This window comes from Gryllotalpicola koreensis, assembly GCF_039538185.1.
Taxonomy (GTDB): domain Bacteria; phylum Actinomycetota; class Actinomycetes; order Actinomycetales; family Microbacteriaceae; genus Gryllotalpicola; species Gryllotalpicola koreensis.
Window position 1 is genome coordinate 1 of the sequence record NZ_BAABBW010000002.1, and the last position, 113021, is coordinate 113021.

Below are 113021 nucleotides of genomic sequence, written 5' to 3' on the forward strand. Positions count from 1 at the left end.
GACTCGACCACGCAACGCGACGAGGCGCTACCGGCCTGGCTGCACTTCTACAATCACCACAGAGCCCACTCCGCCCTCGGAGGCAAGCCACCAGTCACCAGACTGACCAACCTCCCCGGACACCACACTTAGCGGCGACGACCCAGTGGGTCGTCGCGCGCCGGACGCCGAGCGAGCTCTGCTCGCGAGGGGCGCGTATCGAGACCCGCTTCGCGGCAAGAGGGGTCTCGATACGCCCGCTTGGCGGGCTACTCGACCAGCGCGGCCCCACAGCCGAACCGCGCCGCAATATGCTCGCCTCATGACCGATCCGGGGGACCTGCAGCGGCAGGCGGAAGAACTTCAGAAGCAAGCCGAAGAGGCCATGCGCAAGGCGCAGGAGGCGGCTGCTGCCGCCCAAGCCGCGGCAGCGGCGGCTCAGGCGGCGCCGGCCGCCCCAGCGGCGCCTGCGGCCGCGGCATCCGTGCCCCCGGCGCAAGCCGCATCCGGCCCGCTCGGCCAGCCCGACATCGACAAGATCACGGCCGGCTACGGATTCACCGAGACGAGTCTCGAGCTCGGGGCGTTGCTCAACGGCGAGCCGCTGCCAGAGGCGCAGATCCGCATCCCGCTCGGCATGCTGAACCGCCACGGCCTGATCGCGGGGGCCACGGGAACGGGCAAGACGCGCACGCTGCAGTCGATCGTCGAGCAGCTCTCGGCCAACGGCGTCAGTGTGTTCGCGGCCGACATCAAGGGCGATCTGTCGGGCCTCTTGGTCGACGGCGAGCCGAGCGACAAGCTGCTCGCGCGCACGAAGGCGATCGGGCAGGACTGGACCCCCGCCCACTTCCCGACCGAGGTGTTCTCGCTGGGCGGCAAGGGGAAGGGCGTGCCGATCCGCGCGACGATCGCCGGCTTCGGGCCGCTGCTCCTCGCCCGCGTGCTCGGCCTCAACGAGGTGCAGGAATCGAGCCTCGGCCTGGTCTTCCATTACGCCGAGGAGAAGGGCCTCGCCTTGCTCGACCTCGAGGACCTGCGCGCGGTGCTGCAGTACCTCACGAGCCCCGATGGCAAGGCCGAGCTCGCCGGCATCGGCGGCATCTCGCCCGCGACGGCCGGGGTGATCCTGCGCGAGCTGGTGAGCTTCGCGGCGACGGGCGCCGAAGCGTTCTTCGGCGAGCCGGAGATCGACACGGCTGAGTTCCTGCGCCAGGCATCCGACGGCCGTGGCATCGTCAGCCTGCTCGAGGTGCCGGGCGTGGCCGACCAGCCGCAGCTCTACTCGACCTTCCTCATGTGGCTGCTCGCCGATCTCTACAACGGGCTCCCCGAGGTCGGCGACGCCCCGAAGCCGAAGCTCGTCTTCTTCTTCGACGAGGCGCACCTGCTGTTCACGGATGCCAGCAAGGAGTTCATCACCCAGATCACGCAGACCGTGCGGCTGATCCGCTCGAAGGGCGTCGGCGTGTTCTTCATCACGCAGTCCCCGAAAGACGTGCACGAGGACGTGCTTGCCCAGCTCGGCTCGCGCGTGCAGCACGCGCTGCGGGCGTTCACGCCCGACGATGCGAAGGCGCTGCGCGCGACAGTGTCCACCTACCCGAAGTCGGGCTACCACCTCGAAGAGGTGCTCACGAGCCTCGGCACCGGTGAAGCGATCGTGACGGTCATGAACGAGTCGGGCGCGCCGACGCCCGTCGCCTGGACCCGCATGCGCGCCCCGCAGTCGTCGATGACCACCGCGCCGGAATCCGCGATCGACGCCGTCATCAGCGCCTCGCCGCTGTTCGCGAAGTACGGCACGCCGATCGACCGCGAGTCGGCCGGCGAGATCCTGACCGCGAAGCTGAACGCGGCGGCCGAGAAAGCGCAGGCAGAGGCAGATGCGAAGGCGCAGGCCAAGCAGCAGGCGACGGATGCCAAGCAGCACGCCGCCGCCGAGAAGGAGGCCGCGCGTCAGGCGAAGGTTCGCCAGACGCAGGCCGCCCAGGTCGGCAAGGTCGCGGTGAAGGTGCTCACCTCACGAACCACCCAGACGGTGCTGAAGGGTGTCTTCGACGGCATCTTCGGCACGCGCCGCCGCTAGACCCACCCCGTCCAGTTGCGTCGCCGCGTTCGGGCCGAACCCGAGCGGTTTTAGGCCCGAAACCGGCGACGCATCACGCCTTGGCGAACCACACCGTGGTCTCGCCGTACTTCTTCGGCTTCAGCGGCGTGAGCGCCGTGGGCCAGACCGGCTCGGGGGAGCGGCTCGAGCGCTCGACGACTACGAGGGCTTCGGGGGCGAGCAGCGGCACCAGCGCCTCAAGATCCGCCGCCACCTCGGCATCCGACACCTCGTAGGGCGGGTCGCTCAAGACCAGGTCGAAGGGACCGGTGACGGATGCCAGGAAGGAGGCGACCGGGCTCTGCACGACGCTCACCGGCGGGGCATCCGCCCGCATCGCCTGGGTGACGAGCGCCGCGTTGGCCTTCGCTACCCGCACGGCGGACGCGTTCCTCTCGACGAGCGTGACGGCTGCCGCCCCGCGACTCGCCGCCTCGAGCCCGAGCGCCCCCGACCCCGCATACAGGTCGAGCACGCGCGCGCCGTCGAGCGCGTCCCGCGCCTCGAGCGCCGAGAACAGCGCCTCGCGCACGCGGTCGCTCGTCGGCCGGGTCCCGGCCTTCGGCACGGCGAGACTCACGCGCCCCGCGGCGCCCGCGATGATCCGGGTCATATCCACAACCTACCGGGGCCTCGCCGACCATGTCGTAGCTGTGTTCTAGACTCCGAAGCATGGTCGGCCTCGACACCAAGCTCAGCGTCGTGATCGGCGGGCGCTCGGCGGCGGCGTTCCAGAAGGCGTGGGGGCTCGTGACGATCGCCGACCTGCTGAGCCAATACCCGCGGCGCTACGCCCACCGCGGCGAGCCGACCGCCCTCGACGAGCTGCCCGACGGCGAGGTGGCGACCGTTGTCGCGACGGTGCTGCGCATGAGCAGCAAGCCGTTCAAGACCCGCCGCGGCACGATCCAGACCGTGACGATCAGCGACGGGCGCAGCGAGATGACCGCGACGTTCTTCAACCAGCCGTGGCGCGAGAACCAGCTGAAGAAGGGCGCGCGCGGCCTGTTCTCCGGCAAGGTGACGCGGTTCAGGGGCGAGGCGCAGCTGACGCATCCCGAGATCCAGTTGTTCGGCGAGGGCGAGGAGGGGGCGGTGCCCGACCCGGCGGTCGATGAGGAGCGTGCGCGACGCTGGGCGACCGAGCCGCTGCCGGTCTACCCGGCGACGGCGTCGATCCCCAGCTGGACGGTGCAGAAGACGGTGGCGACCGCCCTCCAGGCGCTCGACGCCGAGGACGTGCTCGACCCGCTGCCCGAGGCCGTGCGTGCTGAGCGCGGCCTGCTCGGCTACTTCGACGCGCTGCGGCTGATCCACCAGCCCGAGACCGACGCCGACTGGCGCCGGGCCCGCGACACCCTGCGCTTCCACGAGGCCTTCGTGCTGCAGGCCGCGCTCTTGCAGCAGCGCGCCGTGAGCCGCTCGGCGCACACGCTGCCGCGCAAGGCGATCCCTGGCGGATTCGCCGAACGGCTCGACGAGGCGCTGCCGTTCGAGCTGACCGCCGACCAGGGCCTCGTCGGGGCCGAGCTCGCCTTCGACCTCGCCCGCGACGTGCCGATGAACCGGCTGGTGCAGGGCGAGGTCGGCAGCGGCAAGACGCTCGTCGCCGTGCGCGCGATGGCGACCGTCGCCGACTCGGGCGGCCAGTCGGCCCTGCTCGCCCCGACCGAGGTGCTCGCGGCGCAGCACCTCCGCTCGATCGTCCGGGCGCTCGGTCCCGACCTCTCGGCCGAGCTCATGCCGACGCTGCTCACGGGCCAGCTCACCGCCGCCGAGCGCAAGAAGGCGCTGCTGCGCATCGTCACCGGTCAGGCGCGCATCGTCGTCGGCACGCACGCGCTGCTCTCCGACGCCGTCGAGTTCTACGACCTCGGGCTCGTCGTCGTCGACGAGCAGCACCGCTTCGGCGTCGAGCAGCGCGAGACGCTGCGGGCGAAGGGCAAGACGCCGCCGCATCTGCTCGTGCTGACCGCCACGCCGATTCCGCGCACCGTCGCGATGACCGTGTTCGGCGATCTCGACATCTCGACGATCCGCCAGCTGCCGCAGGGGCGGCAGGGCATCGAGAGCTTCGTCGTGCCGCTCGCCGAGAAGCCGACCTGGTTCAACAACATCTGGAAGCGCGCCAAGGAAGAGATCGACCAGGGCCGGCAGGTCTTCGTGGTCTGCCCTGCCATCAGTCCCAAGGACGTCGAGGAGGGTGACGAGCTCGACGCCGACGAGGCGGCGGAGGGGGTGGATGCCTCACCGAAGCACCCCATCGCCAACGTCGCCGACGTCTTCGCGCACCTGCAGCAGCGTCCCGACCTCGAGGGTGTGCGCATGGGGGTGCTGCACGGCCGCATGTCCTCCGACGAGAAGGACGAGGTGATGGGCGCCTTCGGCCGCCGCGAGCTCGACCTGATCGTCGCCACCACCGTCATCGAGGTCGGGGTCGACGTGCCGAACGCCTCCACCATGATCGTGCTCGACGCCGAGCGCTTCGGCGTGAGCCAGCTGCATCAGCTGCGCGGGCGTGTCGGCCGCGGCAGCGTGCCCGGGGTGTGTCTCTTCGTCACCTATGCCGAAGAGGACACGCTGGCGCGCGACCGTGTCGACGCCGTCGCGAACAACCTCGACGGCTTCGAGCTCGCGCAGATCGACCTCGAGCTGCGGCGCGAGGGCGACGTGCTCGGCGCGCGCCAATCGGGCGGCCGCTCGTCGCTGCGCCTGCTGCGGGTGGCGCTGGACGGCGACCTCATCGGCGACGCGCGCACGGCCGCGGCATCCGTCATCGACTCCGACCCGACGTTGCGCAAGCACACGCCGCTGAAAGAGGCGGTCGATCGCCGCCTCGACGAGTCCGAGCGCGAGTTCCTCTCGAAGGGCTGAGTGCTGCTCATGACCGGTCCCGCGCGGTTAGGCTGAGAGCCTATGAGCAGGCTCGCCGTCGTACCGGGCTCATTCGACCCGGTCACCCTGGGGCACCTCGACGTCATCGAACGCGCCGCGCGCCTCTTCGACAGCGTCCACGTGCTCGTCGTCCACAACCCCGACAAGCCGGGCGGTCTGCTCAGCGCCGACGCCCGCGCGGCGGTGATCGAGAAGGCCGTGGCGGATGCCGGCATCCAGGGCCGCATCGAAGTGGCGCAGTACTCCGCCGGGCTGCTCGCCGACTACTGCACCCAGGTGGGGGCGACCGCCCTGGTCAAGGGACTCCGTTCGCACACCGATCTGGTGTATGAGACTCCTATGGCGATCGTGAACGAGCACCTGGCCGGCGTCGAGACGGTCTTCGTGCTGCCCAAGCCCGAGAACGCGCAGGTGTCGAGCACTCTGGTGCGCCAGGTCATCGCGCTCGGCGGCGACGTGACCCCCTACGTGCCCGCCGCGGTGCTCGAGGCGGTGCGGGCGCAATGACGACGCTTCCGACACCGGTGCCCGACGAGGTCGAGCCGGGCGAGCCGACCGACTCGATCGAGACGACCGACCTCGCCGAGGTCGCCGGCCGCATCATCGCGAGCATCGAGCAGGTCATCGACGGCAAGCACGAGCAGGTGGTCACGGCTCTCACGGTGCTGCTCGCCGAGGGCCACCTGCTCATCGAGGACGTGCCGGGCGTCGGCAAGACGATGCTCGCCAGGTCGCTCGCCAAGGCGGTCGACGGCACGATCAGCCGCATCCAGTTCACGCCCGACCTGCTGCCGAGCGACGTCACGGGCGTCAGCGTCTTCAACCAGGCGACCCGCGAGTTCGAGTTCAAGCCGGGCTCCGTGTTCGCGAACATCGTCATCGGCGACGAGATCAACCGCGCAAGTCCCAAGACGCAGTCCGCGCTGCTCGAGGCGATGGAGGAGCGGCAGGTGTCGGTCGACGGCGGCACCTACCGCCTGGCGAGCCCGTTCATCGTGGTCGCGACCCAGAACCCGGTCGAGATGGAGGGCACCTACGCGCTGCCCGAGGCGCAGCGCGACCGCTTCATGGCCAGGATCGCGATGGGGTACCCGGATGCCGCGAACGAGGTCGAGATGCTGGGAGCCCGCGACACCGTGAACCCCATCGAGTCGCTCGAGCCCGTGGTCGGCCTCGACGCGCTGCGGCAGATGATGGCGGGGGTGCGCGCCGTGTTCACCTCCGGCGCCGTCAAGCAGTACGCCGTCGCGATCGCCCGTGCGACCCGTGACGACCAGGACATCCGGCTCGGCGCGAGCCCTCGCGCCACACTGCAGCTCGTCCGGGCGGCGAAGGCCCGTGCGGCGATCGCGGGGCGCGACTTCGTCTTGCCGGACGACATCGACGCACTCGCCGTGCCGGTACTCGGCCACCGGCTGCTGCCGACCAGCCGCGCGCTCGGGAAGCAGCACGAGACGACCGCGCTCGTCGCCGAGATCGTGCAGCGCATCGTCCAGGCGACACCCGTTCCCTCAGGACACTAGATGGCCTTCCACTCCCGCCCCATGCCGACGCTGCGCGGCTGGGTCGTGGGCGCGTGCGGGGTCCTGCTGCTCGGGGCGGCCGGCTGGTTCTCGCGCGTCGACCTGCTGTTCGCGGGCCTGCTGCTCACCCTGGCGCCGCTCGGGGCGATGATCGCGGTCGCTCTCGACCGGCCATGGCTCGCCGTGACGCGCTCCTATTCGCCTGCGGCCGTCGCCGCAGGCGAGCAGACCCAGGTGCGGCTCGACATGCGCAACGTCGCCGGCCGCCCGGTTCCGGCGATGCGCTGGACCGACCGGCTGCCTGCGGGCTTCGCGGGGCCGCAGGTGCGTGCGCTTCCGCCGCTCGCAGCCCGGGGCGCTGCTGGAGTCCACGGCGCGGATTCCGTCACGCTGCGCTATACCGCCCGCGCCCGACGGCGGGGTGCGTATCTGCTCGGCCCCCTGCTCGTCTCGCACACCGATCCGTTCGGCCTGGCGCGCGGCGGCTACGCCGTGGGCGAGTCGAAAATGCTGCTGGTCACGCCGAAGGTGAGCGTGCTGGGACGCGGCGGAACGGCAGAGGCGCGCGGCGAGGGCATGGACCCCGAGCTGGTGCGGCATTCGATCCCGAGCTCTGACGAGGTCATCCCGCGCGAGTACCGTCCGGGCGACGCCCTGCGCCGCGTGCAGTGGCGGGCGACGGCGCGCCTCGACCAGCTGATGGTGCGGCAGGAGGAGCAGCTCAGCAACCCGCAGGCCTGGGTGCTGATCGACACGCTGAAGGAGCACGGCGGCGACGACGGGCCCTTCGAGCAAGGCGTCGAGCTCGCGGCATCCGTTGCGTCCCATCTGCTCGCGCTCGGCTATCTCGTGGGCGTGCACGAGACCGGCGGGCGGCAGCTCTCCGGCAGCTACGAGCTTCCGGGCGGCGATCAGGTGCTCCTCGCCCAGCTCGCAGGCATCGAGCAGACGCGGGACACGGGCGGCGACGCATCCGGTCGGTTCGCCGCGTCGTTGCGAGGCGGGCGGGCGGCATCGCCCACCTTCCTCGTGCTCGTCGACGGCGACCCGCGGCGCTGGGCGGAGCTCGCGCCGATGCGCCGCTACGCCGCGCCGGCGGTCGCGTTCCTGCTGACTCCGGCCGCGCAGACGGCGCGCGAGCCGCTCGAGAGCGCAGGATGGGTGTGCGTCGAGGTCGATGGCAAGACGGATGCCGCGGCCGCGTGGTCGCTCGCCATGGCGGCCCAGCTGCACGCCTCGACCGCGGGCCTCGCGGGGGCGCGCGATGCTTGACCGCCGCCAGGCGCGTCTGACCGCGCCGCTCGTCGCCACGCGCGGCTCGTGGAATCTGTCCATCGGGCTCTTCCTCGAGGTGATCGCGTGCAGCATCGCGCTCGTCGGCCTCATCCAGGGCGGCGGCTGGTGGTTCGCCCTCGTCGGCATCTCGGCGCTGCTGCTCACGATCCCCGCCGCACTGCGCAGCGTCGGCGTGCGCGCCTGGCTCGCTCTCGTCCTCGACGCGGTGGTCTTCGTTCTGCTGATCCAGCTCATCTATGTGCCGCGCCAGGCGCTGCTCGGGCTGATCCCGACTCCGGAGTCGGTGCACGGCGTCGTCGTCCTCTTCGAGAAGGCGATGTTCGCGATCCAGGACCAGCGCACGCCCGCCGAGCCCCTGCCCGAGCTGATCTTCTTCATCGTGCTGTTCGGCGGTGCCCTCACGATCCTGCTCGATCTGATTGCGGTCGTGCTGCGCGTGCCCGCGGTCACGGCGGTCGTGGTCGGCGGGGTGCTCGTCGTGCCGGCCATCCTGCAGCCGGGCGGCCTCAGCCTGATCGCGCTCGGCGCCGGGGCCGCTTCCTGGCTCGTGCTGCTGGCCGCGGACGGGCGATTGCGCCTCGGCTCGCGCGGCGGCGGAGCGGTGGCGCTCGCGGTCGGAGCGTCCGCCACGCTCATCGCGCTCGTGGTCTCGGCGACCGCGCCCGGATTCGTCGAGCAGGGCCGCACCGCGCAGGCCGGCCCCGTGTCTGTGGGCAACGGCGTGAACCCGCTCATCGATCTCGGTGCAGACCTGCGTCGGCCGGACCCGGTCAACGTGCTGGAATACACGACCTCGGCGACGAACGCTCCGTACCTGCAGCTCACGACCCTCGACACCATCCGCGGCACCAATTGGACGCACACCCCCGGCAAGGTGTCCCCGCTGCAGGGCGGCAGCAGGCTCGCGGCCGTTCCCGGCCTCGACCGGAGCCTCGGCATCTCGGCGAAGCAGACCACGTCGTGGATCTCCGTGCAGAACCTGCGCAGCTCCTGGCTGCCGGCGCCGTACCCCGCGACGAGCGTCAGCGGTCAGCGGGGCGTGCAGACCTACCAGGCCTCCGACCTCACGCTCTTCGCCCAGGACGGCAATCTGAACGGCCAGAGCTACAAGACGAAGAGCCTCGATCTCGAGCCGACCGCGGCTCAGCTCGCCGCACAGGGAGCGGCCGCGCAGCAGGACTTCACCGACGTGAGCGCCGATCTCGAGCTTCCGGGCGACGTGCCGGCGATCATCACCGACACCGCGAACGAGATCGCTGCGGGCGCCGCGTCGACGAGCGAGTTCGACATCGCCCTCGCGATCCAGCAGTACTTCCAGAGCTCGCTCAACGGGTACACCTACTCGACGGACTCGCCCGACACCGTCGACGGCGCGAGCCTCGCGGTGATCGCCAAGTTCCTCCAGGTGCGCGAGGGCTACTGCGTGCACTTCGCGAGCGCGATGGCGGTGATCGCCCGGGTGCTCGGCATCCCGAGCCGCATCGCCATCGGCTACCTGCCCGGCTCGCCGATCCAGACGACGGGCACGCGCGTCACCTACCAGGTGGACTCCAGCGACCTGCACGCCTGGCCGCAGCTGTACTTCCCCGGCGTCGGCTGGGTGAACTTCGAGCCGACCGTGAGCCGGGGCTCGGCGCCCTCCTACACGGTGAGCACCACGCCCGAGACCGGTGCGACCTCGGCCCCGCAGGCGAGCACGGCCCCGTCTGCCGCGCCGTCGCCGACGCCGAGCGCGCGCGCCCTGCCGGATGAGCAGCAGGCGAGCAGCCCCAATGCCGTCGCGGCGAGCAACGGGGTGCCGCTCATGCTCGGCATTCTCGTGCTCCTCGCCGTGCTCGCATCGCCCGCGGTCGCGCGCGTTCTGCGCCGTCGCGGGCGGCTCACCCGCCTGCGCGAGGAGGGCGCGCCGCCCGACGTCGCGTGGGCCGAGATCAGAGACACCGCACAGGACCTCGGCTTCGGGGCCGCGCCGGCCGAGACACCGCGGGCGTTCGCCGCGCGGCTGCGCGCCGACTGGCATCCGGACGCCGCGCACCAGCGGGACCTCGACGACATCCTCGAACAGGTCGAGCTCACCGCATTCGGGCCGCCCCGCCCGTGGGGCCGCTATTTCGAGCTCGCCGACAAGACCGTGCGCGTGACCGCCGCCATGCGCGCGTCACGGCACTGGACGACCCGGCTCATCGCCACCGTTGCGCCCCGCTCGCTGTTCACGGCCATCGGCGAGCGCGGGCGGGCGGCCGTGCACGCGTCGACGTATGATCGAAGGTTGTGAGTGCCGCCAAGAATCCGTATTCGGTCGCCGTCTTCGACCTCATGCACCAGCCCGGGCAGAGCAAGGAGCTGACGCTCGACCTCGCCGTCCCCGAGAAGCTGGGGGAGGGGATGATCGCCGTTCCCGCCGGCGCGCCGATGCAGATCGAGTTGCGCCTCGAGGTGCTGCACGACGGCATCCTCGCCTCGGGCGAGGTCGACACCACGGCCGAGGGCCAGTGCGTGCGCTGCCTGACCGACGTGTCGCAGGCGCTCCAAGTCGATTTCCAAGAGCTGTTCGCGTACACTGGCGACGAAGCTTTTGACTTCGAGGTTCACGATGACCACGTGGATCTTGAACCTCTGGTCAGGGATTCGGTGGTGCTGTCACTGCCATTCCAGCCGGTGTGTCGCCCCGACTGCCCTGGTCTCGACCCAGAGACCGGTGAGCGGTTGGCGGATCACCCGGACCGCAAGCCCCGTGAAAACACAGACCCCCGTTGGGCTGCGCTTGCGGACTTCCGAGCTTCCGAAGACACCGAAGCCGGCATCACCGGCACCGACACAGAAGAGAGATAGCCATGGCTGTTCCCAAGCGCAAGCAGTCGCGCTCCAACACGCGTGCCCGTCGCTCGCAATGGAAGGCAGAGGTCCCGACGCTCGTCAAGACCGTCGAGAACGGTCGCGTGACCTACAGCCTGCCGCACCGTGCGAAGGTCGTCACCGACTCGCAGGGCACCGAGCTGTACCTCGAGTACAAGGGCCGCAAGGTCGCAGACGCGTAAGCGCATGCCTAGCGGCAACACCCCTGAAGGGCGTCCGGGACTGGACGCCCTTCAGTCACGTTTAGGGGTCGCCATCGACCCCGAGCTCCTCACGCTCGCGCTGACGCACCGCTCGTTCGCCTACGAGAACGGCGGACTGCCGCACAACGAGCGCCTCGAGTTCCTCGGCGATTCGATCCTCGGCCAGGCCGTCACGGTGCGCCTGTATCGCGACAACCCCGAGCTCGACGAGGGCGCGCTGGCCAAGCGCCGCGCGTCGGTCGTCTCCGGCGTCGCCCTCGCCGAGATCGCGCGCAGCCTCGGCCTCGGTGAGTTCCTGCGCCTCGGTCGCGGCGAGGAGCTCACCGGCGGCCGGCGCAAGGTGTCGATCCTCGCCGACACCGTCGAGGCGATCATCGGCGCGACCTTCCTCTCCGCCGGCCCCGACGAGGCGACGGCGCTCGTGCTGCGCCTCGTCGCGCCGCTCATGACCGACCCGGCGCGCTTCGGCGCCGCGCTCGACCCGAAGACCGCCCTGCAGGAGCTCGCCGACGAGCGCCACGCGCCTGCCCCGGTCTACGACGTCACCGGCACGGGTCCCGACCACGCGAAGACCTTCCACGCGACCGTCACCGTCGACGGCGTCGCGACCGGTCATGGCGAGGGCACCAGCAAGAAGCACGCCGAGATGGCGGCGGCCCTCGACGCCTGGACCCAGGCCACGAGCGCGGGTGCCTGAGCTTCCCGAGGTCGAGGTGGTGCGCCTCGGCCTCGCGCCGGCCGTCACCGGTGCCGTCATCACGGCGGTGGACGTGTACGACGCGCGGGCGATCACACGCCACGAGCATCGGCGTGGCTCGTTCGCCGACCGGCTGGTGGGGCGACGGATGCTGGAGCCGCATCGCCGCGGCAAGTTCATCTGGATCCCGCTCGAGGACGCGCACGAGGCCGTCCTCGCGCACCTCGGCATGACGGGGCAGCTGCTGCTGCGGGAGCCGTGGGTGCGGCCGGAGGACGAACCTCACGTCCGGGTGCGGATCGAGCTGCGGCATCCGTCGCTGCAAGAACTCGCCGTCTTCTTCAGAGACCAGCGCACCTTCGGATCGCTCGCGCTCGACGAGCTGGTGGCGACGGATGCCGGGGACCTCGTGCCCACCCAGGTGGCGCACATCGCCCGTGACCCGCTCGACGAGCTCTTCGACGATCGCGCATTCCTCGCCGCGCTCACGCGGAAGAACAGCGCGATCAAGCGCGTGCTGCTCGACCAGCGCGCGATCAGCGGCGTCGGCAACATCTATGCGGACGAGGCGCTGTGGGCCGCCCGCATCCACCCGGAGCAGCCCGCGAACACGCTCAGCCGCGCGAAGGCGAAGCTGCTGCTCGGCGAGATCCGCCTCGTGCTGGGCAAAGCGCTCATCGAGGGCGGCACGAGCTTCGACGCGCAGTACGTGAACGTGAACGGGCAGGCGGGCTACTTCGCCCACTCGCTGAACGCCTACGGGCGCGAGGGCGAGCCGTGCCCGCGCTGCGGCACCCCGATCGTGCGCGTCTCGTTCATGAACCGCTCGTCGCACTTCTGCCCGCGCGATCAGCGGCTACGGTAATGCACAGCGACTAGCGAAAGGACCCGTCGTTGCACCTGAAGAGCCTGACCCTGAAGGGGTTCAAGTCCTTCGCGCAGCCGACGACTTTCGCCTTCGAACCCGGTGTGACGTGTGTCGTCGGCCCGAACGGCTCCGGCAAGTCCAACGTCGTCGACGCGCTCGCCTGGGTCATGGGGGAGCAGGGGGCCAAGACCCTGCGCGGCGGCAAGATGGAGGACGTCATCTTCGCCGGCACCGCGACCCGCGGCCCGCTCGGCCGCGCCGAGGTGACCCTGACCATCGACAACAGCGACGGCGCGCTGCCGATCGAGTACACCGAGGTGACGATCTCGCGCACGCTGTTCCGCAACGGCGGCAGCGAGTACGCCATCAACGGCGAATCCTGCCGCCTGCTCGACGTGCAGGAGCTGCTGTCGGATTCCGGGCTCGGCCGCGAGATGCACGTCATCGTCGGGCAGGGCCAGCTCGATCAGGTGCTGCATGCGACGGCCGACGAGCGCCGCGGTTTCATCGAGGAAGCCGCCGGCATCTTGAAGCACCGCCGCCGCAAAGAGAAGACGCTGCGCAAGCTCGAGGCGATGCAGACGAACCTCACCCGCCTGTCCGACCTCGCCGGCGAGATCCGGCGGCAGCTCAAGCCGCTCGGCAAGCAGGCCGAGGTCGCGCGCCAGGCGCAGACGGTGGCGGCGGTCGTGCGGGACGCCCGGGCGCGCCTGCTCGCCGACGAGGTCGTGACCCTGCGAACCCAGCTCGAGAACTACGGCCGCGACGAGCAGGCGCGGCACTCCGAGCGCATCGTGCTGCAGGAGCAGCTCGAGCAGAAGCGGCTGCGCATCGGCCGCATCGAGGCGGCCATGGTCGGCGACGCGGTCGACCGGGCGCGGTCGGTCGCACACGGCCTGGAATCGGTGCTGGAGCGCGTGCGCGGCCTCGACACCCTCGCCCGCCAGAAGATCGCCCTGCTGTCGGCCGAGTCGCAGGCCCCGGAGGCGGTCCAGGGCGTGACGCAGGCGGCGGTCGACGAGGCACGGGCGGAGGCCGAGACGCTGCGCGGCGCCGTGACGGATGCCGAAGCCGGGCTCGCCGCCGCCCAGGACGCGACCCGGGCGACGCGTGCCCGCCTCGACGCCATCGACGAGGAAGTCGCGGCGCAGGCCGAGCTGATCTCGAGGCACGACCTCGAACTGACCAAATTGGCAGGGCAGGCGGATGCCGCAGCCCAGCGTCTCGCGGCGCTGCGCGGCGAGGTGCTGCGTCAGCAGAACCAGCTCGACGCGGCGGCGCAGCGGCGCACCGCAGCCGAGGAGGCCCTCGCCGACAGCGAGGGCGACTCGCCGCTCGGGCCTGACGCGCAGGGGGAGCTCGCCGAGGCGTACGAGCTCGCGCAGGCATCCGTCTTCGACGCAGAGGCCGAGATCGAGCGGTTGCGCGATGAGCTGCGCACCCTCGAACGGGAGCGCGACGCGCTCACCGGCCAGGTCGGGGCGCTCGGCCGCGCGCTCGACATCGGCGGAGGCTCGGCCGACGTGGTGAAGGCAGGTCTCGACGGGGTGCGCGGGCTCGTCGCCGATGCCGTGCAGGTGAAGCCGGGCTATGAGGCGGCCGTCGCGGCGGCTCTCGGCACCCTCGCCGACGCCGTGCTGGTCGAGACGCGGGCGCACGCACAGGCCGTGCTCGAGCACGCGGCGCAGCACGAGCTCGGCCGCATCGACGTGGTCGTCGCATCCGCGACGGAGATGAACCCCAGCTGGCCGAAGCTGCCGGGCGCCCTGTCCGCCCGCGAGGTCGTCACGGCGCCGGGCGGGGTGCTCGGCGTGCTCGCCTACACCGCGGTCGTCGACGATCTCGACGCGGCGCTCGAGCTGGGCCCGAAGCTGACCGATGCTGAACTCGGCGGCCCCGTGACGATGGTCACGAAGGCCGGCGAGCTGGTCACGGAGTACGTCTGGCGCGGCGGGTCGGGCGAGAGCGCCGGCCGCATCGGGCTGCTCGCCGAGCGCGACGCCGCCGTGGCGCGGCTCGAAGAGCTCGAGTCCGCGATCGAGAAGGCGCGCCTCGAGCACGACGAGCAGCGCGAGACGCTGCAGGGCGCGAAGCAGGCATCCGCCGCCGCCCTCACCCAGCTGCGCGCCTACGACGCCCAGCTCGCGGAGTACACAGAGAAGGCCAGCCGCCTCGCTGCACAACTCGAGGCGGCGAACGCCGAGTCCGAGCGCATCCAGCGCAGCATGGCCGAGTCGCAGAGCAAGGTGGCCGAGGCCGAGCAGGCCGCGGCATCCGCCAAGCGCGCGCACGAGACGCATGCCTCGAAGCCTCGCCCGATCCTCGACGTGAGCGAGCGCGACTCCGTCTACGCCGAGGTCGAGAAGGCCCGCGAGGCCGAGGTGCAGGCGCGCCTTACGGTCGAGACCGCCCGCGAGCGCGTGCGTGCGCAACTGCAGCGCGCAGAGCAGCTCGCCCAGCGGCAGAAGGCCGAGCGCGCCGCCGCGGAGGAGGCCGCCCGGCGCGCCGTCATCCGCCGGCATCAGCTCGACGCCGCGCAGGCGGTTGCGACCGATCTGCCCGCCGTGCTCGACTCGATCGACCGCTCACTCGCCCAGGCGCGCCTCGAGCTCGCGAACGCCGAGCGCGAGCGCGCCAGCCAGAACGAGGAGCTCGCGGGGCTGCGCCGCGAGGAATCCGCACTGCGCGAGCGCCTGCAGTCGGTGAGCGAGAACGTGCATGGTCTCGAGCTGCAGATCTACGAGAAGAAGCTGCACCTCTCGAGCCTGCTCGAGCGGGCGGGCAGCGAGCTCGGTCTCGTCGAGGAGGTGCTGATCGCCGAGTATGGGCCCGAGGTCGAGATCCCCGCGGAAGAGGAGGACGGCGAGCCCACCGTCTTCGACCGCGCCGAGCAGCAGCGCAGGCTCGAGAAGGCGCAGCGCTCGCTCGACCAGCTCGGCCGGGTGAATCCGCTGGCCCTCGAGGAGTTCGCCGCGCTCGAGCAGCGCCACCAGTTCCTCACTGAGCAGCTCACCGACCTGCAGAACACCCGCCGCGACCTGATGACGATCATCGAGGAGCTCGACGCGACGATGCAGACGGTCTTCCAGGCCGCCTTCGAGGACACCAAGAACGCCTTCGCCGCAGTCTTCCCGATCCTCTTCCCGGGCGGTGCCGGCAGCATCCAGCTCACCGACCCCGAGAACCTGCTGACCACCGGCATCGAGGTCGCGGTGCGGCCCGCCGGCAAGAAGATCGAGCGGCTCTCGCTGCTCTCGGGCGGCGAGCGCTCGCTCGCGGCCGTGGCCTTCCTCGTCGCGATCTTCAAAGCGCGGCCCAGCCCGTTCTACATCATGGACGAGGTCGAAGCAGCACTTGACGACGCCAACCTCGGCCGCCTGCTGACGGTCTTCGAGGAGTTGCGCGCCGAGAGCCAGCTCATCGTGATCACACACCAGAAGCGCACCATGGAGATCGCGGACGCCCTCTACGGCGTCTCGATGCGACAGGACGGCGTGAGCGCGGTCGTCGGTCAGCGGGTCGGCACCGCCGCCTAAGTAGACTTGCCCGTATGGCAGAAGCTCGCTCGTGGTCGTTCGGCGGCGCGCTCCGCAATCTGTTCACCGGCCAGCAGAAGCGGGTCATCGACGAGGACACCTGGGACGAGCTTGAGGTGGCGCTGATCGGCGCCGACTTCGGCCCCGACATCACCGAGAGCGTCATCGCCGAGCTCAAAGAGAAGGTGGCCAGATACCGCACGGAGGACTACGCGGACCTGCAGCGGATGCTGCGCGAGGGGCTCGAGGAGCGGCTGTCGAAGTTCGACACGACGCTCAAGCTGACCGAGCGCCCCGCCGTCGTGCTCGTCGTCGGCGTCAACGGCGTCGGCAAGACCACGACGATCGGCAAGTTCGCCAAGTTCCTCACCAATTACGGCCGCTCGGTCGTGGTCGGCGCGGCCGACACCTTCCGCGCGGCGGCCGTCGAGCAGCTCGGCACCTGGGCCGAGCGCGCCGGCGTGCAGATCGTGAAGCCGCAGCAGCAGGGCCAGGATCCGGCATCCGTCGCCTATCAGACCGTCGACTTCGCCAAGCGGAACGGCGTCGAGATCGTGATCATCGACACCGCCGGCCGCCTGCACACGAAGGGCGGCCTCATGGATGAGCTCGGCAAGATCAAGCGCGTCGTCGAGAAGCAGGCGCCGATCGCCGAGGTGCTGCTCGTGCTCGACGCGACCACGGGCCAGAACGGTCTCATGCAGGCGCAGGCCTTCCTCGAGAGCGCGGGTGTGACCGGCCTTGTGCTCACGAAGCTCGACGGCTCGGCGAAGGGCGGCTTCGTGCTCGCCGTGCAGGAGCGCACGGGCATCCCGATCAAGCTCGTCGGCCAGGGTGAGGGCATCGGCGACCTGACCGGCTTCACGCCGCACGTGTTCGCGCAGCAGCTGGTGGGGTGAACAGGATGTCTAAAGAGCACGACTACTTCGGGATCGTGGATTCCACGAGCACCGGCGGCCTCTACTGGGACGACGCCCTCGAGGTCGGCGACCAGTTCGTCGACCTGGTTCTGACCGCTGAAGACGAGGACCTCGTGAGCGAGAGCGCGCTCGACCTCGCCGCGGCGATGGCGCAGGGCCTTGAAGCCTTCGACGGCCGCGCCCGCGAAGCGCTCGTCGCCGAGCTCTCCGAGCGCCAGTCGGCCACCACCACCTTCATCGACCGCCAGGTCGACAACAAGGGCGAAGATCTGCAGACCCTGCTCGACCTCATGGTCGACAACTCGGGCGACATCGCCATCGACGTGCTGAAGTCGCTGCAGCTGCTGCGCGTCGTGCTCCACCCCGAGCACACAGAAGGCGACGACGCCTTCGCGACCTTCGACTACGCGATCGACCCCGACGAGTCCGACGAGCTGCTGGTCGTTTCCTTCGGCGCCGACGGCGACGTCATGGACGTCGAGGACGTCCCCGAGTAGCGAAACGCACCCGAGGGTGCAGTTGTGGTCCCCGCGGCCGCCGGAGTGCTGCCCGAACGCACCCTTCGGGGAAGTTCAGGCTGTCGGAAGCCGCCACCGTAGAATTGACCCACCATGGCGATCTTCGGCTCACTCTCCGACCGGCTCACCGAGAGCCTCAAGAACCTCCGCACCAAGGGCAAACTCTCGGCGAGCGATGTCGACGGCACGGTCCGCGAGATCCGGCGCGCACTGCTCGAGGCGGACGTCTCGCTCGATGTCGTCAAGAAGTTCACCGCCGCGGTGCGCGAGCGCGCGCTCTCCGACGACGTGAACCGCGCGCTGAACCCGGCGCAGCAGGTCGTGCAGATCGTCAACGAGGAGCTCATCGAGATCCTCGGCGGGCAGCAGCGCCGCCTCGAGTTCGCGAAGACCCCGCCGACGATCATCATGCTCGCGGGCCTTCAAGGCGCCGGTAAGACGACCCTCGCGGGCAAGCTCGCGAAGTGGCTCAGGAAGGACGGCCACACGCCGATGCTGGTCGCGGCCGACCTGCAGCGCCCCAACGCCGTCACGCAGCTCCAGGTCGTCGGCGAGCAGGCCGGCGTCACGGTCTTCGCCCCCGAGCCGGGCAACGGCGTGGGCGACCCCGTCAAGGTCGCGAAGAACGCGGTCGACGAGGCGCGCCGCCGCCAGTTCGACACCGTCATCATCGACACGGCCGGCCGTCTCGGCGTCGATGCCGAGCTGATGAAGCAGGCGGCCGACATCCGGAAGGCGACGAACCCCGACGAGGTCCTCTTCGTCATCGACGCGATGATCGGCCAGGACGCCGTCGCGACGGCGAAGGCATTCCAGGACGGCGTCGACTTCACGGGCGTCGTGCTCTCCAAGCTCGACGGCGACGCGCGCGGCGGCGCGGCGCTCTCCGTGGCATCCGTCACCGGCCGTCCCATCATGTTCGCCTCGACGGGTGAGGGCCTCGACGACTTCGAGCCCTTCCACCCCGACCGCATGGCGAGCCGCATTCTCGACCTCGGCGACATCCTCACCCTGATCGAGCAGGCGCAGCAGGCCTTCGACGAGGAGGAGGCTCGCCAGGTCGCGGAGAAGTTCGCCACCGACAGCTTCACGCTCGACGACTTCCTCAAGCAGATGCAGCAGCTGCGGAACATGGGCTCGATCAAGAAGATGATCGGCATGCTGCCCGGCGCGGGCGGCATGCGCGAGCAGCTCGACAACTTCGACGAGCGCGAGATCGTGCGCACCGAGGCGATCATCCAGTCGATGACGCCGGCCGAGCGCCGCACGCCGAAGCTGCTGAACGGCTCGCGCCGCCTGCGCATCGCCAAGGGTTCCGGCATGACGGTCACCGACGTGAACCAGCTCGTCACCCGCTTCGAGCAGGCCTCCAAGATGATGAAGACCGTCGCGAAGGGCGGCGTGCCGCAGGTTCCGGGCATGGGCCCGATCCCGGGCGCGGGCTACGGCGGCGGCAAGAGGAAGCAGCAGGCGAAGAAGGGCTCGCGCTCGGGCAACCCCGCGAAGCGTGCGGCCGAGAACGCTGCTCTGGCTGCCGGCGTCAAGCCGGGCGGTGCGAGCGAGTCGACGGGCGCGAGCTTCGGCCGCCCCGGGGCGAAGCCCGAGCAGCAGGCGCCCGACCTGAGCCAGATCCAGAAGCTGTTCGGAAAATAGGCTGTTCCAAACCTCAAAAGGTGGCTGCGGCATCTGTACGAAAGGCATGCCAACAGGGGCATCCGTTCGCCGGTAGCGTGGCACTGTGCAGTTGATCTCTAGAGGAACCACACACAAACTCGAAGGCACGCTGGAGATCCCGGTCTCCAAATACCATGCGCACCGCGCGCTGGTGCTGGCCGCTCTGGCCGAGGGCACGAGCGTGATCACGGGGGTCTCGACGACCAGGCAGGTCGAGTGGACCGTGAGCGTGCTGCGGGCCCTCGGCGCCAAGATCGAGATCACGGATGCCGGCTACACCGTCACCGGAACGGGTGGCCGCTTCCACGGCGCCCCGGTCAACGAGCGCGGCTCGCGCGGTGAGGACGGCCTGCTCAACGTCGGCTCCTCGGGCACGACCCTTTACTTCATCACGGGCCTCATGTCGCTCTCCGACCGACCCACGACGGTCACGGGCATGAAGTACTTCCGCCGCCGCCCGATCAAGGCGCTGCTCAGCGCCCTCACCGAGATGGGCCTCGAGCTCGAGTCGACCAACGACTGCCCGCCGATCACCGTGCAGCCGAAGCGCCCCAGGGGCGGCGACGTGCACATCGCCGGCACGCTCTCGCAGTGGGTCTCGGGTCTGCTGCTCACCGCGATGTTCGCCGAGACCGACACCACGATCCACATCACGGGCGGCCAGCTCAACGAGCAGCCGTACGTCGACCTGACAGTGCGCATGATGCGGCACTGGGGATTCCAGGTCGAGGTCAGCGAGGACTGGCTGAGCTACACCGTGCCGGCGAACCAGACCGGTACCGCCGCGGACTACACGATCCCTGCCGACATCGGCTCCGCCGCCTTCGGCATCGCGGCGGCGGCGCTGCACCCTTCCGACGTCCTCTTCCGCGGCCTGCCCGCCGCGACGACCGCCGAGGTCGACCACCCCGAGGCAGAGTTCCTCGACATCGCGGCCTCGATGGGCGTGCCCATGGTCGTCGACGAGGAGACCGGCTGGGTGCGCATCCGCCATGACGGCCTCACCCTGAAGCCCTTCGACATCGATGCGACGCCGATCCCCGACCTGCTGCCGATCCTCTCGGTGATGGCGAACTTCGCCGAGGGCACGAGTCATCTGCGTAACGTCGGGCACGTGCGCCTCAAGGAGTCGGACCGCGTTGCGGCCATGCTGCAGCTCAACAAGATGGGCGGCGACGCCACGCAGGAGCCGACCGAGCTGCACATCAACGGAACCGCGGGCCGGCGCGGCACGGGAGCGAAGCTCTCCAGCTTCAACGACCACCGCGTGTTGATGTCGCTCGCGATCGCGGGCACGAAGTCGGACGGCGAGACGAGCCTCACCTACCCGCGCGCCTACCGCATCTCGTACCCGACCTTCCTCGAGGCGATGACCTCCATCGGCCTCGACATCGACGTGGACGCCCCGTCGAAGGGCGAGGACGACGAGGAGACGCAGACCCAGGCATCCGCCCCCGTCTCGGCCGAGCCGCTGGTGCTGCCGATCGCCGTGCGCGAATACGCGCAGACCAAGGCCGACGAGGCCGCGGTCATCGAGGTCGGCAACAGCCATCCGGTCACGACGACGTGGGGCCAGCTGCAGGCCGAGGCCGACAAGGTCTCGCAGCTGCTGCTCGAGCTCGGCGTCGAGAAGGGCGAGTCGGTCGGCGTTCAGCTGCCGAACTGGAGCGAGTTCGTCGCGATCTCGCTCGGCGCCATGCAGATCGGCGCCGTGGTGACCCCGATCATGCCGGTGTTCGGCCCGCGCGAGGTCGCCATGACCCTGTCGCGTTCGCGCGCCCGCGTGCTGTTCCTGCCGAACCTGTTCCGCAAGCGGCACGCCCCCGTCGAGCTCGTGGCGGTCGCCGACGAGGCCCGCCAGCAGGGCCGCAAGCTCCATCTCGAGCACGTCATCGTGCTGCAGGCTGAGAACCGGGACGGCGGTGAGTCCGTCAGCATCCCGCCGATCCCCGAAGAAGCGGTCGCGCGCGCAGAGGCCGCGTCGTGGACGTGGCGCTACTACGAGAACGCGCTCGGCTCCGTCGAACCCGATCTCGGCGCGATCGCCGATCGGATGCCGGAGGCCGACGACGTCTGCCAGCTGCTGTTCACCTCAGGCACCACGGGCGAGCCGAAGGGCGTCCAGCACCCGTACCGCACGCTCGGGCTCGCGACCGCGCTGCACGTGCAGCGCTCGGGCCTGACCGCCGAGGACCGCGTCTTCATCCCGAGCCCGCTCGCGCACCAGACCGGCTTCCTCTACGGCATGCTGCTCGCGTGGCGCCTCGGCGTGGCATCCGTCATCCAGCCCGTGTGGGACGGCCAGGTCGCGCTCGACCAGGCATTCGGCCAGGCGAAGGCGAGCTTCGTGCAGGCGGCGACCCCGTTCCTCACCGACCTCGTCGCGCTCGTCGAGGGCGGTGCGCCTAGCCCCAAGGCCCTGCGCATCTTCGTGGCGACCGGCGCGGCGGTGCCGCGCGAGCTCGCGGGCCGCGCGACGACCGTGCTCGACACCGCCGTGCTCGGCGCCTTCGGCACGACCGAAACCTGCCTCGCCACCCTGTCGGGCCCGGGCGATACGCCCGAGAGCATGTGGGGCACCGATGGGCGCGCGCTCGACGGCGTCACCCTGCGCATCACCGACGACGAGGGCGTCGAAGTGCCGGTCGGCACCGAGGGCAACTACGAGTTCTTCTCGCCGACGCTGTTCGGCGGCTATCTCGAGCGCCCCGACCTCACCGCCGACGTGTTCACCGAGGACGGCTGGTACAAGACCGGCGACCTCGCCTACATCGACGAGGCCGGCTACCTGCACATCACAGGCCGCGTGAAAGACGTCATCAACCGCGGCGGCGAGAAGATCCCGGTCGTCGAGATCGAGAACCTGCTCTACCAGCACCCGCTGGTCGCCGACGTCGCGATCGTCGCGATGCCCGACCCGCGTCTTGGCGAGCGTGCGTGCGCCTTCGTCGTGAACGCCAAGGCGGGTGCCAAGCTCGAGTTCGCCGCCATGCAGGAGTACCTCAACACCCACGGCGTCTCGAAGTACTACTGGCCAGAGCGCCTCGAGTACCTCGACGAGCTGCCGCGCAACGCGGTCGGCAAGATCCAGAAGAACGTGCTGCGCGAGCAGGCTGCCGCCCTCGTCGCAAACCAGGAAGGCAAGTAAGTGGCTGTCGCTGAATTCGACGACGCGGAGTTCGCCGCGCTCAAGGCTGAGATCACTGCATGGGTGCAGGGTCCCGGCGAAGAGTGGGCGAACACGATCGAAGAGACCGGGGATGTCCCGGCCGAGCTGTTCGCGGAGCTGAAGAGTCGCGGCTGGCTGAGCCTCGCCGCCCCCGCCGAGTTGGGCGGCCGCGGCATCCCGTTCAGCCGCTATCTCGAGCTGCTCGAGCAGATCTCGAAGTCGCACGGCTCGATCCGCATGCTCGTGCACGTCATCAACGGCACCTGGCGCGCGATGGCCCCGTATGCCAGCCCCGAGCTGCTGGAGGAGGTCGTGAAGCCCTCGGTGGCGGGCGACAAGCTGGTCGCGTTCACGCTCACCGAGCCCGACAACGGCACGGGTGCCGACATCACGACGACGGTGCGCCGCGAGGGCGACGAGTACGTCATGAACGGCGTGAAGCACCTCATCACCTTCGGCGTGAAGGCCGACTACCTGCTCATCGCGGCCCGCCTCGAGGGTTCGACGGGCAACGACGGCACCGTCGCGTTCGCCATGCCGAACCGGCTGCCGGGCGCCGAGGTGATCGACGACTCCGACACGATGGGCGTGCGCGGCACCGACCATGCGATCCTCAAGTTCCACGAGGTGCGGATTCCGGCGAAGTACCGCCTCGGCGACGAGGGCCAGGGCCTCGAGGTCGCCCTCGGCGGCTTCCTGCTGCCGAGCCGCGTCTCGGTCGCGATGAGCGCCGTCGGCCTCGCCGAGCGCGCTCAGGAGCTCGCCATCGCGTTCTCGAAGGAGCGCGTCACCTTCGGCAAGCCGCTCGCGCAGCGTCAGGTGATCCAGTTCTACATCGCCGAGAACTTCGGGCGGATCGCCGCCGCGAAGTCGCTCATCATCCAGGCGGCCCGCGCCTACGAGCAGGGCGCGCCCGAGGCATCCGCCCTCTCCAGCGCGGCCAAGATGATCGCCGTCGAGATGCTCGCCACGGTGACCGACAACGCGCTGCAGGTCTTCGGCGGTCGCGGCTACTGGAAGAAGAACGCCATTGAGCGCGTCTACCGCGACGCGCGCGCCCAGCGCTTCGAAGAGGGCACGAACGAGATCCAGAAGCTGGTCGTGGCCCGCGCCGCCATCACCGGCGAGGCGAACACGGAAGGAATCCTGAATTGGTAGCACCTGAGAGCCCCCGCGTCGTCGTCATCACCGGCGCGAGCCGCGGCATCGGCCGCCTGCTCGCCGAGAAGCTCGGCGCCGAGGGCGCGCACGTCGTCATCAACTACAAGAAGAACGCCGACCTCGCTGAGGAGTCGCTCGCCGCGGTGCGCGCCGCGGGCGGCGACGGCGTGACCGTGCAGGCCGACATCGAGGTGCCCGAGGGCATCGAGGCGCTGTTCGCCGGCGTCGACGCGGCATACGACCACATCAACGCGTTCGTCGCGAACGCAGCCGCGGCGGCGTTCAAGCCGATCACCGAGATGAAGGTGCACCACATCGACCGCAGCTACGCGATGAACGCGCGCAGCTTCGTGCTCGGTGCGCAGCAGGCCGTGAAGCGGATGCCGCACGGTGGCCGCATCCTGTACATCTCGAGCTACGGGTCCTTGCGCGCCTTCCCGACCTACGCGGCGCTCGGCGCCTCGAAGGCGATGGCCGAGCAGTACATGAAGTACATGGCCGCCGAGTTCGGCCCGAAGAACATCACGGTCAACGCGGTCAACGGCGGTCTCATCGACACCGACTCGCTCGACTACTTCTACAACAAGGTGCCGGGCATGGCGCCGATGGACTCGGTCATCTCGAAGCTGCCGCTGCAACGTGCCGCGAAGGCCGACGACATGGCGGATGCCGCGCAGTTCCTGCTGTCGGACAAGGCCGGCTACATCACGGGCCAGGTGCTCACCGTCGACGGCGGTCTCACGATCATCGCCCCGCCGTTCTGGTCGGACACCACCGGCGACCTCCACGCCTCCGTCTTCGGAGAGTAAGTGGACCTGCCGCTCCTCACGCGCCCCTGGCGCCTCGGCCCGCTGGAGCTGCCTCACCGCGTGGTGATGGGCAGCATGCACACGGGCCTTGAGCCGCGCGGCGACGGGGGAGCGGCCCTCGCCGCGTTCTACCGCGAACGCGTCGAAGGCGGCGCGGCGCTCGCGATCACGGGCGGCATCTCCGTCAACGAGGAGGCGCGCGGGGGTCCCGACTACGTTGTGATGACGGATGCCGCGACCATCGCCGCCTACCGCACGGCGACCGCCGCCGTGCATGACGCGGGCGGCTTCCTCTCGGCGCAGCTGTTCCACGCGGGTCGCTACGCCGTGGGGGAGTGGGCCGTCGCCCCGAGCCCCGTGCCGTGGCGTGCCGCCCGCGGCCTCGTGCCGCGCGAGCTCACAGGAGCCGACATCGAGCGCACCATCGCCGACTTCGCGGCCGCGGCTGCCGCCGCGCGCGAGGCGGGCTTCGACGCCGTCGAGCTGATGGCGAGCGAGGGATACCTGCTCAACCAATTCCTCTCGCCGCTCACGAACCAGCGCACCGACGAGTGGGGCGGTGACAGCACGGCGCGCATGCGCTTCCCGCTCGCGGTCTTCGACGCCGTCCGCGCCGCCGTCGGGCCGGATTTCCCGGTCTCGGTGCGCATCTCGGCGACCGACCTGATGCCGGGCTCGACGACCGAGGCCGAGGTCGACGCCTTCGCCCTGGCGCTCGCCGACGCCGGGGTCGATGCCCTGAGCATGGGCGTCGGGTGGCACGAGTCCACGGTGCCGACGGTGCAGGCATCCGTGCCCCATGCCGCCTGGATCGCCTATGGCGAGCGGCTCGCCGATGCCGTGCACGCGCGCCACCCCGAGCTGCCCGTGATCGGCAGCAACCGGGTCACCGAGCTGCGCGATGCGGAGGCGATCCTCGCCCGCGGGCACGTCGACGCGGTCGCGCTCGCGCGCCCGTTCCTCGCCGATCCCGAGATCGTGAACCGCTCGCTGTCGGGCGACTTCGCCCTCATCAACGCGTGCATCGGCTGCGATCAGGCCTGCATCGACCGCTCGCTGGTCTTTCGGGAGATCAGCTGCCTCGTGAACCCGCGCGCCGGCCGCGAGACCGAGTTCCCCCTCGGCGTCACGAACGCGCGCAAGCGCGTGGCGGTCGTCGGCGGCGGCCCCGCGGGACTCGCAGCGGCCGACGACCTGGCGCGGCGCGGCCACGCGGTCACGGTCTTCGAAGCGCGCAAGGAGCTCGGCGGCCAGTTCGGCCTCGCCGCGCGGGTGCCCGGCAAAGAGGACTACCAGCTCACCGTGCGCTCCGCGGCCAAGCGGCTCGCCGCAGCCGGCGCCGAGGTGCGGCTGGGGGAGCGGGCGGATGCCGCGAGCCTCACCGGCTTCGACGGCGTCGTCGTCGCTTCCGGCGTCACCCCGCGCGTCGTCGACATCGAAGGCGCGCAGCTGGCGCACGTGCTGAGCTACGAGCAGGCGATCCGCCAGGGCGTGCCGGCCGGTACCGTCGCGATCATCGGCGGGGGCGGCATCGGCGTCGACCTCGCCGCCTTCCTCGTCGAGTCGCACGATGAGAGGACCCGCGCCCGCGTCTTCGAAGAGCGGTTCGGGCTCGACGGCTCGGCCGAGTTCGCCCGCTCCCGCCCCACCCGGGCGCTGCAGCAGCCGCGGCCGGGCCGCCAGGTGACGGTGCTGCGCCGGGCGGGCAAGTTCGGCCAGGGCGTCGGCATCACGAGCCGCTGGGTCAACGTCGGTGCGCTGCAGCACGCGGGCGTGCGGATGCTCGCCGGCATCGACTACCGCCGCATCACGCCTGAGGGGGTGGAGGTCGTGCACGAGGACGGCACGGTCGAGCTCATCCCGGGCGAGACCGTCGTCGTCTGCGCCGGGCAGGAGCCGCACGAGACCCTCTCGGAGGCGCTCGCCGCCGCAGGCATCCGTCATGAGATCGTCGGCGGCGCGCGCGACGCGCGGTCCGTCGATGCCGTGCGCGCGACGAGCGAGGGCATCGCCGCCGCGCGGCTGCTCGCCGATTAGTCCACCTGCCCGATCATCTGGCAGAATGGAATGTCGGTTTCGTGCGTTCCGACCCTCTATCCGAACGCGTGAAGCCTCCATCAGACCTCCTGCGCGGGTGTGCACCCCACAGCCCGCGCAGTCAGTTCGCTTTCACACTCTGAATCCAACAGGAGAACTGTGGCTGTCAAGATCCGCCTCAAGCGCCTCGGCAAGATCCGTGCCCCCTACTACCGTGTCGTCGTCGCCGACTCGCGCACCAAGCGCGACGGTCGCGTGATCGAGGAGATCGGCAAGTACCACCCCACCGAGCACCCCTCGGTCATCGAGATCGACTCCGACCGTGCGCAGTACTGGCTCGGCGTCGGCGCACAGCCGTCCGAGCAGGTCGCCGCGCTGCTGAAGCTCACCGGCGACTGGGCGAAGTTCAAGGGCGAGAAGGACACCGAGTCCAAGGTCCAGGTGGCCGAGGCCAAGGCCGCCTTCGTCGCCGACGAGAAGAAGAAGCCGGTCCTCAAGCCGAAGACCGAGACCCCGGCCAAGGCCGAGGAGCCCGCCGCAGAGGCAGAGGCACCCGCCGAGGAGACCGAGGCTCCCGCCGAGGCCGCTGAGTAAGCAGGTTCACACACGATGCTCGATTCCGCTGTCACCCACCTCGTCAAGGGGATCGTCGAACACCCCGACGACGTTGAGGTCGCGCAGAAGAGCTCACCGCGTGGCGAGGTCCTCGAGGTTCGCGTGAACCCCGAGGACCTCGGCCGCGTCATCGGCCGCAGCGGTCATACCGTCAGCAGCCTGCGCACCGTCGTGAACGCCCTCGCACAGGGCGAGCGGGTCCGCGTCGACATCGTCGACACCGACCGCTGATGGTGGCCGCCCCCAAGAACTCCGGAACGCAGCTGCGCGTCGGGCGCCTCACCAAGGCCCACGGCCTCAAGGGCGCGATCAAGCTCGAGCTGTACACCGATGACCCCGAGCGGCGCTTCGTGCCGGGCGCCGTGTTCTCGCTCCAGGTCCCGACCACATCGAAGTGGCACGGCAAGACCCTCGAACTGCGCGAGCTGCGCTGGTACAACGGCCACCCCGTCGGCTTCTTTGTCGGCGTCGACGACCGCACAGAGGCCGAGACGCTCATCAAGGCCATCCTCTGGGTCGACGCCGACACCGACGAGGCTCCTGAGGACGACGCGTGGTACGACCACCAGCTCGTCGGCCTCACCGCGTTGCGCGACGGCGTGCCTGTCGGAAAGGTCGCCCGCGTCGATCATCTGCCCGCACAGGACCTGCTCGCGATCGAGACGGATGCCGGCGAGGTGCTCGTCCCGTTCGTGGCCGCTATCGTCCCGGCCGTCGACATCGAGACGGGAACGCTGACGGTGACCCCGCCCGCCGGGCTCTTCGAGGAGCTCCCTGAGGAGGACGGCGAGCAGCCGCTCGCATCCGCTGAGGAGCCTGCCGACACCGAGGGCTGAGAGCCGCCTTTCACCGCTCGGAAACATCCGAGTGCACCTGCCCGAAACACGCCTCTCATACGTTCGAGCCATGACGGTGCCGGCCCTGCTCGCGGTCGTCGAGGGCTCGAGCGATGTGACCGACGACGGCACGTTGGAGCTGCTCCTCACCGCCGTGCGCCGTGCGGCACCCGAGGTGCGCGTGGTGCCCGCGCTGATCGATGTGCACCAGCCCGAGCTCGGGGGCGTGCTGTCGACCGAGTTCGACGACGACGAGCCCGTCGTCGCCGTGCCGCTGATGCTGGCGCCGGGCAGCCATCTGCACGGCGACCTGGAGCGCGAGCTCGGCGCCGAGCCGCCGCGGCCCGCGACTCTCGCCCCGGCGCTCGGCGGTGACGACGCCATCGTCGAGCTCCTCGCCTACCGCCTGCTGCACAGCGGTCTGGGCCCTGACGACGTGATCGTCATGGCCGCCGTGGGTTCCAGCGATCACCACGTGGTGCGCGAGAGCGTCGATGTGGGCCGCAGGCTCGCCCACCTGCTCGAGCGCTATGTCACCGTCGGATTCCTCACCGCGGCGGTTCCGCGCCTGTCGGGAGCGGTCGACACGATGCGCCGGCTGCACCCCGGCAGCCGGGTCGCGGTCTCGACCTTCCTGCTCTCGCCGGGGGGCTTCGCCGACGCGATCGCCGAGGTGGGCGGCGATGTCATCGCCGGCCCCCTCATGATGCCGGGAAGACGTCCACCGCAGGCTCTCGTCGACCTGGTGCTCGCGAGGTACCGCGCGGGCGCCATGCAGCTGGCCCAGGTCGGGCATCCGTAAAATCGCTGCATGCGCATCGACATCGTCACGATCTTCCCGACGTTCTTCGATGCGCTCGACATCTCGTTGCTCGGCAAGGCGAAGTCGACCGGTCTGATCGACCTCGGGGTGCACGATCTGCGCGACTACACGCACGACCGCCACCGCACCGTCGACGACACGCCGTACGGCGGGGGAGCCGGCATGGTGATGAAGCCCGAGCCGTGGGGCGAGGCGCTCGACGAGCTCGTGGCCGACGGCTCGGACCCGCTCGTCATCTTCCCCTCGCCCGCCGGCGAGGTGTTCACTCAGGCCACCGCGCGAGCACTGGCCGACGAGCAGCATCTCGTGTTCGGCTGCGGCCGCTACGAGGGCATCGACCAGCGCGTCTTCGACGAGGCCGCCGACCGCGCCCGGGTCAAGCTCGTCAGCATGGGCGACTACGTGCTGAACGGCGGCGAGGTCGCCGTGATGGCGATGATCGAGGCGATCGGGCGGCTGATCCCCGGTGTGGTCGGGAACCCGGAGTCGCTCGTCGAGGAGAGTCACGAGAACGGCCTGCTCGAGTACCCGAGCTACACCAAGCCGGCCGAGTGGCGGGGGCGTGCGGTGCCGCCGGTGCTGCTCTCCGGCAACCATGGTGCGATCGCGGCGTGGCGGCGCGAGCAGCAGCTCGAGCGCACGCGCCGGGTGCGCCCTGACCTGCTCGCGGACTGATTTGGCCGCACTGCCCGCCTCTGGCAGAATGGATGTTTGTGCCGCACGCGGCCCTGCCACAGGGGAGCGCACTCTGTTGTCGAAAAGACACCGGCGGCACCTTTCTTTTCTTCACCACGACACGCGGTCGACCTGTGGCGGCCGCAGAGAGCGACAGTCTCATGCACATCCTCGACCAGGTGGATGCCGCCAGCCTCAAGTCCGACATCCCCGACTTCCGCCCCGGCGACACCGTCAAGGTGCACGTGAACATCGTCGAAGGCAACCGCTCGCGTGTCCAGGTCTTCCAGGGCGTCGTCATCGGCCGCTCCGGCCACGGCGTGCGCGAGACCTTCACGGTCCGCAAGGTGAGCTTCCAGGTCGGCGTCGAGCGCACCTTCCCGGTGCACTCGCCGATCATCGACAAGATCGAGGTCGTCACCCGCGGTGACGTCCGCCGTGCGAAGCTCTACTACCTGCGCGAGCTGCGCGGCAAGAAGGCCAAGATCAAGGAAAAGCGCGACGCGTAGGCGCCGCTTCTGCCTCAGCGTGAACAGAGCCCCCGAGCCCCTAAACTGGCCCGGGGGCTCTGCTCGTTGAAGCCCCAAGACAAGGGCGAGATGACAGACAGCACGACGGACCAGCCGGCGACCAGGGGGCGGCAGGGTTCCGGGAACCGGAGCAAAGGCCGCGCCGTCTGGCTCTTCATCCGCGACATCGTCGTCATCTTCATCGTCGCGCTCCTCGTCTCGTTCCTCATCAAGACCTTCCTGATCCGCTCGTTCTACATTCCGTCGGCGTCGATGGAGGACACGCTGATGGTCAACGACCGCATCATCGTGAACGAGCTCGAGCCGAAGCTGCTGCCCGTGCACCGCGGCGACATCGTGGTCTTCACCGACCCGGGTGGCTGGCTGGGCCCCGGCGAGAACATCCAGGCGCCGGAGCCGAGCAATCCCATCGCGCGCGGGCTCAGCGACTTCTTCACCTTCATCGGGCTCGGCACCGCCGACAGCGACAACCATCTCGTGAAGCGCGTCATCGGGGTCCCGGGCGACCACGTGGTCTGCTGCAACACTCTCAACCAGATCACGGTGAACGGCACGCCCATCAAGGAGCCGTACACGACCGTGCAGCCGGGCGATCAGGCGGCGGGTGCGCCGTTCGACGTCACCGTGCCGCCCGGGAAGCTCTGGGTGCTCGGTGACAACCGGCACGACTCCGCCGACTCGAGCGCGCACCAGAACCTGCCCAGCAAGGGCTTCGTCCCCGAGAAGGACGTCGTCGGGCGCGCCTTCGTGATCAGCTGGCCGGTCTCGCGCTGGTCGTGGCTCTCGAACTACCCCGACGTGTTCCGCGGCGTCGACAAGGACGACCGGTGACGCCTGTCGCCTCAGCCGCGCCCACGCTCGAGTTTGAGCGCGAGCTGCTCGCCGCGGGATCGCGGTTCGTGATCGGCGTCGACGAGGTCGGCCGCGGTGCGCTCGCGGGCCCCGTTGCCGTCGGCATGGTCGTCGTCGACGCCGCCATGCCGCCGCACCCCGAGCGGCTGCGCGACTCGAAGCTGCTCGCCGAGCCGGTGCGTGAGGAGCTCGCGCCCTTGTGCGCTGCCTGGGGGCTGTACACCGCCGTCGGCGAGGCGACGCCCGCCGAGATCGACGAGCACGGCATCATCGCCGCTCTCGGACTCGCCGGATGGCGTGCGCTCGAGGCGCTGCACGCCGCGGGGGTGGCGGTCGACGAGGCATCCGTTCTCCTCGACGGTAATCACGACTATCTGAACCCGGTGCTCGAGACGCGCATGCCGGTCACGACCCGCATCAAGGCAGACATGAGCTGTGCATCGGTGGCCGCCGCCTCGGTGATCGCCAAGGTGCACCGCGACCGGCTCATGATCGGGCTGCACGACACCTTCCCGGCGTACGAGTGGGTGTCGAACAAGGGGTATGCCGCGCCCGCGCATCTGGCGGCGATCGCCGAGTTCGGGCCGTGCGATCACCACCGCCGCACCTGGCTGCACTGAGCCCTCTTCCCGGGGCGCGCGGCCATAGACTGAGTCCACGATGGACGAGGACGAATTCGACGACTACGACCGCGAGGTCGAGCTTGCTCTGTACCGCGAGTATCGCGATGTCGTGAGTCAGTTCAAGTACGTGATCGAGACCGAGCGCCGGTTCTACCTGGCGAACGAGGTCGAGTTCGTGCGCCGTGACACCGAGCACGACTTCTATTTCGAGCTCACGATGCACGACGTGTGGGTCTGGGACGTGTACCGCGCCGACCGCTTCGTGAAGTCGGTGCGTGTGCTGACCTTCAAGGACGTCAACATCGAGGAGCTGTCCTCGAAGGAGTTCGAGCTTCCGAAGGAGCTCGCGCTCGACGAGTAGCGCGGCACTCTGCGTCCACAGGCGCGTTTGGCGCCGAAGAGTGCCAGTCTCGCCCTGATCGTTGCATAGAGCAACGGATGCCTCGGCCACGCTCGTGGCATGGCAGAGAAAGACGTGCTCGGCAGAAGCGGCGAGCAACTCGCCGCGCGGTTCCTCGAGGCGGGCGGCTACCTGATCGTCGACCGGAACTGGCGCGGTACCCGCGGCGAGCTCGACATCATCGCGGAACGCGACGATACGACGGTATTCGTCGAGGTCAAGACCCGCTCCGCGCTCACCTTCGGGCATCCGTTCGAGGCGATCACACCGCGGAAGCTGCGTGCGCTGAGGCGGCTCGCGGGGGAGTGGTGCGCTCACGCCGAGCGCGTGCGCGGCCGGGTGCGCCTCGACGTGATCGCGGTGATCGGCGGGCTCGACGGGCCGGCGCGCATCGAACATCTGCGCGGGGTGGGCTGATGGGCGTCGCGCGCACTCTCTCCGTCGCGCTGCAGGGGCTGCGGGGTTCGCTGGTCGACGTGGAGGTCTCGATCGCCGCCGGCCTGCCGATGTTCAAGCTCATCGGTTTGCCCGACACCTCGCTGGCCGAGGCGGCGCACCGCGTACTCGCCGCCGCATCGAACTCGGGGTGCTCGCTGGCACAGAGCCGGGTGACCGCGAACCTCTCGCCCGCGACGCTTCCCAAGCACGGCTCGGTGTTCGACCTCGGCATCGCGCTCGCGGCGATGGCCGCGTCGGGCACAGTATCGGCGCGCTCCATCGCCGCGACGGTTCATCTCGGCGAGCTCGGGCTCGACGGGCGCGTGCGGCCCGTGCTGGGCATACTCCCGGCGGTGCATGCGGCGGTTGCGGCCGGCGCGCGGCGGGTGATGGTGCCGATCGGCAACGTCGCGGAGGCGCGGCTCGTTCCCGGCGTCGAGGTGGTCCCCGTCTCCTCGCTGCGCGAGGCCGCGATCCGGCATGGCGGCGACTTCGCCCCGGTGGCCGTCGAACCGGTCCTCTCGGCGGCGCCGGCCGTGCGCGCGGTCGATGACCTCGACCTGGCCGACGTGATCGGGAACACCGAGGCCGTGCACGCGCTGGTCGTCGCGGCCGCGGGCGGACACCACCTGTATTTCCTCGGGCCGCCCGGGGCGGGCAAGACGATGCTCGCCGAGCGGCTGCCCGGGCTGCTGCCCGACCTCGACGAGCATGCCGCGCTCGAGGCGACATCGATCCGCTCGCTCACCGAGCTCGGGTCCGTGAGCGAACTCGTCAGGCGCCCGCCCTACGAGTCGCCTCATCACACGGCATCGGCAGCGGCGCTCGTGGGCGGCGGCAGTGCACGCATCCGGCCGGGGGCCGCGGTGCGGGCGACGCACGGTGTGCTCTTCCTCGACGAGGCGCCCGAGTTCCAGCCGAAGGCGCTCGACGCGCTGCGGCAGCCCCTGGAATCCGGTGTCGTGACGATCAGCAGGGCGAATCAGCAGGCGGATTTCCCCGCGGAGTTCCAGCTGGTGCTGGCGGCGAACCCCTGCCCGTGCGGGCTGTACGGCCTGGGTGCGTCAGCTGATTGCACCTGCGGGCCCGGCCGGCGGCGCGCGTATCTGAATCGCCTCTCCGGGCCGCTCATGGACCGGATCGACCTCCAGCTGACTGTCAAGCGGCTGGCTCCGGCGCAACTGCTCGCGGCGGGCGAGGCGTCGCGCCGTACGACCGAGCAGGCACGCCGGCTCGTCGTGGAGGCGCGCGGCGCCGCGAAGGAGAGATTCGCCGGGCTGCCGTGGGTGCTCAACGGGCGCGTTCCGAGCACGTGGCTCACGGACGGGCCCGGCCGGCTGCCGAAGGCCATCACGACATCGCTCGAGCGGCACTATCAGTCGCACGCGATGACCATGCGGGGGTACGTGCGCGTGCTGCGTGTCGCCTGGACGCTGGCGGATCTCGACGGAGCGACGTCGCCGAAGGCGGAGCACGTCGGCGCGGCGCTGGCGTTGCGAGAAGGGAGTTTCGCATGAGCCGGATCACCGGAATGTCCGCACGTGAGCGCGCCGAACTCTGGGAGAGGCTGAGGCCGGGCCGGCCGGGTGACGACGCCGAGCTCACGGGGCGGGTGATCTGGAGCATCCTCGCGGAGCCCGGGGACGGCGTCGTCGGGCGGCTCGTCGGCGATCTCGGAGCGGCGACGGCACTCGAGCTGCTGTACCGTCCCGGGCCGTTCGCCTCGCCGACCGAGCTGCGCAGCGCGGCGACGGCGGCGCAGCACGCTGTGCACGCGGCCTACCGGGAACGCGGGATCGAGCCGATCGCCGGCGTGCGCGCCGGCTTTCTGCGCTGGCAGCCGCGGATGGACCAGAAGCTCATCGACTCGGTGCTCGCGATGGCGGCGGCCTCTGGCGCCGAGCTGCTCGTACCGGGTGACCCGCAATGGTCTCGAGGTCTTGACGATCTCGGCGATCACGCCCCGCTCGTGCTCTGGGCCCTCGGGGACGTCCAGTTGCTGGGGGACTTCGAGTCGTCCGTCGCGATGGTGGGCACGCGTGCCGCGACGGCGTACGGCAACCATGTGGCGACCGAGCTCGCCGCCGGGCTGGCCGGGCGCGACTGGACGGTGGTCTCCGGCGGCGCCTATGGCGTGGACGCGAGTTCGCATCGGGCGGCGCTCGCGGCCAAGGGCCGCACGATCGCGATCATGGCCGGTGGCCTCAACAGCTTCTACCCGATCGGCAACAGCGAGCTGATCGCGCGCGTCGCGCGCGATGGGCTGGTCCTGGCCGAGGTCCCGTTCGGCACCCCGCCCACGCCATTCCGATTCCTCTCCCGCAACCGCCTGATCGCCGCCGTGGCGAGCGCGGTGGTCGTGGTCGAGGCGGGCTCGCGCTCGGGGTCGATCAACACCGCCAATCACGCGTCCGACCTGGGCAGGCCGATCGGCGCCGTGCCCGGCCCGATCACGAGTCCGTCCTCTGTGGGCTGTCACGAACTCGTCAGGGCGGAGCGCGCCGAACTGGTCGCGAGCGTCGATGATGTCGTGCGGCTCGTCCGCGGGAACGCACCGGAGCCCGAGCCGCTCGCCGACCCCGAGGACCCTCGTTACGGGCGCGTGTTGACCGCCTTGCATGGGCGGGCGGCCCGCTCGATCACCGATGTGGCGCGGAAGAGCGGTATCGGTGAGGCCGAAGTCGCGAGCCTGCTTGGGGTCCTGCTGCTCGACGGCGCTGTCCGCAAGTCCGAGAAGGGCTGGGTGTCGGTGCCGCGGAAGGGGTGAGGGCGAGGCATCCTGGAGACATGCTCCTCTCGGATGCCGCCCTGCGCTTCCTGGAGCACGCGCGCTTCGAGCGCGGCTTGTCCGACGCGACGATCAGGTCGTATCGTGCCGACCTCACCGGGTTGCAGCGGTTCGCGGAATCCGCGGGGGTCGTCGAACTCGCCGAGCTCGATCTCGAGACGCTGCGCGCGTGGCAGTGGCAAGGGTCGGAGTCGAAGCTCTCCGCGGCGACCCTCGCGAGGCGCAGCGCAGCCGCCCGCAGCTTCACAGCATGGGCGGCCCGCACCGGGCTGCTCGCCGCAGACCCGGGCGTGCGGCTCACCTCACCGAAGCTGGGGAAGCATCTGCCGCGTGTCGTCGCGCAGGATCAGATGAACGAACTGCTGGCACGGGCGGCGCAGCGCGCTGAGTCGGGAGAGCCGAGGGAGGTTCGCGACCGGGCCATCCTCGAGTTGCTCTATGCCAGCGGCGTGCGCGTCTCCGAGCTGGTCGGGCTCGACACGGAAGACCTCGATCTCGATCGGCTCACCATGGTCGTCACGGGCAAGGGGGCGAAGCAGCGCACCGTGCCTTTCGGCGTGCCTGCGCTCGGCGCTCTCGTCGACTACCTCCGGTCGGCGCGGCCCGCGCTGCTGGCCAGGGGCGACGGGGGCGCAGGGCAGGCGCTGTTCCTCGGCGGCTCCGGTGCTCGGATGAGCACGCGCGCCGTCTACGGGCTCGTCGCCAAGGCGCTTTCGGCGTTCCCAGGTGGTGGTCCGCAGGGACCCCACACCTTCCGGCACACGGCGGCGACCCACCTGCTCGACGGCGGTGCCGATCTGCGTGCCGTGCAGGAGCTGCTCGGCCATGCCAGCCTCGGCACCACGCAGATCTACACACACGTGTCGATCGAGCGGCTCAAGCAGAGCTACGCCCAGGCCCACCCGCGGGCCTGACGCGCAACGACGTCAGTTCAGCGGCAGCAGGACCGCGGGCGGGATGCCCGCGAAATAGGCAAGCGGCGACACGTACTCGCCGTCGACACGCACCCCCACGTGGATGCACCGCTCGTCGCAATGGCCGCCCCGGGCGGCGACGCCGAACTGCTGCGCCGCGGCTACCGGCGTTCCGACCGCTAACTCGGTCGCGACCGGCTCGAAGCTCACCAGCACGTGCTCGTCGACCCGCAGCGTCACCACCGGGCGGTCGACGACGACGCCGGAGAACTGCACGACCGCCGAGGTCGGCGCGAGCACGGACTGACCGGGCGACGCGGCGACGTCGAGGCCCCGATGCCCCGCGGCGTACGGCCCGGGTGGTGCGACGAAAGGCTCGATGATCGCACCCGGCGGCGAGGTGGGCCAGCGCCAGTGCGGGCCGGCGGCCGTGGCATCCGTTCCCGCCGCACGCGCGGGCGCGAGAACGAGGGCGGCGGCGAGCGCGGCGCCGGCGGCGAGCTTGGCGGTCAACATGGCCGACACCCTCGCAGAACGGAGCGAGGGATCCCCGACACGGACAGCACTTCAGTGCGTAATCCGTTGCGGTCGGCGCCTGTGGAGGGAAAGAGTGTCTCTAGAGAGAGGGGAACACGCGATGTCCATCGGAGAAATCGAGCAGATCGACCCGAAGTTCCGCCGCCGGGTGACCGGCCTCGCAGTCGCCGCCGCTGTCGGCGGCTTCCTATTCGGTTTCGACTCCTCCGTCATCAACGGAGCCGTCGACGCCATCGGCAAGCAGATCGTCGCCCCGGCGGTGTCGGGGCCTGCCGAGGATTTCGTCAAGGGCTTCGTGGTCGCCATCGCGCTGCTCGGCTCGGCGGTCGGCGCATGGATCGCCGGAGCGATCGCCGACCGCTGGGGGCGGCCGCGCGTCATGCTGCTCGGCGCCGTCCTGTTCTTCATCAGCGCGATCGGCGCAGGACTCGCTCAGACGGTCTGGGACCTGGGCTTCTGGCGCGTCGTCGGCGGCCTCGGGATCGGCATCGCCTCGGTGATCGCCCCCGCCTACATCGGCGAGGTCGCGCCGAAGGGTGTGCGCGGCGGACTCGCCTCGCTGCAACAGCTCGCCATCACGATCGGTATCTTCGTGGCGCTGCTGTCCGACTTCATCCTGAACAGTGCGGCCGGCAACGAGGCGACGGCCGCCCTGTGGCTCAACCTCGGCGCATGGCGGTGGATGTTCATCGTCGGCGTCATCCCGGCGATCGTCTACGGCTACCTCGCGCTACGGGTTCCGGAGTCGCCGCGCTACCTGCTGCTCGTCGGCAAGCGCGACGAGGCGGAGAAGGTGTTCTCGACGATCGTGCCCCACGACGAGGTCGACGGCGCCATCGCCGACATCGAGAAGGCCATCGCGGAGGACAGGAAGAACCAGAAGGCGACGCTGCGGGGCCCCTCCTTCGGCCTCCACCCCATCGTCTGGGTCGGCATCATCCTCTCGGTCTTCCAGCAGTTCGTCGGCATCAACGTGGTCTTCTACTACTCGAACTCGCTGTGGACCGCCGTGGGCCTCGGCGACCACGCCTTCCTGCTCAGCGTGATCAGCGGCATCATCAACGTGCTCGTGACGTTCATCGCGATCGCGCTCGTGGACCGCATCGGCCGCCGCGTGCTGCTGCTGATCGGCTCGGTGGGCATGGCGATCCCGCTCGGCCTCGAGGCGGTCGCGTTCAGCTTCGCGACTCTGAACGACGGGCAGCTCAGCCTTCCGACGAGCTGGGCGGTCGTCTCGGTCATCTCGGCGAATGTCTTCATCATCGCGTTCGGCGCCACCTGGGGTCCGCTGGTCTGGGTGCTCCTCGGCGAGATCTTCCCGAGCCGCATCCGCGCTCGGGCGCTGGGTGTGGCCGCGGCCGCGCAGTGGATCGCGAACTTCATCATCTCCGAGACGTTCCCGCCGCTGTCGTCGTGGTCTCTGCCGTGGACGTACACGATCTACGCCGTCTTCGCCGCCCTGTCGTTCTTCTTCGTCCTGTTCCGCGTGCCCGAGACGAAGGGCGTCGCGCTCGAGCAGACCGAGGCGCTGTTCCTCAAGCGGCATCCCGAACTGCGCGAGACAAGCTGATAGACTTTGCGAGCACCCCGCTCGTCGGGGTGACTACGCGTGCCCATCTGCCGGCGACTTCCGGCGGCACAACTCCCTCAGGTCCCGAACGGCGACATCGCCGCGGGCGGGAGCGTGTCGGGCACCAGGACTGTCAACCTCAAGAACAAAGGAACGATCATGGCCGTCGTCACCATGCGCCAGCTGCTCGACAGCGGTGTCCACTTCGGGCACCAGACCCGCCGCTGGAACCCGAAGATGAAGCGCTTCATCCTGACCGAGCGCTCGGGCTCCTACATCATCGACCTTCAGCAGTCGCTCACCTACATCGACAAGGCGTATGACTTCGTGAAGGAGACCGTCGCACACGGCGGCACCATCCTCTTCGTCGGCACCAAGAAGCAGGCCCAGCAGGCCATCGCCGAGCAGGCGACCCGCGTCGGCCAGCCGTACGTCAACCAGCGCTGGCTCGGCGGCCTGCTCACCAACTTCAGTACCGTCTCGAAGCGCCTCGCCCGCATGAAGGAGCTCGAGGAGCTCGACTTCGAGGGCAACACCAGCGGCTTCACCAAGAAGGAGCTGCTGATCAAGAAGCGCGAGCTCGACAAGCTGCACAAGTCGCTCGGCGGCATCCGCAACCTGACGAAGACCCCGAGCGCGATCTGGGTCGTCGACACCAAGAAGGAGCACCTCGCCATCGATGAGGCGAAGAAGCTCGGCATCCCGGTGGTCGGCATCCTCGACACCAACTGCGACCCCGACGAGGTCAACTTCCCGATTCCGGGCAACGACGACGCGATCCGCTCGGTCTCACTGCTCACCCGCATCATCGCGGACGCCGCCGCTGAGGGCCTCATGTCCAAGCACGGCCAGACCGAGGGCGAAGAGGCAGAGCCGCTCGCCGAGTGGGAGCAGGAGCTGCTGAACGCGGGCGAGACGGCAGAGGGCGACGAGGCGACCCCCGCTCAGTCGAGCGCCGAGACCGCCAAGGTCGCGGAGGCCGAGCCGGCCGCCAGCGCCGAGTAAGCACTCGCACTCCGTCACATAGCTCACAACACTCACAACAGGGAGTTCCAGCAGAATGGCAACCATCAGCATCGCCGACATCAAGGCGCTGCGTGAGCAGCTCGGCACCGGCATGGTCGACACCAAGAAGGCGCTCGAGGAGGCCGACGGCGACCTCGAGAAGGCGACCGAGATCCTGCGCCTGAAGGGCGCGAAGGGCAACGCCAAGCGCGCCGACCGCTCGACGAGCGAGGGCCTCGTGGCCGCTCGTGAGAAGGGCAACGAGGCGTGGCTCATCGAGCTCGCGTGCGAGACCGACTTCGTGGCCAAGAACGACAAGTTCATCGCCCTCGCCGACGGCGTGCTCGAGGCCGTCGTGCAGGCCGACGCGAAGACGCTGGAAGAGGCGCTCGCCGCCCCCGCCGCGACCAAGACCGTCGCCGACGTGATCGAGGACCAGGCCGCCGTCATCGGCGAGAAGATCGTGCTGCGCCGCGTGGCATACCTGTCGGGTGACGCGTTCGCGATCTACCTGCACAAGACCTCGAAGGACCTGCCCCCGCAGGTCGGCGTCGTCGTCGCCTACACGGGCTCCGACGAGGAGACCGCGCGCAGCATCGCCCAGCACATCTCCTTCGCGAACCCCGATTACCTGACGCGCGACGATGTTCCGGCCGACAAGGTCGAGAACGAGCGCCGCATCGTCGAGGAGATCTCCCGCCAGGAGGGCAAGCCCGAGGCGATCCTCCCGAAGATCGTCGAGGGCCGTCTTGGCGCCTACTACAAGCAGGTCGCCCTGCTCGAGCAGGACTACGCGAAGGACAACTCGCAGACGGTGGGCAAGGTCGCGCAGAGCGCGGGCCTCGCCATCACCGGCTTCGCGCGCTTCAAGGTCGGCGCGTAGCACACCATGCAGGGGTCCGGATGCCTGAGGCATCCGGACCCCTTTTTCGCGCCTCCGCGCACGGGTGCCCGGCACCCGATACCCTCGACGACAGAGCAGAACACGCAGCTCACTGCACCAGGAAGGACGTAACCACACGATGGCCGACGACACGAAGCGCAGAGTCCTCCTGAAGCTCTCCGGTGAGGCGTTCGGCGGCGGCTCGCTCGGGGTCAACCCCGACGTGATCGCCGCGCTCGCCCGTGAGATCGCGGACGCGGCGCGCACCGTCGAGGTCGCGGTCGTCGTCGGCGGAGGCAACTTCTTCCGCGGCGCTGAGCTCAGCCAGCGCGGCATGGACCGCGGCCGTGCCGACTACATGGGCATGCTCGGCACCGTCATGAACGCGCTCGCCCTGCAGGACTTCCTCGAGCAGGCCGGCGCGGAAACCCGCGTGCAGTCGGCGATCGCGATGACGCAGGTCGCTGAGCCGTACATCCCTCGCCGCGCGGAGCGGCATCTCGAGAAGGGCCGCATCGTCATCTTCGGGGCGGGCGCGGGCCTGCCGTACTTCTCGACGGACACCGTCGCCGCCCAGCGCGCCCTCGAGATCGGTGCGGACGCCGTGCTCGTGGCGAAGAACGGCGTGGACGGTGTCTACACGGCCGACCCCAAGCACGACCCCACTGCGACGAAGATCGACCGCCTCACCTACCAGGACGCGCTGCAGCGCGGGCTCAAGGTCGTCGACTCGACCGCGTTCAGCCTCTGCATGGACAATCGGATGCCGATGCAGGTGTTCGGCATGCAGCCCGACGGCAACGTGAAGGCCGCCATCCTGGGCGAGCCGATCGGCACGCTCGTCACGCACTAGCACGTACGCCGTCGGTCCGCCGTCGGCGCCGTTCTCGCCGATAGAATCGACGGGACAGTTCTACAAAGGAGCCACCGTGATCGCTGATGTCCTGTCCGACGCGACGGAACGCATGGGCAAGTCCGTCGAAGCCGCGAAGGAGGACTTCTCCGAGGTGCGCACCGGCCGTGCGAACCCGGCGCTGTTCGCCCGCGTCCTGGTGGACTACTACGGCAGCCCGACCCCGCTGCAGCAGCTCGCCTCGCTGCAGGTGCCCGAGGCGCGCGTGATCCTGATCCAGCCCTTCGACAAGAGCGCGCTGAAGGACATCGAGAAGGCGATCGTCGCACGCGCAGACCTCGGTGTCACGCCGAACAACGACGGCAACATCATCCGCATCACGATGCCGGAGCTCACCGAGGAGCGCCGCAAGGACTATGTGAAGGTGGTGCGCGCGAAGGCGGAGGAGGCACGGGTCTCGATCCGCAACATCCGCCGCCGCGCCAAGGACGACCTCGACGCCCTCAAGAACGAGGTCGGCGAGGACGAGATCGCCCGCGGTGAGAAGGAGCTCGACGGTCTGACGAAGAAGCACGTCGACCAGATCGACGAGGCCCTCGCCCGCAAGGAAGCCGAACTCCTCGAGGTCTGACACCCATGGCGCAGCGGCCGCAAGGCCCCGACTTCAAGGCGCAAGCCCAGGCCGCCCGCGCCGATCTCGAGCGGCAGCTCAAAGAGTCGCGCGCGCAGTTCGACAATGCTCGTGCCCAGTTCGACGAGGTGAACGAGCGCATCCGCGCCCGTACCGGCCGCAACCTGATCCTGGCGATCGCGATCGGCGTCGGCGCCGGCGCTTTGGTGCTCGCGAGCGTGATCTTCCTCACCGAGCTGTTCATGGTCTTCGCGGCTGCGGCGATCGCGCTCGGCGTCGTCGAGCTCGGTACGGCGCTGCGCGCCAGCGGTCGCGACATCCCCCGTACGGCGAGCGTCATCGCGGCGCTCGCGGTGGTACCGGCGTCGTACTACCTCGATTCGGAGTGGCGCTGGGTGGTCACGATGGCCGGCATGGCCTTCGTCGTGCTCTGGCGGCTGATCGAAGAGGCCTGGCCCTCGCGCCGGAGAGGCGCTCAGGCGCTGCTGCGCGACGTCACGGCATCCATTCTCGTTCTGGCATATGTCGGCCTGCTCGCGAGCTTTGCGGTGCTTCTCGTCTCGCCTCAGGCGTCGCCGAACGGCAAGTGGTGGCTGATCGCCGCCGTGGTCGTCGTCGTCGCGACCGACACCGGCGCATACGCTGCCGGCCTCAATTTCGGGCGCCACAAGATGGTGCCGACGATCAGCCCGAGCAAGACCTGGGAGGGCTTCGCGGGGGCGGCAGCGGCGGCCATCGTCGCCGGCATTCTGCTGTCCTGGCTCATGCTCCACGTGCCGTGGTGGTTCGGCTTCGTGCTCGGCCCCGTGCTGCTGGTGACGGCGACGGTCGGTGATCTCGCCGAGTCGCTCATCAAGCGCGACATCGGCATCAAGGACATGAGCGGCTGGCTGCCCGGCCACGGGGGAGTGCTCGACCGCCTCGACTCGATCCTGCCGTCGATGGCGGCGACCTATGCTCTGTACCTGATCTTCTATCCGCTGTTCTCCTGAAGCGCCCGAACCGAGGAGCTCCATGTCGAATTTCCCCACCGTCGCCCGCGGCAAGCGCGGCTATGACCCTGAGCAGGTCGATGCGTTCCTCGAGAAGGCGCGTGACGTGTTCGACGGGCGTGCTCGCGGGCTCGGCGCCGTCGACATCCGCCGGACGGCCTTCGACCTGACGAAGACCGGATACGAGCCGGACGCGGTGGATGCGGCGCTCGAGCGCCTCGAGGATGTCTTCGCCGAGCGCGAGCGGCAGCGCGCTCGGAGTGAACTCGGAGAAAAGGAGTGGTTCGGCAGGGCGCGCGAGCTCGCGCAGGTGATCGTCAACCGCTTGGACCGCCCGGACAAGCAGCGCTTCACGCGCACCGGGCCGTTCACCCTGGGCTACAGCACGCTCGAGGTCGACCGCTTTTCTGCTCGTCTGATCAGGTATTTCTCCGAAGGCCTCGCCGTCACGGTCGATGAGGTCCGCACGGTCACGTTCCGGCCGCAGCGCGGCGGCTACGCCGAGGCCCAGGTCGACCTGCTGCTCGACTCCGTCGTCGACGTGATGCTGGCGGTTCGGTGATCTCCGGCCGGTCGGGTTTGGCATCCGCACAGCCCGCCGTTATGGTTCTGTGATCGTGGGCAGACGCGTAGCACGCAGGGAGGTCACCCGGGCCTCCAGTCGCCCCGTCACAACTATGCACAATTCCTTCAAGAAGAAGTCCCGGCCGATCGTGGTCCTGTTCGCCGTCGCGGCGATTGCAGGGTTCTTCATGATCAACCTGGTCAACCCGAACAGCTTCGCCACCGCAGACGCCTCCGTGCGGTTCGCGCACGTGCCCGACCGCTATGCCGGCCAGCAGCCCCAGGCTCTCGACGTAGGCGCCGATTACCAGCCCGTGTCGGTCGAGCGCGAGCAGTACAGCGCGACCATCTCGCCCAAGCCCACACCGAAGCCGACGCCGAAACCGACCCAGACCACGGCCAAGGCCGCAACGGGAGGTGCGGCTGCGGTTGCGGCGCCCACGGCTCCGGCCGCGGCGCCCGGCACCGCCCAGGCGTGGGCGCAGCAGTACCTCGCGTCGCTCGGCATGGGCAACGACCAGTACAGCTGCCTCGTCTCCCTGTGGAACCGCGAGTCCGGCTGGAACGTGCACGCCTCCAACCCGAGCGGCGCCTACGGCATTCCGCAGGCGCTGCCCGGCAGCAAGATGTCGAGCGCCGGCCCCGACTGGCAGAACAGCTACGAGACGCAGATCAAGTGGGGCATGGGTTACATCACCGGCCGTTACACGAACCCGTGCGGCGCCTGGAGCCACTCGCAGTCAACAGGCTGGTACTGAGCGCTGACATAGGCTTGATGGATGCCACGCAGCAATCGTCCCCGGGGTCGCAAGGCCGCCGGGGACGAGCGTGAAGAGCTCGACATCGAGCGCCTGACGCTCGGCTGGCGGCGCACCGAGACGCGCCGCGGCACGAGCTACACCGTGCAGCCGATCTCAGCCGCGAACGCCCGCAAGGGCTACGTCTGCCCCGGCTGCGGACGCGAGATCGCCCCGGGCGTCGAGCACGTGGCTGTCTGGCGCGCGGACGGCGTCCTCGGCGACAAGGCCGACCTCGCCGGACGGCGCCATTGGCACACCCACTGCTGGAGGATCGCATGACCGCCGTCGAGATCAGGGGCCCGATCGAGCTGCCCGCCGAGCGCGAGGACATCGAGTTCACCACCCTCGACCGGCTGCGGCTCGTCGGCGAGCTGGCGACGCCGACGGGCGGGCAGCCGGTGGCCACTCTCATCACGCTGCATCCGCTGCCGACCCAGGGCGGCTTCATGGACTCGCACATCCTGCGCAAGGCGGCCGCTCGCCTGCCCGCGCTCGCCGATCTCGCCGTGCTGCGGTTCAACACGCGGGGCACGTCGTCGCCGCGCGGCACGAGCGACGGGGCCTTCGGCGAGGGCATCACCGAGCGCTTCGACCTTGAGGCGGCGGTCCGGTTCGCACGCGAGCGCGGCCTGCCTCGCCCGTGGATCGTGGGCTGGTCGTTCGGCACCGAGGTGGCGATCAAATACGGCCTCGCGCACGACGAGGTCGAAGGAGCCGTCCTGCTCTCGCCGCCCCTCAAGCGCGCCACACGCGACGAACTCGCCGCATGGCACGGCTCGGGCAAGCGCATGGTCGTCCTCGTGCCCGAGCACGACGACTTCCTGCGGCCGGCCGAGGCCGAGCCGATCTTCCGCGCCGCGGTCCCCGAGGCCGAGTTCATCGCCGTGCCGGGCGGCAAGCACCTCTGGGTCGGCGAGAGTCAGACCCGCACGGTTCTCACCGAGATCGTGCGCGCGACGAATCCTGCGGCGCTGCCCCTGCCCGAGACCTACGAGCTGTAGCAAGCCGCAAGCCGCTCTACGAGCGGGCGACTTGTTCGCCCGCGAACGTGGGGACTGCGAAACCCGACCGCGGTGCGCCGCAGGGGCGGCGGCGCACAAATAGGCGCGGCCGACGAGTTGTAAGGCGTCAGCCTTACAACTCGTTCTGGCGGGGGATCACGACCTGCCGCACGATCAGCAGCACTGAGGCGGCGAACGGGATCGCGATGAGCGCGCCGAGCACCCCGAGCAGAGTGCCGCCGGCGAGGGCCGCCACGACGACCAGGGCACCGGGCACGGCCACCGCGCGGTTCATGATGCGCGGGCTGAGCACGTATGCCTCGACCTGCATGTAGACGAGGTAGTAGATCGCAGCGACCAGCGCGGTCAGGGGCGAGCCGAGCAGGAGGCAGAGCAGGCAGATGATCGCCGAGCCCGTCAGCGTGCCCACCAGGGGCACCAGTGAGAAGAGGAAGGCGATGACGGCGAGCAGCATCGGGTACGGCGCGCGGATGATGCTGAGGAAGATCGACGACAGAATGCCGTTGACGAGCGCGAGCGACACCTGCCCGATCACGTACTTGCCGACGGAGTCGGTGACCTGCTCGGCGATGTCGATGAAGCGCTTCCGCTTGCTCGCGGGGACGAGCGCGTAGGCGCCGCGCTTGATGTTCTTGAGGCTGGCCGCGAAGTAGATCGTGAGGATCAGCACGATCAGCACGCCGAACGCGCCTGAGATGAGGCCCAGGCCGGCCTGCAGCACGCCGCCCGTGATCGTGCCGAGGTTGCTCTGCAGCTGATGCCACACCTGCGTGATGGCGTTATCGACGACACCGGGCTGGAACTGGTTCTGCAGCCACTGGTACCACTGCTGGTAGGTGCCCTGGTTGACGAAGTCGGTGACGGACTGAACCAGCTGGCTGCTCTGCTGCACGATCACCGGAACGACCGCCCAGACCACGCCGACGGCGACGCCGAGGACGACGATGAAGACGATGACGATGGATGCCCAGCGGGGCACCCCGCGCTTGGCGAGGAACTCGATCAAGGGCTCGAGGCCGAGGGCGATGAAGAGCGCGGCGCCGATGTAGGTGATGACCGTCGACAGATTGACGATCGACTGGAGGATCAGCCAGCCGACGCCGACGCCGAGCGTTCCGACGAGTCCCAGCGTGAACGCGTTCTTGATCCTCACGCGTTCAGGTTATCTGCGAGGGTCTACTCCCCGTTGGAGGACGAGACCTCTTCCGCCTGAGCGAGCGCGCCGCGCAGGCTCTCGAAGTAGCCGGCGACCGACTCACGCTCGATCCGGATCTGCGAGAGGCGGTCCTCGGCGTCGTCGACCAGCTTGCGGGTGCGGTTCTCGGCGTCCTCGATGGCCGCCTTGGCGCGGTCCTCGGCGTCGCTGATGATCGTGGCGGCCTCCGCTTCGGCCTCCTTGCGCTTCGTGTGCACCTCGGCACGGACATCCGTCTCGATCGCCTTCGCCTCCTCGCGGGCGTCGCTGGCGCGCTTCAGGGCGTCGGCCAGCTGCAGGTTCGCATCGTCGAGGAAACGCTGCGTCTGGGCGACGGCCTCCTGGTGGCGAGCAAGATGCTCCTTCTCGGCCTCGTCGCGGCGCGACTTGAGCTCGACCTCGAGGTCGATGCGTGCCTGCTCGGCGTCGTGGCGCGCCTGCTCCGCCTCCGCCTGCGCGGCCTGGCGCAGCCGCGCGAGCTCGTTCTCGTGGTCGATGCGCTTCTGCTCGAGGCTCGCGCGGTGCTCGGCGAGCTCGGCCTCGAGCTGCGCGGCCTGCGCGGCTGCGGCCTGCGCGAGATCCTGGCGGTGCGCGATGCGCTCGGCCTCGAGCTGGGCCTCATGCTGGTTGCGTGCGTCTGCGAGCTCGCGCTCGAGTTCCGCGCGGCGCTCGGCGACCTCGGTGTCGAGGCCGGCAGAGGCCTCGCGGCTCGCCTGCGCCTCCTTCGCGGCGACGGCACGCACCTCCGCGGCCTCGCGCTCCGCCTCCGACTTCGCGGCGGCGGCCTCGCGCTTGCTCGTGGCGCGCACCTCCGCCGCCTCGGTGGCGACGGCGCCGCGGATCGCGGCGGCCTCGCGCTGTGCGTCCTGCAGCAGCTGCTCGGCGTCGCGCTTCGCGTCAGCAATGATCGAGTTCGCCTCGATCTGCGCGTCTTGCAGGGCGGAGGCGGCTTGGGCGCGCCCCTCATTGACCACGCGCTCCGCCTGTTCCTTCGCGGCGGCCCGGATCTGCTCGGCTTCGCGGGCGACCTGGGCCCGCAGCTTCTCCGCGTCGATGTCCGCCTGCGCGATCATGCGCGTCGACTGCTCCTCGGCGACGCGCAGCGTGTTCTCGAGCTTCGTGCCGAGGCCCGAGAAGGTGGGGCTGCCGACCTCTTCGATCTCGGCGTTGAGCTCGTCGATGCGGCCGTTCAGCCGCTTGATCTCCTTGCCGGCATCCGATGCCTGCGTGTTGGCTTTGATCAGCTCGCGCCGCAGCTCCTGCAGCGCCTTGTCGACCTCGTCCTTGTCGTAGCCGCGGAAGACCTGGGTGAACTCTGACTCTTCGGACACTGCTGGCTCTCCGGTGATCGAGGTGGTGCGGGGCGGGGGAGCGGCGCAGCATCGCGCCGTACCCCAGAAATGCTACAAGCCTCGGCAGGCGCGCCGGACGCCGCGTTCAGGGTTCGTTCCGGGTCCGCCCAGGCGCATCGAATAGCCTGGGGTGACTTTTGGCCGCCGGTCAATACCCGCCCAGCGGGCCAGGAAGGATCTATTCGTGCGTTTCGTCATTGCCATCGCGGCGTTCCTCATCGCTGCGATCATGATCGGCGTGGGCATCGCCCAGCGTACGATCTGGGCACCAGCCGCGAGCGTGACCGCGACCGCAGACGTCCGTCAGAGCGCGCCCTACATCGTCATCTCCGGCAAGACGCTGAACGCCCGTGAGGGTCAGCAGACCCTCACGGTCTCCGGTGCCGCGTCGCCGTTCGTCGCCTACGGCCGCACGGCCGACGTGATCGCCTGGGTCGGCACGGAGCCGTACACCCGGGTCAGCTACAACGCGCAGACCGACAAGCTCACGTCGACGCTCGTGCGCGACGGCAAGTCGGCGACGGGCGGCAAGACGGATGCCACGTCAACGCCGGCCCCGTCCGCGAAGGCCTCGGCGTCTGCGACCCCCCCGCCGAGCGGCACGCCGACGCCCAGCGCCTCGGCTGCGGCATCCGATCAGTCCGCCTCGCTCGACCCGAAGGCGCCGAACCCGGCAGGCAGTGACCTGTGGCTCGAGCAGTTCACGGGCGCCAAGGCCGCGAAGACGACCATGAACGTGCCCGACGGTGTCAGCGTGATCATCGCGACGGACGGCGCGCACGCGGCGCCTCAGAGCGTCTCGCTGACGTGGCCGATGGACACGCGCACCCCGTGGGCCGGCCCGCTCATCGTGCTCGGGGGCCTGCTGGCCATCGCCGGGATCGTGTTCTACATCCTCGCGCTGCGCCACCTGAGGCGCGGCCGCGGGCCGCGTCGAGGCGGTAGCAACGGCCGGCCGCCGCGCCTGCCCAAGCCGCCGCGCGCACGCCGCATGCGCGAGGTCGGGCCGGCGCCCGTCGAGACGCACGGGCGGCGCTCGCTCGGCCGCGGCCTGATCGCCGTGCCGGTCGTGCTGGCCGGGGCGCTCACGCTCGCCGGCTGCTCCTCCGACTACTGGCCTGCCATCGGCCAGTCGTCCACGCCGGTGGCGACCACGACACCGCTCGCGACGCAGCTGCCCGGCCAGGGCACGGACCACCCGGCACCTGCCGTCACCGAGCCGCAGCTCAAGAACATCGTCGCCCGCATCGCCGCGACCGCGAAGACCGCGGATGCCAACCTGGACGCGAACCTGGCCGCGACGCGCTTCACCGGCGCGGCGCTCACCGAGCGTCAGGTCAACTACAAGATCAGGCACGCCAAGCCGCAGTACGCGGCGCCCGCGGCGATCCCCGAGAACGCGAAGCTGTCGATCGTGCTGCCCCAGGCCACCGACATGTGGCCGCGCGTCGTGAACGTCATCGTCGAGGACACCGCGAACAAGAACGCGGCTCCGCTCGACCTCACGCTGACGCAGGCGAGTCCGCGCGAGAACTACAAGGTCGCTTATTCGGTGACCATGCTCGGCGGCGCGAAGATCCCCGACCTCGCCCCCGCGAACATCGGCGCCATCTCGGTGCCGCCGGAGTCCAAGCTGCTCAAGGTGCAGACGGGCAAACTCGCACAGGACTACGCGAGCGTCCTCGCGCTCGGGAAGAGCAGCGACAGCGTCAAGCTGTTCGACCTCGAGCACGACAGCCTCGCGAAGCAGGTCGGCGCCGACTTCAAGGCGCAGCAGATCAAGGAGCTGACGGACAAGAAGTCGGCGGCGACGCTGGCGTACGCCGACCAGCCCGGAACGGCATCGCCCATCGCCCTCGCGACGAACAACGCCGGCGCGCTGGTCGTGACCAACGTGCTCGAGACGCAGACGATCAAGCCCACCGACCCGGCAGCAGAGATCACCCTCAGCGAGCCGGACGGCCCCACCGCAGCGCTCACCGGGCTCACGAAGACGAGCAAGGGTTTGGAGACCGATTACGGCTACCAGCTACTGTTCTATGTGCCGCCTGCCGAGTCCGACGAGCAGATCCGACTGCTCGGCTTCGCGCAGGCCGTGATCGGTGCGAAGGAGCTGCCATAGTGAGTGACGAGAGGGCCGCGCGGGCCGCAAGCCTGCGTGGTGCGGTCGATCTTTCCGGATTGGTGAACAGGCCGGACCCGGCCGCTGCGGAGACGGCCTCTGGGGAGGCATCCGCTGGCTCCCGTCTTGTCGTCGACGTCGACGACCGCACGTTCACGCAGCTGGTCGAGGTGTCGCGCACCGTGCCCGTCCTCGTCGACCTGTGGGCATCGTGGGCCGAGCAGTCGACGCGCCTGTCGGCGACGCTGATCAAGCTGGCGCGCGAATACGCGGGCCGCTTCGTGCTCGCCCGGGTCGAAGCCGAGCGCAGCCCGCAGCTCGCGCAGGCGTTCCAGGCACAGCAGGTTCCGACGGTCGCCGCAGTGATCGGCGGCCGCCCGATCGGACTGTTCGTCGGCGAGCTGCCCGAGCCCGAGATCAGGGACGCGATCGAGCAGGTGCTCGCGTTCGCCGCGCAGAACGGGGTCACCGGTACGGTTCCAGTGGAGGAGACGGATGCCGAGGCCGACGCTGCCGCGGAACCCGAGCCCGCCCCGCTTCCGCCCCTGCATCAGGAGGCGTACGACGCGATCGAGCGCGGCGACTACCAGGCCGCGATCGACGCCTACACTAAGGCGCTCGCGCAGAACCCCGCAGACCACGACGCGAAGGCGGGCCTCGCGCAGGTCAGCCTGCTGCACCGACTGCAGGGGAAGACGCTGGAGGAGATCCGCGCCGCTGCGGCGGCTGCGCCCGACGACGTCGACGCACAGCTCGATGTCGCCGACGCCGACCTGTCGGGCGGGCATGTCGAGGACGCCTTCGACCGCCTGCTGACGCTGTTCCCGAAGCTGGATGCCGCCGGCAAGAACCGCGTACGCGAGCGCCTCGTGGAGCTCTTCGAAGTCGTCGGTGTCGAGGACGCGCGCGTCATCAAGGCGCGGGGGCGGCTCGCGTCGCTGCTGTACTGAACAGCGCAATGAGCGATCTGCGCGTTCTTGAGCTGCCGTCCTCTCATGGGGGCGCCGCGCTTGCCGCGGGTGTCACGCTGCAGGAGATCAGCAGGGCAGATCGTGAGGCGTTGGCCGAGATGTACCTCGTGGCGTACCCGCCTGAAATTGGCGCTGCGGATCTGGGCGATCCTCACCGTGAATGCATCGATTTGGGATATGGGCTTGCCGGGTCCGTTTGTCATTGACCTTTTTGTGCGGCCCGAGTTGCGCGGACGCGGGGTCGGGCGCGCACTGATCTCGGGCGCGATCGCAGCGTGCGCGTCAACGGGCGACAAGACGCTGTCGCTGCGAGTCGGAGAGGGCACATCCTTGGCCGCCCGCCAGCTCTATGGCCGACTCGGCTTCGTTGACCCGGAGTCATAAACCGGCTTTCCACAGGCTCGAACATGTCATCGTGAATGTCGGTGGTGGTCGGTAGCGTGGGTTTCGTGAGCATCGCAGATCAGTTCGATACCGGGGAAGACTCTTCCCCGGGGTTCGGGCTGTCGGCGGGCGAGTTGGCGGCCGCGGGGCGGCCACCGGTGTGGGATCGGGTGCGGCAGATCGACGCCGCGATCGCGGGGCTGCAGGCCGAGCGGGTGCAGCTTTTGGGTCGTCTCGGGGAGGAGGCGGTGCTGCAGGCCGAGCTCGACGTCGAGCTCGACCCCACCGTGTCGTTGGATCGGCGGTTGAACGCGCATCAGCGCTCACTCGCGCTGGAGCTCGCGGCGGCATCGAATACGGGCACGGATGCCGCGCAGCGGCAGCTTGCGGAGGCGTGGACGCTGACGCAGAAGTGCCAGCTCGCCTTGCTGGCCTTGTCGTGCGGGGAGATCTCCTTCGGGCACGCCGTCACGATCGCGCGCGAGGTCGCCGATTTGGACGTCCTTGCTGCGGGGGACGCGCAGGAGGCGCTGCTGCCGTACGCGCGAAGGCTCTCGCCGGGCTTGTTCGCGAAGAAGGCCCGCGAGGTCCTCGACGCGAACGATCCGGAGAGGCTCGCCGACCGGCATTCGCGCGCCTGGGCGCGGCGGAATGTGAGTGTGGACGGCGCCCGGGACGGCATGGCCACGCTGAGCGCGTACCTTGACGCGGGAGATGCGGCCGTGATCCGCACGGGCCTGGCGAACGCGGCCCGGGAGGCCCGCCAGGACGGCGATTCGCGTACGCGGGGCCAGTTGGAGGCCGACTTCCTCGTCGAGCTCCTCATGAACGGAGAAGTCGCCACCTGCGACAGCGACCACGACGGCGACGGCGGCGACCAGGCGGCCCTGACTGACGGGACTCCGGCGGCCGACGCCGGGCCCGACGGTGCCGGGCCTGCTGCCACGCGGCCGCGGGTGCAGCGGCAGAAGCTGGTCGACAAGGCGCCGATCAGCATCGAGGTCCTCATCCCGGCCGCGACCGCCGCCGGCGACGATGCCGCACCGGGGAGGATCCCCGGCGTCGGCATGATCGACCCGGTCGCCGCACGGCAGCTGATCACCCGGGCGCCCAGCCTGCGCCGCATCCTCACCGACCCGATCACGAGCGCGATCCGCGACTTCGACCGCACCACCTACCGCATCCCGGCAGAGCTGAAACGCATGATCCGCATCCGCGACGAGCACTGCCGCGCCCCGAACTGCCCGAGACCGCCGGACGATCTCGACCACACGAACGACTACGCGAAAGGCGGGAAGACCGCCGAAGGCAACCTCGCCGGGCTGTGCGAGAACCACCACTACGTCAAACACGAAACCGGGTGGACACTACGGCAGTACGCCGACGGCATCCTCGACTGGATAAGCCCGTCCGGCCGGCACTACCAAACCCGACCCGACCTCATCATGCCCGCACCACCCCCACCCGACCCCTGGGCCGACGACCCAGACACCTACGCTGACAACACCCCCTTCGACAAACCGTCGGAAGATGGTCGGGCTTAGCTGCCTGCGCCGGGGCGCATCCACGTCCAGGCGCGGGGGCGCACCTCGGTGAACGGGGTGAGCGACGCGACCTCAGGGGCGTCGATGTCGAAGACCGGCGGCGGGACCTCGGCCATCGCCTCGAGGTGATGCTCCGCGAACTCCGCGACCGGGTCCGAGGTGAGTGCCTCGGGCTCCGCCTCAGCCTCTCTTCAAGCCGGCGCTGCGGGCTCCGGCGGCGCTGCGGGCGCGGGGCGCAGGAACACCGCGCCGAGCGGCGGCAGGTTGACCTCGGCGCTCGCGGCACGGCCGCCCCAGCCGCGTTCCTCGGCGTGGATGCGGCCGAGGTTGCCCACCCCTGAGCCGCCGTAGGCTGCGGCATCCGTGTTCACGATCTCGTCCCAGCCGCCCGCGAACGGCAGGCCGAGGCGGTAGCCGAGATGCGGCGCGCCCGAGAAGTTGAAGGCGCACACGACCGGGCCGTCTTCGCTCCAACGCAGGAAGGCGAGCACGTTGTGCTCGGCGTCGCCCGCTTCGATCCACTCGAAGCCGCGCGGCTCGACGTCGTAGCGCCAGAACGCCGAGTTGGCGCGGTAGACGCGGTTGAGCTCGGCGACGAGCTCCGCGATCTCGTGGTGGTCGGGGTAGTCGAGCAGGTGCCAGTCAAGGCCCTTCTGCTCGTTCCACTCGGCCCACTGGCCGAACTCCTGCCCCATGAACAGCAGCTGCTTGCCAGGATGCGCCCACATGAACGCGAGGAATGCGCGCAGATTGGCTCGCTTCTGCCAGTGGTCGCCCGGCATCTTGTCGATCAGCGAGCCCTTGCCGTGCACGACCTCGTCGTGGCTGATCGGCAGCACAAAGTTCTCGGAGTACGCGTAGACCATCGCGAAGGTCATCTCGTTGTGGTGGTACGAGCGGTAGGCCGGGTCGCGCTCGATGTACTGCAGCGAGTCGTGCATCCAGCCCATGTTCCACTTGAAGCCGAAGCCGAGGCCGCCCTGGTCGGTGGGCTTCGTGACGCCGCTCCAGCTCGTGGACTCCTCGGCGATCATCATGATGCCGGGGTAGCGCTTGTACGCCGTGGCGGTCGTCTCCTGCAGGAATCCGATCGCCTCCAGGTATTCGCGGCCGCCGTGGATGTTGGGCGTCCACTCGCCGTCGTTCCGCGAGTAGTCGCGGTAGAGCATCGAGGCGACCGCGTCGACGCGCAGGCCGTCGACGTGGAAGGTCTCGAGCCAGTAGAGCGCGTTCGCGTAGAGGAAGTTGCGCACCTCAGTGCGGCCGAAGTCGAAGACGTAGGTGCCCCAGTCCTTCTGCTCGCCGAGGCGCGGATCGGGATGCTCGTAGAGGGGCGGGCCGTCGAAGCGGGCGAGTGCCCAGTCGTCCTTGGGGAAGTGGCCGGGGACCCAGTCCATGATCACGCCGATGCCGGCCTGGTGCAGGCGGTCGATGAGATAGCGCAGGTCGTCGGGATGCCCGAAGCGGCTCGTCGCCGCGTAGTAGCCCGTCACCTGGTAGCCCCACGACGGCGCGTAGGGGTGCTCGGCGAGCGGCAGGAACTCGACGTGCGTGAAGCCGAGCCAGGTGACGTACTCGATGAGCTGGTCGGCGGCCTCGCGGTAGGAGAGCCCCGGGCGCCATGAGCCGAAGTGCAGCTCATAGATCGAGATCGGCTTGTCGTGGTGGCTCGTGCGGCGGGCGGCCAGCCAGTCGGCGTCGCCCCACTCGTAACGGCTCTCGCCGACGACGGATGCCGTGGCGGGCGGCACCTCGGTGTACTGCGCGAGCGGGTCTGCCTTGCGCACCCAGTCGCCCGACCTCGTGCGCAGGTCGAACTTGTAGAGCGCGCCGGCGGCGAGGCCCGGCACGAAGAGCTCCCACACGCCGCTCGGGCCCATCGAGCGCATCATGTGCCCGGTGCCGTCCCAGCCGTTGAAGTCGCCGACAACGCGCACGGCCGTCGCGTTCGGGGCCCACACGGCGAACGACACGCCCTTCACGGGTGCCGAGACGCCCCAGTGCTCGCGCACGTGCGCGCCGAGCGCGTTCCAGAGCTCCTCGTGGCGGCCCTGCTGAATGAGCCAGGTGTCGCCCTCGCCGAGCGTGGGGGAGAAGCGGTACGGGTCGTCGGCGGTGTACACGCTGCCGTTCTCGTAGCGCGCCTCGATCACATAGTCGCTGAGGCCCGTGATCGACACGCCCTGCCAGACGCCGTAGCCGATGTGCGCGAGCTCGACGTGCGCACCCGAGGCGAGCACCGCGTGCACCGAGCTCGCGAGCGGGCGCAGGGTGCGGATGACGGTGACCGGGTCGGCCACGGTGCCTGTCGCGATCGGATGCTGGCCCAGCACGGCGTGCGGCTCGTGGTGGCGGCCCTCGGCGAGAGACTGCAGCGTCTCGTCGGCGATGCGGGGCAGGGTGACACTGCTCATCAGCTGGGCTCCTTCACGTGGAGGATGTGCACGGGCTCATAGAAGGCGTCGAGCCGCACGTAGTTGCGCGCCGACCAGTTCCAGCGCTGCCCCGTGACGAGGTCGCGCACCTCGAACTCTGCGCCGGGCTCGAGCCCGAGCGCGGTGACGTCGAGGTGCACGAGCGTCTCGCGCACCGAGTGCGGGTCGACGTTCGCGACCACGATCACGGTGTCGGACTTGCCTGAGCGGCTGAAGCGCGCCTCGAGGTGCTTCGAGTAGACCAGCACGGCGTCATCGTCCGAGCTGTGCAGCGTGAGGTTGCGCAGCTGGCGGAGCGCGGGGTGCGCATTGCGGGCCTGGTTCAGCATGGTCAGGTAGGGCGCGAGCGAGTCGCCCGACGCGGCCGCTCGGGCGAAGTCGCGCGGCTTGAATTCGTACTTCTCGTTGTCGATGTACTCCTCGGCGCCCGGCCGGGCGACCGACTCGTAGAGTTCGTACCCGGAATACACGCCCCACAGCGGACCCGCGGTCGCTGCGATCGCGGCGCGGATCTTGAAGGCGGGCCGGCCGCCGAACTGCAGGTATTCGGTGAGGATGTCGGGTGTGTTGACGAACAGGTTCGCGCGGTAGAACGGCGCCCAGTCGCGCGAGATGGTGGTGAGGAACTCCTCGAGCTCGTCCTTCGTGTTCCGCCAGGTGAAGTAGGAGTACGACTGCTGGAAGCCGGCCTTCGCGAGCGTCTGCATGACCGCCGGGCGGCTGAACGCCTCGGCGAGGAAGACGACCTCGGGGTGCGTCGCGTTCACGTCGTGGATCAGCCACTCCCAGAAGCGCAGCGGCTTGGTGTGCGGGTTGTCGACGCGGAAGATGCGGATGCCGAGCGAGATCCAGTGCTCGACGATGCGCCGCACCTCATGCCGGAGCCCGTCGTAGTCGTTGTCGAAATTCAGGGGGTAGATGTCCTGGTACTTCTTCGGCGGGTTCTCGGCGTAGGCGATGGTGCCGTCGGGCAGCGTTGTGAACCACTCGGGGTGCGACGTGACCCACGGATGGTCAGGGGATGCCTGCAGCGCGAGGTCGAGCGCCACCTCGAGGCCCGACAGTTCGGCCTTGCCCAGGAAGTGTCTGAGGTCCTCGACAGTGCCGAGCTCGGGGTGGATCGCGTCGTGCCCGCCCTCGGGGCTGCCAATCGCCCACGGCGAGCCGGGATCGTTCGGCCCCGCCGTCAGCGCGTTGTTCGCGCCCTTGCGGTAGCTGCGGCCGATGGGGTGGATCGGCGGCAGGTAGACGACGTCGAAGCCCATCGCGGCGACCTCGGGCAGGCGCAGGGCAGCCGAGCGGAACGTGCCGGACTGCCAGCTGCCGTCCGAGCGCCGCTTCGCGCCGATCGAGCGGGGGAAGAACTCGTACCAGGCGCCGACGCCCGCGGCGCTGCGCTCGACGACGATGCGGCGGGTCTCCGACAGGGTCTGCAGCGACACCACGGGGCGCTCGGTCATCACCTGGGCGACGCGCTGTTCGGATGCCGCGGCCAGGCGCGCTTCGGGCGGGGCGGCCTCCTCGCGGAGCATCCGTGCGAGGTCGGAGAGCATGCGCCGCTCGGCCTTCGGCCTGCGCGTGTCGGCAGCGGCGCGCTCGGCGAGGATCGCTCCCTCCTGGAAGGTGACCGAGACGTCGACCCCGACCGGGATCTTCTTGTCGGCGACCGCGCGCCAGGTCGCCCACTCGTCCGCCCACGCCTGCATGCGGAAGCGCCACTCGCCCTCGGCCTCGAGCAGCGCGAGCGCGCCCCAGCGGTCGGGGTGCTCGACCCCGAGCGGGTGCATGCGGTGCGCCGTCTGCTCGCCGGACGGGTCGAGCAGCAGCAGGTCGACGCCGATCAGATCGTGCCCCTCGCGGAACGCCGTGATCTCGAACGGCACGACCTCGCCGGCGAACGCCTTCGCGGGGAACAGCCCCCCGTCGACCTCCGGGGCGGGCTCGAGGAGCGGAATCCGGCCCAGAACTCCAGCAAAGGCATCCGTGTCGTTCGCCACGATGCGAACCTATCGTGTCCTGAAGTCGTCACAACCAGGAAACCTGCCGCCATTAGCGTACGAGTGTGAGCGAATTCGACATGCTGGATGCCGTCAGACCCGAGACCCCGCTGACCGCCGACGAGGCCCAGACCAGTGAGTCGCGGCACGTCGGGCCGAGCTTCCAGCCCACGCACCCTCTTGCCCTCGCACCCGTGACCTCGCCGCCGCATTCCGTCGACGGCTTCGTGCGCGAGTTCCTGCGCGAGCTGAACACCGACGCGGGCGTGACGCTCTCGCGGTCGACCGTGAACGATCAGTACCTGTCGCTCGCCCGCACCGTGCGGCACTACCTCTCCGCGCGCTGGCTCGAGAACACGCGCAAGGTGCGCGAGACGAAGGCCAAGATGGTCGGCTACCTGTCGGCCGAGTTCCTGCTGGGTCGCCAGCTCGGCAACGCGCTGCTCGCGACCGACCTCGAGGAGATCGCCGAGAAGGCCCTCGCCGAGTGCGGCATCGACATCGCGACTCTGCGCGCGCAGGAGGTCGAGCCGGGCCTGGGCAACGGCGGCCTCGGCCGGCTGGCCGCCTGCTTCATCGACTCGCTGGCGACGATGGGGGTGCCGTGCATCGGCTACGGCATCCGCTACGAATACGGCATCTTCCGCCAGACCTTCGTCGACGGCCGGCAGGTCGAGCAGCCGGACACCTGGCTCAGCCTCGGCAGCCCGTGGGAGTTCCCGCACCCCGAGCACGCGGTGCAGGTCGACTTCGGCGGGCACACCGAGACCTATACGGATGGCGACGGGGTGGAGCGCACCCGATGGGTTCCCGCCTGGAACGTGCTCGGAATGCCGTACAACTACATGGTCCCCGGCTACCAGAACGGCCAGGTCAACACCCTGCGGCTGTGGAGCGCGCAGGCGACGAAGGCGTTCGACCTGCCGACCTTCAACAGCGGTGACTACGCCGACGCAGTGCGCGCCCAGACCTTCGCCGAGAACATCACGAAGGTGCTGTACCCCGAGGACTCGACGCCCCAGGGCAAGGAGCTGCGGCTGCAGCAGCAGTACTTCTTCGTCGCGTGCTCGATCCGCGACTTCCTCGACCGCTTCATCCTCGACGGCGACGTGACGACGCTGCCCGAGCGGGTCATCTTCCAGCTCAACGACACCCACCCGGTGATCGCGGTGCCCGAGCTGATGCGCGTGCTCGTCGACATCGAGAAACTGGACTGGGACGCGGCCTGGGCGATCACCAAGCAGTGCTTCGCCTACACCTGTCACACGCTGCTGCCCGAGGCGCTCGAGGTGTGGCCGACCGAGCTGCTCGGCCGGCTGCTGCCGCGCCACCTCGAGATCATCTACCGCATCAACGACGAGTTCCTCGCCGAGGTGCGCGCCGCGTATCCCGACGACGAGCTGCGCGCCCGGCAGATGTCGATCATCGCCGAATACCCCGAGCGCTCGGTGCGCATGGCGTATCTCGCCACCGTCGCCGGCTCGAAGGTGAACGGCGTCGCCGAGCTGCACTCGCAGCTGCTGCGCGACAAGGTGTTGCACGACTTCTCCGAGTACTGGCCCGAGAAGTTCACGAACGTCACCAACGGCGTTACCCCGCGCCGCTTCATGCGGCTCGCCAACCCCGGCCTGTCAGGTCTGATCACCGAGACCCTCGGAACCGGCTGGCTGACCGACCTGGAGCGGCTCGCCGAGCTCGAGCCATACGCGGAGGACGCCGACTTCCGCGACGCCTTCGTCAAGATCAAGGAGGCCAACAAGACCCGGCTCTACCGCCTGCTGCAGGCGAGGGACGGCGTCGCGCTGCCCGGCCATCACCTGCTGGACGTGATGGTCAAGCGGCTGCACGAGTACAAGCGGCAGAGCCTCAAACTGCTGCACATCGTCAGCATTTACGAGCAGATCATCACCGGCAAGGTCGCGCTCGACCAGATCACCCCGCGCACCTTCGTCTTCGGCGCGAAGGCCGCCCCCGGCTACCGCATCGCCAAGGAGACCATCTACCTGATCAACTCGGTGGCGAAGGTGGTCAACAGCGACCCGCTCGTGAAGGACGTGCTCAAGGTCGTCTTCCCCGCCAACTACAACGTCACGCTCGCCGAGACGCTGATCCCGGCCGCCGACCTCTCCGAGCAGATCTCGCTCGCGGGCAAGGAGGCGTCGGGCACCGGCAACATGAAATTCGCCCTGAACGGGGCGCTGACCATCGGAACCGACGACGGCGCCAACGTCGAGATCCGCAAGCTGGTCGGCGACGAGCACTTCTTCCTGTTCGGCCTCGCAGAGCCCGAGGTCGCCGAGCTGCAGGCGAAGGGCTACCACCCGCACGAGTACTACGAGAGCGACCCGCAGTTGAAGGCCACCCTCGACCTGATCGCCTCAGGGCACTTCTCGGGCGGCGATCGCTCGGTCTTCGAGCCGCTCGTCTCCAACCTGCTGTACGACGACCGGTTCATGGCGCTCGCCGACTTCAAGGACTACGCGGAGGCGCAGGCGCGCGTGGACGCGGCATACGCCGACCAGGAGACCTGGGCGCGCTCGGCCGTGCTGAACGTGGCGAGGAGCGGCTTCTTCTCGTCCGACCGGTCGATGCGCGACTACATCGACCGGATCTGGCACACCCAGCCGCTGCGGTAGGCGGGGCGGGCGCGCGCTACCTGAAGTCCCGCCCGCTGCAGTGGAACAGCTGCAGCGAGGCGGGGCTCACCTGCACGACGTCGCCCGGCCGGAACCACGTGGTCTCGGTCTTCGGGGTCTCGTCAGCGCTGTCCCACACGAGCTCGTAGCCGTCGACGCCCTCGTGCGCGGGCAGCGTCACCGAGATCTCGCTCTCGACGCCGTGCACGATCAGCAGGATGCGGTTGAACTCCTCGAACTCCGGGGTCGAGGCGGCCACGTACTGCAGGGTGCGCGCTGACGGGTCCTGCCAGTCGGGCTCGTCCATGGTGTTGCCGCCGGCGTCGTACCAGTCCATCTGGCTCGACTGCGGCACGTGCTCGCCGAGCTTGGCGAAGCGCACGGGGCGCACGGCGGGATTCTCGGTGCGCAGGCGGATGAGCTCCGCGGTCACGGCGCGCAGATTCGCGGCATCCGTATCGCGATCCCAGGACAGCCACGTGAGCTCGTTGTCGTGGCAGTACGCGTTGTTGTTGCCCTGCTGCGTGCGGCCGAACTCGTCGCCTGCCGTGATCATGGGCACGCCGGCCGACAGCAGCAGCGTGCCGAGGATGTTGCGCATCGCCTTACGGCGGGCCGAGAGGATGCCGGAGTCGGTGGTCGCGCCCTCCGCGCCGTGGTTGAACGAGCGGTTGTTGTCGGAGCCGTCGCGGTTGAACTCGCCGTTGCCGTAGTTGTGCTTGACGTCGTACGAGACGAGGTCGGCGAGCGTGAAGCCGTCATGGGCGGTGACGAAGTTGACGGATGCCACGGGGCCGCGCTGCTCGCTGAAGGTGTTCGACGAGCCGGCGAGCCGGGTGGCCAGGCCGCCGATGCCGGTCGATGCCGTGCCGTGATGGCGCGCGTCGGCGATGTCGCGCAGCCAGAACTGGCGCATGCGGTCGCGGTAGCGGTCGTTCCATTCGCTCCAGCCGTCGGGGAAGTTGCCGGTCTGCCAGCCGCCGAGGCCGACGTCCCAGGGCTCGGCGATGAGCTTGACGCCCTGCAGCTGCTCGTCGTCGAGGAGCCCGGAGAGCAGCGGGTGATCGCGGTTGTACGCGCCGCTCTCGTCCCGGCCGAGCGTCGCCGCGAGGTCGAAGCGGAAGCCGTCGATCTGGCACTCGTTCGCCCAGTAGCGCACCGAGTCGCGCACGAGCTCGCGGGCGACCGCCTGGCCGAAGTCGACGGTGTTGCCGCAGCCGGTGACGTCGTAGTAGGTGCCGTCGTCGAGCTGCCGGTAGTAGCTCGAGTTGTCGATACCGCGGAAGCTGGAGCGCGGACCGCCGACGCCCGCCTCGGCCGTGTGGTTGTAGACCACGTCGAGGAAGACCTCGAGGCCTGCCTCGTGCAGCAGCTTCACCATGCCCTTGAACTCGCGCAGCACGGCGGACGGGCCGGCGGCCTGGGCGGCCTGCGTCGCGTAGGGCGCGTGCGGCGAGAAGAAGTTCACCGTGTTGTAGCCCCAGTAGTTCGTCAGCCCCTGGCGCAGCAGACGCGGCTCCGACGTGAAGCAGTGCACGGGCAGCAGCTCGATCGCCGTCACGCCCAGCGAGGTGAGGTACTCGATCGAGGCGGGGTGGGCGAGGCCGGCGTAGGTGCCGCGCAGCTCTTCGGGCACAGCCGGGTTGAGCTTCGAGAAGCCGCGCAGGTGCGTCTCGTACACGATGGTCTTGTCGAGCGCGTGCCCCGGCTTCTTCGCCCCGCCCCAGTCGAAGGCCGTGTCGACCACGACGGCGCGCCACTGGTCGGCGCGCGGCTGCACGACGCCCTTGGCGTACGGCTCGAGCAGGAAGGTGGTCGGGTCGAAGGCGTTGCGCGGCGCCTGCGGCCCGTCGACCCTGATCGCGTAGCGCGTCTCAGGCACGAGGCGCGGCGACGAGACCGACCAGACGTCGTCGGCGCCGCGGGTGAGCGGCACGGTCTCGACGATCGCGTTCGGATCGCTCCGATCGAACACGACGAGTTCGATCATCGAGGCGTTCGCGCTCCACACCCCGAGCGTTCCGCCCGCCTCGGTGGGCGTGACGCCCAGGGGGCTCGCCGGAACGGGTGCGGACATGGTGTCTACAGTAGTGAGCGTGGGCGTCTACCTAGACCACGCAGCGACGACGCCGATGCTCCCCGAAGCGATCGACGCGTACGCCCGCGCGATGAGCGAAGTCGGCAACCCGTCGTCGATCCATTCGGCCGGGCAGAACGCCCGCCGGCTGCTCGAGGAGGCGCGCGAGACGGTCGCGGCGTCGCTCGGCTGCGACCCCATCGAGGTGGTCTTCACCTCGGGCGGCACCGAGGCGATCAACCTCGCGCTCAAGGGGGGATTCTGGGCGGCGACGGCGGCATCGCCTGCCCGCCGCCGCCTCGTCGTTCCGAACGGCGAGCACCATGCCACGCTCGACACGGTCGAGTGGCTGGTCGCGCACGAGGGCGCGGACGTCACGTGGGTCGGCCTGGACTCTGAGGGATTCATCGAGACGGATGCCTGGGCCGAGGCGCTCCGCGGCGACGATGTCGCCCTCGCCAGCGCGCTCTGGGTCAACAACGAGGTCGGCACGATCGAGCCCGTCGCCGAGCTGGCCGCGGCCGCGGCATCCGCCTCGGTCCCGCTGCACCTCGACGCCGTCGCCGCCTATGGCCACGTGCCCATCTCCTTCCGCGCGCTCGGCGCTGCGGCGCTGTCGGTGTCGGCGCACAAGATCGGCGGCCCGGTCGGCATCGGCGCGCTCGTGCTGTCGCGCACGGCGCGTGTCGTGCCGACGGTGCACGGCGGCGGTCAGCAGCGCAATGTGCGCTCGGGCACGCAGGACGTCGCCGCCGCCGTGTCGTTCGCCGTTGCGGCGCAGGCGGCGGTCGCCTCCCTGGAGGCGGAACGGGCGCGACTCACGGCGCTGCGCGACCGGCTGATCGCGGGGGTGCGGGCCGCCGTGCCCGAGGCGCGGCTGTCAGGGCCGTCGGGAAACCAGCGGGTGGCCTCGAGCGCCCACTTCACCTTCCCGGGCGCGCAGGGGGACTCGCTGCTCTTCCTGCTCGACGCCGCCGGCGTCGCGGTGTCGACGGGATCAGCCTGCCAGGCCGGCATCCCCGAGCCTTCGCATGTCGTGCTCGCCATGGGGCGCGAGACGGGGGAGGCATCCTCGTGCCTGCGCATCACGCTGGGGCGCACGACGACCGATGCCGACGTGGATGCCTTCCTCGCCGCACTGCCCGACGCCTACGCGCGTGCCGCCAAGGCGGGCTTCACGGCGCGCTGACTCACCAGCGTCGCGTGAACGGCAGCGGCTTGCGCATGCGGATGAGGAGCAGCAGCGGGAAGAGCACGTACGGTCCGTTGTAGAGCAGGAAGATCAGCGGGTGCGGAGTGCGCTGACCCTCGGGGCCGAAGAACTCGACGCCGAAGATCGGGATGCCCGTCAGCGAGATGATCATCGTCGCGTAGATCACCGAGGGCAGCTGGATCCAGTTCCAGCGGCGGATGATCGCCAGGATCAGCACGATGTAGAAGGCGATGTAGCCGAACGCCGAGGTGCCCGAGATGAAGCGCAGCCACAGCGGGTGCGACTGGTAGAGCGGATCGAAGTTCGACGAGTACGTGTAGTTCCACTGCACCAGGAGGTTCGGCGAGTTCGGCACCTGGTCGAGGCCGAGGCCCTCCACGGAGTCGCTGATGACGCAGCTCACGATGAACAGGCTGAAGACGACGAGGAACACGATGTCCATCGGCCGCTGTCGGAGCGGCAGGTTCGTGGTGCGAGTGGCGGTGGGGGAGTCTGAGACGGCTGTGGTCACGGTAGCGACGTTAATACGCTCCCGGCGCGTGCTCCGACACCGAAACGTAGACTGGGCGCATGCGTGTTCTGGCGGCGATGAGCGGTGGTGTCGACTCCTCGGTGGCTGCTGCGCGCGCGAAAGACGCCGGCCATGACGTCGTCGGCGTGCACCTCGCTCTCTCGCGCATGCCCGGCACGTTGCGCACCGGCTCGCGCGGCTGCTGCACGATCGAAGACGCGATGGACGCCCGCCGCGTCGCCGACCTGATCGGCATCCCGTTCTATGTGTGGGACTTCTCCGAGCGGTTCAAGGCCGACGTCGTCGACGACTTCATCGCCGAGTACGAGGCCGGCCGCACCCCGAACCCCTGCATGCGCTGCAACGAGCGCATCAAGTTCGCCGCGCTGCTCGAGAAGGCGCTCGCGCTCGGCTTCGACGCGGTCGTCACCGGGCACTACGCGGCAGTGGTGACGGATGCCGAGGGCAATCGCGAACTGCACAGGGCGGCCGCCTGGGCGAAGGACCAGAGCTATGTCCTCGGAGTGCTGACGGCCGAGCAGCTCGCGCACGCGATGTTCCCGCTCGGCGCGACGCCGTCGAAGGCCGAGGTGCGGGCCGAGGCCGAGGCGCGCGGCTTCGTGACGGCCAAGAAGCCGGACTCGTACGACATCTGCTTCATCCCCGACGGCGACACCCGCGGCTGGCTCGCCGAGCACGTCGGCATCTCGAACGGGGCAATCGTGGATCGCTCCGGGGCGGTCGTCGGCTCGCACTCCGGCGCGCAGGGCTATACCGTCGGCCAGCGCCGCGGGCTCAATCTCACGGTGCCGGCGCCCGACGGGCGGCCGCGCTTCGTGCTCGAGGTGAAGCCGGCCACCAACGAGGTGGTCGTCGGCCCGAAGGAGGCGCTCGACATCGCCGAGGTGGCGGGGTCGCGCTTCACGTGGGCGGGACTGCCGCCGCGGCATCCGTCGACTCCGTTCGACTGCGAGGTGCAGATCCGCGCGCATGCCGACCCGGTGCCTGCGGTCGCCGTGGTGCGCGACGGCGAGCTCGTGATCACGCCGGCGTCCCCGATCAACGGGGTCGCCCCCGGGCAGACCGCGGTGCTCTACATCGGCACGCGCGTGCTCGGCCAGACGACGATCGACCGCGCGGTCAGCGCGGTGTCTGTCAGCGCGTGATCAGCGGCCGTCTGGCCCGAAAATGTGGCGGTAGAGCGTCTGCAGGTCGTTGTCGACCGAGTTGAAGCGCAGGTCGATTTTGTCATCGAGCCGCCGCACTTCTGACTTCACGACGTGAACGAACAGCGTCGACACGATGGTGAGCGTGCCGAGGAACAGGGCGGTGAAGACGCCCATCATCGCCCATACCTGCGCTTCCGTCATATGCGGCACTCCTTCATGATCGTCGTGTTGCGTTGAGAGTGCCAGAGCGCGCCGCAGGCGCGGTGCGGAGATCGACCGAGTTGTGTGCCGAACGCGCTCGCTCATCCCTGTGGACGGCGAGATTCTCGCAATCGAACGCGTGCAATAGGGAGCTGCAGGCTCGTCAAGCACCCTGCCCGTGTCGGTGGTGCTCGGTAGCCTGGGCGCGTGGCAGAAGTGACGCACGAGCAGGCCGCGGCCGAGGTGGCCGAGCTGACCGATCGCATCAACGGGGCGCGTGAGGCGTACTACGGTGCGAATGCTTCGCTGGTCGACGACGCGACCTATGACGGCTGGATGCATCGGCTCGAGGAGCTCGAGCGGCTGTTCCCCGAGTTCGCCAAGCAGGACTCTCCGACGCAGACGGTCGGCGCCGCCGAGGAGACAGGGCTCGACACGATCGAGCATGCCGAGCGCATGCTCAGCCTCGACAACGTCTTCTCGCTCGACGAGTTGCGCGAGTGGTGCGCCAAGGCCGAGGAGCTCGCCGGGCGGAAGGTGCGCTGGCTCACCGAGCTCAAGATCGACGGGCTCGCGATCAGCCTGCGCTACGAGAACGGTGTGCTCACCTCGGCGGCGACGCGCGGCGACGGGCGCGTCGGTGAGATCGTCACCGAGAACGCGCTGAAGCTGGGCGACATCCCCGAGCGGCTGTCAGGCACGGGGCATCCGGCGCTCGTCGAGGTGCGCGGCGAGGTGTTCATCCCGGTCGCGGCCTTCGAGAAGCTGAACCGGCTGCAGGAAGAGTTCAGACGCCGCTACGTTGCCGAGAAGCGCGCCCAGCACGAGACGCGCTGGGGCGACAAGCGGGTCTTCGACGAAGAGAAGGCGAAGGGCACGGCAGGGCGCATGTTCCCGGCGTTCGCGAACCCCCGGAACGCGGCGAGCGGCGGCCTTCGGCAGCAGCTCGACAAGAAGAAGACGGCGCTCGAGCGTGAGGCATCCGTCGCCCGTATCGAGTCGCTGAAGCTGTTCGTGCACGGCATCGGCGCCTGGGCGGACCCGCCGGTGGCCGCCCAGAGCGAGGTCTACGAGCTGCTGGAGTCGTGGGGGCTGCCGACGAGCCCGTACACGCAGGTGTTTGACTCGATCGACGGCGTGGCCGGCTTCGTCGAGAAATACGGCGCCGAGCGGCACTCCGTGCTGCACGAGCTCGACGGCATCGTCGTGAAGGTCGACGAGCTGGCGCTGCATGACGAGATGGGGGCGACGAGCCGCGCGCCGCGCTGGGCGATCGCGTTCAAGTACCCACCTGAGGAGGTGCAGACGAAGCTGCTCGACATCGTCGTCTCGGTCGGGCGCACGGGGCGCGCGACGCCGTTCGCCGTGATGGAGCCCGCGCACGTCGCCGGCTCGGTCGTGCGGCAGGCGACCCTGCACAACCAAGACGTCGTGAAGGCGAAGGGCGTGCTGATCGGCGACACCGTCGTGCTGCGGAAGGCGGGCGACGTGATTCCCGAGGTGCTCGGGCCGGTGGTCGAGAAGCGCGACGGAAGCGAGCGCGAGTTCGTGATGCCCGAGCGCTGCCCTGAGTGCGGCACTCCGCTCGCGCCGGCGCGTGAGGGCGACATCGACCTGCGCTGCCCCAACGCCCGATCGTGCCCGGCGCAGGTGCGCGGGCGTGTGGAGCACGTCGGCTCGCGTGGGGCGCTCGACATCGAGGGGCTCGGCGAGGTGGGTGCCGCTGCGCTCACGGAGGGCACCGATGGCCAGTCGGCTCTGCTGTCGACCGAGGCGGGCCTGTTCGACGTGACGATCGAGGACCTGTTCCCGATCCGGGTGCTGGTGCGCGACGTCGAGACCGGCGAGCCGCGGGTGCGGGACGATGGGAGCTACGACTACCGCACGCCGTTCCAGCGGCGGCGGAAGCTGACGGGGCGCGACGCCGATGCGCCGTACGACCCGGGCGCCGAGACCTTCGCCGGGGACGAGCTCGCGGTGCCGTCGAAGGCCGCGGAAGAGCTGGTCGCCGAGCTCGAGAAGGCCAAGACCAAGGACCTGTGGCGGATGCTGGTCGCGTTGAACATCCGCAACGTGGGGCCGGTGGCGGCCCGCGCGCTCGCGGGGTACTTCGGGTCGCTCGACGCGATCCGGGCTGCGAGCGTCGAGCAGCTCGCCGAGGTCGAGGGCGTCGGGCCGATCATCGCGCAGTCGCTCACCGACTGGTTCGCGGTCGACTGGCATCGCGAGATCGTCGAGCGCTGGGCGGCGGCCGGGGTTCGGTTCGAGATCCCGGGGCACCCGGGGCCCGGCGCCGCACAGCAGGAGGCCGGGGGAGTGCTCGCGGGTCTCACCGTCGTCGCCACGGGCTCGCTCGAGGGCTTCTCGCGCGACGGCGCGAACGAGGCGATCATCGCCGCGGGTGGCAAGGCGGCGTCGAGTGTCTCGAAGAAGACCGACTATGTGGCCGCGGGGCCCGGCGCGGGCTCGAAGCTCGCGAAGGCCGAAGAGCTGGGCATCCCGATTCTGGATGCCGCGCAGTTCGCGATCCTCGTGACGGAAGGGCCGGCAGGTCTTGGGCTCTGAGAACGACGTGCTCGATGACGGGCCGTTCTTCCACGGCACGAAAGCCGATCTGCGGGTGGGCGATCTGCTGACGGCAGGGTTCCGGTCGAACTACCGGCCCGAGATCGTCATGAACCACATCTACTTCACGGCCTTGCGGGATGGTGCGGGCCTCGCCGCCGAGCTGGCCGCCGGCGACGGTGAGCCCCGGGTCTACCTCGTTGAGCCGACGGGCCCGTTCGAGAACGATCCGAACGTGACCGACAAGAGGTTCCCCGGCAACCCGACGCGCTCCTATCGCAGCGCCGACCCGATCCGCGTGGTCGGCGAGGTGACCGACTGGACCCGGCTGACGCCCGAGGCGCTGCAGGCCTGGCACGACCGCATCAGCGGGATGCGCGCGGAACGGGCCGAGATCATCAACTGAGGCGTCGAGCCAGCGAGCCGGATCAGGCGGCACCGTCCTGCCGCGCGAGGTAGCGCTCCACGCGCCGGTCGGGCACGAGCCAGATCAGCGCGACGATGATCGGCGGCACGAGCCCGAGCCAGGGCGTGATGAAGGCCAGCCCGATGCCGATCAGATAGAGGATCGGCGAGAGGATGCCCTTGAGGTCGCGGCCGAGAGCATCACGCAGCGCATCGCCTGACGGCGTGCGGAAGATCGCCCGCTGCAGCACGTAGTAGGCGACCGCGGCGCCGAGCAGGTTGACCCCGTAGACCACGGTCGGGTCGCGCGCGATCGACGACTCATCGAGCCAGCGCTGGGTGAGCGGTACGAGTGAGAGCCAGAACAGCAGGTGCAGATTCGCCCACAGCACCGCGCCGTTGACGCTGCGGACGACCTGGAACAGATGGTGATGGTTCGACCAGTAGATGCCGACGTAGACGAAGCTCAGCAGATAGGTCAGCAGGCCGACGCCCGCGCTGTCCCAGAATTGGCGGATCGTGTCGCCGTGCTCGGGCAGCTTCAGCTCCAGCACCATGATCGTGATGATGATGGCCAGAACGCCGTCGCTGAACGCCTCCAGTCGATTGCTCTGCATGCCCCGATCATCGCAGGCATCCCCGGGCTCGACATCCGTCCGATCAAGGGGGACCGCTCGGTAGGATTGACCTATCACCCGCCCGCAATTCGACGGAGCCGCATGTCTGAAATCAGCACCGAACTGGTGCGCCATCTCGCGGGGCTCGCCCGTATCGACCTCTCCGAGTCCGAGCTCGAGAGCCTCACCGGCGAGCTGGCCCAGATCGTCGAGAGCATCGCCAAAGTGAGCGAGGTCGCGACGCCCGACGTCGTGGCGACGAGTCACCCGATCCCGCTGTCGAACGTGTTCCGCGAGGACGAGGTGCGTCCGTCGCTCACCGTCGAGCAGGCGCTCTCGGGCGCCCCAGAGCGTGAGGGCGACCGCTTCAAGGTCGCGTCGATCCTGGACGAGGAGCAGTAGAGCGGATGCCTGAACTGATCACCCTCACTGCCGCCGAGCTGGCCTCGAAGCTCGCCGCGCGCGAGATCTCGAGCGCCGAGGCCACGCAGGCCCACCTCGACCGCATCGCCGCCGTCGACGGCGATGTCCACGCCTTCCTGCACGTCTCGGAGCACGCGCTCGAGGCGGCGAATCGCATCGACGAGCGCCGCGCCGCGGGCGAAGCACTCGGCGAGCTCGCGGGCGTGCCCGTCGCCGTCAAGGACGTGCTCGCCACGAAGGACATGCCGTCGACCTCGGGCTCGAAGATCCTCGAGGGCTGGCAGCCGCCGTACGACGCGACGGTCGTCGCGCGGCTGCGCGAGGCCGGCCTCGTGCCGCTCGGCAAGACCAACATGGATGAGTTCGCGATGGGCTCCTCGACCGAGCACTCCGCCTACGGTCCGACCCACAACCCGTGGGATCTCACCCGCACGCCCGGCGGTTCGGGCGGCGGCTCGTCGGCCGCGGTGAGCGCGTTCGAGGCGCCGCTCGCCCTCGGCAGCGACACCGGCGGAAGCATCCGCCAGCCCGCTGCCGTCACGGGATCCGTCGGGGTCAAGCCGACCTACGGCGGCGTCAGCCGCTACGGCGCGATTGCGCTCGCCAGCTCGCTCGACCAGGTCGGGCCCGTCAGCCGCAGCGTGCTCGACGCGGCGTTGCTGCACGACGTCATCGGCGGGCACGACCCGCTGGACTCGACCTCCCTCACCGACGTCTGGCTGTCGATGGCCGCGGCCGCCCGCCGCGGCGCGGCCGGCGACGCGCTGAAGGGCCTCAGGGTCGCCGTCGTCAAGGAGCTCTCCGGCGAGAGCGGCGGCTTCCAGGCCGGCGTCAAGCAGCGCTTCGACGAGACCGTGGCCGCACTCACCGCGGCCGGCGCCGAGGTCATCGAGGTCGCGGCCCCGAGCTTCGAGTACGCCGTCGCCGCGTACTACCTGATCCTCCCGGCCGAGGCCTCAAGCAATCTCGCCCGCATGGACTCCGTGCGCTTCGGCCTGCGGGTCAACCCGGAGAGCGGCCCCGTCACGGTCGAACGCGTCATGAGCGCCACCCGTGACGCGGGCTTCGGCGCCGAGGTGAAGCGCCGCATCATCCTCGGCACCTACGCGCTGAGCGCCGGCTACTACGACGCCTACTACGGCAGCGCGCAGAAGGTGCGCACGCTCATCCAGCAGGACTTCGCGAAGGCGTTCGCGCAGGCCGACGTGCTCATCAGCCCGGCCGCGCCGACGACGGCGTTCGAGCTCGGCTCGCTCGTCAACGACCCGCTCGCGATGTACCTGAACGACGTCACGACGATCCCGGCGAACCTGGCCGGCATCCCCGGCATGGCGATCCCCATGGGTCTTGCCCCCGAGGACGGCCTGCCCGTCGGCCTGCAGCTGCTCGCGCCGGCCCATGAGGACGCGCGGCTCTATGAGGTGGGCGCCGCCATCGAGACACTGCTGACGGATGCCTGGGGGCACACGCTGCTCAGCCAGGCACCCGCACTGAAGGAGGTCGCCCGCTGATGGCGAAGGACAAGCTTCTCGACTTCGACAAGGCGATCGAGCTGTACGAGCCGGTGCTCGGCTTCGAGGTGCACGTCGAGCTCAACACCAAGACGAAGATGTTCTGCGGCTGCGCGAACGCCTTCGGCCAGGGTGCGAACACGAACACGTGCCCGACCTGCCTCGGGCTTCCGGGCGGCCTGCCGCAGGTCAACAGGAAGGCGATCGAGTCGAGCATCCGCCTCGGCCTCGCGCTCGGCTGCGAGATCGCGGAGAACTGCCGCTTCGCGCGCAAGCAGTACTTCTACCCCGACCTCGCGAAGGACTTCCAGACCTCGCAGTACGACGAGCCGATCGCCTTCGACGGCTCGGTGACGATCGAGCTCGAGTCGGGCCGCGAGGTCACCGTGCTGATCGAGCGCGCCCACATGGAGGAGGACGCCGGCAAGCTGACGCACGTCGGCGGCGCCACCGGTCGCATCCAGGGCGCGGACTACTCGCTCGTCGACTTCAACCGCGGCGGCGTGCCGCTCGTCGAGATCGTCACGAAGATCATCGAGGGTGCGGAAGGCGATGCCCCCGAGGTCGGTCGCGCCTACGTCGGCGCGATCCGCGACATCGTGCGCTCGCTCGGCGTCTCGAACGCGCGCATGGAGGAGGGCAACATCCGCTGCGACGCGAACGTGTCGTTGCGGCCCCGCGGCTCCGACAAGCTCGGCACCCGTACCGAGACGAAGAACGTCAACTCGCTGCGCTCGGTCGAGCGCGCGGTGCGCTACGAGATCCAGCGCCAGGCGGCGATCCTCGAGGCGGGCGGCACGATCACGCAGGAGACGCGGCACTGGCACGAGGACTCGGGCACGACGAGCGCGGGGCGCCCCAAGTCGGACGCCGACGACTACCGCTACTTCCCGGAGCCCGATCTCGTTCCCGTCGCGCCGAGTCGCGAGTGGGTAGAGGAGCTGCGCGGCACGCTGCCCGAGCCGCCTGCGGCCCGCCGCACCCGGCTGCGCGAGGCGTGGGGCTTCACCAAGCTCGAGTTCCAGGACGTCGCGAACGGCGGCCTGCTTGATGTCGTCGAAGAGACCGTGGCCGCGGGTGCGACGCCTGCTGACGCCCGCAAGTGGTGGACCGGTGAGCTGACGCGCATCGCCAACGCGCAGGGCGTCGCAGTGGACACGCTGGTGACCCCGACCGACGTCGCGCAGCTCTCTGCGCTCGTCGCGAGCGGCGAGCTCACCGACCGCCTGGCCCGCCAGGTGCTCGAGGGCGTCGTCGCGGGTGAGGGCTCACCCGCCGAGGTCGTCGAGAAGCGCGGGCTCAAGGTCGTCTCCGACGATGGTGCGCTCATCGCCGCGATCGACGAGGCGCTCGCCGCGCAGCCCGATGTGCTCGCCAAGATCAAGGACGGCAAGGTGCAGGCGGCCGGTGCGGTCATCGGCGCGGTCATGAAGGCGATGAAGGGCCAGGCGGATGCCGCTCGGGTCCGCGAGCTGGTCCTGGAGCGCGCCGCGCAGTAGCTCAGCGCGCCAGCCGCGGGTGCGCGTTGCGTCGCCGCGTTCGGGCCGAAAAGTTCGATCTTGGGCCCGAAACCGGCGACGCAATGCCGCCTCAACGCTTCAAGGTAGCGGCGAAGTCACGCGGGGTCATGCCGACGGTGGCGGCGAAGTCTCGGCTGAAGTGCGGGTAGTCGGCGTAGCCGAGCTCGGCGGCGAGCCCGCTGAGGTCGGTGGTCGATGACGCGCCGAGGCGTGCCGCCGCCTCTTGCAGACGGCGGCGCTGGATCATCCACTTCGGCGTGAGGCCGACGTAGCGGGCCGCGAGCCGTTCGAGGCGACGCGGGCTGAGCCCGAAGCGGCCGGCCAGCTCGTCGACGCGGGTGAGCGCGGCATCCGTCTCGATCGCCGCCGCGATCTCGTTCATCAGCCTTTCGTCGGTGGTGAGTGACGGCACACGAGCGGCAAGCCACTCCTCAAAGGCGGCGATGGCCGACGGATGCCTCGCGACGGCATCCTCAGAGGCCCCCATGATGTCCCGCACTTCGGTCACGACGTGCTCGTCCGAGAAGTCGATCGAATCGCCCACGAAATCCTCGACAGGTCGGCCGGCCAGTCGGTAACCCGTCGCCACCTGCAGCAGCACGCCGAAAGCGAAGCCGCTTCCCTCGAGATGCCGCACGGTGAGGTCGGGGGTCGGAGCGTAGAGCCGCGCCCGGTCGTGCTCGATGACGAGGTTGCAGGCCGGGTAGACGAGGATCGGCACGTCGTGGCTCGCCCCAGGCGGGAGGGCGTAGTCGACGAGCCAGTAGTGCCGCACCAGTGCGGCCGCCTCGCCCGTGACGGGATAGCGGCGGAAGTCGATCGGAGCCACGACGGGGGCGAGCGGGCCCTTGCTCACCACCTCATCGCGCGCGCCCATGAGGGAAACGCTACGCGTCGGAAAAGTTCAAGACGAGGCATCCGTCGCCTGCCTAGCCTGCCGGTATGGACATCACCGACGGCCGCCCGAACGGCTACACCGCACTGACCCCCTACCTCGTCGTCGAGAACGCGGCCGCAGCGATCGACTTCTACGCCGCCGTCTTCGGGGCGACGACCGTGAGCAGGCTCGAGGGCACGGCGCCCGACGGCAGCACCTACATCGGCCAGGCCGAGCTCGACTTCGGCGGCGCAGGCCGCCTGCAGCTCTCGGACCCGCAGCCCGGTTTCGGCCTCGTCGCGCCCGACCCTTCGGCAGCGGGAATCACTCAGTCGATCATGATCTACGTCTCCGACGTCGATGCCACCATCGCGCGCGCGACCGAGCTCGGCGCCGAGGTCAAGGAGCAGCCGAGCGACTTCGTCTCCGGCGACCGTTTCGGCGCATTCGTCGATCCGTTCGGACGCCGCTGGGCCGTCATGACGCGGGTGGAAGACCTGAGTTCCGACGAATCCGCTCGCCGCGTGGAGGAGTGGTGGGCGACGATTTCCGCACCGGTGTCGAAATAGCGGTGACGGCTCCGACCCCTCTGTGACAGCGTGTGCTGAGCAGAAGGGCAACGGAAGTGACGCACTACATCTTCAACGTGATCGGGCCGGGCACAGACGACGGATACGGCACCTACGGCTCGGCGGAGGCCCAGGGCGCGGCGATGGCGCGGATCGACGCCTTCAACGAGCGCCTCGAGCGCGAAGGGCGCATCATCTACCTGAACGGCCTCGGGGCCGCGGAGACGACCTCGGCCGTCGTGGACGCGCGCGACGGCGAGACGATCGTGACGGACGGCCCCTACGCCGAGTTCAAGGAGTACATCGCCGGCCTCTGGGTGCTTGAGATCGAGAGCCGCGAGAAGGCCCTTGAGCTTGCGGCTGAGGCGTCCCGGGCGTGCGGCCGCAAGATCGAGGTCCGTCCCGCACACGACCCGATCGCGTGACGGCGTTGCCCGCCTCTCTCGACACGATCTTCGACGCGAACGTGCGCGCCGTGATCCCGCTCGTCACCGCCGCGCTCGTGCGGCGGTACGGGGGCCTCGCCGATTGCGAGGACGCCGTGCAGGAGGCGCTGCTCGAGGCATCCGTCGCCTGGCCCAAGACCGGCATACCTCGCGACCCGCGCGCCTGGCTGCTCACGGTCGCGCGCCGCCGCTACATCGACGCGGTGCGATCGGATGTCGCACGCCAGGCCCGTGAGGAGCGGGAGGCCGCGCTCGACATGGTCGGGTCTGCCGCAGCCGCGCAGGACGACTCGCTCGCGATGCTCGTGCTGTGCTGCCACCCGGCGCTGCAGCCCGCGTCACGGGTCGCGCTCACGCTGCGTGCCGTCTGCGGCCTCACGACCGCGCAGATCGCCGCCGCGTTCTACAGCCCCGAGGCGACGATGGCGCAGCGCATCACCCGCGCCAAGCGGGCGATCGACGAGGCGGGGCGGAGTTTCGGGGAGCTGTCGGGGGCGATGCTGCGCGAGCGCGCGGAATCCGTGCGCACCGCGCTCTACCTGATGTTCAACGAGGGCTACGCGCCGTCCGGCGGCGAGCTGCCGGTGCATGGCGAGCTGATCACCGAGTCGATCAGGCTCACCCGTCTGCTGCACGCCGCGCTGTCGGGTGACACCGAGACGACCGCGCTGCTCGCGCTCATGCTGCTGACGGATGCCCGCACCGGGGCCCGCACCGACGCCGAGGGACTCCCCGTCGCGCTGCCCGAGCAGGACCGCTCCCTGTGGGACGCCGCGAAGCTCACCGAGGGTCGTGCCCTCGCAGCCCAGGCGCTGACCGAGGGGCCCGCGACCCCGCTTGCGATCCAGGCAGCGGTCGGCGCGGTGCATGCGTCGGCACCGAGCGCCGACGCGACCGACTGGGAGCAGATTCTCGGACTGTACGACGTGCTCGTGCAACTGCAGCCCGGGCCTGCCGCGCAGCTCGGCCGCGCCGTCGCGGTCGGCATGGCGCGGGGCCCGCTGGCGGGGCTCGCCGAACTGGCGCTGCTCGAGTCCGACGAACGGCTCGCCCGTGGGCATCGCCTGCTGTCGGTGCGCGCCGGGCTGCTCGAGCGCGCGGGCGCCTTCGACGAGGCGGAGAAGACGTATGCCGAAGCCGGCATGAAGGCTCCCAACACCGCCGAGCGGCGTTGGCTCGACGCTCAGGCGCGCCGGCTTGCGGCCGCCGGGCACGACCGAGAGGAATCCCGATGACCCAATATCTGCTTCTGCACGTCACCGACCCGAGTGCCGAGCCGTGGGACGACCTCGTCGACCCAGGCCTCCTCACCGACTGGCTGGATGAGCGCCGCGACGACCGGCAGCCGCACCGCGGCTCGCCCATCGGCACGCGAGGCCAGGCGAAGTCCGTGGCCGTGCGAGGCGGCGAGGTGCAGGTGACCGACGGCCCGTTCCCCGAGTTCAAGGAGTGGTTCATGGGCTACGACCTCATCGACGCCGACTCGATGGAGGACGCGGTGCGCATCGCCGCCACGCATCCGTCGGCCAAGATCGGCCGGCTCTACGTGTTGCCGAATGTCGCCGAATGGAAGGACGAACGATGAGACAGCAGTTCCTGGTCTTGCACGTGACGGACGAAAGGGCGCCGGGGTGGGACGATGCGATCGATCGCCCGCTGATGGATGCGTGGCTCGACCATCGCCGAGGCCCCGACGGGTGGGAGCCGAACGGCTTCCGAGTGGGTGACCCGGCGACGGCCCGCGAGATCGTTCTGCGGGACGACACGGTCAGCGTCACCGACGGGCCGTTCCCGGAGTTCAAGGAATGGTTCATGGGTGTCGAGTGGATCGAGGCGGACGACATGGACCAGGCCGTCGAGCTGCTCGCGAAGCACCCGACGGCGCGCATCGGCCGGGTCATGGTGATCCCGGCGCTGGAAGACCCTGAGGGGAAGTAGGAGAGATGACCGACAACACCCAGCAGTACCTGCTGCTGTTCACGGATGCTCCGGATGCCGAGCCGTACAGCAAGGAAGCCGACGACATCTTCGACTGGCTCGAAGCGGTGGCAGCGCACCGCATCTTCGGCGAGCGGCTCACCGGGCGCGCCGATGCCCGCCTCGTCACGAAGCGGCAGGGCGAGGTCTTCGTGACGGATGCCCCGGTGGCCGAGTTCAAGGAATGGTTCTCGGGCTTCGACCTGATCAGCGCGGCGAGCCTCGACGAGGCGGTGGAGATCGGCTCGCGGCATCCGTGCGCCCGCTTCGGCCGCGTGCTGGTGCTGCCGCTCATGGGCGCGATCGAGTCGAACGCGCTGCTTGAGCAGACCGTCGCAGCGCGAGCCGCAGCGGGAGTGACCGCATGAGAGACTCGGGGGCGTGCCGACGCTCGATGCCGACCTGATCACCGCTCTCCGCGCGGACCTCACCACCGCCGACTTCACCGTCGACACCGTGCGCGGGCTGTGGTCGGAGGCCGCCGGGGGAGCGCTCACCCGCTCGCACCGGGTCGCGGCGCAGCGCGAGCTCGCGGCGGCCCGCGAGGTGGGCGAGCTGACCGCCGCGGGAACGCTCGCCTGGCTGTTCGTGCTCGGCCTTCCCGTGACCGGCAGCGAGCTCGACGCCGCGCTGCCTGAGCTCGGAGCCGACGGCGCCGCGGCGCTGGGCCTCGCCGAGCTCGACGAGACCCAGCCGGCATCCGATCTTCTCCGCCCGCTCGTCGATCTGAGGCCGTATGCCTTCACCGACGCGCGGGGAGCGCAGGAGTGGTGGATCGCGAGCGACCTCGGCGAGCTCGCCCTCGGGCACGCGCTGGGCGCCGACCACGTGCTCGGCGTCGGCGGCGCCTCGACGACGCTGTCGAGCCTGATCCTGCCGCGCGAGGCCGAGCTCGCCCTCGACCTCGGCACGGGATGCGGCATCCAGGCGATGCATGTCGCCAGGCGGGCGCGGCGCGTGATCGCGACGGATATCTCGGCCCGCGCGCTCGAGTACGCCGACTTCAACGCGCGCCTCAACGGCATCGGCAACATCGAGTTCCGGCTCGGCAGCCTCTTCGAGCCCGTCGCGGGCGAGCGCTTCGGCCAGATCGTCAGCAACCCGCCGTTCGTGATCACCCCGCGGGTCGCCGAGGTCCCCGAGTACGAGTACCGGGACGGCGGATTCACCGGCGACGAGCTCGTGCAGCGGGTCGTGGCGGGCATCCGCGAGCATCTCGAGCCGGGCGGCGTCGCCCAGCTGCTCGGCAACTGGGAGTACTACGCCGGCGTCGACGGGCTCGACCGCGTGCGCTCCTGGGCGGAAGGTCTCGACGCGTGGGTCGTCGAGCGCGAGCTGCAGGACGCGCCGCGGTATGCCGAGACCTGGATCCGCGACGGCGGCACCCGCTCGGGCGACCCCGAGTACGACCGCTGGTACGCGCAGTGGCTCGACGACTTCGCGGCGCGCGGCGTCGAGTACGTCGGCTTCGGTTACTTGACCCTGCGGGCCCCGGCCGGCGGCGAGCCGACGCTCGCCCGCTTCGAGCAGGTCGAGTCGAGCGGCACGAACCCGGCGGGCATCGGCGCGCACGTCGCTCAGGCGCTGGCGGCACACGACGCGGTGAGCGGACTGACGGATGCCGCACTCGCCGAGCTGCGCCTGAAGGTCGCCCGCGACGTCACCGAGGAGCGCCACTCCTGGCCGGGCGACGAGGCGCCGATCGTGATCACTCTGCGCCAGGGCGCCGGATTCGGGCGTGCGCTGCAGGTCGACCCCGCTCTGTCGGGGCTCGTCGGGGCGTGCGACGGCGAGCTGACCATCGGCCAGATCTCCGACGCGATCGCGGCCCTGTTCGAGGTCGATGAGGCCGAGCTGCGTGCCGACCTGCTGCCGCGCGTGCGCGAGCTCGTCTTCACGGGTTTCCTCGAACTCGCGTAGGGAAGGATTGTCGCTATGACAGCACCCGAGCGCCCGGCATCCGTACCCACCGTCGACCCCGGCCGCTGGGTGTTCCTCTCGATCGTGCTCGACGTCGTCCTCGTCGTGCTGTTCACGGTGATCGGCCGGGTGAGCCACGGCGAGAACCTCGCCTTCGGCGGCGTCGTGCAGACGGCCTGGCCGTTCCTCGTGGGCACGCTGCTCGGCTGGCTGGTCACCGCCGCCTGGCGCCGGCCGCTCTCGCTCGTGCGCAGCGGCATCCCGATCTGGCTGCTGACCGTGATCGTGGGCATGGTGCTGCGGGTGGTGTCAAGCCAGGGCATCGCGGTCAGCTTCGTGGTCGTGGCGACGATCGTGCTCGGGGTGTTCCTGCTCGGCTGGCGCGCGATCGTCACGCCGATCGCCCGGCGCTCGGCGCGCCGCACCGCGCGCTCCCGCTAGGTCAGCGAGCCCACGGGGTGGTGCCAGTCCCGTGTCGTGCGGCGACAATAGTTGCCGCTTTGTCGGGACCCGCCTTCACGCGGCGACACGAGATGTGGCTCTGGTTTCCGAGTTCGGGCTTCTACTGTCGCCGCGCGAGGTCTGACGTGAGCTGATCGGCTCTACGAGCCGAGGCCGAACGTCGGACCGGCTCTACGAGCCGAGGCCGACTACAAGGTTGATGGTCGACGCGAGGATCACCGTCCCGAACAGGTACGACAAGAGCGTGTGCCGCAGCACGACACGTCGCAGCCTCATCGAGTGCAGCGTCGTGTCGGAGATCTGGTAGGTCATGCCGAGGTCGAACGCGAGATAGAGGAAATCGCTGAACACGGGGTCGGAGTCGTCGTCGTCGGTGGGGAAGTCGATGCCGCCCTCCGGTCGGCCGTAGTACTCGCGGGCGTAGCGCTGCGCGTACAGCGTGTGCACCAGGAACCACGACATGGCGACGCTGACGAGGGCGATGCCGCCGATCGCGGCCCGCTGGCCGGCCGGGTCGTGGCTCGCCCGGGCGATGATGAGCGCGACGGCGGCCAGCGAGGCGATGCTGGCGCCGATGACGAGCAGATCGCTGACGAAGATGCCCGGATCCTCACGGGTGGCGTGCGTGCGCATGCCGTCGGAATCCTGCGGCCACAGGTGACACCAGACCCACACGTTGTAGACGAGGCAGGCGACGAGCCAGCCGACCACGCCGGCGTACCACCACGAGCTCACGAAGCCGGTAATGACGGCCGCGACGGCGCCGACGACGAGCATGATGAGGATTCGGCGCATCGCGAGGCTGCTCGGCCGCTCGTCGTTGTGGGAGGCGGAAGAACTCACGCCACCAGGCTGGCACGGTCCTAGGCTCTGAGCATGACTGACACGGATGTCTCGTCCCGTTCCCTCACCATCGAGTGGGAGGACCCCGCGCCGGCCGCCGCGCAGATCCCCACCATGAGCGGGCTCGACTACATCCGAGGCCTCGCCGACGGCACCTATCCGCCGCCGCCGATCGCGAAGCTCATGGGCTTCACCGTCGCCGAGGTCGAGCAGGGCCGCGTCGTCTTCGAGTGCTCGCCGGGTGAGCAGCACTACAACCCCATCGGCACCGTGCACGGCGGTCTCGCCTGCACCCTGCTCGACTCCGCGATCGGCTGTGCCGCGCAGACGACGCTGCAGCAGGGGCAGGGCTACACCTCGATCGACATCACGGTGAGCTACCTGCGGCCGATCCTCGCGTCGAGCGGTCCGCTGTGCTGCGAGGGCGTCGTCACGAAGCCGGGCTCGCGTGTCGCCTTCGCCGAGGGCCGCCTCACCGACGGCGCGGGGCGCCTCGTCGCGACGGCGACTTCAAGCCTGCTGGTCTTCGCCCTGCAGTAGCTGCTCGCGCACTTTCTTGCGCAGCACCTTGCCGATCATGTTGCGGGGCAGCTCGTCGAGCTGCACGATTCGGCGCGGCACCTTGTAAGGCGTGAGGTTCTCGCGCAGCGTGGCGCGCATCGCCTCTGGATCGAACGGGGCGCCCGGCTGCATGACGACCGCGACGACCACCTCTTCGCCCGAGTGCGGGTGCGGCAGGCCCACGGCCGCGGCATCCTGCACCCCCTCGAGCGCGATCACCGCCTCCTCGACCTCGCTGGGCGCGACGTTGAAGCCCCCCGTGATGATGAGCTCCTTGATGCGGTCGACGATCTCGAAGAATCCGCGCTCGTCCATCACCGCGATGTCGCCGGTGTGGAACCAGCCGTCGCGCAGCACCGCCGCGGTCTCCTCCGCGCGCTTCCAATAGCCCGCGAACACCTGCGGGCCGCGCACGACGAGCTCGCCGGCCTCGCCCGCCGGCTGCTCGGTCTCGTGGTCCTCACGCGAGACGACCTTCGCGAGCGTGCTCGAGACGGGCAGCCCGATGCTGCCGGCATGCCGCTCGTCGGTGAGCGGGTTGATCATCAGGATGGGGCTCGTCTCACTGAGGCCGTAGCCCTCGACCAGGAATCCGCCCGTCTCCCGCTCCCACTGGGCGATGAGCTTCGTGTCGAGTGCCATGCCGCCCGAGACGCCGAGCGTGATGCCCCTCAGCGACACCTTCTTCTCGGCGGCACGCGTGAGCAGCCGCTCGATGATCGGCGGCACGGCGGGCAGATACGTCGCCGGATGCTTCTTGTGCGCCGCGAGCACGAGGTCGGGATCGAAGGCGGGGAACAGCACGAGCCGAGCGCCCATCGACATGGCGAAGGTGAGCCCGAGGGTGAGCCCATAGGCGTGGAAGACCGGCAGCATCGCGTAGACCACGACGCCGCTGCCGCGCTTCACGTCGGGGATCCACGCCTGGCACTGCAGCGCGTTGGCGACGAGGTTCGCGTGCGTCAGCATCGCGCCCTTCGGCGTTCCGGTCGTGCCGCTCGTGTACTGGATGACGGCGAGATCGGATGCCTCGGGCCGCGGGTGCTTTTTCGAGATGCGCCGGTTCGCGAGCAGCTTCTCCCAGGGGATGACCCCCTTGGGCAGCGGCCCCCACATTCTGTCCTTCGCCTCGCGCGCCGCCTTGAGCGGCAGGTTCATGGCGAAGCGCTTCGAGGCGGGCAGGCTGCGCGTGATGTCGATCGAGACGACTGTGTTCACCTCGAGGTCGGCGGGCAGGTCGAGCACCTTCTGCGCGATCTTCTGCCAGACGATCGCGAAGCGCGCGCCGTGATCCTCGAACTGGTGCCGCAACTCGCGCTCCGTGTAGAGCGGGTTGTGCTCGACGACGACCGCGCCGAGCCGCTGCACGGCATAGAAGGCGGCGATGTGCTCCGGGCAGTTCGGCAGCACGAGGGCGACGCGGTCGCCGCGCTGCACGCCGAGCTTCCTCAGGCCCTCGGCCGCGCGCTCGATCTGCTCGCCGAGCTCGCGGTAGCGCGTCTCCGCACCGAGGAAGTCGAGAGCGACCGCGTTCGGGAAGTCCTTCACGGTGCGCTCGATGAGGCGGGGCAGGGACTCTGTCACGGCCGGGACCTCGGCGACCACGCCCGGGGCGTAGTGCGCGAGCCACGGCCTCTCGGCCGACGTCATGGCACTCAGACTAGTGCCGACACGGCTTCCGCGATCGGGGTGGAACCGCCGGTGATCTCCCACTGTTCACCGATGCTTCCCTCGTTCTCCAGCACCGCGATCACCGTCGCCGCGACGTCTGCGCGGGGGATCGATCCGTTGGAGCGGTCGACGCTCTCTGCGATCTCCACGAGCCCCGTCCCCTCGCCGCTCGTGAGCGCGGTCGGCCGCAGGATCGTCCAGTCCAGGCCGGAGGCGCGCAGCTCGGCGTCGGCGTCGCGCTTCGCCGCGACATAGGCCGCCCACTGCGGGTCGGGCACCACGGTCGCGGTGGCCGGGTCGTCGACGCCCGCGGCCGAGATCATGACGTAGCGACGGATGCCTGCGGCGCGGCATGCCGCGATGGTGAGCACTGCCGCCCCGTAGTCGACGGTGCGCTTGCGCTCGACGCCGCTGTTCGCGCCCGCGCCCGCGGTGAACACCACCGCGTCGCAGCCCTCGAGCGCGGCGGCCAGCGTCGCGGCATCCGTCTGCTCCAGGTCGAGCGTGACACCCTCGCCGCCGAGCCGGAAGATGTCCTCTGCCGCCTCCTCGCCGCGCGCGACGCCGACGAAGTCATCGCCGTTGTCGTAGAGCTCGCGCATGAGCTCCTGACCGACTTTGCCGTGTGCACCGATGATCGCGACTCGAGCCATGCCTCCATCCTGGCACCGCGTTGTCGTGGTGCCGCGCAGCGCCGTGGCGGCGCAGCAGGGCCATTTCAGCGGCAACGCTGCTGATCGGAAAAAGCTGCTTACAGCCCTTCGGCCACGGTCGCGGCGACCTGCAGCCACGCCTCGCGCGTCGGGCGCGAGAGCAGCTCATAGCTGATCGTGCCGCCGTCGACGAGGGCGGGGTCGTGCGGCACCTCGAGCACCGAGCGGGTGAGCGAGCCGAAGTGCCCGCGCAACCGGCGGGCGAGCTGCGGATCCGGCGCGTCGGTGGTCGCCGACAGCACGGTCACGGCGTTGTCGATCTTCTGCTCGAGGCCCTTCTCGCGCAGCCCGTCGACGAGCCAGGCCGCGCTCGCGGCGGTGTCCTCACGCACCGTCGTCACGATCACGAGCTGATCGGCGGCTTCGACGGCGGCGAGCCAGTTCGGGGCGCGCATGTTGTTGCCCGTGTCGACCACGATGAGGCGATAGAAACGCTGCAGCGTCGCGTGCAGCCGGGTGAACGCGTCGGCGTCGACGAGGTCCGTCGCGTTCGGGTCCTCGTCGCTCGCGAGCACGTCGAACTGGGCAGATCCCTGCGCGCGCACGTAGTCGTCGAGGTCGCCGATGCGCGACGAGCCCATGTCGCCGAAGCGGTCGAGGTCGTGCAGCAGGCTGACGGCGCTGCGGTGGTGCGCGGCGGCGCGGGCGCGCCACCCGAGCGTGCCGCGGGTCTCGTTGTTGTCCCACGCGAGGGTGTAGCCGCCGCGGTGCTCGCCGAAGGTCGCCGCGAGCATCATCGTCGCCGTGGTCTTGTGGGCGCCGCCCTTCGGATTGATCACGACGATCGTGCGGGGGCCGGCGAACGAGCGCTGCACGGACTCGATCGAGCCGCGGCGCGCGAGCTCCGCCTCGCCGGGTGCCGGGCTGATGAGCCCGAAGGACGCCTTCCGCACCAGGCCCTGCCAGCCGAGCTCGGCGGGCGCGGTCGGCGTCTCAGGCCGCTGCGACATGAAGTCGTCGAGCGTCGGCAGGTGGTCGACGGTGGCCGGCGGCGAGGGGGGCAGCGGCTCGCCATCGTGGGAGTACGGCTCGAACGGCGCGGGCTGGGCCGGGGCGGGCTCGGATGCGGCCGGCGCAGCCGACACGGGGGCGGCCAGGGCGGTCGCCGCAGCCTCCGGGGCAGCCGACGTCGCCGGCGCGGGCGGCGGCGGGACGAGCGGCGTCGCGGCGGGCTGCGCGGGCGCGGGCGTGGCGACGTGGGCCGCGACCGGCGGAAGCGGCACGGACGGGATCGGGGCGGCAGCGGCCGCGGCATCCGTCACGGTCCGCTCACTCGGCGCCCCGTGGTCGTCGGTGGGCGACTGGAAGAGGTATTCGAGGTCGGGCACCGCGGCCGCACGCCCGGCGGGCTGGGTCAGGGTGTCGTCGTCATTGACGGGAACCTGACCGGGGTTGTGCTGGTCGCCGAGCCCCAGGATCGCGTCGAAGTCGAGATCGCCGCTCGGCGCCGGGGTGACCGGGCTGAGCGCCTCGGTGTAGCCGTCGGGGGAGACGCGCACCTCCTGCGAGCCGAGGCTGTCGCGTGCGAGCAGCCGCACGGGTCGCTCGAGCCGCTGGGCGACACCGGCCACGGCGCGGATGATGTCGCGACGCACTCCGTCTTCCGTGCGGCCTTCGATCGTGGTGATCGCACCGTCGACCGAGATCTGGCCGATGTACGGCCCTTCGGCGCTGCGCACCACGGTGGCTTCGATATGAGGAGTGTGGGTCATGGGGGTGGTGTCCGTCACGGGGTTCCCTCCGCTGATCATGGGCCCAGCGCTTCGGGAGAGCGGCGCTGTACCCCTAACGGGGGTAAAGCGTAGTCGATCCGTCGGGGAACCCGTCAAATGGGTAGGGCCGCCCCGAAGGGCGGCCCTACCAGAAGCGACGCGCGTCAGGCCACGCGCGTGGCCGGCGACTGGGTCAGCGTCGGGTCGCTTTCCGCGACCGCTCCGATGACCTCGTCGATCTTGGCGAGCACGGATGCCTCGAGCTTCACGCCCGCTGCGGCGGCGTTCGACGCGATCTGCTCCGGCCGGCTCGCGCCGACGATCGCACCCGCGACGTTGGGGTTCTGCAGCACCCAGGCGACGGCGAGCTGCGCCTGCGTGAGGCCGAGCTCCTCGGCGATCGGCTTCAGACCCTGCACCGCGGTGAGGATGTCGTCGCGCATCCACCGGGAGATCATGTTCTTGCCGCCCTTCTCGTCGGTCGCGCGGCTGCCCTCGGGCACGGGCTGGCCGGGCAGGTACTTGCCCGTCAGAACGCCCTGGGCGATGGGGGAGAAGACGATCTGCGAGAGTCCGAGTTCCTCGGAGGTCGGCACGACCTCCTGCTCGATGACGCGCCACAGCATGCTGTACTGGGGCTGATTCGAGATGAGCTGGAAGCCGAGCTCCTTGGCGAGCTTGTGGCCCGCGCGGATCTGGTCGGCGTTCCATTCGCTGACGCCGATGTAGAGCGCCTTGCCCTGGCGGACCACGTCGGCGAACGCCTGCATGGTCTCCTCGATGGGCGTCTCATAGTCGAAGCGGTGCGCCTGGTAGAGGTCGACGTAGTCGGTGCCGAGGCGGGTGAGCGAGCCGTTGATCGACTCGAGGATGTGCTTGCGGCTGAGGCCGGTGTCGTTCTTGCCGCCCGGGCCGGTCGGCCAGTAGACCTTCGTGAAGATCTCGAGGCTCTCGCGACGCTCGCCCTTGAGGGCGTCGCCGAGCACGACCTCGGCCGCCGTGTTCGCGTAGGCGTCCGCCGTGTCGAAGCTCGAGATGCCCGCGTCGAGCGCCGCGTGGATCGTCGCGTTCGCCGCGTCGTTCTCCACCTGCGAGGCGTGGGTGAGCCAGTTGCCGTAGATGATCTCGGAGATCTTGAGACCCGAGTTGCCGAGGTATCTGAATTCCATGACGCCAGCCTATTCAGAACCGTCGAATCGTTTCGACCCGCTCGGTTGTCAGTTGCCCGGGAGATCATTAAGCGTGGGCAGAGCAGACGGCAGCGATCGGCAGGTGACGAGCGGCCCCGTCGACGACACCGGGGCGAACATCCTGCACGTCGACATGGATGCCTTTTACGCGTCGGTCGAGGTGCTCGACCGCCCCGAGCTCGCCGGAAAGCCGCTGATCGTCGGGCACGCGACCGGCCGCTCCGTCGTCTCGAGCGCGTCGTACGAGGCGCGCCGCTTCGGCGTGCGCTCGGCGATGCCGGTCGCCCAGGCGCTGCGCCTGTGCCCCGACGCGATCACGGTCGACCCGCGCATGGAGCGCTACGCCGAGCTGTCCCGCCAGGTCATGCAGATCTTCCGGCGGGCGACACCGCTCGTCGAGCCGGTGTCGATCGACGAGGCGTTCCTCGACGTCTCCGGCGCGCGCAAGCTGCTCGGCAGCCCTGCGCACATCGCGGCGCAGCTGCGCGAGTGGGTGCGCCGCGAGACCGGCCTGCCGGCATCCGTCGGCGTCGCCGGCACGAAGTTCGTGGCGAAGCTCGCCTCCGGCCGCGCCAAGCCCGACGGCCTGCTCGTCGTCCCCGTCGCGCAGACGCTCGAGTTCCTGCACCCGCTGCCCGTCGGCGCGCTCTGGGGTGTCGGGCCGGCGACGCAGACCGCGCTCGCGAATCTCGGGCTGCGCACCGTCGCCGACATCGCGGCCGCGCCGATCGAATTGCTCGAGAAGCGCCTCGGCGTCGGTGGTCGTCGACTGTGGCAGCTCGCCAACGGCATCGACGTGCGCGAAGTCGAGACGACGCGCATCGAGAAATCGGTCGGGCACGAGGAGACCTTCGAGTTCGACGTCACCGACCCCGCGGTGCTGCGCCGCGAGCTGCTGCGGCTCGCCTCGCGTTCCGCGGAACGCCTGCGCGCGGCATCCGTCGCCGGCCGCACCGTGAGTCTGAAGCTGCGCTTCTCTGACTTCCGCACCATCTCGCGCTCGCGCACGCTGCCCGAGCCGACCTCGGTGGGCCGCCGCATCTACGAAGAGGTCGCGGGCCTGCTCGACGAGGCGTGGCGCGATCGCGCACCCGTGCGGCTGATCGGCGTGCGCGTCGAGCAGATCGAGGCGGATGCCGGGCAGCCCGCGCTCTGGGACCCCGACGAGGACTGGCGCGAGACCGAGCGCGCCGTCGACGGCATCGCGGCGAAGTTCGGTGCGGGAGCGCTCACCCCGGCTGCTCTGCTCGGCACGAAGCCGCGCCAGGTCGGCGACAGCGACCACTACCGGGGCTAGCGCAGGCCGACCTCGATCGGGCGGTGGTCACTGCCGTTGGGGGGCAGCACGACGCTCGAGACCACGTCGAGGCCCCGCTCGAGAATGTGGTCGACGCGCGCCACCGGGAAGTGCGCCGGCCAGGTGAAGCCGAGCCCCCACTGGCTCGTGCGCGGCTCGTCCACCGTGGCGAGCAGCTGGCGGAAGGAGCGGTCGGTCGAGGCGGCGTTGAAGTCGCCGACCGCGATCAGCCGAGGCGAGTGATCGGCGCGCAGGGTCGCGGCGAGCGTTCCGAGCATCGTGTCGCGCTGGGCGAACTCTCCGGGGCGCAGCGAGGCGGCGTGCAGCGCGTAGACGCGCACGGTGCCGGCATCCGTCTTCACGTCCACGCTCAGCGCGCGCTTCCAGCCCAGGCCGAGCGTGAGCGACTGGCCGTGCGAGAGGGGCAGCTCGCTCCAGACGCCGACCGTCCCGACGAGATAGTGGTGCGGGTACTGCCCGTCGAGGGTCGTGAGCGCCGCCTGCGCCGACGTGTCGGTGAGCTCCTGCAGGGCGATCACCTGCGGGTGGCGCGCGGCGAGGGAAGCCACGGTCTTGCCGGGGTCCGGGTTGTCGGCGTCGACGTTCTCGCTGATCACCGTGAGACTCGCCTCGCCCGAGCCCTGATGCGGTGTCAACTGGGGAACGAACAGCGCCGCCCACACGATGGCCGACACGAGCGCGCCGATGCCGACGAAGGCCGAGCGGCGCACCGCGGCGACAACCGCGAAGAACACGATCAGGATGCCGAACCAGGGCAGCACCGACTCGACGAGTCCCATGATGCCGGCCCGGTCGGGAATGGCGCCGTGCCAGAGCAGCAGCCCGCCCACGGCCAGCGCGAGAACGCCGAGAACGGCGTCGGCGACCAGTCGACTCAGGCGGCGGGCGGGCATCATCCGATCTTCCCATGCACGGGTGCGTGCGGCTGAGAAGACCCTGGCACCGCGGCGGGGCGCCGCGTAGCGTGGCCTGCATGAGCAGCGTGGTGGAGAGAATCGCGGAACAGGTTCGGGGCTTCGGGCTCTCGACGGTCTACGGCGAGGCGACGGAGCTGAACGGCGTGCACATCGTGCCGGTCGCGCTCTCGTTCCACGCCTTCGGCGCCGGCGAGGGGCGCGGCAACGGCGGCGGCGCAGGCGAGAAGGTCAATGTCAACGTGAACGGCGAGGGCGAGGGCAGCGGGGGCGGCGGCATCTCGGCGAGCGTGCCGTTCGGCGCCTACGTGCGCGACATCCGCGGGCTGCGCTTCGAGCCGAACGTGATCACGCTGATCGCGGTGGCCACGCCGTTCGTATGGGTCGTCGGCGGCGTGCTCGCGCGGCTTACGCGCGCGAAGAAGAAGCGCCGCTGACGCGCTAGATCCTCCCCCCGCCCCCGGCGAACGCCGCGTAGAGCAGGGGCACGGCGGAGACGCACATCAGCGCGACCCCGAGGGGCGCGGCGACACCGAGCAGCAGGATGCCGCCGATCAGGAACCCGGCGAACAGCACGGCGCCGACCGCACGCCGGATCAGCCGCTCGAGACGCGAGAGTCGCCGATCGAGCACCGGCGTCGCGACGGTCACCGCCCCGTCGTTGACCCGTGTGACGAGCGCGTCGATGCGGCCGGGCAGGCGCAGGAACACCCCGGCGGCTGACAGGGCCTCCCGTGCGGCGGCGGCAACGACGTTGCCGCCCTCCTCGCGCAGCAGGCGCGACGCGAACGGCTCGATCGCGTCCCAGATGTTGAACTCCGGATCGAGCGCGCTGCACACCCCCGAGGTCAGCGACATCGCGCGGATGACGAGCAGGAAGTCCTCCGGCAGCTGGAACGGCAACGAGCGGACCACCCGCCCGAACTCCTGCCCGAAATCGCGGAACTCTCGCTGGTCGACCCGCCGCAGCTGCGCGAACCCCATGCCGCCGAAGCGGTCGAAGAGCTGCGTCATGGCACGCTCGAGCGCGGTCGTGTCGGCGGAGGGCAGCAGGATGCCGACCTCCTGGATGCTCTCGATCAGCGCTCGCCCGTCGCGCGCCGCCACCGCGACGAGCAGCCGGCGCAGGCCCGCCCGCAGCTCGTCGGTGATCTCGCCCATCATCCCGAAATCGATGAAGGTGAGGCGGAAGCCGGGCGCGGCGGAATCAGGGGTGACGAACACGTTCCCCGGGTGCGGGTCGGCGTGGAAATAGCCTTGCCCCAGCAGCTGCTCGAACATCACCTCCGCGAACGCCTTCGCCACCTCTGCGGGGTCGATGCCCGCCGCACGCAGCTCCTCGACGTCGGTGATCTTGATCGCCGTCACATCGGCGAGGGTGAGCACGCGCCGCGTCGTGCGCTCCCACACGACCTCGGGCACGGCGACGCGCCGATCCTGCGCGAACATCGCCGCGAAGCGCTCGGCGCCGACGGCTTCGTGCAGATAGTCGATCTCGTCGAGGCTCGTCTTCGCGAACTCGGCGACGAGCGCCTGCGGGTCGACGTGGTCGGTCACGATGCGCAGCCGGCTGAGCCAGCCGGCGATGCGGCGCAGCGCCGCAAGATCCACGTCGACGATCGCACGGATGCCCGGCCGCTGCACCTTGACGACCGCGGCGTCCCGGCCGAGCTCGGCCGCATCCTGCGCCGACAGCCGCGCCCGATGCGCTTGGCCGAGGGATGCCGCGGCCACCGGCGCCTCCTCGAAGGCCGCGTACGCCTCGGCGAGCGGGGCGCCGAGCTCGGCTGCGGCGAGCTCGCTGACGGCGGCGAACGCCGCGGGCGGAACCTCGTCCTGCAGGCCCGCCAGCTCGCGCGTGATCTCGGGCGGCAGCACGTCGAGCCGGCTCGACAGGAACTGCCCGACCTTGATCATGAGGCCGCCGAGCTCGACGGCCAGCACGTGGAAGCGCTGTGCGAGTCGCGTCAGGCGCGCGGTGCGCCCGCGCGCGGAGATCCGCTCGAGGCCGAGGCGCGGCAGCACGAGCTCGTACCACCACGTCTGGGCCAGGTAGCGGAACGCGAAGCGCAGGATGCGGCGGTAGCGGGCGCGCTCGAGGCCGGCGCCGGGCGCTTCGCCCGCGCCGGAGCCGCGCGCCGGCGGCATCCGATCAACCCTGCGCGAGGATCGCGTACAGCTTGCGGCGCACCTCGTCGAGCAGCGCGGCAGCCTGCTTCTGCTGCGCCGACGTGCCGGAGCGCTGCACCTGCGCCGCCGCCTGCGCCAGCTCCATCCCAGCCGCCGGCAGGGGACCGAACAGCTCGTGCTTGCCGGATGATGTCCATGACGTAGCGCGCTCGGCCGCGGCATCCGCCTCGGCCTGCCCCTGCTCTGTGAGGGAGTAGGTCTTGCGCCCGTCCGTCACCTCGGCGGCGATCACGCCCTCGTCGGCGAGCAGCTGCAGCATCGGGTAGACCTCGCCGGCGGCGGGCTTCCACGAGCCGCCGCTGCGCGAGTCGATCTCGGCGATGATCTCGCCGCCGTGCGCGGGCTTCTCGGCGAGCAGCGCGAGGATCGCGAGCCGCACGTCGCCGCCGCGCTGCTCCCGCGGCGACAGGCGCTGCTCGACCGCGGAGCGCAGCTGATCGAACGCGTCAGACAGAGAAGGGCCGGCACCACGCCGTGCGCCGTATCCGCGCGAGCCGAAGCCCCCGCTCGTGAAGGGACTGCTCATGACGACCTCCTGACGTCAGCGGCGCTCGGAGCGCCGCTTCTCCTCCCGGCGCTTGCGCCAGATCAGCACCCGCAGCAGCACGATGAACGCGACGGTGACCGCGATCACGGGGGCGAACGGGCTCATGCGGCCCAGTCTATGATTGGCGGCAGTACACGGGAGTCCGGTGAGCCGGGCTGAGAGGAAGGTTCTCAACCTTCGACCGTCGAACCTGATCCGGGTCATGCCGGCGCAGGGAGGCAGAATCTCAACATCCCGTGCCCTCGTTTCGTGAGCGAAAGGGATGAACGAGTGCACGCAACAACCGATTCACTGACGGCTGCCGCGCCGAAGCGCGCCAGGTCGCTGAAGTGGCGCCCCGTCGACATCGTCGTGGCCGCCGTGCTGGCGGTCGCCGCCGGCATCGTCTTCTGGGTGTGGGACCTCGCGTCCAACCCCGTCGGCGCGCCGATCGAGGCGGCCCTGCCCGGGCTGCAGGGCATCATCAACGGGCCGTGGCTGTTTGCCGGCGTGCTCGTGGGGCTCGTGGTGCGCAAGCCGGGCGCCGCGCTGTTCGGCGAGCTCGTCGCGGCGAGTGTGTCGGCGCTGCTCGGCACGGTGTGGGGCCCCTTGACGCTCGTTTCCGGCCTCGTGCAGGGCCTCGGCGTCGAGGCCGTCTTCGCGATCCTGCTCTACCGCCGCTGGGGTCTCGGCGCCACGCTGCTCGGCGGTCTCGGCGCCGGCGTGGGCGAGTCGATCCTCGACCTCACCGTGTGGTATCCGGGCGCGAAGCCGCTGTTCGCGGTGCTGTACGCCTCGAGCACGATCGTCTCGGGCATTGTCGTCGCCGGCCTCGGCTCGTGGCTGCTCGTCAAGGCGCTCGCCAAGACGGGGGCGCTCAGCCGCTTCGCGTCGGGGCGCGAGGCGGTGGCGCGGTCCTGAGCGCGAGGGGTTCGACCCGGGCAGCCGGGGTCACGGCCCGGGGCTGGGGCTGGCGTCACGCGGGCCGCCGCGCGTGGGCGCTCGATGGGCTCGATCTCGTCATCGAGCCGGGGGAGCGGGTGCTGCTGCTCGGCGCCTCCGGCTCCGGCAAGTCGACACTGCTCGCGGCGCTCGCGGGCGTGCTCGGCGGCGAGGACGAGGGGGAGGAGCGCGGCACGCTCCTCGTCGATGGGGCAGATCCGGCCGCCCTGCGCGGGCGGGTCGGGCTCGTCCTGCAGGACCCCGACGCGCAGCAGGTGCTTGCCCGGGTCGGGGACGACGTCGCTTTCGGGCTCGAGAACCTCGGCGTGCCGACGAACGAGCTGTGGCCGCGCGTCGCCGAGGCACTCGACGCGGTCGGCCTCGACGTGCCCTTCGGCCGGCAGACCGCCGAGCTCTCCGGCGGGCAGAAGCAGCGCCTCGCCCTCGCCGGTGTGCTCGCGATGCGCCCCGGACTGCTGCTGCTCGACGAGCCGACGGCGAACCTCGACCCGGAGGGCGTCGCCGAGGTGCGCGACGCGGTGGCGAGGGTGACGGATGCCACGGGCGCGACGCTCGTCGTCGTGGAGCACCGCGTCGCGGTGTGGCGCGACCTTGTGACCCGGGCGATCGTGATCGGCCCGGACGGCCGGCTGCTCGCCGACGGACCACCTGACCGCGTGCTCGCGGAGCGCGCTGACGAACTCGCCGCGACAGGCGTCTGGGTGCCCGGCCGCCGGGTGCTCCCGCCGCTGCCGGTGCGGGCCGCGGGCGCACCGCTGCTGTCCGCGCGGGGACTCGCCGTCGGCCGCGCCCGTTCGGCGACGGTGGCAAGCGGTCTTGACCTCGAGCTGGGGGAGGGCGAGGCGCTCGTCGTCTCCGGGGCGAACGGCGCTGGGAAGTCGACGCTCGCACTCACACTCGGCGGCCTCCTGCCGCCGCGTTCCGGCGAGGTGACCGCGTCGCCGCGGCTGGCCGCCGGTGCGCCACCCGCCCCCATCCGCTGGTCGTCGCGCGAGCTGCTGACCCGCATCGGCAGCATTTTCCAGAACCCGGAGCACCAGTTGCTCGCGTCGACCGTGCGCGGCGAGCTGGCGGTCGGCCCGCGGGCGCTCGGGCTGCCCGACGCCGAGATCACGGTGCGCGTCGACGAGCTGCTCGCCCGGCTCGACCTCGCGGGGCTCGCCGAGGCGAACCCGTTCACGCTCTCGGGCGGCCAGAAGCGCCGACTCTCGGTGGCGACGGCGCTTGCGACCCGGCCGCGGGTGCTGCTTCTCGACGAGCCGACCTTCGGGCAGGACGCGCGCACCTGGGCCGAGCTCGTGCTGCTGCTGCGCGAGTTCGCCGACGACGGCAACGCGATCGTCGCCGTGAGCCACGATGAGGAGCTTCCGGCGGCGCTCGGGGCCCGAGAATGGCGCCTCGAGCCGGGGCGGGAGGCGGTGCCGCGATGAGCGCCCTGCTGCCCGCCTTCCGCACCGGCCCTCTCGCCCGCGTGAACCCCGTCACGAAGCTCGCCTGCGCGCTGCTGGTGGCGTTCACGCTGCTCGCGACCGTCGACTGGGTGAGCGCCGTCGTCGCGGTCGGGCTCGAGGCGGTGGTGCTGGCGTTCACGCGGCTGCCCTGGCGGCGGGTGCTGCCGCGGCTCGTGCCCCTCGGCGCCGCGGCTCTGCTCGCGGGCGTGACGACGACGCTCTACGGCGTGCCCACCGGCCGCGTGTGGTGGCAGTGGGGCGTCATCGAGATCACCGACGGCTCCATCGACTTCGCCGTCGCGACCGCGCTGCGCATCCTCGCGATCGGCGTCCCGTCGGTCATCCTGTTCCTCACGATCGACCCCACCGAGCTCGCCGACGGGCTCGCGCAGCTCGTGCGTCTGCCCGCCCGGTTCGTGATCGGCGCCCTCGCCGCGCTGCGGCTGGTCGGCCTCTTCATGGACGACTGGCGCGCGCTCACCCTTGCGCGACGCGCCCGGGGCGTCGCCGACCGCGGACGGCTGCAGCGCTACGCCGGGCTCGTGTTCGCGCTGCTCGTGCTCGCCATCCGCCGGGGAACGAAGCTGACCACCGCGATGGAGGCGCGCGGCTTCGGTGCGGCCGGTCCGCGCAGCTGGGCGCGACCGGCGACGCTGGGGCGGGCGGACGCCGCAGCGCTCGCGATCGGCGTCGCGATCGCCGCTCTTGCGGTGATCGTCTCGGTCTCGACGGGAAGCTGGCACTGGATTGCGTCCTGAGCAGAAAGCGCTCGAGGCCGTCAGGGCACTCGACGCGAGGAATCCGATCGTCCTCATCGACGGTCCGAGCGGGGCGGGCAAGTCGACGCTCGCCGATGGGCTGATCAGGGCGTGGCCGACGGATGCCGCACCGCAACTCGTCCGCCTTGACGACCTCTACCCGGGCTGGGGCGGACTTGCGGCCGGCAGCCATCAGGTCGCGACCGAGCTGCTCGCGCCGCTGCGCGAGAGCGGGGCGGGCCGCTGGCGCGGCTGGAACTGGGCCGCGGGCCGCCCCGCCGACTGGCACGAAATATCGGCGACCCGGCCGCTGGTCGTCGAGGGCTGCGGCGCGCTCTCGCTGGCATCCGCCCCGCATGCCGATCTGAGGATCTGGCTCTCGGCGGACGACGCCGTGCGCAAGCGGCGCGCGCTCGCCCGCGACCGCGGCGCCTTCGACGCGCACTGGGAGATGTGGGACGCGCAGTTCACGGAGTTCGTGCGCACGCAGCATCCGCTCGCGCTCGCTGACCTGGTTCTGGACGGTACGCCAGCCCCTAGCTCGGTGTCATGAGCAGGGTCTAGATTCTCGGCATGAGCACCGCAGAGACCGCGAAGGAATATGTCACCGAGTTCCTCGACGGCCCCCTTCAGGGACAGACCGACCGCCGCAGCTTCATCGACGGGGAGTACGAGAAGGACCTTGAGGCCTTCGTCGCCGTCGAGGGGCTGCCGTCGACGCTGCACTACATCGCCGCCTCGACGAAGCAGGTCGGCGAGACGCTGTTCGTGAGCTACCGCTTCGATCCGGCCACGAGTGACTCGATCGAGCCCGACGACCAGGACACGAACATTTAGGGGTTACGCCCAGCCCAGCTTGTGCAGCTCGGCGTCGTCGAGCCCGAAGTAGTGCGCGATCTCGTGCACGAGCGTCACGTGGATCTCGTCGCGCAGCTCGTCGAGGCTGTCGCAGGCCGCGAGGTGCGGCTCGCGATACAGGATGATGCGATCGGGCAACTCGCCGAAGCCGTAGCGGTCGCGCTCGGTGAGGTCGGTGCCGTCGTACAGGCCGAGCAGGTCGAGCGAGCCGTCCTCCGGTCGGTCCTCGACGAGGAACACGACGTTCTCAAGGCCGTCGACCATCTCGTCGGGCAACTGATCCAATTCCTCGACGACCAGTTTCTCGAAGGAATCGTGCGTCAGATCGAGCACCTGACCACGATACCGTTGTCGGCGTGAAGAACGGCGAAGTGTCCTTCTGGTGGTCGCAGCTCGGTCCCGTCGAGCCGCAGCCGGCGCTCGACGGCTCGATCGAAGCGGACGTCTGCATCGTCGGTGCCGGCTACACCGGGCTGTGGACGGCCTTCTATCTGAAGAAGGCGCGGCCCTCGCTGCGGGTCGTCGTGCTCGAGCAGCGCTTCGCGGGTTACGGCGCCTCAGGACGCAACGGCGGCTGGCTCGCCAACTCGATCACGGGCGGCCGCGAGCAGTACGTGGCACGCCACGGCCGCGCCGCGGTCGCGCGCTTCCAGCAGCTCGCGAACGAGACCGTCGACGAGGTGATCGCGGTCGCCGCCGCCGAGGGCATCGACGCCGACATCCACAAGGGCGGCGAGTTCACGATCGCGACGGATGCCGCACAGCTCGGCCGTCTTGAGGCGTTCGCCGCCGCTGAGCAGCAGTGGGCCGAGAGCGGCGTCGTGCTGCTCACCGCCGACGAAGCGCGTGCCCGCATCGCGGTCGACGGCGTGCGTGGCGGCGTCTGGCATCCGCACACGGCTCGGCTGCACCCGGCGAAGCTCGCGCGCGGCCTGCGCGAGACGGTGCTGCGGCTCGGCGTCGAGCTGTACGAGGGGACCCGGGTCGAGTCGATCGAGCCGCATCACGCGCTCACCGCGCGCGGCGCGGTGAAGGCATCCGCGATCGTGCGCGCCACCGAGGGCTTCACGGCGGGCTTCCGGCAGTTCCACCGTGAGTGGCTGCCGCTGAACTCGTCTCTCGTGGTGACGACGCCGCTGCCGGCATCCGTCTGGGGAGAAATCGGGTGGCACGGGCGTGAGACGCTCGGCGATATGGCGCACGCCTATATGTACGCACAGCGCACAGCCGACGACCGCATCGCGTTCGGCGGACGCGGGCGGCCGTATCGCTTCGGATCCGGGGTGGATGCCGACGGGCAGACGCCTGCCGGGACGGTCGCCGAGCTGCGCGCGCTCATTGAGCGGTTCTGGCCGGTGCTGCGCGGCGTGCAGCTCGACCACGCCTGGTCGGGGGTGCTCGGAGTGCCGCGCGACTGGTCGGCGACCGTCGGCCTCGACCGGGCGACGGGGCTCGGCTGGGCGGGCGGCTACGTCGGCACAGGCGTCGCGTCGACGAACCTCGCGGGCCGCACGCTCGCCGACCTGATCCTCGAGAAAGACTCCGAGCTCGTCACGCTGCCGTGGGTCGGGCACCGGGTGCGCACCTGGGAGCCCGAGCCGCTGCGCTGGGTCGCGGTGCAGGCGCTGTACGCCCTGTACCACGCGGCAGACCGCGCCGAGCATGCCGGGCGCCCGACGACCTCACCTCTCGCGCGGCTCGCCGACGTGGTGTCAGGGCACCGCTGAGCGTGCCTCCTCGCTAGTGCTGCGTGCTGCTCTGCAGCAGGGCAGCCTGCGTGCGGCTCTGCAGACCGAGTTTGGCGAGCAGCGACGAGACGTAGTTCTTCACGGTCTTCTCGGCGAGGCCGATCTCGTGGCCGATCTGCTTGTTCGACAGTCCGTCGGCGATGAGCGCGAGCACCTGCTTCTCACGTGCCGTCAGCGCGTCGAAGCGGGGGTCGTCCACGCCGTGCCGCATGCGCTGCGTGACCCGCTCGCGCAGCCCCGCGTCGATGAGCGACTCGCCGCGGGCGGCGCGGCGCACGCTCTCGACGAGACCGTTGCCGCGGATGTCCTTCAGCACATACCCGACCGCACCCGCGAGGATCGCGGAGTAGACGGCCTCGTCGTCGTCGTAGGCGGTGAGCATCACGCACCGGGTCTCGGGCATCGCGGCGAGCACGTCGCGGCAGACGTCTACGCCGCTGCCGTCCGGAAGGCGCACGTCGAGCAGCACCACGTCAGGGCGCGTCGCGAGGATGCGGCCGAGCGCGTGCGTCGCGCCGTCGCTCTCGCCGACCACCTCGATGTCGCGCTCGCGATCGAGCAGGTCGGCGACGCCGCGGCGCACCACTTCATGGTCGTCGACGAGGAAAACCCGGGTCATGCCTGTTCTTTCTCTGCGGTGGCGGTCGGTTCTGTGGCGGCCGATTCTGTGGCCATCAGCAGCAGCGCAGCGGCCTCGTCCCAGAGCAGGGCGTGGCCGCAGTCGTGCGCGCGCTCGGGGATCTGCCCCGAATACGCCACGTAGTAGTGCCCGTCGCGGTGGATCCAGCCGCGCTTGCGCCCATCGACGTAGACGGCGCAGGTGTCGATGTCGACCTCGCGAGCGACGAGCTGCACCACGTGCGGCTCCTCATCGGGAACGCGCACGTTGGCGACCATGCTCCCGTGGGTTCCCAGCACCCCTGCGGTGCGGGGCGTGGGTCGCTCGAGCATCAACACGATGGGCACCTTCGATCCGGCAGGGGTGGACTGCCTCTTGAGCCACTCTGGCGGCTGCGAGAGGGGATGGCCAGGGCAGAAAGTCCCGGTGCCCGCAGGCTACGCCGATCACCGCGCATCCAGAAGGGCGCTGAGTCGAAAGGCCCGGTGCGCCGAGCGCGTGCGGCGCAAGACTGCGGCCATGAGCACAATGAATGCGGGCGAGAAGCCCAAGAAGATCGTGGTCGGGCTCGACGGCTCCGAGCGGTCGATCGGGGCGCTGCGGCGGGCGGTCGTCCTGGCGGACGCGCTCGGCGCAGACCTCGAGCTGGTCGCGGTGTGGCAGTATCCGTCGATCGGCTCCGGCTCCTATCCGGCCGACACCGAGCTGTTCGAGAGCTGGGCGCGCGACTCCCTCGTCGAGGCGAAAGCCAAGGTGTGGGGCGCCACGCCGCCCGCATCGCTGCAGGCCTACGTGCGCAACGGCTCGCCGGCGCGCGTGCTGATCGAGGAGAGCAGAGATGCCGACATGCTGGTCGTCGGCAGCCGGGGGCACGGTGGATTCGCCGGCCTCATGCTCGGCTCGGTGAGCATGGCCGTCGCGGAGCACGCGAAGTGCCCGGTGCTCGTGGTGCACGACGTGCCGGTCAGCGCGAAGACTGCGTCGCAGCCCGCGGTCGCAACCGCTCAGGGCTGATCGCTCAAGGCTGATCGGCCGCGAGCAGTTCCCGCACCTCGGCGTCGGTCGTCTGCGTGAAGTCGACGTAGGCCTGGCCGACGCCGAGGAACGCGCTCGGGTACCAGGGCGAGATGAGTTCGTCGACGGATGCCTGAACCGCGGCCCTGGCGCCCGGGAGCACCACGGGTGATGCCGCGATGAGGCGGCTCGGCTCGAGCTGCCGCGCTGCGGCCGCTGCCGCCCGCATGGTCGCACCGGTGGCGATGCCGTCGTCGACGAGCAGCACGGTGCGGCCGGCGAGCCGGAGCGGCGGCCGGTCGCCGCGGTAGGCGGCAACACGCCGATCGAGCTCGACGCGCTCATGGGCGAGAGCGTCGGCCCAGGCATCCGTCTCGCCGCTGCGCCGGCCAAAGCCGGATGTGGCCCGCTCGCGCAACTCGTCGTTCGCGACGACCGCGAGCTCGCCGCCGACCGAGGCGATCGCGCCCATCGCGACCTCGGGGCTGCCCGGCACGCCGAGCTTGCGCACGACGAGCACGTCGAACGGCGCGTCGAGCGCCCGCGCGAGCTCGGCGGCGACGGGCACGCCGCCGCGGGGAAGCGCGAGGACGACGACGTGGGCGAGTCCCGGGAACCGTTCGACGACGGTTTCCGCGAGGACCCTGCCGGCCTCGCGCCGGTCACGATAGATGTTCATGGCTCACACCACGTATTGGGGTGATCGACGGGGATTGAACCCGCGACCCCCTGGACCACAACCAGGTGCTCTACCGACTGAGCTACGACCACCATGCGACCCAACTCAGAAGAAGAGCGGGCAACCCGTCAAGTGTATTACATGCGAGGGGCCCACTCGTTCACCACGTCGGTGGCGAGGGCGAGGGCTTCTTCGCTCGTGGGGCCGGGTTCGGACACGAACACGGCCTTGCGGTAGTAGTCGAGCTCACGGATCGACTCGAGGATGTCGGCGAGCGCGCGGTGGCCACCGGCCTTCTCGGGAGCCTGGAAGTAGACGCGCGGGAACCAGCGGCGCGAGAGCTCCTTGATGGAGCTGACGTCGATCGAGCGGTAGTGCAGGTGCGCGTCGAGGCGCGGCATGTACTTCGTGATGAACATGCGGTCGGTGCCGATGGTGTTGCCGGCCAGCGGCGCCTTGCCCTCGTCGGGCACGTGCGCCAGCACGTACTCCATGACCTCGTATTCGGCCTCGGCGAGACTCTTGCCGTTCGGGATCTCGGTGATCAGCCCGCTCGTCGTGTGCATGTTCGTCACGAACTCGCCCATGCCGGCGATCGCCTCGTCGCTCGCCTTGATGACGATGTCGATGCCCGCGTCGACGGGCTTGAGGTTCGAGTCGGTGATCACGACGGCGATCTCGACGAGCTCGTCCTTCTCCGGGTCGAGCCCCGTCATCTCGCAGTCGATCCAGACGAGACGATCAGAGGCAGCAGACATGCCTCGATCCTATTGCGCACCTCTTGCTTAGGCTGGGAGGGTGCAGTTCACCCTTTTCACCTCCGCGTTCTGCGGGCCGTGCATGGCGACGCGCGCGGTCCTCGCCGAGGTATCGCGCCTGGTGCCGGGGGCCGCGGTGGTCGAGAAGGACGTGGTGCGCTACGAGGCGGATGCCGAGGCGGCAGGCATCCGTTCGACACCGACCGTGATCGTGACGGATGCCAGGGGAGCCGAGGTCTTCCGCGCCGAGGGCGTGCCGACCCTGAACCAGGTTCTCGTCGCGGCGGCGCGGGCGTTGTAGGCGCTCCGGTAGCCTTGAGCGCGAGCCCCCGTAGCTCAGCGGATAGAGCAGGAGCCTTCTAATCTCTTGGTCGCTGGTTCGATTCCAGCCGGGGGCACGTCCGCCTCATCGAGACGTTCCGAAACGGGGTTATCGTCGCGCAGAAGCCCTTTTTCGCGCGTCTCGCTGTCAGCCTTTGCGGCCGAAGAAGAAGTAGGTCAGCGGGCCGAACCAGTTCACGAGGATGACGGGGATCCAGGCCGGCTTCGGGCCGTTGACCTCCTCCTTCGGGCGGCCCGCGAGATCGGTGAAGGCGAGCACCGCGAGCGAGACCTGAACGGTCCCCGCGACGACGACGCCGATGCGGGCGGCGGGGGAGAGATCCGAGAACTTCTTCGTGTTGCGGCTCACGGGAACATTGTGCCCCGCGGCGGCCTCTTGCGGGCGAGATGTCGATTCGCAAGGCTCGGCTTCGACCAGAGGGTGACTCGAGGAGGAGCACCATGACCACCACTGACGTTCGGAACCCCGCCGCCACCGGCCGCCCGCCCGCCGCCGACCTGGCGACCTGGCGGGCCGCCCGCGACGAGCTGCTGGCGCGCGAGAAGGCGCACACCCACGAGGGCGACGCCATCGCGGCCGCGCGCCGGCGACTGCCGATGGTCGAGATCGACGGCGCGACCGAGGTGGTCGGCGCCGCCGGCCCCGTCCCGTTCCGAGACCTCTTCCAGGGCCGCAACGAGCTCATCGTCTACAAGCACATGTGGCACGACGGCGCTCCGTTCCAAGGGCAGTGCGAGGGCTGCACCGTCAGCGCCTGGCAGCAGCGTGACGCGGTCTACCTCAATGCCCGCGGAGTCTCCTTCGCGATCCTGACCGAGGGCCCGTGGGAAGAAGTCCCGCCCTACCTCGAGTTCATGGGCTACACCCAGCCCTGGTACTCCGTGCGCGGCGTCGACGCGCCGATCGGCGGCGAGATGGGCCACTTCACCGTGTTCCTGCGCGACGGCGACCGCGTGTTCCTCACCTACGACACGACGGGTCGCGGCACCGAAGCGCCCGACGCGTCGTTCGCGCTGCTCGACATGACCCCGTACGGCCGCGGCGAAGCGTGGCAGGACAACCCGGACGGCTGGCCAGAGGGTCAGCGAGCATGCTGGTATTGGCGATCGGATGCCTCAGGCGAGCCCACCTGGGAGACGAGCCGCCCCGTGCCGCAGTGGACCCGCCCCGGCGCGACCCCGGTCACCGAGCTCGGCCGCCACGAGCATCATCAATGAGCTTGCTAGCTAGCTCTGTGGGAACGCAGACCGCAATTCTGCGAGCCACGTCGTGGCCGAGGAATCCGACGGCGCGCGCCAGTCGCCGCGCGGCGAGAGCGAGCCGCCGGCCGCGACCTTCGGCCCGTTCGGAACGGCGGTGCGCTTGAACTGCGCGAAGCCGAAGAAGCGCTTCAGGAACACCTCGAGCCATGTCACGATCTCGTCGGTCGTGTACTCGACCTTGGACGCGTCGGGGAACCCCGCAGGCCAACTGCCGGCCGAGGCATCCGCCCACGCCTTCGTCGCCAGCCAGGCGATCTTGCTGGGCCGCAGACCATAGCGCAGCACGTGGAACAGCGCGAAGTCGTGCAGCGCGTAGGGGCCGATCGTCTTCTCGGTCGACTGGGCGACGCCGTCCGCGCCGACGGGCACGAGCTCGGGCGAGATCTCGGTCGCGAGCACGCGCTCGAGCACCTCCGACACCTCGGAAGAGAACAGGCCCGAGCCGCTGACCCAGCGGATCAGGTGCTGCATCAACGTCTTCGGCACGCCCGAGTTCACGGCGTAGTGCGACATCTGGTCGCCGACGCCGTAGGTCGCCCAGCCGAGCGCGAACTCCGAGAGGTCGCCCGTGCCGACCACGATGCCCCCGCGCTGGTTGGCGATGCGGAACAGGTAGTCGGTGCGCAGGCCGGCCTGCACGTTCTCGAAGGTCACGTCGTAGACCGGCTCGCCGTCGGCGTACGGATGCCCGATGCGGCGGAACATCTCCTCGGCGGTCGGCTTGATGTCGAGCTCTTCGAAGGTGACGCCGAGGGCGGCGGCCAGCGCGTAGGCGTTCGACTTCGTGGCATCCGATGTCGCAAAACCGGGCATGGTGACAGCGATGATGTCGCTGCGCGGCCGGCCGAGCCGATCGAGCGCCTGGGCGCACACGAGCAGCGCGTGCGTCGAGTCGAGCCCGCCCGAGACGCCGATGACGAGTTTTGGTCCGCCGATCGCCGTCATGCGCTGCTCGAGCCCCGAGACCTGGATGTTGTACGCCTCGTAGCAGTCCTGCGCGAGCCGCGCCGGGTCGTCGGGCACGAACGGATACCGGTCGACCGCGCGCTCGAAGCCGATGTCCGCGGTCGGCGGGTTCAGCTCGAACGTCACGCGGCGGAACTCGGCGACGCGCCGGTCGAGCGCGCGGCGGTTGTCGTCGAAGGTGCCCTGGCGCAGCCGCTCCTGCCTGAGGGTCTCGACGTCGATGTCGGCGATCGCGATGCGCGGCCCGTCGGGGAAGCGATCGGTGGCGGCCAGCAGTCGGCCCGTCTCGTAGATCAGCGTCTCGCCGTCCCACGAGAGATCGTTGCTCGACTCGCCCGTGCCGGCAGCGGCATATACATAGGCGGCGAGGCACCGCGCCGAGGCCGACTTCGCGAGCAGCTGGCGGTCGTCGGCGCGGCCCACGGTGATGGGGCTGCCCGAGAGGTTCAGCAGAACGGTCGCGCCCGCGAGTGCGGCCTCGGCGCTCGGCGGCACGGGCACCCACATGTCCTCGCAGACCTCGGCGTGCACGACGAGGCCGGGCACATCGGATGCCTCGAACAGCAGCTCGGGCCCGAAGGGTGCGTCCTGCCCGGCCACCTCGATGGTGCCGCCGCGCTGGTCGTCGCCCGGCGCGTACCAGCGCCGCTCGTAGAACTCGCGATAGTTCGGCAGATACGACTTCGGCGCGACCCCGAGCACCCGCCCGCGGTGGATCACGACCGCGCAGTTGAAGAGGCGGTTGCCGTGCCGCAGCGGCGCGCCGACGACGAGCACCGGCAGCAGCGAGGCGGATTCCTTGACGATGCGCCGCAGCGCGGCATCCACCCCGTCCAATACCGCGTCCTGCAGCACGAGGTCGTCGTGCGCGTAGCCGGTGAGGCAGAGCTCGGTGAACACGGCGACCGCGACGGACTTCTCATCGCACGCCCTAACCTGCTCGAGCAGCCGCTCGGCATTCGCGGCTGGGTCCGCGATCACGAGTGGGAAGGTCACCGCGGCGATGCGGGCGAAGCCCTGCGCATAGGCGCCGGCATCCGCGCCGAGCGAGCGCGCGCTCGCGAGACCGTCAGTCATGCAGCAAGTCTTGCAGACGGGCCAGCGGGCGCAGCAGAACTACGCCGTGTAGCGCTCGGGGGCCTGCTCCTCCTGGTGCAGGTACGCGGGTGCCTTGGGCAGCTGGGCCATGGCCTCGGTCGGCAGCTCGACGGCCGGGTTCTGCGCGGGCGCTGCGGCGGGAGCAGGAGTCGCAGCCGGGGCCGCGTACTTCTCGTGGTGCTGCTCGGCGACCCACTTGTCCTGCTCGGCGTCCAGCTGCCCGGTCGGCGTGCCCGACTCGAACCGCCAGCGCTCGAGGTCGCCCGCGAAGATGCGCTTGGCGCGGCCCGGTTTGTTCTGCCACTCGATGAGGCGGTCGCGGAACTCGGCGACGACAGGGTCGAGCTGGTAGCCGAAGGTGGCCGAGTTGCGCTTCATCTCGGCGAGCTGGTGGCTCGCCCAGTTCGCGGCGATGCCCGCGCCCTTGATGGGCAGCAGCCGCACCTGGATGTCCGCTTGACCGACGGCGCGGTCGCTGAGCACCTGCTCGCCGGGGGTCAGCGAGTTCCAGACGGATGCCTCGGTCGCGGCATCCACCAGCGCGGCGATCGCCGCCGCCTTCTGCTGGCGCTCGGTGCGAGCAAGGACGCCGCGCACGGTGCCGCGGGCGATCCAAGCGGCGATGAGGCCGGAGATCACGATGCCGACGAACAGCACCGCGATGGCGAAGATGAGGGAGCGGTTGCCGGGGTCGGTGAACCAGCTCACGAAGTCGTTCCACAGCTGCATGCGGCGAGGGTACGACGAGCCCCGGCCCGAGCCGGGAACTAACGGCGGCGTGCCGTGGTTTGACACCATGGACATGACTTCACGAAAGGGGTCCAACATGCAGACCTTCGTTCTCGCAGGCGGGTGCTTCTGGTGTCTCGACGCCGTCTACCGCACGCTGCGCGGCGTCAGCGACGTCGTCAGCGGCTACACCGGCGGAACGGTCGCGAACCCGAGCTACGAGCTCGTGTGCACCGGAACCACGAACCACGCCGAGGCGGTCGCCGTCACCTTCGACGAGACCGAGATCCCGGCATCCGTCATCCTCGACGCGTTCTTCACCCTGCACGACCCGCGCCAGCTGAACAGGCAGGGCGCCGACGTCGGCACGCAGTACCGCTCGGCGATGTTCTACGCGGATGACGAGCAGAAGAAGCTGTTCGAAGAGGCGATCGAGCGCGCCAACGAGATCTGGGGCGGCGGCGTGGTCACCCAGCTCGAGCCGCTCGGCGAGTTCTATCGCGCCGAGGAGTACCACCAGGACTTCTTCGCCAAGAACCCCGGCCAGGGCTACTGCCTCGCGGTGGCGCTGCCCAAGGTGAACAAGGTGCGCAAGGCCTTCGGCGAGTACGTCCGCGCGGCGTAGCCCGAGAGCTCTTCCCCAGCACAGCCCCCGGATTCGCGGATTCGTCCCCGATCCGGGGGCTTCGTCATGTGAGCGGATGCCTGTGCAGATCACACTCGTGGGAACCGCGCCGCCTCGGCGCCGATCAGGGAGGTTCCGCAATGAGTTCCAGCATCACCGTTCGCGGCTTCGTCGCGACCCAGCCCAAGCACACCGTGATCAACGGGCTGCCCATCGCCAGCTTCCGCCTGGCATCCACCGACCGCCGCTACAACCGCAGCACCGGCCAGTGGGAGAACGGCGCGACGAACTGGTTCAGCGTGAGCTGCTTCCGCGAGCTCGCGACCAACGTCTTCGCGAGCGTGAACAAGGGGGACCCGGTCATCGTGGAGGGCCGGCTCAAGGTGTCCGAGTGGAGCGCGGGCGGCAAGTCGGGCATCGACGTCGAGATCGACGCCGACGGCGTCGGGCACGACTTCCGCTGGGGGAAGTCTCGGGGCTTCGACCGCCCGGCGAAGCCCCGCACCGGGCGCGACGACGGCGCACCCGGTGTCGGCGATGAGCAGCTGCCGCCCGACGACCGCGCCGACGAGCCGTCATTCCTGCCGGCCGAGAACGACGGCGATCTCTGGGCGAACCCGGCCACGGCGATCTCGTCTGCGACGACGACGGATGCCGGCGATCCGGCGACCTTCGACCTTGTCGACATCGACGAGGACACCGGCGAAGTGCTCGAGGACGCGTAGCGGGCCGCCCGGGGTCCTGCTGGCTGCGCCCCGTAGACTCGACCGAGGTCCGCCGCCGGGTGGGCCGGTGAGGGGAAGACGTGCGGGTCGGTCGAGCGCTGCCGCTGGCCGCTGCTGGCGTCGTCGCGCTCGCCCTCGCGCTCACCGGCTGCACCGGCACGGGCTCGCACGCCGACGCCCCGAGCCCGACGCAGACCGCGTGGACAGAGGCACCGACGGACAGCCCGGCGCCGACCCCGGGCGCGACCGCGTTCGTCTCTTCGGGAACTGCGGCGCAGAATCAGCCGGTGTTCGACGCGGCGATCCGCAAGGTGCTCGCGAAGAACGCGGAGGCCGATGGGAACGCCGTCGTGGCCGCGCTCAAGGCCGCGGGCTTCCCGATGAACGCCACGCAGGTGAGCCAGAGCACGACCTCGGCGAACCTCAAGCCCGGCTCGATCATGGTGGGCGTCAAGGTCGGCGACTCGTGTCTGGTCGGGCAGTGGGGCGCAGCGGTCGACGGCTATCAGTCGACGGTCGCGCCGGTGCTCGGCTCGGGCGGCTGCCTCATCGGCGGTATCCCCGTAGTGGGCTAGTTAGACTCGATCAACGTGGCTGACTACATCTATTCCATGGTCCGCGCCCGCAAGGCCGTGGGCGACAAGGTGATCCTCGACGACGTGACGATGGCGTTCCTGCCCGGGGCGAAGATCGGCGTGGTCGGCCCGAACGGCGCCGGTAAGTCCACGATCCTCAAGATCATGGCCGGCCGCGACCAGCCGAGCAACGGCGAGGCGCGGCTCAGCCCGGGCTACTCCGTCGGCATCCTGATGCAGGAGCCCGAGCTCGACGAGGACAAGACCGTCCTCGAGAACGTGCAGCAGGGCGTCGGCCCGATCAAGGCGAAGGTCGACCGCTTCAACGAGATCTCGGCCGCCATGGCCGACCCCGACGCCGACTTCGACGCGCTGCTCGCCGAGATGGGCACCCTGCAAGAGGAGATCGACGCGGCGGACGCATGGGATCTCGACTCTCAGCTCGAGCAGGCGATGGACGCGCTGCGCTGCCCACCGTCGGACGCGATCGTGAGCGTTCTCTCCGGTGGTGAGAAGCGCCGCGTGGCGCTGTGCAAGCTGCTGCTTGAGAAGCCCGACCTGCTGCTGCTCGACGAGCCCACTAACCACCTCGACGCCGAGAGCGTGCTCTGGCTCGAGCAGCACCTCGCCAAGTACCCCGGCGCCGTGCTCGCCGTCACCCACGACCGCTACTTCCTCGACCACGTCGCCGGCTGGATCTGCGAGGTCGACCGCGGCCGCCTCTACCCCTACGAGGGCAACTACTCGACCTACCTCGAGAAGAAGGCCGAGCGCCTCGAGGTGCAGGGCAAGAAGGACGCCAAGCTCGCGAAGCGCCTCGACGAGGAGCTCGCCTGGGTGCGCAGCAACGCCAAGGGCCGTCAGGCCAAGTCGAAGGCGCGCCTCGCCCGCTACGAGGAGATGGCCGCAGAGGCCGAGCGCACGAGGAAGCTCGACTTCGAGGAGATCCAGATCCCTGCGGGCCCGCGCCTCGGCGACATCGTCATCGAGGCCAACGACCTGAAGAAGGGCTTCGGCGAGCGTGTGCTGGTCGACGGGCTGAGCTTCACGCTGCCGCGCAATGGCATCGTCGGCGTCATCGGCCCGAACGGCGTCGGCAAGACGACGCTGTTCAAGACCATCGTCGGCTTCGAGGAGCTCGACGGCGGCACGCTCAAGATCGGCGACACGGTCAAGATCTCGTACGTCGACCAGAGCCGCGCGAACATCGACCCGAACAAGACCCTGTGGGAGGTCGTCAGCGACGGCCTCGACTACATCCAGGTCGGCAAGACCGAGGTGCCGAGCCGGGCCTACGTCTCCACCTTCGGGTTCAAGGGGCCCGATCAGCAGAAGAAGGCGGGCGTGCTCTCCGGCGGTGAGCGCAACCGCCTCAACCTGGCGCTCACGCTCAAAGAGGGCGGCAACCTGCTGCTCCTCGACGAGCCGACCAACGACCTCGACGTCGAGACCCTGTCGAGCCTCGAGAACGCGCTTCTCGAGTTCCCCGGCTGCGCCGTGGTGATCACCCACGACCGGTGGTTCCTCGACCGCATCGCGACGCACATCCTCGCCTACGAGGGCACCGAGGAGAATCCGGCGAACTGGTATTGGTTCGAGGGCAACTTCGAGGCCTACGAGGAGAACAAGGTGCAGCGCCTGGGCGCCGATGCCGCCAAGCCGCACCGCAGCACCTATCGCAAGCTGACGCGCGACTGATGACGGAGACCGCGCAGGCGACGGATGCCGCAGCCGCGGCATCCCGTCGCATCCACGTCCCCACGGTCATGCGCTTCAGCGACCTCGACGCGTACGGCCACGTCAACAACGTCGCCATGCTGCGCTTCTTCGAGGAGGCGCGTGTGCAGGCGTTCTGGGCGGGCGACCCCGACGAGGAGGGGCACCTCGACCCGGGCCCGTTCGCGGACACCGCCATCCTGCGCTCCAAGCCCGGCGAGGGCACCCTGACCGTGCTCGCCCATCAGGAGATCGAGTACCTGGCGCAGATCCCGTTCCTGCGCTCCCCGCTCGACCTGCAGCTCTGGATCGGGCACATCGGCGGCGCGAGCCTCGACATGTACTACGAGATCTACTCGCCGGTGACGGCCAGGGAGCGCGTGCTGTACGCGCGTGCCGCGACCACGCTCGTGCTCGTCGATGCCGAGACCGGCCGCCCGCGCCGCATCGGCGACGCGGAGCGCGCCGCCTGGGAGCCCTACGTGGGCGAGCCCCTGCAGTTCCGCCGCGGCTCGGGCGTGCGCTAGACAGGTCGGCCGCGCCGCGGCACGATGAGCGCCATGCGCGAGGTCATCTCCACCCCGGCGGCGCCGGGCTCGCCCTTCTACAGCCAGGCCGTGAAGGCCGGCGGATTCGTCTACATCTCGGGCCTCGTCGGTGTCGACGTCACGACCGGGACGGTGGCCGGCTCGACGATCCAGGAGCAGACCAGGCAGGCGCTTACGAACTGTGAGAGCGTGCTGGCGAGGGCGGGCGGCACCCTCGACGACGTCCTCGAGGTGGGCATCCTTCTCGTCGACCCCGACGACTTCGCCGGCATGAACGAGGAGTACGCGCGCTGGTTCCCCCAGAACCCGCCCGCGCGCTATGCGGCGAAGCTGGGAGCCGTGCTGCCCGGCGTCCTCATCTCCGTTCGCATGACCGCCTACGTCGGGGTCTAGCGGAAGGGATTTTGACGCGCACCCGGCGTGTCGGGGGCGGTGGGCGGCGTGTCGGCGCGAATCTCTTCCGCTGGGAAGGCGGGCGCGTGACCGCGGCAGCGGATACGCCGGCCTACGCGTCGAATTCCAGGCTCGAGCCGTTCACGGTGATGGTGACCTCGTCGAGCGGCCGCGTCGCGGGGCCGTGGGTCGCCTTCCCTGTGAATGCGTCGAACTTCGAGCCGTGGCACGGGCACTGCAGCTCCGAGCCGGCGGCTGCGACGATGCAGCCCTGATGCGTGCACACGGCGGTGTGCGCGACGAACTGGCCCGACTTCGGCTGGGCGATCGCGATCGCCGGGTTCGACTGCGAACCCGTCTGCACGATGACAGAGCCGCCGACGGGCACCTGCGACGCGGCGACGGATGCCTTGCCCGATGCTGCCTTCGTCGGAGTGACGTCCCCGCCCGAGTCGCCGGGGGCATGCCCGTTCGTGGGGGAGCAGGCGGCGAGGGCGAGGGCGGTGGCGCCGGCGCCGGTCACGGCGAAGGCGGCTCGGCGAGTGATGCGGGTCATATCGGCATCCTGTCGCGTTCGCCTAGGCGCCTGCTGTGCCGCCGACAGCGGCCTCGTCGGCCGCACTGTCGGGCGCGCGCAGCATGCCCTCCTGCGCGACGGTCGCGGCGAGCACGCCGTCCTGCCGGTAGATGCGGGCGTGCGCGAGACCGCGGCCGCCCTGCGCGCTGGGGGAGTCCTCGACGTACAGTAGCCACTCGTCGGCGCGGGCGGGCCGGTGCCACCACATGGCGTGGTCGAGGCTTGCCATCTTCAGCCCGGGCGTCGCCCACGCGAGGCCGTGGCGGCGCAGCACGGGCTCGAGGATCGTGTAGTCGCTCGCATACGCCATCGCCGCGCGGTGCAGCACGGGGTCGTCGGGCAGCGTCGCCTTCGCCTTGAGCCACACCGCCTGGTGCGCGACGCGCTCGCCCGTGTCGTCGAGCGGCAAGTAGACGGGGGCATCGATGTAGCGGATGTCGAAGGGGCGGGCGGCGGTCCAGAACTGAGCGGCGGGGTGCTGGATGCCGGCGAGCAGCTCGCTCACCGTCGGCAGCGACTCGGGCCCCGGCAGGTCGTGCGGCATGTCGACCTGGTGCTCGATGCCGCCCTGGTCGATCTGGAACGAGGCGATGAGCGACATGATCGGCACGCCCTGCTGGAAGGTCTGCACGCGCCGGGTCGAGAACGAGCGGCCGTCATGGATGCGGTCGACGCCGAGCGTGACACCGAGCTTCACGTCGCCGGGCCTGAGGAAGTAGCCGTGCAGCGAGTGGATGATGCGCTCGTCGGGCAGCGTGCGCGACGCCGCGACGATCGACTGGGCGAGCACCTGGCCGCCGAAGACGCGGCCGTGCGGCATCCACTGGCTCGGACCCGTGAAGATGTCCTCGTTGGTGCGCGCGTGCGTGTCCGTCAGATCCAGAGCCGTGAGCATCGCGGTGACCGGGTCCATGTCTCGTAGTCTATTCAGAGCCCATGAGTTCGACTTTCTCGCTCGACGACGCCCATTCCGTCTCCGACCTGCAGACCTATCTGGGGCGCGCCGGGCGCGTCGAGAACGGGTCTGTGCGCCTGGTCGCCGCAGCCGGTGTGCTCGCCGCATACACCGCTGTCCTCTACCCGCACGGACTGCTCGACCAGACGCCGACGGTCCTCGGGCTGCGCACCTTCCGCACCGCGTCCGACACCGAGTTCGACGCCGTCGTGCCGACCCGCTCGTTGCTCGACCGGCTCGCGCGAGCCGACCCTGCGCAGATCCGCCTTCCGCTCGAGGTCTCGACGGTCACGTGGGCGGGCATCTCGCCGCCCCGAGGCGGCTGGCAGCGCGTGGGGGCGACGGATGCCGCGCTGCTGAAGCGCGTCGCCGCCGAGGGCATCGCCGAGGTTGCCCGGGCGATCCCCGAGGGCACCGGCGAGCAGCTCGTGTGGCGCGTGCGCGGCTCGGTGTGGGGCGCGCCGATCGACGAGCTCGGAGACGTCGCGGCCGGTGTTGCGTTCGCTGCCGACTCCCTGGGATTCCTCGGCGGTGACGATCGCGAAGAGATCGCGATCTTCGAGACCGGCCCCTGGACGAGGCTCTCGATGCGCCGCGGCCACGTGCTGGTGAAGCGCGCGGCCTGGTCGCTCAGAGGCTAGCCGCACCAGATCGTTGAGGAGCCGCCCTCGCGAAGCGATCGTCCGGGCAAGATCGTTTCGAGACGCGCCTGCCGCGCTCCTCAACGATCGGAGACTGCCCGGCCGGCGACGCGACCGCTGAAGAGGCATCCGCCCAGGAACGTCCCCTCGAGCGCGCGGTAGCCGTGCACCCCGCCGCCGCCGAAGCCGGCGACCTCGCCCGCGGCGTACAGCCCGGGCAGCGGCTCGCCGTCGATGCCGAGCACGCGCGACGAGAGATCGGTCTGGATGCCGCCGAGGCTCTTCCTGGTGAGGATGTGCAGCTTCACCGCGATGAGCGGGCCGGCCTTCGGGTCGAGGATGCGGTGCGGGGTCGCGACCCGGCCGAGCCGGTCGCCCAGGTAGCGTCGCGCCTCGTGGATGCCCGCGATCTGCGGGTCCTTGCTGTACGGGTTCGCAAGCTCGAGATCGCGCTCGCGCAACTGCCTCTCGATCAGAGCGGTATCGAGCGGGGCATCCGTCTTCGCCTTCATGCCCGCGAGCAGCTCAGGTAGCGTGTCCGCGATGACGAAGTCCTCGCCATGCTGTTTGAACGCCTCGACGGGTCCGGGGGCGCCTGGCGTGACCCGCTTCAGCACCCGGCCCCAGTCCTTCCCGGTCAGGTCGGGGTTCTGCTCGCTGCCCGAGAGCGCGAACTCCTTCTCGATGATCTTCTGGGTCAGCACGAACCAGGTGTGGTCGTAGCCCGTCTTCTGGATGTGCTCGAGCGTCGCGAGCGTGTCGTAGCCCGGGAAGTTCGGGGCGGGCAGCCGTCGGCCGACGGCGTCGAACCACATCGACGACGGCCCCGGCAGGATGCGGATGCCGTGCATCGGCCAGATCGGATTCCAATTGACGATGCCCTCGGTGTAATGCCACATGCGGTCGGTGTTCACGAGCCGGGCGCCCGCCGCCTCGGCGATCGCGAGCATGCGCCCGTCGACGTGCGCGGGAACGCCCGAGATCATCGTCGCCGGGGGAGTGCCGAGCCGCTCCGGCCACGACTTCCGCACCAGCGCGTGGTTGCCCCCGATGCCGCCCGTCGCGAGGATCACGGCCGGGGCGCGCAGCTCGAAGTCCCCGACGACCTCGCGATTCGAGGACTGCCCGCGCTCGATCTCGTCGTCGGCGAGCACGGCGCCGCGGATGCCGGTGACTGCGCCCGCCTCGACGATGAGCTCGTCGACGCGATGCCGGTGGCGCAGCGCGACGCGCCCCGCTGCCGCGGCGGTCTTCACCCGGTCGGCGAACGGCTGCACGACCCCGGGGCCCGTGCCCCAGGCGATGTGGAAGCGCGGCACCGAGTTGCCGTGGCCGCCCGCCGACCAGCCGCCGCGCTCGGCCCAGCCGACCAGCGGGAAGATACGGATGCCCTTCGAGCGCAGCCAGGAGCGCTTCTCGCCCGCGGCGAACTCGAGATAGGCATCCGCCCATCTCCTGCCCCATGAATCTTCGTCTGGCCGATCGAAACCGGCCGTGCCGAACCAGTCCTGCCGGGCGAGCGCGAGAGAGTCGTGTACCCCGAGGCGGCGCTGCTCGGGGGTGTCGACCAGGAACAGCCCGCCGAACGACCAGAACGCCTGGCCGCCGAGGGCGACCGCCGGCTCCTGGTCGACGAGCGTCACTCGCTTGCCGGCCTCCAGCAGTTCGCACGCGGCGACGAGTCCGGCCAGCCCGTGGCCGACGACGATGGCATCAGAGTTTTCTCCAGCAGCGGACCCCGTTGTCCTGACAGCGCTCACGCCTCGAAAGTATTCACCATCGCGTGCGCGGCGCGTTCCAGGTAGGCCCAGAGTGTCGCGTCCTGCAACGGTGGCAGCGCGAGATCGTCGAGCGCGGCGCGCATGTGCGCGAGCCAGCGGTCGCGGGCGTCGGGGTTCACCGTGAAGGGCGCGTGCCGCATCCGCAGCCGCGGGTGGCCGCGCTGCTCGGAATACGTCGTCGGGCCGCCCCAGTACTGCTCGAGGAACATCAGCAGACGCTGCTCAGCCGGGCCGAGATCGGCTTCGGGGTACATCGGCCGCAGCACTTCATCGTCGGCGACGCCGCGATAGAACGCGTGCACGAGCCGCTCGAATGTCGGCCGGCCGCCGATCTGCTCGTAGAACGAGCCGCCCGCCTGCACGCCGTTCTCGGCGCTGCGCAGCATGATCGGCTGGGCGCTCGGTGCGGGAGCGGTCTCGTCGCTCACAGCTCTCCCTCCGGAGGATTCACGTCGGGCGGTCCGGCGTCGTTCGGCTTGCGGCGCACGGTGCGGCGCTTGGGTTTCGGCTGCTCCGCCTGCACGGCGGGCAGCGGTCGGGTGCGCGGCGGGTGCGCGCCGTTCACCGACGAGATGTTCTCGAAGCCTGAGAGGATCGGGTTGGTGAGCGACGGCACGGTCACGTTCATCTCACGCGCCGTGTCGAAGATGCGCGCGTTGAGCTCGTGGGCGACGTCGTCGCGCGCGGTCGAGCGGGTCTTCACGGCGACGCGCAGCACGACCATGTCGGTGGAGATCGACTGGATGCCCCAGATCTCCGGCTTCTCCATGATGCGCGGCCGCCACTTCGGCTCGCGGGCAAGGGCTTCTGCGGTCTGCAGCAGCCGGCTCTGCACCTCTTCGACGTCGTTCTCGTAGCCGACGGCCACGTCGACGATGACCCGGCTCCAGCCCTGCGACATGTTGCCGACGCGCAGGATCTGCCCGTTGCGCACGTACCAGAGGGTGCCGTTCACGTCGCGGATCTGGGTGGTGCGGATGCCGACGGCCTCGACCACCCCATCGGTCGCGAGGCTCACCATGCCCGCCTCGACGATGTCGCCGACGCCGAGCTGGTCCTCCATGACCATGAGCAGCCCGTTGAAGATGTCGCCGATCACGTTCTGTGCGCCGAAGCCGAGGCCGGCGCCGATCGCCGCCGACAGGATCGCGAAGGAGGCGAGCACGCCGGGGGCGAGCACCTGCAGCACGAGCAGCAGGGCGATGACCCACACCACGACGTTCGCGATGTTGGTCAGCACCGAGCCGAGCGTGCGGGTGCGCTGCACGACGCGCACGGTCGCGACGGGGGAGACCTGCAGTGCCTGCGTCGTCTCGACGCCCTGGGCCTTCTTCACGGTGTTCACGATGCGGTGCACGATGTGCCGGATCGCGATCCGCAGGATCCACGAGGCGATGATCGCCCCGATCACGATCAGCACGGCGGAGCCGAAGCGGAAGATGGCGGTGCCGAGCGGTGTCGCGAAGAACTCGCTCAGGCCATGCCAGAAGTCGTTCGTTGCGGTGTCCACGGGAGTCGCATTCAGCATCGCGGTCCAGTCTACGAATCGGAAGCTCAGACGAGCCCGTGCTCGTAGGCGAAGATCACGGCGTGCACCTGGTCCCGCAGCGCCAGCTTGGCGAGCACGCGGCCGACGTGGGTCTTCACTGTGGATTCGGTGAGGAACAGCTCCGCGGCGATCTCGGTGTTCGACAGACCGCGGCCGATCGCGACGAGGATCTCGCGTTCGCGCGGGGTGAGCGCCGCCGCGGCATCCGTGCCGTCGCCAGAATCACCGGGCAACTGTGCGCCGAACAGCTCGATCATGCGCCGGGTCACGCGCGGCGAGACGGCCGCGTCGCCGCCTGCCACGGCGCGGATCGCGGCGAGCAGCTCCTCGGGGCGGGCGTCCTTCAGCAGG

At 70.1% G+C, this 113021-nt stretch carries 115 protein-coding genes, 2 tRNA genes and 1 riboswitch (1 of these 118 running past the window's edge); of the genes, 83 read left to right on the top strand and 34 right to left on the bottom strand.

The window, feature by feature from the left end; genetic code table 11:
* Both ABD708_RS04890 and ABD708_RS04895 read left to right on the top strand, forming a co-directional pair.
* Positions 1-132: integrase core domain-containing protein (locus ABD708_RS04890; protein ID WP_344753336.1), on the top strand; the 132-nt coding region annotated here is incomplete at its 5' end.
* Positions 133-301: 169 nt separating this feature from the next.
* A complete protein-coding gene (locus ABD708_RS04895; protein ID WP_344752182.1) occupies positions 302-2068 on the top strand; it encodes a helicase HerA-like domain-containing protein in 1767 nt (588 codons plus the stop codon).
* A gap of 73 nt (positions 2069-2141) precedes the next feature.
* On the opposite strand, the gene rsmD is transcribed toward ABD708_RS04895, so the two are convergent.
* Positions 2142-2702 carry a 16S rRNA (guanine(966)-N(2))-methyltransferase RsmD gene (gene rsmD / locus ABD708_RS04900; protein ID WP_344752183.1) on the bottom strand — a complete coding sequence of 187 codons (561 nt, stop codon included), beginning with the start codon at positions 2700-2702 and terminating at the stop codon, positions 2142-2144.
* 59 nt (positions 2703-2761) lie between these two features.
* Between rsmD and ABD708_RS04905 the strand changes: the two genes are divergently transcribed.
* From ABD708_RS04905 to ABD708_RS05050, 30 genes are all read left to right on the top strand, one after another.
* Positions 2762-4963, top strand: coding sequence for an ATP-dependent DNA helicase RecG (locus tag ABD708_RS04905; protein WP_344752184.1), 2202 nt, complete (start codon positions 2762-2764; stop codon positions 4961-4963).
* Positions 4964-5005: 42 nt separating this feature from the next.
* Positions 5006-5491 carry a pantetheine-phosphate adenylyltransferase gene (gene coaD, locus ABD708_RS04910; RefSeq protein ID WP_344752185.1) on the top strand — a complete coding sequence of 162 codons (486 nt, stop codon included), beginning with the start codon at positions 5006-5008 and terminating at the stop codon, positions 5489-5491.
* On the top strand, positions 5488-6507 hold the full coding sequence (locus ABD708_RS04915; protein WP_344752186.1) for an AAA family ATPase: 1020 nt from the start codon (positions 5488-5490) through the stop codon (positions 6505-6507). Before coaD ends, ABD708_RS04915 begins: the two co-directional genes overlap by 4 nt.
* Entirely contained in the window at positions 6508-7779 is a 1272-nt protein-coding gene (locus tag ABD708_RS04920) for a DUF58 domain-containing protein (RefSeq protein ID WP_344752187.1), read from the top strand.
* Positions 7772-10078, top strand: coding sequence for a transglutaminaseTgpA domain-containing protein (locus ABD708_RS04925; protein ID WP_344752188.1), 2307 nt, complete (start codon positions 7772-7774; stop codon positions 10076-10078). Before ABD708_RS04920 ends, ABD708_RS04925 begins: the two co-directional genes overlap by 8 nt.
* The gene (locus ABD708_RS04930; RefSeq protein WP_344752189.1) at positions 10075-10635 is read left to right on the top strand and encodes a YceD family protein; all 561 of its coding nucleotides are present in this window, start codon (positions 10075-10077) and stop codon (positions 10633-10635) included. Before ABD708_RS04925 ends, ABD708_RS04930 begins: the two co-directional genes overlap by 4 nt.
* Positions 10636-10637: 2 nt before the next feature.
* Positions 10638-10841, top strand: a complete 204-nt coding sequence (gene rpmF, locus ABD708_RS04935; RefSeq protein WP_344752190.1) for a 50S ribosomal protein L32 — start codon at positions 10638-10640, stop codon at positions 10839-10841.
* A 4-nt stretch (positions 10842-10845) separates the two neighbouring features.
* Entirely contained in the window at positions 10846-11559 is a 714-nt protein-coding gene (rnc, locus tag ABD708_RS04940) for a ribonuclease III (protein WP_344752191.1), read from the top strand.
* Complete coding sequence (gene mutM / locus ABD708_RS04945; protein WP_344752192.1) at positions 11552-12424, top strand: bifunctional DNA-formamidopyrimidine glycosylase/DNA-(apurinic or apyrimidinic site) lyase; 873 nt, start codon at positions 11552-11554, stop codon at positions 12422-12424. Before rnc ends, mutM begins: the two co-directional genes overlap by 8 nt.
* A gap of 29 nt (positions 12425-12453) precedes the next feature.
* Positions 12454-15963, top strand: coding sequence for a chromosome segregation protein SMC (gene smc, locus ABD708_RS04950; protein ID WP_344752193.1), 3510 nt, complete (start codon positions 12454-12456; stop codon positions 15961-15963).
* A 14-nt stretch (positions 15964-15977) separates the two neighbouring features.
* Positions 15978-16862 carry a signal recognition particle-docking protein FtsY gene (gene ftsY, locus ABD708_RS04955; protein WP_344752194.1) on the top strand — a complete coding sequence of 295 codons (885 nt, stop codon included), beginning with the start codon at positions 15978-15980 and terminating at the stop codon, positions 16860-16862.
* 5 nt (positions 16863-16867) lie between these two features.
* Positions 16868-17380, top strand: a complete 513-nt coding sequence (locus tag ABD708_RS04960) for a DUF2004 domain-containing protein (RefSeq protein ID WP_344752195.1) — start codon at positions 16868-16870, stop codon at positions 17378-17380.
* Positions 17381-17494: 114 nt separating this feature from the next.
* Complete coding sequence (ffh, locus tag ABD708_RS04965) at positions 17495-19054, top strand: signal recognition particle protein (protein WP_344752196.1); 1560 nt, start codon at positions 17495-17497, stop codon at positions 19052-19054.
* A gap of 85 nt (positions 19055-19139) precedes the next feature.
* Complete coding sequence (gene aroA, locus ABD708_RS04970) at positions 19140-22223, top strand: 3-phosphoshikimate 1-carboxyvinyltransferase (protein WP_344752197.1); 3084 nt, start codon at positions 19140-19142, stop codon at positions 22221-22223.
* Entirely contained in the window at positions 22224-23402 is a 1179-nt protein-coding gene (locus ABD708_RS04975) for an acyl-CoA dehydrogenase family protein (protein ID WP_344752198.1), read from the top strand.
* A complete protein-coding gene (locus tag ABD708_RS04980) occupies positions 23396-24214 on the top strand; it encodes an SDR family oxidoreductase (RefSeq protein WP_344752199.1) in 819 nt (272 codons plus the stop codon). The genes ABD708_RS04975 and ABD708_RS04980 overlap by 7 nt, the downstream gene beginning before the upstream one ends.
* On the top strand, positions 24215-26251 hold the full coding sequence (locus ABD708_RS04985; protein ID WP_344752200.1) for an FAD-dependent oxidoreductase: 2037 nt from the start codon (positions 24215-24217) through the stop codon (positions 26249-26251).
* A 159-nt stretch (positions 26252-26410) separates the two neighbouring features.
* Positions 26411-26845: a 30S ribosomal protein S16 gene (gene rpsP / locus ABD708_RS04990; protein ID WP_344752201.1), complete on the top strand. Its 435-nt coding sequence runs from the start codon at positions 26411-26413 to the stop codon at positions 26843-26845.
* 15 nt (positions 26846-26860) lie between these two features.
* The gene (locus ABD708_RS04995; RefSeq protein ID WP_344752202.1) at positions 26861-27097 is read left to right on the top strand and encodes an RNA-binding protein; all 237 of its coding nucleotides are present in this window, start codon (positions 26861-26863) and stop codon (positions 27095-27097) included.
* The gene (gene rimM / locus ABD708_RS05000) at positions 27097-27702 is read left to right on the top strand and encodes a ribosome maturation factor RimM (RefSeq protein WP_344752203.1); all 606 of its coding nucleotides are present in this window, start codon (positions 27097-27099) and stop codon (positions 27700-27702) included. Before ABD708_RS04995 ends, rimM begins: the two co-directional genes overlap by 1 nt.
* A 70-nt stretch (positions 27703-27772) precedes the next feature.
* Positions 27773-28504, top strand: coding sequence for a sirohydrochlorin chelatase (locus ABD708_RS05005; protein ID WP_344752204.1), 732 nt, complete (start codon positions 27773-27775; stop codon positions 28502-28504).
* A 9-nt stretch (positions 28505-28513) separates the two neighbouring features.
* The gene (gene trmD / locus ABD708_RS05010; RefSeq protein ID WP_344752205.1) at positions 28514-29200 is read left to right on the top strand and encodes a tRNA (guanosine(37)-N1)-methyltransferase TrmD; all 687 of its coding nucleotides are present in this window, start codon (positions 28514-28516) and stop codon (positions 29198-29200) included.
* Between the two features lie 161 nt (positions 29201-29361).
* Positions 29362-29709 carry a 50S ribosomal protein L19 gene (rplS, locus tag ABD708_RS05015; RefSeq protein ID WP_344752206.1) on the top strand — a complete coding sequence of 116 codons (348 nt, stop codon included), beginning with the start codon at positions 29362-29364 and terminating at the stop codon, positions 29707-29709.
* Between the two features lie 90 nt (positions 29710-29799).
* Positions 29800-30561, top strand: coding sequence for a signal peptidase I (lepB, locus tag ABD708_RS05020; protein WP_344752207.1), 762 nt, complete (start codon positions 29800-29802; stop codon positions 30559-30561).
* Positions 30558-31202, top strand: a complete 645-nt coding sequence (locus tag ABD708_RS05025; protein WP_344752208.1) for a ribonuclease HII — start codon at positions 30558-30560, stop codon at positions 31200-31202. Before lepB ends, ABD708_RS05025 begins: the two co-directional genes overlap by 4 nt.
* 40 nt (positions 31203-31242) lie before the next feature.
* Positions 31243-31566 carry a DUF2469 domain-containing protein gene (locus tag ABD708_RS05030; RefSeq protein WP_344752209.1) on the top strand — a complete coding sequence of 108 codons (324 nt, stop codon included), beginning with the start codon at positions 31243-31245 and terminating at the stop codon, positions 31564-31566.
* A gap of 99 nt (positions 31567-31665) precedes the next feature.
* Positions 31666-32022 carry a YraN family protein gene (locus ABD708_RS05035; protein WP_344752210.1) on the top strand — a complete coding sequence of 119 codons (357 nt, stop codon included), beginning with the start codon at positions 31666-31668 and terminating at the stop codon, positions 32020-32022.
* Positions 32022-33560 carry a YifB family Mg chelatase-like AAA ATPase gene (locus ABD708_RS05040; RefSeq protein ID WP_344752211.1) on the top strand — a complete coding sequence of 513 codons (1539 nt, stop codon included), beginning with the start codon at positions 32022-32024 and terminating at the stop codon, positions 33558-33560. Before ABD708_RS05035 ends, ABD708_RS05040 begins: the two co-directional genes overlap by 1 nt.
* The gene (dprA, locus tag ABD708_RS05045; RefSeq protein ID WP_344752212.1) at positions 33557-34810 is read left to right on the top strand and encodes a DNA-processing protein DprA; all 1254 of its coding nucleotides are present in this window, start codon (positions 33557-33559) and stop codon (positions 34808-34810) included. The genes ABD708_RS05040 and dprA overlap by 4 nt, the downstream gene beginning before the upstream one ends.
* A gap of 20 nt (positions 34811-34830) precedes the next feature.
* On the top strand, positions 34831-35745 hold the full coding sequence (locus ABD708_RS05050) for a tyrosine recombinase XerC (protein ID WP_344752213.1): 915 nt from the start codon (positions 34831-34833) through the stop codon (positions 35743-35745).
* 12 nt (positions 35746-35757) lie between these two features.
* On the opposite strand, the gene ABD708_RS05055 is transcribed toward ABD708_RS05050, so the two are convergent.
* Positions 35758-36261, bottom strand: a complete 504-nt coding sequence (locus ABD708_RS05055; protein ID WP_344752214.1) for a peptidoglycan DD-metalloendopeptidase family protein — start codon at positions 36259-36261, stop codon at positions 35758-35760.
* Positions 36262-36382: 121 nt separating this feature from the next.
* On the opposite strand from ABD708_RS05055, the gene ABD708_RS05060 reads away from it, so the two are divergent.
* From ABD708_RS05060 to ABD708_RS05105, 10 genes are all read left to right on the top strand, one after another.
* Entirely contained in the window at positions 36383-37852 is a 1470-nt protein-coding gene (locus ABD708_RS05060) for a sugar porter family MFS transporter (RefSeq protein ID WP_344752215.1), read from the top strand.
* Positions 37853-38011: 159 nt separating this feature from the next.
* Positions 38012-38857 carry a 30S ribosomal protein S2 gene (gene rpsB / locus ABD708_RS05065; RefSeq protein WP_344752216.1) on the top strand — a complete coding sequence of 282 codons (846 nt, stop codon included), beginning with the start codon at positions 38012-38014 and terminating at the stop codon, positions 38855-38857.
* 55 nt (positions 38858-38912) lie between these two features.
* Positions 38913-39740: a translation elongation factor Ts gene (tsf, locus tag ABD708_RS05070; protein WP_344752217.1), complete on the top strand. Its 828-nt coding sequence runs from the start codon at positions 38913-38915 to the stop codon at positions 39738-39740.
* A gap of 139 nt (positions 39741-39879) precedes the next feature.
* Entirely contained in the window at positions 39880-40593 is a 714-nt protein-coding gene (pyrH, locus tag ABD708_RS05075; RefSeq protein ID WP_344752218.1) for a UMP kinase, read from the top strand.
* 76 nt (positions 40594-40669) lie between these two features.
* Positions 40670-41224 carry a ribosome recycling factor gene (gene frr / locus ABD708_RS05080; protein ID WP_344752219.1) on the top strand — a complete coding sequence of 185 codons (555 nt, stop codon included), beginning with the start codon at positions 40670-40672 and terminating at the stop codon, positions 41222-41224.
* Positions 41225-41229: 5 nt separating this feature from the next.
* Positions 41230-42216, top strand: coding sequence for a phosphatidate cytidylyltransferase (locus ABD708_RS05085; RefSeq protein ID WP_344752220.1), 987 nt, complete (start codon positions 41230-41232; stop codon positions 42214-42216).
* 22 nt (positions 42217-42238) lie between these two features.
* Positions 42239-42778 (top strand): DivIVA domain-containing protein, encoded by a 540-nt coding sequence (locus ABD708_RS05090; RefSeq protein WP_344752221.1) that lies wholly within the window; start codon positions 42239-42241, stop codon positions 42776-42778.
* Positions 42779-42893: 115 nt separating this feature from the next.
* Positions 42894-43538 carry an aggregation-promoting factor C-terminal-like domain-containing protein gene (locus ABD708_RS05095; RefSeq protein WP_344752222.1) on the top strand — a complete coding sequence of 215 codons (645 nt, stop codon included), beginning with the start codon at positions 42894-42896 and terminating at the stop codon, positions 43536-43538.
* A 21-nt stretch (positions 43539-43559) separates the two neighbouring features.
* On the top strand, positions 43560-43859 hold the full coding sequence (locus ABD708_RS05100; RefSeq protein ID WP_344752223.1) for a hypothetical protein: 300 nt from the start codon (positions 43560-43562) through the stop codon (positions 43857-43859).
* The gene (locus tag ABD708_RS05105; protein WP_344752224.1) at positions 43856-44581 is read left to right on the top strand and encodes an alpha/beta hydrolase; all 726 of its coding nucleotides are present in this window, start codon (positions 43856-43858) and stop codon (positions 44579-44581) included. Before ABD708_RS05100 ends, ABD708_RS05105 begins: the two co-directional genes overlap by 4 nt.
* Positions 44582-44714: 133 nt before the next feature.
* Here ABD708_RS05105 and ABD708_RS05110 read toward each other — a convergent pair whose 3' ends face one another.
* Entirely contained in the window at positions 44715-45755 is a 1041-nt protein-coding gene (locus tag ABD708_RS05110; RefSeq protein WP_344752225.1) for an AI-2E family transporter, read from the bottom strand.
* 23 nt (positions 45756-45778) lie between these two features.
* Positions 45779-47128, bottom strand: a complete 1350-nt coding sequence (locus ABD708_RS05115) for a DivIVA domain-containing protein (protein WP_344752226.1) — start codon at positions 47126-47128, stop codon at positions 45779-45781.
* 205 nt (positions 47129-47333) lie between these two features.
* Here ABD708_RS05115 and ABD708_RS05120 point away from each other — a divergent pair, with 205 nt between their 5' ends.
* From ABD708_RS05120 to ABD708_RS05140, 5 genes are all read left to right on the top strand, one after another.
* Positions 47334-49271 (top strand): DUF8094 domain-containing protein, encoded by a 1938-nt coding sequence (locus ABD708_RS05120; protein WP_344752227.1) that lies wholly within the window; start codon positions 47334-47336, stop codon positions 49269-49271.
* Positions 49271-50221 (top strand): tetratricopeptide repeat protein, encoded by a 951-nt coding sequence (locus tag ABD708_RS05125; protein WP_344752228.1) that lies wholly within the window; start codon positions 49271-49273, stop codon positions 50219-50221. The genes ABD708_RS05120 and ABD708_RS05125 overlap by 1 nt, the downstream gene beginning before the upstream one ends.
* Before the next feature lie 8 nt (positions 50222-50229).
* Entirely contained in the window at positions 50230-50448 is a 219-nt protein-coding gene (locus tag ABD708_RS05130; protein WP_344753397.1) for a hypothetical protein, read from the top strand.
* Positions 50420-50626 (top strand): GNAT family N-acetyltransferase, encoded by a 207-nt coding sequence (locus ABD708_RS05135; protein ID WP_344753338.1) that lies wholly within the window; start codon positions 50420-50422, stop codon positions 50624-50626. The genes ABD708_RS05130 and ABD708_RS05135 overlap by 29 nt, the downstream gene beginning before the upstream one ends.
* 65 nt (positions 50627-50691) lie before the next feature.
* Positions 50692-52170: an HNH endonuclease signature motif containing protein gene (locus tag ABD708_RS05140; protein WP_344752229.1), complete on the top strand. Its 1479-nt coding sequence runs from the start codon at positions 50692-50694 to the stop codon at positions 52168-52170.
* Positions 52171-52361: 191 nt separating this feature from the next.
* Here the strand turns inward: ABD708_RS05140 and glgB are convergent, their stop codons facing one another.
* On the bottom strand, positions 52362-54584 hold the full coding sequence (glgB, locus tag ABD708_RS05145; RefSeq protein ID WP_344752230.1) for a 1,4-alpha-glucan branching protein GlgB: 2223 nt from the start codon (positions 54582-54584) through the stop codon (positions 52362-52364).
* Positions 54584-56602: an alpha-1,4-glucan--maltose-1-phosphate maltosyltransferase gene (locus tag ABD708_RS05150; RefSeq protein WP_425553246.1), complete on the bottom strand. Its 2019-nt coding sequence runs from the start codon at positions 56600-56602 to the stop codon at positions 54584-54586. Before ABD708_RS05150 ends, glgB begins: the two co-directional genes overlap by 1 nt.
* Positions 56603-56667: 65 nt before the next feature.
* On the opposite strand from ABD708_RS05150, the gene ABD708_RS05155 reads away from it, so the two are divergent.
* On the top strand, positions 56668-59238 hold the full coding sequence (locus ABD708_RS05155; RefSeq protein WP_425553247.1) for a glycogen/starch/alpha-glucan phosphorylase: 2571 nt from the start codon (positions 56668-56670) through the stop codon (positions 59236-59238).
* Positions 59239-59254: 16 nt separating this feature from the next.
* On the opposite strand, the gene glgX is transcribed toward ABD708_RS05155, so the two are convergent.
* Positions 59255-61315, bottom strand: coding sequence for a glycogen debranching protein GlgX (gene glgX / locus ABD708_RS05160; protein ID WP_344752231.1), 2061 nt, complete (start codon positions 61313-61315; stop codon positions 59255-59257).
* A gap of 19 nt (positions 61316-61334) precedes the next feature.
* Between glgX and ABD708_RS05165 the strand changes: the two genes are divergently transcribed.
* Entirely contained in the window at positions 61335-62504 is a 1170-nt protein-coding gene (locus tag ABD708_RS05165; RefSeq protein WP_344752232.1) for a cysteine desulfurase family protein, read from the top strand.
* Between the two features lies 1 nt (position 62505).
* Here the strand turns inward: ABD708_RS05165 and ABD708_RS05170 are convergent, their stop codons facing one another.
* Positions 62506-63039 carry an EXPERA domain-containing protein gene (locus ABD708_RS05170; RefSeq protein WP_344752233.1) on the bottom strand — a complete coding sequence of 178 codons (534 nt, stop codon included), beginning with the start codon at positions 63037-63039 and terminating at the stop codon, positions 62506-62508.
* Between the two features lie 59 nt (positions 63040-63098).
* Here ABD708_RS05170 and mnmA point away from each other — a divergent pair, with 59 nt between their 5' ends.
* A complete protein-coding gene (gene mnmA / locus ABD708_RS05175) occupies positions 63099-64205 on the top strand; it encodes a tRNA 2-thiouridine(34) synthase MnmA (RefSeq protein ID WP_344752234.1) in 1107 nt (368 codons plus the stop codon).
* Here mnmA and ABD708_RS05180 read toward each other — a convergent pair whose 3' ends face one another.
* Complete coding sequence (locus tag ABD708_RS05180) at positions 64206-64409, bottom strand: hypothetical protein (protein WP_344752235.1); 204 nt, start codon at positions 64407-64409, stop codon at positions 64206-64208.
* 336 nt (positions 64410-64745) lie between these two features.
* Between ABD708_RS05180 and ligA the strand changes: the two genes are divergently transcribed.
* Together ligA and arr are read left to right on the top strand one after the other, a co-directional pair.
* On the top strand, positions 64746-66974 hold the full coding sequence (gene ligA, locus ABD708_RS05185) for an NAD-dependent DNA ligase LigA (protein ID WP_425553259.1): 2229 nt from the start codon (positions 64746-64748) through the stop codon (positions 66972-66974).
* Positions 66964-67380, top strand: a complete 417-nt coding sequence (gene arr, locus ABD708_RS05190) for an NAD(+)--rifampin ADP-ribosyltransferase (protein ID WP_344752237.1) — start codon at positions 66964-66966, stop codon at positions 67378-67380. The genes ligA and arr overlap by 11 nt, the downstream gene beginning before the upstream one ends.
* A gap of 22 nt (positions 67381-67402) precedes the next feature.
* On the opposite strand, the gene ABD708_RS05195 is transcribed toward arr, so the two are convergent.
* Positions 67403-67996 (bottom strand): TMEM175 family protein, encoded by a 594-nt coding sequence (locus ABD708_RS05195; RefSeq protein WP_344752238.1) that lies wholly within the window; start codon positions 67994-67996, stop codon positions 67403-67405.
* A 102-nt stretch (positions 67997-68098) separates the two neighbouring features.
* Between ABD708_RS05195 and gatC the strand changes: the two genes are divergently transcribed.
* From gatC to gatB, 3 genes are read left to right on the top strand one after another with little or no spacing between them, the layout of a single operon-like run.
* On the top strand, positions 68099-68398 hold the full coding sequence (gene gatC, locus ABD708_RS05200) for an Asp-tRNA(Asn)/Glu-tRNA(Gln) amidotransferase subunit GatC (protein WP_344752239.1): 300 nt from the start codon (positions 68099-68101) through the stop codon (positions 68396-68398).
* A 5-nt stretch (positions 68399-68403) separates the two neighbouring features.
* Positions 68404-69930, top strand: coding sequence for an Asp-tRNA(Asn)/Glu-tRNA(Gln) amidotransferase subunit GatA (gatA, locus tag ABD708_RS05205; protein ID WP_344752240.1), 1527 nt, complete (start codon positions 68404-68406; stop codon positions 69928-69930).
* The gene (gene gatB / locus ABD708_RS05210) at positions 69930-71429 is read left to right on the top strand and encodes an Asp-tRNA(Asn)/Glu-tRNA(Gln) amidotransferase subunit GatB (RefSeq protein ID WP_344752241.1); all 1500 of its coding nucleotides are present in this window, start codon (positions 69930-69932) and stop codon (positions 71427-71429) included. Before gatA ends, gatB begins: the two co-directional genes overlap by 1 nt.
* 91 nt (positions 71430-71520) lie before the next feature.
* Here the strand turns inward: gatB and ABD708_RS05215 are convergent, their stop codons facing one another.
* Entirely contained in the window at positions 71521-72327 is an 807-nt protein-coding gene (locus ABD708_RS05215; RefSeq protein ID WP_344752242.1) for a helix-turn-helix domain-containing protein, read from the bottom strand.
* Between the two features lie 65 nt (positions 72328-72392).
* On the opposite strand from ABD708_RS05215, the gene ABD708_RS05220 reads away from it, so the two are divergent.
* Genes ABD708_RS05220 through ABD708_RS05255 form a run of 8 tightly spaced genes read left to right on the top strand, consistent with a single transcriptional unit; the run spans position 72393 to position 77680 of the window.
* The gene (locus tag ABD708_RS05220; protein ID WP_344752243.1) at positions 72393-72896 is read left to right on the top strand and encodes a VOC family protein; all 504 of its coding nucleotides are present in this window, start codon (positions 72393-72395) and stop codon (positions 72894-72896) included.
* 56 nt (positions 72897-72952) lie between these two features.
* A complete protein-coding gene (locus ABD708_RS05225) occupies positions 72953-73321 on the top strand; it encodes a YciI family protein (RefSeq protein WP_344752244.1) in 369 nt (122 codons plus the stop codon).
* A complete protein-coding gene (locus ABD708_RS05230) occupies positions 73318-74577 on the top strand; it encodes an RNA polymerase sigma factor (RefSeq protein ID WP_344752245.1) in 1260 nt (419 codons plus the stop codon). Before ABD708_RS05225 ends, ABD708_RS05230 begins: the two co-directional genes overlap by 4 nt.
* Positions 74574-74927 carry a YciI family protein gene (locus ABD708_RS05235; RefSeq protein WP_344752246.1) on the top strand — a complete coding sequence of 118 codons (354 nt, stop codon included), beginning with the start codon at positions 74574-74576 and terminating at the stop codon, positions 74925-74927. The genes ABD708_RS05230 and ABD708_RS05235 overlap by 4 nt, the downstream gene beginning before the upstream one ends.
* Positions 74924-75280 carry a YciI family protein gene (locus tag ABD708_RS05240; protein WP_344752247.1) on the top strand — a complete coding sequence of 119 codons (357 nt, stop codon included), beginning with the start codon at positions 74924-74926 and terminating at the stop codon, positions 75278-75280. Before ABD708_RS05235 ends, ABD708_RS05240 begins: the two co-directional genes overlap by 4 nt.
* Before the next feature lie 5 nt (positions 75281-75285).
* Complete coding sequence (locus ABD708_RS05245) at positions 75286-75687, top strand: YciI family protein (RefSeq protein WP_344752248.1); 402 nt, start codon at positions 75286-75288, stop codon at positions 75685-75687.
* Positions 75688-75700: 13 nt separating this feature from the next.
* Positions 75701-77239, top strand: a complete 1539-nt coding sequence (locus ABD708_RS05250) for a DUF7059 domain-containing protein (protein ID WP_344752249.1) — start codon at positions 75701-75703, stop codon at positions 77237-77239.
* A gap of 15 nt (positions 77240-77254) precedes the next feature.
* Positions 77255-77680 (top strand): DUF3054 domain-containing protein, encoded by a 426-nt coding sequence (locus tag ABD708_RS05255; RefSeq protein WP_344752250.1) that lies wholly within the window; start codon positions 77255-77257, stop codon positions 77678-77680.
* 192 nt (positions 77681-77872) lie between these two features.
* On the opposite strand, the gene ABD708_RS05260 is transcribed toward ABD708_RS05255, so the two are convergent.
* Positions 77873-78544, bottom strand: a complete 672-nt coding sequence (locus tag ABD708_RS05260) for a DUF1345 domain-containing protein (protein ID WP_344752251.1) — start codon at positions 78542-78544, stop codon at positions 77873-77875.
* Between the two features lie 33 nt (positions 78545-78577).
* Between ABD708_RS05260 and ABD708_RS05265 the strand changes: the two genes are divergently transcribed.
* On the top strand, positions 78578-79084 hold the full coding sequence (locus tag ABD708_RS05265) for a PaaI family thioesterase (RefSeq protein WP_344752252.1): 507 nt from the start codon (positions 78578-78580) through the stop codon (positions 79082-79084).
* Here the strand turns inward: ABD708_RS05265 and ABD708_RS05270 are convergent.
* From ABD708_RS05270 to ABD708_RS05285, 4 genes are all read right to left on the bottom strand, one after another.
* The gene (locus tag ABD708_RS05270; RefSeq protein ID WP_344752253.1) at positions 79055-80755 is read right to left on the bottom strand and encodes a long-chain-fatty-acid--CoA ligase; all 1701 of its coding nucleotides are present in this window, start codon (positions 80753-80755) and stop codon (positions 79055-79057) included. The genes ABD708_RS05265 and ABD708_RS05270 overlap by 30 nt on opposite strands.
* A 5-nt stretch (positions 80756-80760) precedes the next feature.
* Entirely contained in the window at positions 80761-81429 is a 669-nt protein-coding gene (locus ABD708_RS05275; protein WP_344752254.1) for an SDR family oxidoreductase, read from the bottom strand.
* Positions 81430-81527: 98 nt separating this feature from the next.
* Positions 81528-83219 carry a chromosome partitioning protein gene (locus tag ABD708_RS05280; protein WP_344752255.1) on the bottom strand — a complete coding sequence of 564 codons (1692 nt, stop codon included), beginning with the start codon at positions 83217-83219 and terminating at the stop codon, positions 81528-81530.
* Positions 83220-83365: 146 nt separating this feature from the next.
* Positions 83366-84370, bottom strand: coding sequence for an aldo/keto reductase family protein (locus ABD708_RS05285; protein WP_344752256.1), 1005 nt, complete (start codon positions 84368-84370; stop codon positions 83366-83368).
* A gap of 73 nt (positions 84371-84443) precedes the next feature.
* On the opposite strand from ABD708_RS05285, the gene ABD708_RS05290 reads away from it, so the two are divergent.
* A complete protein-coding gene (locus ABD708_RS05290; protein WP_344752257.1) occupies positions 84444-85688 on the top strand; it encodes a DNA polymerase IV in 1245 nt (414 codons plus the stop codon).
* On the opposite strand, the gene ABD708_RS05295 is transcribed toward ABD708_RS05290, so the two are convergent.
* Complete coding sequence (locus ABD708_RS05295; RefSeq protein ID WP_344752258.1) at positions 85685-86602, bottom strand: endonuclease/exonuclease/phosphatase family protein; 918 nt, start codon at positions 86600-86602, stop codon at positions 85685-85687. The two genes, ABD708_RS05290 and ABD708_RS05295, sit on opposite strands and share 4 nt — an antisense overlap.
* An 80-nt stretch (positions 86603-86682) precedes the next feature.
* Here ABD708_RS05295 and ABD708_RS05300 point away from each other — a divergent pair, with 80 nt between their 5' ends.
* Positions 86683-87060, top strand: coding sequence for a hypothetical protein (locus tag ABD708_RS05300; protein WP_344752259.1), 378 nt, complete (start codon positions 86683-86685; stop codon positions 87058-87060).
* Positions 87061-87064: 4 nt separating this feature from the next.
* Here the strand turns inward: ABD708_RS05300 and ABD708_RS05305 are convergent, their stop codons facing one another.
* Positions 87065-88771, bottom strand: a complete 1707-nt coding sequence (locus ABD708_RS05305; protein WP_344752260.1) for an ABC1 kinase family protein — start codon at positions 88769-88771, stop codon at positions 87065-87067.
* 4 nt (positions 88772-88775) lie between these two features.
* Positions 88776-89339, bottom strand: a complete 564-nt coding sequence (locus tag ABD708_RS05310; protein WP_344752261.1) for a PadR family transcriptional regulator — start codon at positions 89337-89339, stop codon at positions 88776-88778.
* A gap of 145 nt (positions 89340-89484) precedes the next feature.
* Positions 89485-89595, top strand: a riboswitch (TPP riboswitch).
* 35 nt (positions 89596-89630) lie between these two features.
* Between ABD708_RS05310 and ABD708_RS05315 the strand changes: the two genes are divergently transcribed.
* The 5 genes from ABD708_RS05315 to ABD708_RS05335 are packed head-to-tail and all read left to right on the top strand — an operon-like array spanning position 89631 to position 93348.
* Entirely contained in the window at positions 89631-90260 is a 630-nt protein-coding gene (locus ABD708_RS05315) for an ECF transporter S component (protein WP_344752262.1), read from the top strand.
* Positions 90179-91732 (top strand): ABC transporter ATP-binding protein, encoded by a 1554-nt coding sequence (locus ABD708_RS05320; RefSeq protein WP_425553248.1) that lies wholly within the window; start codon positions 90179-90181, stop codon positions 91730-91732. The genes ABD708_RS05315 and ABD708_RS05320 overlap by 82 nt, the downstream gene beginning before the upstream one ends.
* Positions 91729-92511 (top strand): energy-coupling factor transporter transmembrane component T family protein, encoded by a 783-nt coding sequence (locus ABD708_RS05325; protein ID WP_344752263.1) that lies wholly within the window; start codon positions 91729-91731, stop codon positions 92509-92511. Before ABD708_RS05320 ends, ABD708_RS05325 begins: the two co-directional genes overlap by 4 nt.
* Positions 92501-93064: a nucleoside/nucleotide kinase family protein gene (locus ABD708_RS05330; protein WP_344752264.1), complete on the top strand. Its 564-nt coding sequence runs from the start codon at positions 92501-92503 to the stop codon at positions 93062-93064. The genes ABD708_RS05325 and ABD708_RS05330 overlap by 11 nt, the downstream gene beginning before the upstream one ends.
* A 20-nt stretch (positions 93065-93084) precedes the next feature.
* Positions 93085-93348: a hypothetical protein gene (locus ABD708_RS05335; protein ID WP_344752265.1), complete on the top strand. Its 264-nt coding sequence runs from the start codon at positions 93085-93087 to the stop codon at positions 93346-93348.
* 3 nt (positions 93349-93351) lie between these two features.
* Here ABD708_RS05335 and ABD708_RS05340 read toward each other — a convergent pair whose 3' ends face one another.
* On the bottom strand, positions 93352-93702 hold the full coding sequence (locus tag ABD708_RS05340) for a metallopeptidase family protein (protein WP_344752266.1): 351 nt from the start codon (positions 93700-93702) through the stop codon (positions 93352-93354).
* 23 nt (positions 93703-93725) lie between these two features.
* Here ABD708_RS05340 and ABD708_RS05345 point away from each other — a divergent pair, with 23 nt between their 5' ends.
* On the top strand, positions 93726-95096 hold the full coding sequence (locus ABD708_RS05345; protein ID WP_344752267.1) for an NAD(P)/FAD-dependent oxidoreductase: 1371 nt from the start codon (positions 93726-93728) through the stop codon (positions 95094-95096).
* A 13-nt stretch (positions 95097-95109) separates the two neighbouring features.
* Here the strand turns inward: ABD708_RS05345 and ABD708_RS05350 are convergent, their stop codons facing one another.
* Both ABD708_RS05350 and ABD708_RS05355 read right to left on the bottom strand, forming a co-directional pair.
* On the bottom strand, positions 95110-95736 hold the full coding sequence (locus ABD708_RS05350) for a response regulator (protein ID WP_344752268.1): 627 nt from the start codon (positions 95734-95736) through the stop codon (positions 95110-95112).
* Positions 95733-96074 carry a hypothetical protein gene (locus tag ABD708_RS05355; RefSeq protein WP_344752269.1) on the bottom strand — a complete coding sequence of 114 codons (342 nt, stop codon included), beginning with the start codon at positions 96072-96074 and terminating at the stop codon, positions 95733-95735. The genes ABD708_RS05350 and ABD708_RS05355 overlap by 4 nt, the downstream gene beginning before the upstream one ends.
* A 181-nt stretch (positions 96075-96255) precedes the next feature.
* Here ABD708_RS05355 and ABD708_RS05360 point away from each other — a divergent pair, with 181 nt between their 5' ends.
* Entirely contained in the window at positions 96256-96750 is a 495-nt protein-coding gene (locus tag ABD708_RS05360; RefSeq protein ID WP_344752270.1) for a universal stress protein, read from the top strand.
* Between the two features lie 4 nt (positions 96751-96754).
* On the opposite strand, the gene ABD708_RS05365 is transcribed toward ABD708_RS05360, so the two are convergent.
* From ABD708_RS05365 to orn, 3 genes are all read right to left on the bottom strand, one after another.
* A complete protein-coding gene (locus tag ABD708_RS05365) occupies positions 96755-97429 on the bottom strand; it encodes a phosphoribosyltransferase (protein WP_344752271.1) in 675 nt (224 codons plus the stop codon).
* A 16-nt stretch (positions 97430-97445) separates the two neighbouring features.
* Positions 97446-97521, bottom strand: a tRNA-His gene (locus ABD708_RS05370).
* A gap of 45 nt (positions 97522-97566) precedes the next feature.
* Complete coding sequence (gene orn / locus ABD708_RS05375) at positions 97567-98187, bottom strand: oligoribonuclease (RefSeq protein ID WP_344752272.1); 621 nt, start codon at positions 98185-98187, stop codon at positions 97567-97569.
* A 40-nt stretch (positions 98188-98227) separates the two neighbouring features.
* Here orn and ABD708_RS05380 point away from each other — a divergent pair, with 40 nt between their 5' ends.
* Complete coding sequence (locus ABD708_RS05380) at positions 98228-98488, top strand: thioredoxin domain-containing protein (protein ID WP_344752273.1); 261 nt, start codon at positions 98228-98230, stop codon at positions 98486-98488.
* Positions 98489-98512: 24 nt separating this feature from the next.
* Positions 98513-98585 (top strand) — tRNA-Arg (locus ABD708_RS05385).
* A 71-nt stretch (positions 98586-98656) separates the two neighbouring features.
* Here ABD708_RS05385 and ABD708_RS05390 read toward each other — a convergent pair.
* Entirely contained in the window at positions 98657-98878 is a 222-nt protein-coding gene (locus ABD708_RS05390) for a PLD nuclease N-terminal domain-containing protein (RefSeq protein WP_344752274.1), read from the bottom strand.
* Between the two features lie 92 nt (positions 98879-98970).
* On the opposite strand from ABD708_RS05390, the gene ABD708_RS05395 reads away from it, so the two are divergent.
* A complete protein-coding gene (locus tag ABD708_RS05395) occupies positions 98971-99747 on the top strand; it encodes a DUF899 family protein (protein ID WP_344752275.1) in 777 nt (258 codons plus the stop codon).
* A gap of 9 nt (positions 99748-99756) precedes the next feature.
* Here ABD708_RS05395 and ABD708_RS05400 read toward each other — a convergent pair whose 3' ends face one another.
* Both ABD708_RS05400 and ABD708_RS05405 read right to left on the bottom strand, forming a co-directional pair.
* A complete protein-coding gene (locus ABD708_RS05400) occupies positions 99757-101835 on the bottom strand; it encodes an NAD(+) synthase (RefSeq protein ID WP_344752276.1) in 2079 nt (692 codons plus the stop codon).
* A 39-nt stretch (positions 101836-101874) separates the two neighbouring features.
* Positions 101875-102660, bottom strand: a complete 786-nt coding sequence (locus tag ABD708_RS05405; protein WP_344752277.1) for a hypothetical protein — start codon at positions 102658-102660, stop codon at positions 101875-101877.
* 22 nt (positions 102661-102682) lie between these two features.
* On the opposite strand from ABD708_RS05405, the gene msrA reads away from it, so the two are divergent.
* The 6 genes from msrA (at position 102683) to ABD708_RS05435 (ending at position 107167) form a co-directional block, all read left to right on the top strand.
* Entirely contained in the window at positions 102683-103210 is a 528-nt protein-coding gene (gene msrA, locus ABD708_RS05410) for a peptide-methionine (S)-S-oxide reductase MsrA (RefSeq protein WP_344752278.1), read from the top strand.
* A 140-nt stretch (positions 103211-103350) separates the two neighbouring features.
* A complete protein-coding gene (locus tag ABD708_RS05415; RefSeq protein WP_344752279.1) occupies positions 103351-103935 on the top strand; it encodes a single-stranded DNA-binding protein in 585 nt (194 codons plus the stop codon).
* An 80-nt stretch (positions 103936-104015) separates the two neighbouring features.
* A complete protein-coding gene (locus ABD708_RS05420) occupies positions 104016-104510 on the top strand; it encodes a DUF6993 domain-containing protein (protein WP_344752280.1) in 495 nt (164 codons plus the stop codon).
* 15 nt (positions 104511-104525) lie between these two features.
* Complete coding sequence (gene ettA / locus ABD708_RS05425; protein WP_344752281.1) at positions 104526-106208, top strand: energy-dependent translational throttle protein EttA; 1683 nt, start codon at positions 104526-104528, stop codon at positions 106206-106208.
* Complete coding sequence (locus tag ABD708_RS05430) at positions 106208-106753, top strand: acyl-CoA thioesterase (protein WP_344752282.1); 546 nt, start codon at positions 106208-106210, stop codon at positions 106751-106753. Before ettA ends, ABD708_RS05430 begins: the two co-directional genes overlap by 1 nt.
* A 33-nt stretch (positions 106754-106786) precedes the next feature.
* A complete protein-coding gene (locus ABD708_RS05435; RefSeq protein ID WP_344752283.1) occupies positions 106787-107167 on the top strand; it encodes a RidA family protein in 381 nt (126 codons plus the stop codon).
* Between the two features lie 112 nt (positions 107168-107279).
* Here the strand turns inward: ABD708_RS05435 and ABD708_RS05440 are convergent, their stop codons facing one another.
* Positions 107280-107723 (bottom strand): QcrA and Rieske domain-containing protein, encoded by a 444-nt coding sequence (locus tag ABD708_RS05440; RefSeq protein ID WP_344752284.1) that lies wholly within the window; start codon positions 107721-107723, stop codon positions 107280-107282.
* A 22-nt stretch (positions 107724-107745) separates the two neighbouring features.
* Positions 107746-108657, bottom strand: a complete 912-nt coding sequence (locus ABD708_RS05445; RefSeq protein WP_344752285.1) for an acyl-CoA thioesterase — start codon at positions 108655-108657, stop codon at positions 107746-107748.
* 23 nt (positions 108658-108680) lie between these two features.
* Between ABD708_RS05445 and ABD708_RS05450 the strand changes: the two genes are divergently transcribed.
* The gene (locus ABD708_RS05450) at positions 108681-109340 is read left to right on the top strand and encodes a DUF8185 domain-containing protein (RefSeq protein ID WP_344752286.1); all 660 of its coding nucleotides are present in this window, start codon (positions 108681-108683) and stop codon (positions 109338-109340) included.
* 80 nt (positions 109341-109420) lie between these two features.
* Here ABD708_RS05450 and ABD708_RS05455 read toward each other — a convergent pair whose 3' ends face one another.
* The 4 genes in view from ABD708_RS05455 to ABD708_RS05470 are tightly spaced (at most 44 nt apart) and all read right to left on the bottom strand, a layout consistent with a single transcriptional unit that may run on beyond the window.
* Positions 109421-111100, bottom strand: coding sequence for an FAD-binding dehydrogenase (locus ABD708_RS05455; RefSeq protein WP_344752287.1), 1680 nt, complete (start codon positions 111098-111100; stop codon positions 109421-109423).
* On the bottom strand, positions 111097-111507 hold the full coding sequence (locus ABD708_RS05460) for a globin (protein ID WP_344753347.1): 411 nt from the start codon (positions 111505-111507) through the stop codon (positions 111097-111099). Before ABD708_RS05460 ends, ABD708_RS05455 begins: the two co-directional genes overlap by 4 nt.
* A 38-nt stretch (positions 111508-111545) precedes the next feature.
* Positions 111546-112631 carry a mechanosensitive ion channel family protein gene (locus ABD708_RS05465; RefSeq protein ID WP_344752288.1) on the bottom strand — a complete coding sequence of 362 codons (1086 nt, stop codon included), beginning with the start codon at positions 112629-112631 and terminating at the stop codon, positions 111546-111548.
* 44 nt (positions 112632-112675) lie between these two features.
* Positions 112676-113021 carry the 3' portion of a response regulator gene (locus ABD708_RS05470; protein WP_425553260.1) on the bottom strand. 260 nt of this gene lie beyond the right edge of the window, so only the last 346 of its 606 coding nucleotides appear in the window; the start codon falls outside the window, past its right edge; its stop codon occupies positions 112676-112678.

Bases quoted from the DNA above. Each gene is read 5' to 3' on its own strand.
- ABD708_RS05365 (WP_344752271.1), bottom strand. From the start codon at position 97,429: ATGAACATCTATCGTGACCGGCGCGAGGCCGGCAGGGTCCTCGCGGAA.
- ABD708_RS04895 (WP_344752182.1), top strand. From the start codon at position 302: ATGACCGATCCGGGGGACCTGCAGCGGCAGGCGGAAGAACTTCAGAAG.
- ABD708_RS04920 (WP_344752187.1), top strand. From the start codon at position 6,508: ATGGCCTTCCACTCCCGCCCCATGCCGACGCTGCGCGGCTGGGTCGTG.
- ABD708_RS05460 (WP_344753347.1), bottom strand. From the start codon at position 111,507: ATGCTGCGCAGCGCCGAGAACGGCGTGCAGGCGGGCGGCTCGTTCTAC.
- ABD708_RS05325 (WP_344752263.1), top strand. From the start codon at position 91,729: ATGAGCGCCCTGCTGCCCGCCTTCCGCACCGGCCCTCTCGCCCGCGTG.
- ABD708_RS05060 (WP_344752215.1), top strand. From the start codon at position 36,383: ATGTCCATCGGAGAAATCGAGCAGATCGACCCGAAGTTCCGCCGCCGG.
- ftsY (WP_344752194.1), top strand. From the start codon at position 15,978: ATGGCAGAAGCTCGCTCGTGGTCGTTCGGCGGCGCGCTCCGCAATCTG.
- ABD708_RS05335 (WP_344752265.1), top strand. From the start codon at position 93,085: ATGAGCACCGCAGAGACCGCGAAGGAATATGTCACCGAGTTCCTCGAC.
- rnc (WP_344752191.1), top strand. From the start codon at position 10,846: ATGCCTAGCGGCAACACCCCTGAAGGGCGTCCGGGACTGGACGCCCTT.
- ABD708_RS05085 (WP_344752220.1), top strand. From the start codon at position 41,230: ATGGCGCAGCGGCCGCAAGGCCCCGACTTCAAGGCGCAAGCCCAGGCC.
- ligA (WP_425553259.1), top strand. From the start codon at position 64,746: ATGCATCGGCTCGAGGAGCTCGAGCGGCTGTTCCCCGAGTTCGCCAAG.
- ABD708_RS04905 (WP_344752184.1), top strand. From the start codon at position 2,762: ATGGTCGGCCTCGACACCAAGCTCAGCGTCGTGATCGGCGGGCGCTCG.
- ffh (WP_344752196.1), top strand. From the start codon at position 17,495: ATGGCGATCTTCGGCTCACTCTCCGACCGGCTCACCGAGAGCCTCAAG.
- ABD708_RS05270 (WP_344752253.1), bottom strand. From the start codon at position 80,755: ATGACGTCGGCCGAGAGGCCGTGGCTCGCGCACTACGCCCCGGGCGTG.
- ABD708_RS05415 (WP_344752279.1), top strand. From the start codon at position 103,351: ATGAGTTCCAGCATCACCGTTCGCGGCTTCGTCGCGACCCAGCCCAAG.
- msrA (WP_344752278.1), top strand. From the start codon at position 102,683: ATGCAGACCTTCGTTCTCGCAGGCGGGTGCTTCTGGTGTCTCGACGCC.
- ABD708_RS05040 (WP_344752211.1), top strand. From the start codon at position 32,022: ATGGGCGTCGCGCGCACTCTCTCCGTCGCGCTGCAGGGGCTGCGGGGT.
- ABD708_RS05220 (WP_344752243.1), top strand. From the start codon at position 72,393: ATGGACATCACCGACGGCCGCCCGAACGGCTACACCGCACTGACCCCC.
- ABD708_RS05105 (WP_344752224.1), top strand. From the start codon at position 43,856: ATGACCGCCGTCGAGATCAGGGGCCCGATCGAGCTGCCCGCCGAGCGC.
- ABD708_RS05395 (WP_344752275.1), top strand. From the start codon at position 98,971: ATGACCACCACTGACGTTCGGAACCCCGCCGCCACCGGCCGCCCGCCC.
- ABD708_RS05360 (WP_344752270.1), top strand. From the start codon at position 96,256: ATGAGCACAATGAATGCGGGCGAGAAGCCCAAGAAGATCGTGGTCGGG.
- ABD708_RS05350 (WP_344752268.1), bottom strand. From the start codon at position 95,736: ATGACCCGGGTTTTCCTCGTCGACGACCATGAAGTGGTGCGCCGCGGC.
- ABD708_RS04995 (WP_344752202.1), top strand. From the start codon at position 26,861: ATGCTCGATTCCGCTGTCACCCACCTCGTCAAGGGGATCGTCGAACAC.
- tsf (WP_344752217.1), top strand. From the start codon at position 38,913: ATGGCAACCATCAGCATCGCCGACATCAAGGCGCTGCGTGAGCAGCTC.
- gatB (WP_344752241.1), top strand. From the start codon at position 69,930: ATGGCGAAGGACAAGCTTCTCGACTTCGACAAGGCGATCGAGCTGTAC.
- ABD708_RS05435 (WP_344752283.1), top strand. From the start codon at position 106,787: ATGCGCGAGGTCATCTCCACCCCGGCGGCGCCGGGCTCGCCCTTCTAC.
- ABD708_RS05050 (WP_344752213.1), top strand. From the start codon at position 34,831: ATGCTCCTCTCGGATGCCGCCCTGCGCTTCCTGGAGCACGCGCGCTTC.
- ABD708_RS05055 (WP_344752214.1), bottom strand. From the start codon at position 36,261: ATGTTGACCGCCAAGCTCGCCGCCGGCGCCGCGCTCGCCGCCGCCCTC.
- ABD708_RS05030 (WP_344752209.1), top strand. From the start codon at position 31,243: ATGGACGAGGACGAATTCGACGACTACGACCGCGAGGTCGAGCTTGCT.
- rpmF (WP_344752190.1), top strand. From the start codon at position 10,638: ATGGCTGTTCCCAAGCGCAAGCAGTCGCGCTCCAACACGCGTGCCCGT.
- ABD708_RS05400 (WP_344752276.1), bottom strand. From the start codon at position 101,835: ATGACTGACGGTCTCGCGAGCGCGCGCTCGCTCGGCGCGGATGCCGGC.
- ABD708_RS05440 (WP_344752284.1), bottom strand. From the start codon at position 107,723: ATGACCCGCATCACTCGCCGAGCCGCCTTCGCCGTGACCGGCGCCGGC.
- rplS (WP_344752206.1), top strand. From the start codon at position 29,362: ATGCACATCCTCGACCAGGTGGATGCCGCCAGCCTCAAGTCCGACATC.
- ABD708_RS04960 (WP_344752195.1), top strand. From the start codon at position 16,868: ATGTCTAAAGAGCACGACTACTTCGGGATCGTGGATTCCACGAGCACC.
- ABD708_RS05405 (WP_344752277.1), bottom strand. From the start codon at position 102,660: ATGTCCATGGTGTCAAACCACGGCACGCCGCCGTTAGTTCCCGGCTCG.
- ABD708_RS05035 (WP_344752210.1), top strand. From the start codon at position 31,666: ATGGCAGAGAAAGACGTGCTCGGCAGAAGCGGCGAGCAACTCGCCGCG.
- ABD708_RS05285 (WP_344752256.1), bottom strand. From the start codon at position 84,370: ATGGAATTCAGATACCTCGGCAACTCGGGTCTCAAGATCTCCGAGATC.
- gatC (WP_344752239.1), top strand. From the start codon at position 68,099: ATGTCTGAAATCAGCACCGAACTGGTGCGCCATCTCGCGGGGCTCGCC.
- ABD708_RS04925 (WP_344752188.1), top strand. From the start codon at position 7,772: ATGCTTGACCGCCGCCAGGCGCGTCTGACCGCGCCGCTCGTCGCCACG.
- orn (WP_344752272.1), bottom strand. From the start codon at position 98,187: ATGTCTGCTGCCTCTGATCGTCTCGTCTGGATCGACTGCGAGATGACG.
- ABD708_RS05430 (WP_344752282.1), top strand. From the start codon at position 106,208: ATGACGGAGACCGCGCAGGCGACGGATGCCGCAGCCGCGGCATCCCGT.
- ABD708_RS04915 (WP_344752186.1), top strand. From the start codon at position 5,488: ATGACGACGCTTCCGACACCGGTGCCCGACGAGGTCGAGCCGGGCGAG.
- ABD708_RS05180 (WP_344752235.1), bottom strand. From the start codon at position 64,409: ATGACGGAAGCGCAGGTATGGGCGATGATGGGCGTCTTCACCGCCCTG.
- ABD708_RS05275 (WP_344752254.1), bottom strand. From the start codon at position 81,429: ATGGCTCGAGTCGCGATCATCGGTGCACACGGCAAAGTCGGTCAGGAG.
- coaD (WP_344752185.1), top strand. From the start codon at position 5,006: ATGAGCAGGCTCGCCGTCGTACCGGGCTCATTCGACCCGGTCACCCTG.
- trmD (WP_344752205.1), top strand. From the start codon at position 28,514: ATGCGCATCGACATCGTCACGATCTTCCCGACGTTCTTCGATGCGCTC.
- dprA (WP_344752212.1), top strand. From the start codon at position 33,557: ATGAGCCGGATCACCGGAATGTCCGCACGTGAGCGCGCCGAACTCTGG.
- ABD708_RS05130 (WP_344753397.1), top strand. From the start codon at position 50,230: ATGAGCGATCTGCGCGTTCTTGAGCTGCCGTCCTCTCATGGGGGCGCC.
- ABD708_RS05090 (WP_344752221.1), top strand. From the start codon at position 42,239: ATGTCGAATTTCCCCACCGTCGCCCGCGGCAAGCGCGGCTATGACCCT.
- ABD708_RS05195 (WP_344752238.1), bottom strand. From the start codon at position 67,996: ATGCAGAGCAATCGACTGGAGGCGTTCAGCGACGGCGTTCTGGCCATC.
- lepB (WP_344752207.1), top strand. From the start codon at position 29,800: ATGACAGACAGCACGACGGACCAGCCGGCGACCAGGGGGCGGCAGGGT.
- ABD708_RS05100 (WP_344752223.1), top strand. From the start codon at position 43,560: ATGCCACGCAGCAATCGTCCCCGGGGTCGCAAGGCCGCCGGGGACGAG.
- ABD708_RS05450 (WP_344752286.1), top strand. From the start codon at position 108,681: ATGAGTTCGACTTTCTCGCTCGACGACGCCCATTCCGTCTCCGACCTG.
- ABD708_RS05310 (WP_344752261.1), bottom strand. From the start codon at position 89,339: ATGAGCAGTCCCTTCACGAGCGGGGGCTTCGGCTCGCGCGGATACGGC.
- ABD708_RS05445 (WP_344752285.1), bottom strand. From the start codon at position 108,657: ATGGACCCGGTCACCGCGATGCTCACGGCTCTGGATCTGACGGACACG.
- ABD708_RS05235 (WP_344752246.1), top strand. From the start codon at position 74,574: ATGACCCAATATCTGCTTCTGCACGTCACCGACCCGAGTGCCGAGCCG.
- rpsB (WP_344752216.1), top strand. From the start codon at position 38,012: ATGGCCGTCGTCACCATGCGCCAGCTGCTCGACAGCGGTGTCCACTTC.
- ABD708_RS05295 (WP_344752258.1), bottom strand. From the start codon at position 86,602: ATGCCCGCCCGCCGCCTGAGTCGACTGGTCGCCGACGCCGTTCTCGGC.
- ABD708_RS05240 (WP_344752247.1), top strand. From the start codon at position 74,924: ATGAGACAGCAGTTCCTGGTCTTGCACGTGACGGACGAAAGGGCGCCG.
- ABD708_RS05245 (WP_344752248.1), top strand. From the start codon at position 75,286: ATGACCGACAACACCCAGCAGTACCTGCTGCTGTTCACGGATGCTCCG.
- ABD708_RS05300 (WP_344752259.1), top strand. From the start codon at position 86,683: ATGAGCAGCGTGGTGGAGAGAATCGCGGAACAGGTTCGGGGCTTCGGG.
- glgB (WP_344752230.1), bottom strand. From the start codon at position 54,584: ATGAGCAGTGTCACCCTGCCCCGCATCGCCGACGAGACGCTGCAGTCT.
- rimM (WP_344752203.1), top strand. From the start codon at position 27,097: ATGGTGGCCGCCCCCAAGAACTCCGGAACGCAGCTGCGCGTCGGGCGC.
- ABD708_RS05005 (WP_344752204.1), top strand. From the start codon at position 27,773: ATGACGGTGCCGGCCCTGCTCGCGGTCGTCGAGGGCTCGAGCGATGTG.
- glgX (WP_344752231.1), bottom strand. From the start codon at position 61,315: ATGTCCGCACCCGTTCCGGCGAGCCCCCTGGGCGTCACGCCCACCGAG.
- ABD708_RS05215 (WP_344752242.1), bottom strand. From the start codon at position 72,327: ATGGGCGCGCGCGATGAGGTGGTGAGCAAGGGCCCGCTCGCCCCCGTC.
- rsmD (WP_344752183.1), bottom strand. From the start codon at position 2,702: ATGACCCGGATCATCGCGGGCGCCGCGGGGCGCGTGAGTCTCGCCGTG.
- gatA (WP_344752240.1), top strand. From the start codon at position 68,404: ATGCCTGAACTGATCACCCTCACTGCCGCCGAGCTGGCCTCGAAGCTC.
- ABD708_RS05265 (WP_344752252.1), top strand. From the start codon at position 78,578: ATGACTGACACGGATGTCTCGTCCCGTTCCCTCACCATCGAGTGGGAG.
- mnmA (WP_344752234.1), top strand. From the start codon at position 63,099: ATGCGTGTTCTGGCGGCGATGAGCGGTGGTGTCGACTCCTCGGTGGCT.
- ABD708_RS05135 (WP_344753338.1), top strand. From the start codon at position 50,420: ATGGGCTTGCCGGGTCCGTTTGTCATTGACCTTTTTGTGCGGCCCGAG.
- pyrH (WP_344752218.1), top strand. From the start codon at position 39,880: ATGGCCGACGACACGAAGCGCAGAGTCCTCCTGAAGCTCTCCGGTGAG.
- ABD708_RS05255 (WP_344752250.1), top strand. From the start codon at position 77,255: ATGACAGCACCCGAGCGCCCGGCATCCGTACCCACCGTCGACCCCGGC.
- ABD708_RS05305 (WP_344752260.1), bottom strand. From the start codon at position 88,771: ATGCCGCCGGCGCGCGGCTCCGGCGCGGGCGAAGCGCCCGGCGCCGGC.
- ABD708_RS05095 (WP_344752222.1), top strand. From the start codon at position 42,894: ATGCACAATTCCTTCAAGAAGAAGTCCCGGCCGATCGTGGTCCTGTTC.